Source organism: Enterococcus sp. AZ140 (genome assembly GCF_051714405.1).
GTDB lineage: Bacteria > Bacillota > Bacilli > Lactobacillales > Enterococcaceae > Enterococcus_B > Enterococcus_B pernyi.
The window spans coordinates 930,515-1,037,500 of record NZ_JBIORU010000001.1; the positions used below are offsets into that span (position 1 = coordinate 930,515).

The window sequence follows — 106,986 nt, forward strand, 5'->3', positions numbered from 1 at the left end:
CTGCAGCAAATAGCAATAACAACTACTTTGTGACCAATCCAAACAAAGTGCAACTTTTGGTAGATGACCATTATTATAAGGATCTGAACTTTACTCAAAAAGGAAATGCAATCAAAAAAGGAACAATTTTGACGATCCAAGGTATTGAATACACTGCTTCAGGTATGCCAAGATTGAAAACAGCCGATGGGTACATTACAGCAAATCAAGCATATGTAAAAAAAGTAAACTAATACAATAAAACCAGGGACATGAAAGATCAATGATTTTATGTCCCTGGTTCTTTCTAGTGCGTAAAAATTTAACTAGATAACCTGTGTCGATAGGACATTTTACCTAGCATAATATAGAAAACATTGAAACTTATTGGTAGTTGTGAGAAAATGTAAAAGGTTGAATGCAGTTTGACACTGGATTATTATTAGAACATTAAATATGACAAATACTTCATGTACTTGTAAAGGGAAGGAATTTAAATCGAATGATTACAGCTGTTATTATCGCCGGTGGAGTGGGCAAAAGAATGGGACAAGATATCCCAAAACAATTTATCAATATTGAAGGAAAACCAATTATTATTTATACCTTGGAATCATTCCAACACCATCCACAAATTGATCGAATATTAGTGGTTTGTAAATCAGGTTGGGAAGAAACGATGTGGGCGTACATCAAGGAGTTCAATATCAGTAAAGTTCAGTGGGTGATTACTGGTGGTTCAAAAGGTCAAGAATCGATTAATAATGGTGTACAATTCTTAAAGGATTATTCTGAGGACGATGACACGATCATCATTCATGACGGTATTCGTCCATTAGTTGATGAACTTGTTCTGTCTGATGTCATCGTAAAATGTAAGGAATTTGGAAATGGTGTCACTTCACTTCCTTATAATGAACAGATTTTTATCAAAAAAACAGAAGAAACGACGGAACAATATGTGGATCGTAATACATTACGACGAGTTTCGACACCACAAGCATATCAGTATGGAAAATTGCGAGCTGCATATGATCGAGCAGTAAAAGAGAATATTGGTATGACGGATTCTTCTTATACAAATACGATGATGGTGGATCTAGGTGAAACACTTTATTTTGCTGCTGGTTCAGACAAAAATATCAAGTTGACAACTAGAGAAGATTTAGATTTATTCAAAGCATATTTAAAGATGAAAGACTAGGTGGTGAAATAGATGGCTTTAAATACAAATCCGCTATATATAAATGATTTGCAAAAAGTGATCGACCACGTTGATGATATCAAAGACTTAAATGGAAAATCACTTCTGATGATTGGTGCATCTGGAATGGTCGGATCGTTTTTAGTTGATACGATCATGTTCGCAAATGATTATTTAGGAATCGATATTAAAGTATATGCGATGGGAAGAAATCGTAAGAAGCTAGAAGAGCGCTTTGAAAAGTATCAATCAAATGATTTTTTTGAAATTGTAGAAGGGAACGTTACTGAACCTTTAGATCCTTCTATCAAAGCTGATTACATTATTCATGGAGCTAGTAATACGCATCCTAGAGCATATGCAACAGATCCTATTGGAACGATCATGACTAATTTAGCTGGAACGGAACAAGTCTTAAAGCACGCAGTAGCTACGAATGCTACACGAACGCTATTTTTATCTACCGTAGAAATATATGGAGAAAATAGAGGAGATGTGGATAAATTTAAGGAAGACTACTGTGGGTATATCGATTGTAATACGCTAAGAGCTGGTTATCCCGAAGGTAAGAGAGTCAGTGAATCATTATGTCAAGCGTATATCGCAAAACACGATCTAGATATTGTCATTCCAAGATTATGCCGTACATTTGGACCTACGATGTTATTATCTGATTCAAAAGCTTCTTCACAATTTATTTTGAATGCAGCTCGAGAAGAAGATATCGTTTTGAAAAGTGAAGGCAAACAGTATTTTTCTTATATTTATGTTGGTGATGCAGTCTCTGCCATCCTCCATTTGATGATCCACGGTAAAAACGGAGAAGCATATAATGTGTCAGAAGAGGCTTTTGACCTACAATTAAGAGATCTTGCTGGAAAATTAGCAGAAATAAACAATAAAAAAGTTATTTTTGAATTGCCTGATGAAACTGAGAAAAAAGGTTTCTCAAAAGCTAGTACAGCAATATTAGACAATCAGAAACTCAAGGAAACTGGGTGGGATTCAGTATTTACACTTGAAGAATCTTTAGCTCACACAGTAAAATTAGTTAAGGATGAAGTTTAATGTGTACAATTAGTATAATCGTGCCTGTATATAAAGTAGAGAAGTATTTAAAAAAATGTGTTGATTCTATTATTGCACAAACTTTTACTGATATTGAAATTATTTTAGTCGATGATGGTTCTCCAGATGGTAGTGGGAAAATATGTGACGAATATGCGATTCAAGATAAACGTATAAAGGTCATTCACAAAGAAAATGGCGGATTGAGTAGTGCTCGTAATGCAGGTATTGAGATAGCTAAAGGAAAGTATTTAGGATTTATTGATAGTGACGATTATATTGCTGAAGATATGTTTGAAATATTATATGATCAGTTACTGGATTATGATGCGGATATAGCTACGGTAGGCATGATCGATGTGTATGAAAACAAAGAAACAAAGGTCAATAACTTAAAGCTAATTGAAGTTCTAGATCAAAAAGATGCAATACAAGCTGTTCTAGATAGCACAGATGTATACGCGTATGCAGTCAATAAACTTTATAAAAAAGAACTTTTCGACACTGTACGCTATCCTGTTGGTAAAATTGTAGAAGATGCTTTTATAATTATGGATCTATTACTTCAATGTGAGAGGATAGTTACTAATACTGAGCAAAAATATTATTATTATCGAAGAAATGACAGTATTACTGGATTGTCTTTTTCGACTAAAAATTTTGATGTGATTGATGCATGGGAAAAAAATGGTAAGTTAGTGAAGAACGCTTACCCAGAACTATCAGATTCAATCCATCGTAGAATATGTTGGGCATACTTTGATGTGTTAGATAAGATAGCGATCAGTGACAATAGTGAATCAAAAGAAATCAGAAAACCATTAGTAAAATTTTTAAAATCAAATTTCACATTTGTAATGAAAAATCCAATATTCACTAAAAGTCGAAAACTGTCGATGCTTGCATTAATGATAAGTAATTTATGTTATGATACATTAGCCAAGATAAAATATAATTATGTGACTAAGAAAAATAGTTGATGGCTGAAAAATGAATGTGACAGGAGAAGAATGAGTTTTATGGAAACAAAAAAAGATGATTATCTTCAAAAAGGTAAAAATATTTTTATAGTAGGGTTATTGATCATGCTCATCAGTAGGGCAGTTGGTGCGTATAGTTTACTTCCTTCTACAATTGATAGTGTACTGTTTTCGATATTAGCAATATTTGGTTCAATTGTTTTATTAGCCGATTTTTTTACTAGAGTGTTGAAAAAAAATCGTTGGACATATGATATCTTGCTCCTTCTATTTATCGTTATCATGTGTATTTCTAGCTTGTTGAACATGAAATACGGTTTATTTGGTAATCTCAAATTTATTGTTTGGCAAGCATTGTATTTCTTTATTGTCTATGATAATGGAATCAGTCGCAACAGGAATAAGTCCGATCAATTATTATCGATCATAAGTGGAACGTTGATAGTGATTTGGACTAGTTTAGTAGTCGTTTCATTAGGTATGTTTTTGACTCAGTACAATTATTCGATCCAGTTAAGCAGAGTTAATCCCCTTAGAATAGGTATGTTGGAAGGTAGATTGTTTGGGGTATTTTCTGATCCAAACTATGGTTCGGTGATGTGTGTAGTAACAATTTTTCTTAGCCTGTATTATATCTTTAGTAAGAAATATTCAAACAAATGGTTATTGACAGGTGTGTATGTTTCAATCTTTTTAAATATCAGTTACATTATTTTATCAGGTTCTAGAAATGGCTTGATTACGTTATTAGTGACAACTTTTGTTTTTGTTTTCTTTTCGATGTATCAGTATCAATTAAAGAAAAAGAAGAACCTTCTTTTAAACATCTTACTTTCAATATTAAGTGGAGTAGCTGTCATGGCACTTGTTTTTGGGGTAGCTCAGTTGATCAAAATCGGTTGGTCATATTTTCCACAGTTTTTTGAGAAAAAACAAACTGGAACGACAGCAGGTAGAGTCAATTTAACAAGGCCCGATGTGGCACAAAGTACAGATGTATCTAATTTACGTTTTACTATTTGGAAAAGTGCAGTAGAGATTTTTCAATCAAGTTGGTTATTTGGGACTTCCCCTAAAAATATGATTGCTTACGCACAAGATGTTTTACCAAATACTTATATTGCACAACGTAATTTTTCTGTACACAATGCGTATTTGAATACTCTAGCATCTACCGGGATATTAGGTGGTCTAACATTCGTAGCTTTTATTGTTACCAAAGCAGCTCGTGTCATCGCCTTTTTGTTCAAACCAATCACTAATTTATTGAATACACGAATGATTTATTGTATTTGTGGTATTTTTGCATTAGCATTTTCTGGATTTTTCCACAATGAAATGATTCTTGTTAACATTTCTGGCGCATTCTTATTCTGGTTTTTACTTGGTGAAGTAATCGGAAAGCTAAAAGCAAGCGATGGAATGAATCGATAAGAATGTGAGGAAAAGTTATATGATAGCGTCGCTAAAAAATAAAATCACTAGAATAATTTTTGTAGTTAAAAGCCTATTTTTACGAATAGGAAGATATGCTGTTTTTTATTGTTGTTATCCATTTTTAGTTATGCAACCTTTAAAAAGAAATAAAATTGTTGTTTCTAGCTATTTTGGGAAAGGTTATGGAGATAATCCTAAATATATTTGTGAATATTTATTATCTCAAAAAGATGATTTAGATATTGTTTGGCTATGTAAACCAGAAGTTATTCAAAATCAAGCAGATCTATTTCCAGATACGATAAGGTTAGTGAAAAATAAATCAGTTCGTGCATTGATTGAAATGTTTACTGCTAAGATCTGGATCGACAATTGTCGAAAAAGTTTTTATCCACCTAAAAGAAAAGGACAGTTTTATCTACAGACTTGGCATGCTGGATTTGGGTTAAAACGAATCGAGAATAATGCGGCTGACAAATTAAAACCTCGATATGTAAAATTAGCAAAAAAAGATTCTCAAATGTGCGATCTATTGGTTTTTGAAAGCTCCGATCTATTTAAAGATATCGGTAAAATGTTCTGGTACGAGGGAGAAATTTTTAGAGAAGGTGTTCCTAGAAATGATGTGATCGTCAACAACGATCCCACTATCATCCGCAAAGTTTATGATTATTATCAGATTCCAGCAGACCAAAAAATTGTTTTATACGCACCGACTTTTAGAGCAGGAGAACTGATAAAAGTCAGTCCTGATTTTTTAGAGCAAGTTAGGAAAGCTTTCTCAAATAAATTTGGCATCAACTATAATATGCTTATCCGTCTTCATCCAAATGATACGGAGAATAAAAAACAGATTTTAGGAGAATTAGATAATTCTACTCTTATTGATGCATCTGACTATAATGATATGCAAGAATTGTTGTGCGCAATAGATGTATTGATTACAGATTATTCTTCCACTATCGGTGAAGCATTAGTATCTAACAAAAAATGTTTTATCTATGCGTATGACTATGACCAATATCTAGAAAATAGAGGTCTAGTAATGGATTTAGCAGACTTGCCATTTCCGTTGATTAGAAATCAAGAAACATTTGTTGAAAGTATTGAGAATTTTGATTTAGACGATTATCTAGCTAAAATGAAAGAATTTAAAGAGGTTTTAAATATTTCCGAATCTGGTCATGCAAGTAAAACATTAGGTGATCGTTTGTTGATAGAGATGTCTAAATAGTTATAAACAAGACAAAATTTGGGGTTGTTATAACCGTTAATTTAGGAACCTATGAACCTCTTAAAACTGAATAGATAGAGGTTCATAGGTGCTTTTTTACATTTGGTCAAAAAGGCGTGCCAGAAGTGGAAATAAACAGAATCTTTGTGGCATTGTCTCAAACTCAAATTTATTCTGAAAGGTCGTATAAGTAGTATGAGTAAATACAAAAAATTAGTCGGGAATTCTTTCATATTCGCAGTAGGTAATTTAGGGAGTAAACTAATATCATTCGTATTAGTTCCGCTATATACATATTATCTAACTACACAAGAATATGGGAAAGTTGACTTAGTTACAACTACTGTCAGCCTATTGATCCCAATTGTTTCAGGAGGAATATCTGTTGCTGTTTTAAGATTTGCATTGGACAAAGATGTAGATAAAAAATCAGTTGTAACAAATGCTACGATCATTGCAATAATTGGGATTGTGATTACAGCGTTATGTTACCCATTATTGGCAATGACTGGTGCTTTTGATCAAATACTTCTAGCATTTATGTTTTTGCTGGCATTTCAAGTATTTACACAAATCATTGCACAATTTGCTAGAGGTAATGGACAAGTTCGTATTTTCGCATTTAATGGTATGATCAAAACTTTAGCGATCGGATTATTAAATATCTACTTTCTTGTAGTTTTAAAAATGGGATTGAATGGGTATCTGATATCATTGATACTTGCAGAAATCATTTCATTTATTTATCTAGCATGTACAACACCATATTTCAAAGATTTTTCTGTTAAACTTATTAATAAATCTTTTATGAAAGAAATGCTTATTTTCTCGATTCCGACTATTCCAAATGATGTCTTGTGGTGGTTTGTCAATAGTGCAAGTCGATATTTTATTTTGTATTTTCTAGGAGTAAGTGCCAATGGTATCTATGCTGTCGCTAATAAAATACCTTCAGTGATTTCCATGATGCAATCTGTTTTCTCACAAGCATGGCAGATTTCTCTTGTTGATGAACGAGATTCAGAATCTCGTGGAGAATTTCACGCCAACATTTTTAAATATTACTCATTTTTGTTATTTTTTACAGCTTCATCGATCATGGTGATTTTAAAGTGGCTTTTAGGTAATTTAGTTCAAAGTTCATTTTTCATCAGTTGGCAAGTAACACCATTTTTATTGATTTCTGCTATTTATTCAGGGTTTATTGGTTTCTATGGTCAGTTTTACATTGCAGAAAAGAAAACAAAAGGCTTGATGAATACTTCATTGATTTCAGGCTTATTGAGTGTCATGCTTAATTTTCTTTTCATTTCTTCTTTTGGCCTGATAGGGGTTGGATTTGCTTCGATGATTAGCTTGTTTGTTGGTTGGATGATTCGAATTTATGATACAAGTAAATTTATCACTGTAAAAATAAATGTATGGAATATCATATTAAATCATGTAGTTTTGGCTGCTCAAGTTGCATTGATCTTTTTATTCGATGGTGTATTGTTGATTGGATTAGAATTAATTTGCTTAATTGCTTTATTATTTGTTAATATGGACATCGTAAAAGGTCTTTTAAAGACTGGCAAACGCATTGTGCATTCAAGAAAATAAAAATATCCAAAAATAGAGGAGTGAGTTCAAATGAATTCTATTTTAATAACTGGTGGAGCCGGCTTCATCGGTTCTACATTAGCCAATCATTTGAGTGAAAATAATAAAGTGGTCGTTATTGACGATCTATCTATGGGAAATAAAGAAAATCTTGATTCTACCAAAAACATTGTCTTCGTTGAGGGGGATGTAGCTGATGAAAAAATAATGGAAGAGCTATTGAACAATCACCAGTTTAACTATATCTTCCATTTAGCTGCTATAGCTAGTGTTGCTGATTCCGTTGAACGGCCGTTGGAAACTCATCGAGTGAATTTTGATAGTGTCTTGATGTTACTTGAGTTGATTCGTAAGTATCAGCCAAATTTAAAGCGTATTGTATTTAGCTCTTCTGCAGCTGTTTATGGAGATGAACCAACACTACCTAAAAAAGAAGAGTCAGTTATTCGACCGTTGACGCCTTATGCTATTGATAAATTTGCCGCTGAACAATATGTACTTGATTATTGCCATTTGTATGATGTGCCCGGAACTGCGGTACGTTTCTTCAACGTATACGGTCCAAATCAAAATCCAAATTCGCCATATAGTGGGGTGATCTCGATTTTAGTGGATCGCTATAAAAAGCAACTTGCTGGTGAAAAAGCGTCATTTACTTTATTCGGCGATGGCAGTCAATCAAGAGATTTTGTCTATGTTGAGGATGTCGTACAAGCTTTATTGCTTGTTTCGAAAGAAGAAAAAGCATTAGGACAACAATTCAATGTTGGAACGGGAAATAGTACAACTTTACTTGAATTGATCCAGACGATCAATCAGATTCTTGAAGTTGAATTACTGTTGGATTACCAAGAGGAGAGAGCTGGAGATATCCATGACTCTTTAGCTGATATAACTAAGGTTTCAGCACTAGGTTATCAACCTAAACACAGCATACTTGATGGCATGAGAAAATATTTAGCAACAGAAATAAATACGACAAAATCATAAAGTTTCTATATCCAAGTAACAACTGAGAAAACCTTGTATCAAGCCAAATTGCTTATACAAGGTTTTCTCCATTCTTATTCAATTATCTCAGATGACAGGTCAACACATTCCTTATTCATCATTTCCCATCAATTTATAAATCTGATCTCTAAGATCGGTGGCAGTTGTTTTATATTTTTTATCGGCTTGGATATTACTTTCTAGTACAACTGCATTAGAGGTATCTTTTTTCATTGCTAATACCGCATGGAAACGATTGATGTTTCCTTGAGCAAATATGGTATCTCTTCCACTGTAGACCCCACCATTATATGGACGTCCACTCAAATTCTTTCCCCAAAGAGAAAAAAGTAAATCTTTTGGAATCAATTGCCCTTTTAATACTTTTGTAAAAAATTCATTCAAGTCATAGACGGACATACTGATATTTCCAGTTCCTAATTCATTACGTATATCTGTTTCAGATTCAGTCAAAGCTTGATGATAATCATCGTCTGGACTCATTTGATAAGAGACTGCATGTTCTGAAGTGTTTTTGACTTGGTCATAGAAGGTCGTCTGTTTTAATTGTAAAGGAGTGATGATTTGGTCATACACCAACTTTTCGTATGGCTGATGAGTCAACTTCATTAAAATACCTGTTAGTAACGTGAAATTCACTGGTTCATATTTGTAACTTTGATCATTGGTATATTCGAGATGGTCTAGGGCAAACTGGATCACCTCTTGGTCATTCATCGGTACGGTCGGAGAAGCTGTTTTTTTCAATCCTGATCGCATATATAATAAATCTTTGATCGTGATTTTATTGCTACCGTTGATTTGGGGATAAAATTTAGCCAGTTTTGTATCTAGAGAAAGTTTCCCTATATTAACTTGTTTTAGAATCAGTAGTGCAGTCATTGCTTTTTGGATCGAGCCAATTTGATAATACAAAGATGGAGTATTTGGTTGCTGTGCTTCTTCGTTAGCGTATCCGTAGCCCTTTTCAAGGATCACTCGATTGTTTTTACGAATATAGACAGATCCGACATAATCATTTTTTTGTAACAATTGGTCGATTTGATCGGCAAGGACCTGTTCATCTTTGGTTAAATCTAGGGAATCGTTTGCCACTTGAATCGAGGCGGATACTCTTGACTGGGCCATTTCATAGGTAGCCCAAGTGATAATCCCAATAGTGACGACTAAAATGAATAAGCAGATTTTTTGAGAAAAAGAAAAATGGGAAGCTTGTTTTCTTCTTAAATGTTTCCTTGTGTTCATGTACATCAATCCTTCCTGTCAAAGAGCTTAGTGATTTAAATAAGCAGATTATTGTTATTTAGTAAATAAGAATCATTTTATTTTCTATTTTAAGCCGAAGATAATCGATTTACTACTTACAATTTTGACATAAGAATTGTTAAAAATAATTCACCTCCGCCTGAATTTCATGTATAATGAATAAAGTTATGAAGTTGATAGTAAGGAGGAGTTGTTTTGTCAGAAAACAAACAACATCCAGTTGAGAAGAGACGACGACAAAAGAATGCAACTGATTCGACAGATGTAGTCAGTAAGCGAAAAGACCTACGTAAAAAAGAAGATAAAATCGTAGGGAAAATTATTTTAGTGATTGCGCTTACGTTGCTAATTATTGGATGTGTATTTGGTTTTACGGTCTATCGCTATATCGATAGTGGCTTAAAACCTTTAGACCCAGAGAATGAACAATTGGTTTCGATCGAAATCCCTAGTGGTTCTTCAAATAAACAAATCGGAGAGATTTTAGAACAAGACCATATCATCAAGAGCGGTATCGTATTTAATTATTATACAAAATTTAAAAATATGACTGGCTTTCAGGCTGGCTTCTACCAATTAGCCCCTAACATGACGTTAGATGAAATCGGTAAAGAGCTCCAAGAAGGTGGAACCTCAGAACCTACAGAAGTGGCAGATGGGAAGATCACGATACCAGAGGGATTTGATGCAGAGCAGATTGCAGAACGAGTAGCAAAAATCACTGGGAAAGATAAGCAGGAATTTTTAGATCTACTAAAAAACGAAGACTTTTTCACGGAGTTGACTCAAAAATATCCTGATTTATTAGAAAGTGCAGCTAAGGCAGAAAACACCAAGTATCGCTTAGAAGGTTACTTATTCCCAGCGACTTATGATTACTATAAAGATATGTCACTCAAAGATCTGATCATTCAGATGGTCGATAAAACGAATACCGTGTTACAACCATACTTCTCAACGATCAAGCAGCAAAATCATACGGTTCAAGAAATCATGACACTTGCTTCATTGATTGAAAAAGAAGGGGTATCTGAATCAGATCGTAAAAATATTGCCAGAGTTTTCTATAATCGGATTGACATAGGGATGCCATTACAATCAGATATTTCTATTTTATATGCGTTAGGCGAACACAAAGAATTTGTCTCTTATGAAGATACGGCAGTCGATTCACCATACAATCTTTATACAAATAAGGGATATGGTCCAGGACCGTTCAATAGTCCAAGTGAAGCAGCTATCCAAGCTGTTGTTGAACCAGCAGAGAATGATTATTATTATTTTGTCGCAGATATCTCTACAGGTGAGGTTTATTTTGCAAAAACATATGAAGAGCATATGGAATTAGTACAAAAATATGTAAATAATTAAAATTGAGCGTTATCTGTAACTTTATTTATTTTTAGAAAAACATTTACATTTTAGAAAAAGCATGGTAATCTTTTTTGGACTGTAGTCCGTAAAAGATTACCTTTTACGGTATTCCATAGAAAAAGGAGAAGAGTTATACATGGTAGAAAAAGTATATCCTATGACGCTTGAAGGAAAAGCGAAATTAGAGCAAGAATTAGAAGAATTAAAAACAGTTAAACGGGGAGAAATCATTGAACGAATCAAAATCGCCCGTGGCTTTGGTGATTTATCTGAGAACTCAGAATATGAAGCAGCTAAAGATGAACAAGCTTTCGTAGAAGGACGTATCACGACAATCGAGAATATGATTCGTTTTGCACAGATCATTGACAATGATGGCGTTGATTCGGATGAAGTATCTATTGGTAAAACAGTGACGTTCATTGAGTTACCAGATGGTGAAGAAGAAGAGTACACGATCGTAGGAAGTGCTGAGGCAGATCCTTTCTCAGGAAAGATCTCAAATGATTCACCGATTGCACAAGCTTTGATCGGCAAATATAAAAATGATGAAGTAACGATTTCAACACCTGGTGGCGATATGCAAGTAAAAATCGTCAAGGTCGCGCAAGCATAAGTTGAAATTTAGACACAGATAATCAATTATTGGTTTGTCTATACAAAAAGGTCTGGGACCATGACACAAAGTCCCAGGCCTTTTGCTGTAGAAAGCGATAGTTACATCTAAAGTCCTATAGCATCTCGAAACAAAAATAGGTATGATAAAAAAGAGAATGAAAAGGAAAGGAGAATAGCGATGAATAGCTCTTGGCGCTTTTTTATAGTAGTAGAAGCCTTACTATTGATCTTTGCAGTTTGGCAAATCGTAAATAATGTTGAATTATTACTATTAGTTTTATTTGGTATTTTTAATATCTATCTTGCATTGCGAAAATCACCGAGATCGGGATTTCAGAATTTTCAATTTGTACTAGGTGGACTAGTTATTTTCTTCAGTTTGATCAATAGTCCTGCGCTATGGGTAATGGCAGTCTTTGCTGTCTTGTTCATTGGTCTTAAAGGTGTAGAGATTTCTGGGATCGATCTAACAAAAAATGCTTTTTGGCGAAAAAAACAAATCATTATGGTTCAAACAGAGCAAGTGAAGTCCCACAACAATGAACGAAAAAAACAACAATTATTCGGTAACCAGCGAATTGGTAATGATGTGTATGAATGGGACGATATCAATATCGCACTTCTTTCAGGAGATACGATCATTGATTTAGGAAACACCTTGTTACCTAAAGATGATAATATCGTTATCGTCAGAAAAGGTATTGGTAGAACACGGATCTTAGTTCCTTTAGGGATTGCAATCAGTCTCGAGCACGCAACGTTAGTAGGAAATGTACAATTTGAAGAAGAACAATTCGCATTGAAAAACGAGTCGATTAAAATCTATAGTAACGATTACGATGAAAATCCGCGTCGTTTAAAAATCATTACGAACACATTACTTGGGGATATTGAGGTGATTCGAGCATGATAGAGAAACTTTCTCGACCGATGCTAGCTATCTATGCTTCGATCGCCTCATTTATCGTCATTTTATTTTCTTTTTTTACTTATTTTTACGCAAGCAACCAAACTCAATTTTGGCGTACTTTATTAAGTGCCAGAATTTTATATGTGCCATTGATCTTTCACTTACTCGCGATTTCGTCAGGTGTCGGCCTGATTGTTTTTTTGATTGTCTCTCTTTTACAAAAAGCACGTTATGGGAAAATCGAAGAACAATTACGAGCAATTTCTTCCGGCAATTATGAAGCAAAAGTTTTAAATGATTCCTTACCAAGCGCTTCTGACGATATATACGTGAAAGAAATTGAAAAAGAAATAACCAAAATCAAAGAAAAAATGGTTGAAGTCTCAAGTGAACTTCAAATATTGACGAGTCGACCTCAATATGTCGATGGACAAACAAAAGAAGAAATCTTAGAATTAGAAAGACATCGTTTAGCGCGTGAGCTACATGATTCAGTTTCCCAGCAATTATTTGCAGCGATGATGATGATGTCTGCTCTGACGGAACAAGCAGAAAAAAGTGATACGCCTGAAATGTTTCGTAAACAACTAAGGATGGTAGCAGATATCATCAATGCTTCACAATCTGAAATGCGTGCGTTGCTACTACATTTGCGACCAGTCAACCTTGAAGAAAAAAGTTTGAAGCAAGGGATTGAGCAATTATTAAAAGAATTAAAAAACAAGATACAAATTGCATTGAAATGGGATATTGAAGATATCACTTTGTCTGATTCGATTGAAGATCATCTCTTTCGGATCGTTCAAGAACTACTTTCAAATACGTTGCGCCATGCAAAAGCAAATGAATTAGAAGTGTATTTGCATAAAATCGATAATAATCTTTTATTACGAGTAATCGATGACGGTACTGGCTTCAATATAAATGAAACAAAAACCGGTAGCTATGGACTAAACAATATTAGAGAACGTGTAGCAGGTATTGGTGGGACAGTAAAAATCATTAGTTTCAAAGGACAAGGGACAAGTGTAGAAATTAAAGTTCCTTTAATAAAGGAGGCGGAAAAATGATAAAAGTATTACTAGTCGATGATCATGAAATGGTACGTTTAGGGGTTTCTTCCTATTTGTCGATCCAAGAAGATATCGAAGTAATCGGAGAAGCAGAAGATGGACGAAAAGGCTACGAAAAAGCCATGGAACTTCGTCCGGACGTGATTCTCATGGATTTAGTCATGGAAGAAATGGACGGGATCGAATCTACAAAAGCAATCCTCAAAGATTGGCCAGAAGCAAAAATCATTATTGTCACGAGTTTTATTGATGATGAGAAAGTATATCCGGCTATTGAAGCTGGCGCAACAGGCTACTTACTTAAAACATCGACAGCCCATGAAATCGCCGATGCGATCCGCGCGACTCAAAGAGGTGAACGTGTGCTTGAACCTGAAGTAACCACGAAAATGATGGAAAAGATGAGTCGGCGTAATGAGCCAATCTTGCACGATGATTTAACGAATCGTGAAAATGAGATTCTTATGTTGATCTCTGAAGGAAAGAGCAATCAAGAAATCGCAGACGAATTGTTTATTACTTTGAAAACAGTCAAAACACATGTTTCTAATATTTTAGCAAAATTAGAAGTGGAAGATCGTACGCAAGCTGCCATATACGCATTTAAACATGGGTTGGTAAAGTAAAAGAAAAAAATGAATGATTGTATAACTATATTGGGATACGGTTAACTATATTACAGATTATTTTTATCAAATATTAATCCTCTTATTGACAAAAAACAATTTTACCTGTAGGGTTTAATTATAAAAACTTGTTAGGTGAGGCTCCTAAAAGAACACAGGCTACTGCCCTCAAACGTCGAGAGACGCCACAGGGTATAACAGGCAACGTCGGCTTAAGGCGTGCTTAACGTAGCTATCTGGATTATATTTCCAGAATTACGTCTTTTAGTGCTAAAGCTCAGACGAGAAGTTCGTTCAGGTAAACACTGGTACCATTTTGATGGGATCTTATGAGACGGCTTCTTTTAGAGGCCGTCTTTTTTATGTACTTTCTGTTTTTCTAAACGAATCCATCCAACAAGTTTATATCGAAAAAACGATGTAACAAAGGAGAATACGAGATGAGAACATTAAATGATACAAATAACCTAGAAACACAATTGAAGATTCTTAATTATCTTGAGCAAAAAAAGCTTGAAGAATTGAAGAACTATTTAGCGACGATCGAGAAAGTGGAATTGATCCAACTATTTGTTACGTTACCTTTAGATAAGCAAGTACTGGTCTTTCGATTATTATCAAAAGACAAAGCCCTCGAAATCTTTGAAACATTTGAACCGTCTGTCCAACAAGATTTGCTTCGTTCGTTTACGGATGATGGAGTGATTGAATTTGTGAATGAGATGGCTCCAGATGATCGGGTAAGGTTGTTTTACGAACTACCAGCAAGTGTGACTAAAAAACTATTGGCAGAGCTTTCTGAAGAAGAGCGAGCAACAACGAATCGATTGATGGGCTATGAACATGAGACAGCTGGACGGATCATGACGACTGAATTTATTTCAATTAAAAAAGAAATGACTGTTGAAGAAGCACTGCATAAAATCAGAAGATTAGCGAAAGAAATGGAAACAATCTATATTTTGTATGTGACAGATATGGCGAAAAAAATTGAAGGAGTACTATCCTTAAAGGATCTAGTCATTGCAGAAAGTGATCAACGGATTGAAGAAATCATGATCAAGCACGTCGCTTATGTAACCACAGATACAGACCAGGAAGAAACTGCACGATTGTTACAAGAGTTAGATTTGATCGCTATTCCCGTCGTAGATAAAGAAACACGACTAGTCGGTATTGTGACAGTGGATGACGCCATCGATGTCTTAGAGCAAGAAACGACCGAGGATATGTTCAACGCTGCTGGTTTAGCAGACGTCGCCTCTGTAGAAGCTGATCGTAGTACAGTACTGATTAACGGGAATCTTTGGCAAATATGGAAAGTCCGGTTGCCTTTCTTAGCCATCACATTGGTTGCAGGGATGTTAGCTGGTCTAGTAATCGATGAGTTTGAACAAACGTTAGAATCTGTGGCTGCTGTTGCTATTTTTATTCCGTTGATCATGGATATGGGTGGAAATGTAGGGACGCAATCATCGACTGTTTTTGTTCGCGGATTATCTTTAGGACACATTGATCTCAACACATTTTTCAAGCATTTTTTGAAGGAAACAGGGATTGGTCTAAGTTTAGGGATTGTTGTAGGGATCGTATCTGGAATAGTCGCTTCTGTGTGGCAAGGCATACCATTGTTAGGTGTAGCTGTGGGGATCTCTCTGGTCTTTGCAATGACCTTAGCTGCCGCCCTTGGTTTTTTGATTCCTTTTATCTTATTGAAATTGAATATTGATCAAGCTGCTGGATCTGCACCGATCATTACATCGATCAAAGACATTGCTGGGTTGTTTATTTACTTTATTTCAGTTAACGTATTCTTAGGCTACCTATTGTAGGAATAATTAGTAATATAGCCATACCTTTTTAGTAGAAACATCAAGAAATATTCTATGATCTACCATAGTAGGCCTTCTTTTGATCCTCCATTAAAATGAGTCTTTTCCGTAAAGAAAAGCAGGGTTGCTTTTGTTTTTACAGTGGCTTTGCTATACTTGAAATGGAATGGAAAAAGGAGGAGAAAAGTGAAACAGAATTTTGCAATCGTAGGACTTGGACGTTTTGGTGGCAGTATCTGTCGTACGTTAGTCGAAGCTGGTCAAGAAGTTTTAGCTATTGATAGCAGTGAAGACCGAGTGAATGAATATATGAATATCGCAACACATGCAGTGGTTGCGAATGCACAAGATGAAATGACTTTACGATCTTTAGGAATCAGAAATTTTGATCATGTGATCGTAGCAATTGGAGAAGATATCCAAGCAAGTATTTTAGTGACCCTGATGGTCAAAGAAATGGGCGTACCGAATATCTTAGCCAAAGCACAAAATGAGTATCATGCTCGTGTTCTTGAAAAGATCGGTGCAGATCGCGTTGTTCATCCTGAGAGAGATATGGGGATACGAATCGCACATAATCTTGTTTCTAAAAATATTTTGGATTATTTAGAGCTGTCAGACAAATTCTCGCTCGCTGAGATTCGGGTATCTAATCCCAAGTTCTTTAATAAAACATTAGCAGAACTAAATTTCAGACAGCGATTTGATTTGACTGTGGTAGCCATCCGACGCTTCGATCGTTCTGTCGTAGTGTCACCAGCCGCAGACGAATATGTACGTGAAAATGATAATTTACTTGTTATCGGAGAAACAGAAGATGTAGATATACTTGATGATAAAATGAATCAATAAAAAGGGGCTCATCACATGCAATTAACAATAACGGACAAAGCAAAAGAATGGTTTCAAGCAGAGGTAGATTTACCTGAAAATTATGGTATCCGTTTTTTTGGGAAAGTATATGGCAAAACAGAAGTACATGAGGGATTTTCAATCGGTATGTCTGTGGAGTTACCGGAACGTCCGATGAAACAAGAAACGATCGATGGTCTATTATTCTTTATTGATGAAGCCGATGATTGGTTCTTCAAAGGCTATGATCTGGTTGTAGATTATGATCCTCAATTAGATGAACCAACATATCATTTCCAAGAAACAGCAGATGTATAAGGTGAGAGATAGTCTTTTATCTTTAGGAAAAAAGCCTGATGAACGAAAAGTAAGTTTTACTTACTTTCGGATTGTTAGGCTTTTTTTTAGACAGTCAAACGCTGATTCACTTTTACTGTGTTCATTATAGGAAAAAGTCATTAAAAGAATGAAGTGCAACATACTTCATTCTTTTGAGGGATTAAGCTAGACTGATAAGTAGAGAGGGTGGGTGTGATGACAAAAAAAATAATTTATTCAGTACGTTCATTTCGTGAAGAATTTATCGAAAAGATCAAAGAAATAGCACCAGAATATTCATTTCAAACGGAAGTAGCATCCGACGAACTTTCTGAAATAGCGATCAGTATCGGTTGGAATGGAGATTATCAAGAAGATATATTCGCTTCTGACAGCTTAAAATGGGTCCAATCGATTTCTGCTGGAGTAGATAATCTTCCATTAAACGAATTCGCTGACAAAGATATTTTACTTTCGAATGCGAGTGGTATCCATGTAGAATCGATCAGCGAGCATACCATGGGCATTATTTTAGGCTATTCTCGTGGATTGTTCCAAGCCCAACGAGCGCAGTTCCATAAAGAGTGGCTAGGATCAGATATCCATTATCAAGCATTGGCAGATCAAAAATTACTAATTATTGGAACTGGCCATATTGGAAAAAAATTGGCACAACATGCAGCTGTATTTGGTTTAGAATGTATCGGCATCAATACATCTGGACATCCAGTGGAAGGATTCAAAGAGACTTATCCATTAGAGAAATTAAAAGAAATCTTACCGAAAGCAACGATTGTGGTGAATATCTTACCTTTGACAGATCAGACAAAAGGGTTGTTTGACGCAAAAGTATTTGAAGCTTTTGATAAAGAAGCGCTATTCATCAATGTAGGACGTGGGCCTTCTGTAAAAACATCTGATTTAATAGCTGCGTTAGACGATGGTCAACTAGCTTTTGCGGCTTTAGATGTGTTTGAAGAAGAACCATTAGCAAAAGATAGTCCATTATGGGAAAGAGAAGATGTGTTGATCACCTCTCATATTGCAGGTCAGACACCACATTTCCAAACGAAGTTTATGGATATTTTTCTAACAAACTTAAAATCCTACGTAGACAAAACAGAATTAGAAGTAAATGAAATCGATTTGAATGAAGGCTATTAAATGAAGAAGAATCTCTAGAAGAGGTGTGTAATGACTACCTCTCCCAGAGATTCTTTTATTTTGGTAATTGGATTTTTGGCCAGCCTTTGACTGCTTGAGCAAAAATGAATATGCCCGCAAATGCAATAAACGCTGTTGTATCAAAAGTTGGTGCAAAAATCATCAGGATCGTTGCAATAACAGTGGGTAATGATATCGCATAGATCATTGTTTTTAGACAATCGAGAAAAGTTACTTTAGCTAAACGTAATCTTGCATATACATAAGCCGCAAAATTTGCCATAAGTAAAGTGATGATCAGATTTAAAAAGCTAGGATAAATGGAAATCAAAAATACTAATGCTTTGATCCAAAAAGGGATCGTTGCTTCACTTAATGTACTACGTAAGCTTTCGCCAGTTAGATTTTTTAAAGCATTATTCGTATACTCAAATTCAAACTGATTATTGTTCAGCAATGCCGAAGTCGTGCCGGTATTCGGTAAAGCTAGAACCAATTTATCCTTTAGCAGACCGACACTTAGGAAATTCCCTATCAAATCTGAAGAGATATCTTCAGGGGTACGTTTTCCTTCGGGGTCAAAGGTAAAGATGATCGAATCCGTTTGATAAATAAAACCTTCATTTGTTGGCGAATCGATTTGTCCATCACGAATCTTAAAATCTGGAATTTCAGCTGCAATTTTTTGACCATCGGACTTGATAGTGTCCAGCACTTGAAAAATTTGGTAAGAAATAGGTAATGCCATTAGTACACTCAAACATAAAAGATAGACTAATGATTTTCCAAATGATACGTTTTTAGCATTTTTAAGCTCGGTGAATCGAGCAAATGAGCTAATGATTAGTTGTTTTGTTGTCATAATTACTCCTTCTGTAGAATTGTCATCACTAGCAATTCTAGCGGAGTATGCTATGAATTACAAGAGTTCTAAAACATTCTCTCACGATAGATAAGGTTATATTCTTATCGATCATTGTTTTCTAGAGATGAAAATTATTAGCAGATAGAGTATGATAGGAAAGAATGATAAATAAGGTAGGTAGAAAAATGAAGATTTATGTTCAATTTAAAAGCTATTTAGAAAGTAAAGGATATTGGGAAGTTTTCATCTATCTATTTTTTGGTGGATTAGCAACAGTTGTCAACTTCGTCAGTTATGCAATCGCGCAACAAATCTTCCAGTTATCGATGCCAGTATCGAATACGATTTCTTGGATTTGTTCTGTTTTATTTGCATTTGTCACCAATAAGGTATGGGTGTTTCGATCCAAATCTCCTAGTTATACGCATTTATTTATCGAATTTGGGAAATTTGTTTTTTACCGAATCGTTTCTTATGGACTAGACATGGGCGCTATGTTCTTGATGATCAAAGGATTGGAAATGAATGATTATGTCGCTAAAATCATTACACAGATCTTAGTCGTATTGGCAAATTATGTCTTTAGCAAATTATTTATTTTCAACAAGACAGAAATTATCGAAGAACCAGTAGAAACCAGTAAAAAATTGGAAGACTAGGCATAACAATTGAAGAATTCCCCTCACTTTGTTACTCTTTTAGTGTAAAGAGACCCAAAAAATTTGAGGAGGAATTTTTTTATGACTTACACATTACCAGATCTACCTTATGCATTTGATGCATTAGAACCATATATCGACGAAGAAACGATGCATTTGCATCATGACAAACATCACAATACTTATGTGACAAACTTAAATGCAGCAATCGAAAAATATCCTGAACTAGGTGAAAAATCAATAGAAGAATTGCTTTCAGACATGGATGCTATTCCATCTGACATTCAAACTGCTGTACGTAATAATGGTGGTGGACATGCGAACCATTCATTCTTCTGGAAAATCATGGCACCAAATGCTGGTGGCGAGCCAACAGGAGCAATCAAAGACGCAATTAACGAAACATTCGGCGATTTTGCAACATTCAAAGAAGAATTCAAAAAAGCAGCGGCAGGACGTTTCGGTTCTGGCTGGGCTTGGTTAGTACTTGAAGATGGTAAACTTGCAATCACTTCTACAGCCAACCAAGACTCACCATTGATGGAAGGCAAGAAACCTGTTCTAGGTTTAGATGTTTGGGAACATGCTTACTACTTGAAATACAAAAATGTACGTCCTGACTACATTGAAGCTTTCTGGAATGTTGTGAATTGGGATGAAGTGAACAAGCATTTCGCAGGCTAAAATAGCGTTCTTCCATTTGCCATGGAATTTAGAAAATTAACGGGGCAATGCTTGCGAGCGTTTTCTAAATTCGGTATAATGTTTTTGCAAGGGTTACTTGCAAGAACTTTTTTGGAGGCTATATATTTATGGAACACGGAACAGTAAAATGGTTCAACAATGAAAAAGGATTTGGGTTTATTACAGTAGACGGTGGAGACGATGTATTCGTACATTTCTCAGCAATCCAAGGCGATGGCTTCAAAAGCTTAGAAGAAGGCCAAGAAGTAGAATTCTCTATCGTTGAAGGTGCGCGTGGCCCTCAAGCTGCTGAAGTATCTAAATTATAAGATCATGTTGACGAAAAAAGAAGATACGGCTTGCCGTATCTTCTTTTTGTTTCTTTATTTTCTCTTTCTGGAAAAAATGGTTTTACAAGAAAAATTAGTTAATTTTGGTTATTGCCAAACATAATCTCTTTGATTTTTTGGACTAAGTGCTTATTATCTGAAGTAGAAAAATCATTGCGGATAGTAATATAAGGAATTTCATTTTCATAGCTGATTATTTTGGTGGGGGCCCCAGTTGTACGAATAATCAAGTCAGGATTCAGCAATAATTCATTTGTGAAAAGGACATTCAAATACAAACCTAAATGGTTTTGTAAAACTTTTACATATAATAATTCGATACTTAAAGGATAATCACTTTCTAATTTCACTTTGATCTCTTTATCAAAAAATGTGGGTGGGGCAATGACTAAAAATGCTTCGATCTCTCGCATATGGAGAGCTGCTAGAACGTTTTAACAACATTTACTTGAACAATCACTTATAACAAATAAAAAAAGACGGAGAGAACGGAGAAGTTGTTTCATTTCCTGATTTCTCCGCTTTTTTTTTGCTGGAAATGCTTAATAGGAAGGCATAAACAAAGTTAAAAAAAACTAGTTTTTTGATTTATTGAACAAAAAATCATAAAAATCCAATAAAACGTATAAAAAGAATCGCTTTCTTTCTTTTCTGTTTATGCGCCCTATGGTATGATAATTAAGAATTTTACAAAAAAATACATATGAATCACGAAGACAAAAACTATTTTTTAAAGTTTTATTAGGATTAAGTAGTTGGATTGCTGAATGATTGGGTGTATGAGAGAATAATCAAGAATATGTATGATAGAGGTGTAGTATGAAGCGGTGGCAAAAAGTGATATTGACTTTGTTGGGAATAATCGTACTTCTCATCGGCGGAGTTTCAGCTTATGGAATCAAGTTTATGGGAGAGGCGAGCCAAACAGTCAATCGGATTTCAAAACAATCTGATCGTGTATCAGCAAAACGTGACGATCGAGTAAGTATTGATGATCAAGAACCCTTTTCAGTATTATTATTAGGATTAGATACAGGAGGCCTTGGGCGAACAGAACAAGGGAGATCCGATACGATGATGGTCGTGACCGTCAATCCACAACAAAAGAAATCAACGATCATTAGCTTGGATCGAGATATCTATACGAATATCGTCGGTTATGGGACGGTCGATAAGTTGAACCATGCCTATGCATTTGGTGGCGTAGAGATGGCAATGGATTCGATCGAACAATTACTTGATATCCCTATTGACCACTATGTCACAATCAATTTGGATGGTATGAAGGACTTGATCGATGCAGTAGGTGGGATCGAGATCGACAATAAAATCGACTTTACTCTAGATGGTGTCCATGTTCCAGAAGGAAAACAAACAGTTGATGGTGAAACAGGGTTGGCATATGCAAGAATGCGGCATGAAGATCCTGAAGGTGATATCGGCCGACAAGCACGTCAACGAGAAGTTGTGACGAAAATCGTCAATAAAGTAGTCAGTCTTGATGGCGTAAGCAATTATCGAAAACTTTTAGATGCGGCAGGTAACAATGTGACAACTGATTTGGATTGGGATGACATGCTAGATATCGCAACGAATTATACCTCCGCTTTCCAAACAATCAAGCAAGACCAGCTAAAAGGAAAAGACACGACGATCAATGATGTGTACTACCAAATACTAGGTCAAAATGACTTATTATCGATCCAAAATCAATTGAAAAAACAATTAGAGATCAAGCCAAGTGATACGTTGCCTAACTTAAAAAATGATAATGCCTATATGATGTTTTATGATGACTCAGAAAATGGTGAAGGAGATACCACTGCTAATACCACAACCGGTGAGACATCTGAATATTCACAAGACACGTACAATCAATATGGCACCGATGGGTACGGTCAGCAGTCGGTCTATTCAGAAGACACCTCTCAATACTACGACCCAAATCAGTATAACCAGCAACAATATTATGACCCATATGGCGGTCAACAAAATGATCAAAGCACAGAGACTTGGACAGGCAATGGCTATTAACAAAGCTTTGTTCATATGATTTAAATAATAAATAAAACGAGTAAATATCGAAATTTAAGGATACATCCTTAAATTTCGATATTTTTTTGTTTTATTTTTTAAGTTATGTTATTTTTCTTTTGTTTTAAGTGTTTTTCTTATAACGGAAAATAATTTAAAATGATAGATAGATTTTATTTGATTACAGAAATGTCTTGAAAATGTTTGTTTATTAGATTTTTTTATGTTGATTTATTCAAAACCGAGTAGTTTTATATATTTTTATTTTTATACTCAAAATTAAAAAACACTAATTCTTATTTAAAAATGTTATATTTTTGATTTTTATTTGTTATGATATCGTTGTGCAAGAGGGAAATACATAGCACAAGATAAAATTGTTGATGGGGGATATACATACTAATGAAAAGAAATGTTCGTCTAAAGAAATTATTGGCTGGCGCTGCATTATGCAGTCTGCTAGTAGCACCTTTGTTTTTGAATGAACAACAAAGTGCAGCAACAGAACAAACAATCAAAACAACGCCTGATTTTGGTGTAGGTCAAGGTATTGAATGGCCAGAACAAGTCGTTGCACCATTTGTTGATATGACAGCTTATACATCAGGTACAGAGTTGTCGAATAATGGCGCGTTGAATCTAGCGGCAATTGCAAAGGAAACTGGGCAAAAATTCTTTAATTTAGGATTCATGCAAGCGAAAGGAATCAAAGATGGTAAGATTGATTGGGCATGGGGCGGATTTGCCGGATTGAGTGAGAATGACAGTGATCAATGGCAATATGAAGGTATCAAAAAAACGATCCGTGAATTAAGAGCGGTTGGTGGAGATGCTGCTGTTTCATTTGGTGGACTGAACACAGGTGCTTTCTGGGAAGTCAGCCATGATGAAGATATGCTTTATGATGCTTATATGGAAGTGGTTCAAGGATATGGCTTTACTCGTGTAGATTTTGACGTGGAAGCAGGGGCGATGGGCTATACAGAAAACTTACTCAATGCGAAAGCAGTCAAACGACTACAAGATACTACAGGAGTACAAGTAACGTTGACATTACCTGTTATGCCGACTGGTTTGATTTCGACTGGACTATCCGTATTGCAAGCTTATTTAGAAGCAGGTGTCGATTTGACCAATGTCAATATTATGACGATGTGTTATGGTCCGAGCGTCATTGATTATGCACAAGGATCATTAGATGCGGTCGACAATACAATGGTCCAATTGAAGAATCATTATCGCCAATATGCTGGTATCACTTTGACTGATGAAGAAGCGTATGCAAAATTAGGTACAACTCCTTCGATTGGTTTTGAGAACGAACAACATCCGTACTTCACGACAGAAATGTTCAATCAAGTTGTCGAACATGCAAGAGAACGTAAAATTGGTATGGTTTCTTATTGGTCGATGAACCGTGATGCAAAAACAGATGGTGGACAAGGACAAATAAAGAACCAATTTGAATTCTTAAAAGTGAGTGAAGCATTTGCTGAAGGTAATGAGGGCGGCGGAAGCGAAACTCCGGAAGATAAAGAAAAACCGTCTGTTCCGACAAATCTTTCTGTTGGGGACATTACAAAAAATAGTGCGCATATCAACTGGACGGCGGCGACTGACAATGACCGTGTGGCAAAATATAACGTGAGATTAGTAGGGAATGGACAAACGATCAATGTTACGACTACTTCTCTTTCATACGCGTTTGCAAACTTAAAAGCCGATACAGAATATACGGTAGAAATCAATGCAGAAGATCGTTCTGGAAATATTTCGGATACGGCAAAAGTTACATTCACAACTTTAGCGGATGTAGTAGATCCAGAGGAGCCGGGAGAACCTGGCGAACCAGGAGAGGCGCCTGCATGGGAGGCGACAAAGGTTTATTTAGGTGGAGAAGTTGTATCTTATAAAGGTGCTTTATATCGCGCTAAGCATTGGACGCAAAACAATGTACCGAGCGAGTCAGGTCAATATGGTCCTTGGGAATTGATTTCAGGAACGCCAGAAGGTGGCGATGAGATCGCCGCGTGGGAAGCGAATAAAGTTTATGTACAAGGAAATCGAGTGATGTATAATGGGATCGTTTATGAAGCGCAATATTGGACACAAAACAACAAGCCAAGCGAAGCTGGATTGTACGGTCCTTGGAAACAGGTTGGATAAACTACCAATTAATAGTTAATAACAAAAAGCTACGTGAATTGTTCACGTAGCTTTTTTATGCTAATAATAAGTCTGATACACCAATTGCATATAGTTGAGGTCGGTATTATCGGATAAAGTGAATAAAGTAATTTCCCCCAACTTTAAAAAAAGTGTAAATAGGGAAAAGAAATTCGAATTTTAGACATTATATTTGAATCTTCAAGTCAAGTCGTCAGTTGTTTCTAAAGTAAAAGCTATAAAAATCGATTTATTTTTATGTTTTAGTTATCACTTGTTTTAATTATTTTTTAATCTAAAACAAATATTTATTGATAATTATTATTTATTTTCAAATGAAATTATAGTAAAACCTCATTTAATAGCTTTTTTAAAATTAAAAAAACTGTATATTGATTAAAAATAGATTATAAAAAAATTACAAAACATTCATATTATAAATTAAAATATTACGTTTTTGTTATTTCGTTGCTATGATGAATATGTGAGATAGCTATCACTCAAAAAAATCGCAAGGAGGAATTGCAGATGAAAAAAATTGTTTTATTAATTGGAATGTTCATTTTAGGAGGAGCTTTTTTTACGATAAATGTCAATGCGGAAGCGGATAATTCACATCCTGTAAGTACAAATGGGAATCGACTTCGCTATAATACGCCCTATCGTTTAAGAGACAAGAATTTACCTCATCGAAATCCTGTGACATTTGAAGCGTGGGCGAGCTATGACTACGCAATATTCGGTCATTATGCAAGACCTGGTTATCGAGGTGGAACGCCGATTATTATTGAAAGCACAACTGGGAAAACGGGATTCATTGATTCAAATGATCCAATAGCTATTCGATCAACGACTTCAAATTGGGGTGGTTGGGTCTATTGGGATGTGACGAATTCTTATTTAGCTAATTCAGTCTGGTTGACAAACAGACGTGTGCCAATCGGTCATTTAGTTGGGAATTCCCGAGATCGTTCAGTAGGAATCGGTGGTATGACGTTTAGTTCAGATTTAGGGTTTCCGTTGCCTACATATTTGGAGTTGCGTGGATCCGATGCAAATAAGTCTTGGATGACATTTAGAACAGTAACGCAAAATCAGTTTATAATGCCACCTATAAACGTTAGAAGGACACCGTTTTTATTAACTGATGCATAAGGAGTATAGGTCTCGCTGTGTTCTTGAAGTATCACTTGAATGGAAACGTGTATTGAATAGTAAAAAGCGATGAATTGTTAAGTAATTACATAATAAGCTCGAACTGTTGAACAATAGAAAATAAATATGACAGAAGTGGTTAGTTAAAAATGGGCTCTTCGTCATGTTGTGTTGATGGATCCATGGTGTACAGACGTAACTAAATTGCACGATGGAAATGGGAAAAAGTCTATTTAAGTGCATTCATCGATCTCTACGATCATTCGATTATCTCTTGGGAACCAAGTCATTCAGACAATAATTTCCTTCTCAGGAATACAATAAAAAACAATGGATAAGAACTCAGGTGGACGACCATTCCCTCATAGTGATCGCGTATTTCAATACATGTCTTATGACTATAAGAGACTTGAAACAAAATATAAGATCAACAAAAGTATGTCTCGAGTAGGGTGTGGCTGGATAATCAACCGATTGAACATTTAAAGAACGAAAGTTTCATCAAGAAATCTATCAGGGCTTTGAGGAGATAAAGAAATCTGTAAGTGAATATATGCGATCCCACAATAACTACCGCTATTCGGAAGCTTTGAAGGAGCTTTCGCCGAATGAGTTTAGAAAACAAACTGCATGAAAATAGGAATCGAGGGACTCGATTCCTATAATAATACTATTTTTGTTTTTTCACTGTCTACTTGACAGGAGCTGCTTCAACATTTTACTAGGTAAGTTTTTTAATTCAAAATAAAAATCGCGTAATTCAAGATAGATGCAAAAAATACCCATAAATAGTAAGGGATCGTCAACCACATTGCGGTGCGATTGTGCAGCCATAAATGATAGACCAAAGCTGTTAGAAAAATCATTAATAAAGTGATATCGATAGCAGAAATCAAAGTATTTTGCACATTGAAAAATAAAGCTGACCATAGAAGATTGAAGATGAATTGAATTGTAAAGAGCCACAATAGTCTAGTGCGGTGTTTTTGATTTTGTGTATTTAAAATGAAGTACAAAGAAATGCCTATTAAAATATAGAGGATCGTCCACATAGGACCGAAAATCCAACTAGGTGGTGCAAAAGCTGGGAGTTGTAACGAGTAATAATATTTTCCTGGATTGCCGCTAAGAATGCCAGATAAAAATCCCAAAGCAACGATTCCGATAATGCAAACCCACAAACGATAATCTTTTAATCGATTGATAGTGTATACCATAACAAAAACTCCTTTCTTTAGACAGTTTAACATAATTATTTATAACAGCACCTATTTATGACTTGTAATTTTTTAAGTTATTTTAAGAAATGTTAATTTAGCGTACATATTGATCTATATAAGATAGTATCGAGGTGTTTTAACCGTTGATAAAGCATTTATACGTTGATTTTTAAGCGTTGTTGCAATACCGAACATTTTTGTTTTTACTTTTTTATTTAACTATAAAACGGAGATAAAACGATTAAATAACCTTAATTTCTTTTTTGTTTTCGTTATATTATTTTGAGTTATCTGATATTATAAAATTTGTAATCGATTACGAACAAGGGAAATGAATTAGTTGAATGGGGAGAGTTTGAAAAAATGAAGAAAAAAAGTGTAAAAAGATTATTAGCTGGAGCAGCTTTGTGTAGCTTATTGGTTGCACCGTTGTTTTTAAATGAAGAGCAAGGAGCGGCAACAGAGCAAACAGTTCGCGCAACACCTGATTTTGGTGTAGGTCAAGGAATCGAGTGGCCAGAACAAGTCGTAGCACCATTCGTAGATATCACGGCGTATACTTCAGATGAAGTGCTGTCAAATAAAGGTGCCTTGAATATGGCAGCAATTGCTAGAGAAACAGGTCAACGTTTCTTTAATCTAGGGTTTATGCAAGCTAGAGGGATCAAAAATGGGAAACTTGATTGGGCTTGGGGAAGCTTCAATGGATTGAGTGAAAGTGATAGTGACCAATGGCAATATGAAGGAATCAAGCAATCGATCCGTGAGTTAAGAGAAGTAGGCGGAGATGCAGCTGTGTCATTTGGCGGATTAAATTCTGGTGCCTTCTGGGAAGTAACGCAAGATGAAGATATGCTTTATGATGCTTACATGGAAGTTATCCAAGGTTATGGTTTTACACGTATTGACTTTGACGTAGAAGCTGCTGCTATGGGGTACCACGAAAATTTAGCAAATGCGAAAGCAGTAAAACGATTACAAGATGCAACTGGGGTTGATGTGACGTTGACATTACCAGTTATGCCTACAGGATTGATCTCAACAGGATTATCTGTCTTGCAAGCTTATTTAGAAGCGGGTGTTGACTTAACTAACGTGAATATCATGACAATGTGTTATGGATCAAGTGTTACAGACTATGCACAAGGTTCGTTAGATGCGGTAGACAATACAATGGTCCAATTGAAAAATCACTACAAACAATACGCTGGTAAAACATTAACGGATGAGCAAGCTTATGCAAAATTAGGTACGACTCCTTCTGTAGGATTTGAAAATGAACAACATCCTTACTTTACAACAGATATGTTCAACTTAGTTGTACAACATGCCAAAGAACGCAAAATCGGTATGGTTTCATACTGGTCAATGAATCGTGATGCCAAAGTAGATGGCGGACAAGGGCAAGTGAAAAATCAATATGAATTCTTAACTGTGGGTCAAAGATTTACAGATGGTTCTGAGATGCCTGAAGATACACAAAATCCATCAACACCGACAAATGTAGGTTCAGATTTCATTACGACACAGCGTGCGCGTATCAATTGGACGGCATCAACGGATAATGACCGCATTGCTCGTTATAACCTTAAATTAACTGGTGCAGGCGAAACAGTATCAGCGACAACAATGGCTGTTTCTCATACCTTTGAAAACTTGAAGAGCAATACGACTTACACAGTTGAAGTGATTGCAGAAGACCGTTCTGGAAATGTTTCGGATGCAGCAACTTATACTTTTACTACGCTTGAAGAATCAGAATCTACTCTACCCGCTTGGGACCCTGCAACAGTTTACTTAGGTGGAGAGCGTGTTACATATGAAGGGCTGATCTATGAAGCGAGACATTGGACACAAAATGATATTCCGAGTGAATCTGGTCCTTATGGTCCATGGAGACTTGTGACTAAATAATCCGGCGATTTCTTATTACTCCATAGATAAAATGATAAATCGTAAAAATTATTAATAACTTGTATTGTAAAATGATATTTAAGTTATTATTTATATAGATGTGTAAAAGAAGAGAGTCTTAAATAAGCTCTCTTCTTTTTGTTGAAAAAACAATATGTATATTGAAATATTAAGAAAATATTAAGTGTACAATAGAAACATTTAGGTGGTTAACTATCCTTATTGCTAGTTAAATCCTATTAAATCAATCTTTTTATTAGATGTTTTAAATTAGCTTATCCGCAATAAAGTTATAAAAGCATAACGTTTGTTTTTATTTTGGAAAACGTTTACAATGAACCTATCAAATATAGGAGGTTCAGTTATGAAAAAGTTTAGTGTTATGATGTTCGTAGGAATTGTTATGTTAGGTTTGTTTGGTTTTGGTACATCTGGTTATGCACATGGTTATGTAACATCTCCAGGGAGTCGTGCCTATTTCGGTACAGCAGCTGCAGGTAATTTGAATCAAAACGTTGGGCGCGCACAATGGGAACCACAAAGTATTGAAGCGCCTAAAAATACATTTATTGATGGAAAAATCGCAAGTGCAGGTGTTAGTGGGTTTGAACCATTAGATGAACAGACAGCAAATCGTTGGCATAAAAGTGTAATTAATGCTGGTCCTTTGAATATCACTTGGAACTTAACTGCACAACATCGTACAAGCACTTGGGATTACTATATTACAAAACCAGGTTGGAACCAAAATCAACCTTTGAAATTCAGCGATTTTGAATTGATTACAAAAATCGATGATAAAGCAACAGTTCCACCAAAAACAGTAAATCAAACAATTACTGTTCCTCAAGATAGAAAAGGCTACAACGTGATTTTAGCTGTTTGGAATATTTCAGATACAACAAATGCGTTCTATCAAGTAATTGATGTCAATATTCAATAGAAAAACCTTGAAGAGAAACCTTTTTAACTGATCATATAAAGAACACCTATGAAGTGACTCTCATTTTCACTTCATGGGTGTTTATTTGTATGTTCGAACCATTTAAAATCAATAGGACAAGGTTCGATGATGATCCCATTTTTTGGCGAACTTCAGGTTGTATTGTATGATAGAAATAAGGATACCAAAAGGGAAGGGTTACGGAGGAAATCAAATGAAAAAATTTTTACGGAAAAAAAAGAAAAACAAAGAATCGATTGAAGATACTGTAATCGAAAACGAAGAAACAAAAGTAGAAGAAACATTGGAGCAAACACCTGAGGAACAAAAAGAATTTGCTTCCTTTTTCGCTGAAACAATGAAAAGACTTCCTCAAAAAACATCCGCAGCTATTTTACGAAATTTTGATTCGTCAAAAAGCAAAGCGGAACAAACATTAGCAAAGAGCAAAACACAATTCGATCGTTTATTTGAAGAATTTTTAAAAGGGGTAGATGAACCGTTACGTAGAAAATGCCATGCAACGATTCATGCGGCCTCTTTGACAGCGGCGATCATCGGTTGTTCACCGATCCCTTTTTCAGATGCTTTTTTACTTGTACCAGTTCAGCTAACGATGATGGGACGTCTCCACAAGTTATTTGGACAATCATGGTCTGAATCATTAGGTAAAAGTGTCTCAAAAGAGTTGATCGTTGTTAGTTTAGGTAGAAGTGCAGTAGGGAATATCATTAAGATCATTCCGGCAGTAGGTACAGTGGCTGGTGCAGCGATCAACGCAACAGTCGCTAGTACGATCACAGAATCATTAGGCTGGATCACAGTAAAAATGTTGAATGATGGCGAAGATATTTTTGATGATGTCATGTCTTTCAAAGGGCAAGTTCAAACACTTTTTACTTTATTGAAACGAAAAAAACAAATGAAATAAGGTTTAATCAGAAATCATCGGATAAAAAATAAGCATTGACCTCGGAAATAGTTTTGACTATTAAGTAGAGGAAAATGCTTATTTTTTATAAGGATTCTGGCTGGCGCTATTGAATTATTTTTTTGTTAATTTCACGACGACTTCACAACGTGCTGTCTGAGGGAACATGTCGACAGACTGTAGATACTCGACGTGAAATACTTTCGCTAATTGGACGAGGTCTCTTGCTAAAGTCGAAACATTGCAAGAAATATAAACTAATTTTTGCGGTGGATTTTTTAAAATTGCTTGGATCAATTGCTCATCCAAACCAGTACGTGGCGGATCAACAATGATCCCATTCGGACGAAAGCCTTCATTCAACCACTTTGGTAAGAGCTCTTCTGCCGTACCCACTTCATAACGAGTATTCTCATAGCCTAATCGTTGTGCGTTTTTCTGTGCATCTGAAATGGCTTGGGGGATGGTATCCATTCCGCGTACTTCTTTTGCTTTGTTTGCCACACTCAAACCAATTGTCCCAACACCACAATAAGCATCTACGATCGTTTCTTCTGGTTGGATGGCTAAAGCTTTGATTCCCTCACCGTATAAGACTTCTGTTTGTTGAGGATTCAACTGGAAAAAGGCACGAGGTGAAAGATCAAAAGTTACTTCATTGATCCGTTCCTCAATGGCTTCTTTTCCCCAAAGGTGTTTTGTTTCGTCACCCATCACGAGGGAGGTTTTTAAAGGTTGCACGTTTTGCATGATCGAAACGACTTCAGGGAGTTGCTGATTGATCTCACGAATCAGGGCATTTTTTTGTGGGAATTTTTGACTCCTGGTGATAAAGACAACTTGAAGCTCGCCTGTCTGTATACCCACTCGAACCATGATCGTGCGGAAAATTCCGCTATCCGCACGTTCATCATAAATCGGTAAATCATATTTATTCAATAAATCGACGACTGTATTCATCACTTTTTGTGTCGCAGGCTCTTGCACTAAACAATCAGTAATTGCCACTAAGTCATGAGAATTGGCTTGATAGAGTCCAGCTTCGATTTTGTCTGTCTTTTTATTTTTTCTCAATTGAAATTGCGCTTTGTTCCGGTAACGCCATGGATCCTCCATTCCAATCGTTGGTAAAAGTGGATACTCACGATAACCGGCGGGTTTGAATTTTTCTAAAGCTTGCAAGAGCAAATCTTTTTTGAAATCGAGTTGTGCATGGTACGCTAAATGTTGCAACTGGCAACCACCACATTCATAGTAGACTGGACATGGAGCAGTCACACGGTCACTACTTGTTTTTTTGACTTTAACGAGTTGTCCTTCGGCATAGCGAGGGGTCGCTTTGGTGATCTTCACTAGGACTTCTTCTTTCGGAAGGGCATACGGAACAAAGACGATCATGCGTTTAAAGTAGCCGATTCCTTCTCCGTTGATCCCTAAACGTTTGATTTTTAATGTGATCGTTTGGCCGTTTTTAACAATTGCTTCTGGCATAGGTATCTCCCTTTTTATCATTATGTGGCTATATTCTAACATATTATAGCGAAAGTTGGGGATTTTCTATGTTATGATAGGAATATATGTTCGAGGAGGGATAGTTTGCTTTCTATTGCAAGAATCAGTAAAGGCAAGGGGCCTTTTTATCAGATCGATCTATCAGATGGCGAAATACTACAAGTATCAGAAGATATTTTAGTACGCTATCGTTTATTAAAAGGACAAGAATTGACAGAAGATAAATTAGCTGAAATCAAAAAAAGTACAGGTTATGATTTTGGTTTACAACAAGCATTAAATTATTTGAGTTACCAATTACGAACGGAAAAAGAAATTCGGATCTATTTAAAAGATAAAGAGATCGGACAAGAAGACCGTCATAAAATCGTTGAAAAATTAAAAGAATTAGGTCTTGTTGACGATTTGACGTTTGGTGAAAGTTACGTCCGAACGAATATGCGTTTGAGTGACAAGGGACCAAAAAAATTAGCACAACAAATGCAACAAAAAGGGCTCTCACCAGAAGTGATCGAGCAGTCTTTAAGCCAGTACCCATTTGAAGAGCAAGTAGAAAATGCACGGCAAACAGCGGAAAAGACTTACGAAAAAAATCGTGCCAAAAGTCAAAAGGATCTATTACGGAATATCCAACAGAAATTGATGACAAAAGGATTTACCAATGATGTGATCCAAGAAGCGATGCAAACCTTACCTCAAGAAACTGATCCAGAAGTTGAATATGAGCTTTTAGTACAACAAGGAGAGAAGATCTGGCGTAAGAATAGTCGCTTTGAAACTCAAAAGAGAAAGATGAAAGTAAAGCAGAGTCTCTATCAAAAAGGCTTTGATTTTGAGATGATCCAGCGCTTTATTTTAGAAAAGGAAGAAGAAGCAAGTGAGTAGAGAATGGGAAAACTGGTCCTTAGAAAAAACAAAAGAATTTCAAGAACGTTTTATTGAATGGTATGAGCTTGAAAAGAGAAATCTCCCTTGGCGTTACAATCAAGACCCTTATCGTATTTGGATATCAGAAATCATGTTGCAACAAACCAGAGTCGATACAGTCATTGATTATTTTTATCGCTTTATGGAGTGGTTTCCAACCATCGAAGCGTTGGCGCAAGCACCCGAAGAAAAACTGTTGAAAGCTTGGGAAGGCTTAGGTTACTACTCACGGGCCAGAAATATTCAAGCTGCTGCAAAACAAATCATGGAAGATTTTGACGGAAAGATGCCACGAACACCGGAAGAAATCAGTACATTAAAAGGGATCGGTCCTTATACGACAGGGGCAATCGCAAGTATTGCTTTTGGGCTACCTGAACCAGCGATCGATGGAAATGTCATGCGTGTGGTTAGTCGGCTGTTCTGTATTGAAGAAGATATTGCGAAAGCATCGAGTCGCAAAGTATTTGATCAAGCCATGCGGAAAATCATTGACGAAGAGCATCCGGGTGAGTTCAATCAAGCATTGATGGATCTTGGCTCAGCAATCTGCACGCCGACCTCGCCTAAATGTGAGGAATGCCCGATCCAAGCATTTTGTTTAGCAAAAGAAAAAGGGATCCAAACCGCCTATCCTGTCAAAACAAAAAAAGCAAAGCCGCGAGATGTTTATTATGTTTGTGCAGCGATTGAAAACGCAGAAGGTGCTTTTTATTTTGAACAACGAGATCAACAAAAATTACTGTCTGATATGTGGACATTTCCGATGGTAGAAGTAACGAAAGAGGTATACGAAAAACTAGAAGCAGACTGGCAACCTAAGAACGAAATCAGTTTGTTCGACGAGGTTTTAGTCGCTGAAGAAGGTGCTTCAGTATTGCCTTTTGCTCATGCGGACAAAATCGTATGGCAAAAACGGCATCTAGGGGAAGTGACGCATATCTTCAGTCATTTGAAATGGCATGTTTTATTGTTTTATGGTCGGTTGCCTAAGACTGAAAAAGACCTATCTGAGACTGGCAAACAGACGCAGTGGCTGATACCAGAAGCATTTGAACAAGTGGTTTTCCCAAAAGTACAAATGAAGCTAGTCGAGCAGTTGGATAAAAATCGAAACAATAGTAATCCTTTCTAGGCAAAGATGATTTTTATTGCTATAATAATTACGATGTCGGTGTAATGAACACCCCAACACAAAGCACAAAATGTTGCTAAGGAAGGATTGCGATGGGAGTTCCAAAAGAAGGAGAGTTTGTAACGATCCAAAGTTATAAACACGACGGCAAATTGCATCGAACGTGGCGCGATACCATGGTATTGAAAACAAGCGAACATTCAATGATCGGTGTCAATGATCATACTCTTGTAACAGAGTCTGATGGACGACGTTGGGTGACGCGAGAACCAGCGATTGTATACTTTCACAAAAAATACTGGTTCAATGTAATAGCAATGATCAGAGAAAAGGGGGTTTCCTATTATTGTAATCTGGCTTCACCTTTTTTATTAGATGATGAAGCATTAAAATATATTGATTATGACTTAGATATCAAGGTTTTTCCTGATGGCGAGAAGCGCTTGTTAGATGTCGATGAATATGAAATGCACAGTCAAATGATGAATTATCCAAGTGATATTGACTTCATTTTAAAAGAAAACGTGAAGATTTTGGTTGACTGGATCAATAATGGAGATGGCCCATTCTCAGAAGGCTATATTGATATTTGGTATGACCGTTACAAGCAATTGTCGCAAAAGTAAACGAAAACAGTAAGTAAGTGAAGGAATCTTCATCTTGCTTACTGTTTTTACTTGGATGCTTCACAAGTTTTTTTTCATGTTGAGATGTTGGATGCCCGCATCTTCGAAGACTTCACCGTAGGCTTGATAATCAAGCTTCTCATAAAAAGGAATAGCGGTCAGTTGAGCGCCTAATTTTATCGTATCAAAGCCTTGGTTTTTAGCAAAAGCCTCTGCTTCTCTTAGCAAGACTTGCCCCAAACCTTGTTGACGGTATTCAGCAAGGATTGCCATACGTTGGACTTTTATCTGGCCATTTTCGAGTGGCAGTAAACGAACAGTACCTTGCGCCTCCTGTGCATCTGTATAAAGGACGAAATGGATACAATGCGCCTCATCCTGATCGATTTCTCTCTCAAAGGGAACACCTTGCTCGACAACGAAGACTTGGTTTCTGATACGTACAGCATCGAGATAGATCGGACTCATCGTATCTTTTGTATGAACTACTTTCATCAAACAGCCACCTTTCCTTTCAGTAGTATACTGTAAAGTGATCGGAATGGAAAGTGCATAAAATAAAATCAAAAATAACAGATTTTTTCAAAAGAATGTTATATACTATCATAAAAAAGGAAAGAAGTGAATTATTTGTTCGATAAGTTAAAACAATCAAAGTTGATGTTCTGGTCATTTGAATTGCTGATTTTAGCAACATTGATCTTAGTCTCCTCGAAAATCAGCTTTGTCTTCCAACCAATCGGGACATTCTTCTCCACATTATTTGCACCAGTTTTGATTGCTGGTTTTTTATATTATATTTTGAATCCAATCGTTGGATTATTGATGAAAACAAAAATGAAACGGATCTGGGCAGTAGCAATTGTACTGTTATTGTTAGTTGCCGCTCTGGTCTGGATCTTGTTAAGTGTCATCCCAAGTTTAGTCCAACAAATATCTTCCTTGGCCTCTAACACGCCGAACTTTATTCGCCAAGTAGAGACTTGGTTAGCAGAAGTTGCACAATGGTCCGTATTCAAAGATGTCGATATCAATAAATATTTTGAACAACTGGATATTTCATATGGCACGATCATCCAACAATTTCTGAGTGGCTTATCTAATAGCTTAGGTTCGATCGTTGGAACGATTGCTTCAGCAACCATCGTTATTATTACCGCACCATTCATCTTGTTTTACATGTTGAAAGATGGCGAAAAACTTGTGCCGAACATCAAACGTTTCTTTCCAGAAAAACGAAGAGAACAAATCGTTGAGTTGTTAGGACAGTTGAATAAAACGTTAGCTAATTATATTAGTGGCCAAGCAATCGAATGCTTATTCGTTGGTACATTCACCTTTCTAGGTTACTTTGCTCTAGGCGTAGACTATGCCTTCCTTTTCGGAGTAATTGCTGGATTGACCAACCTCATTCCTTATTTAGGCCCATATTTAGGTTTAGCCCCTGCCTTTTTAGTGACAGTATTCAATGATCCATTCAAAGCATTGCTATGTTGTGTAGTCGTTTTGATCGTTCAGCAACTAGATGGAAATATCATTTATCCGAATGTCATTGGTAAATCATTGAAGATCCATCCACTAACGATCATTATCGTTTTACTTGTTGCGGGAAACATTGCAGGTTTACTAGGGATTTTTCTCGGTGTACCTTTTTATGCGATCTGCAAAACAATCATTTCTTATGTCGTCAAGATCGTAAAAGAAGATAAACAAAACGAGAACAAGAAAAAAATCGCGACGACTCTTGAATCTTAATGATCGAATGGCTATTTTTATTGCAAAGAAAATCGCTTTATGATACCATTTTAACGTGGCTACCTTTAGCCACGTTTTTTTCTTTAAAAAAATAAAAATTTAAATGAATAAGGAGAGAATGCGATTATGAATGCTGACCCTGAGAGTCAGTCGCTGTTAGCGCAAATTTTATTATTGATCATTTTGACATTGATCAATGCTTTTTTAGCAGCTTCCGAAATTGCAGTTGTATCGATCAATAAAAATCGGATCGAACAAAAAGCGGAAGAAGGAGATGTTAAATCTAAAAAGCTTTTAAAAATATTGCAGAACCCAAATAACTTCCTATCAACTATCCAAGTAGGAATCACTTTGGTCAATATTTTATCTGGTGCATCTTTAGCTAATACTTTATCCGTAAGATTAGCCCCACTATTAGGTGGCGGTGCCGCAGCAAGAAGTATTGCAAATATTATCGTACTGGCTATTTTGACCTATGTTTCGATTGTTTTTGGAGAATTATACCCGAAAAGGATCGCTTTGAATAAATCAGAAGAGGTAGCGAATTTTACCTCAGGTATGATCCGAATGATCGGTGTCGTAGCGAAACCTTTCGTGTGGCTGTTATCTGCATCTACCAGCTTGCTGGCACGGATAACACCAATGACTTTTGACGATGAAGATTCAAAGATGACCCGCGACGAAATGCGGTATATGCTTGAAAACGAAGGGGTATTGAACAACGAAGAGTTGGAAATGCTTCAAGGTGTCTTTTCTTTAGACACAAAAGTTGCAAGGGAAGTAATGGTTCCTCGAACAGATGCTTTTATGATCGACATTAATGACTCCATTGAAGAAAATGTCAACGAAGTACTATCGGAGAATTACTCAAGGATTCCTGTTTATAATGAAGACAAAGATAAAGTTGTCGGAATCCTTCATACGAAAAATTTATTAAAAGCTGCCCATAAATTTGGGTTCGAAAACTTAGAGATCAAAAAAATCATGCAGGAACCACTTTTTGTTCCAGAAACGATTTTTATTGATGATCTATTGTATGAAATGAAAAAAACACAAAACCAAATGGCGATCCTATTAGATGAATATGGCGGAGTCGTAGGTTTAGTGACATTGGAAGATCTACTTGAAGAAATCGTTGGAGAAATCGATGATGAATCAGATGAAGTAGAAAATCTCTACGAACAAGTAGGTGACTATGAATACATCATTCAAGGTCGAATGCTGATCGATGAATTCAATGAGGCGTTTGAAAGTAATCTCCACATGAGTGATGTGGATACGATGGCCGGCTACTTGATCACAGCTTTAGGCATGATTCCCGATGAAGGAGAAAAACTTTCATTTGATGTTGAAAACATTACCTTGATTTCTGAAGAAATGGAAGGTTCTAGAGTACTCAAAATTCGTGTGATCTTCCATGATCCAGAAGAAATAGAAGCTGAGCCTGAAGAAGAACGTCGCTATTTCAAAAAAGATTTTGAAGACGACGAACCACGAAGATAAAGCACCTTCGATGGTCTTTTAACGAAACGAAGAGCGGATATATTACTTGCTTTCTGAAGTGATGTATCTGTTCTTTTTTTGGAGATATCAAATGAAAAGAAAAAGTAAAACTGTTTCGCTTACTTTTTCAAATTGAATATCCATGCTATACTATTTGAGTTGAAGAAAAGGATAGAGGAACTATCGAATAGTCGAAGGGGTTCTCTTTTATGAAGCAATAGACAAATGAAGAATGGAGTAAATTTATGAACAATCCAGAATTAAAACAGCAAGTGGACAATCGACGCACATTTGCGATCATTTCCCATCCGGATGCGGGAAAAACAACGATCACCGAACAACTGCTTTTATTCGGTGGTGCGATTCGCCAAGCAGGAACGGTCAAAGGAAAGAAAACGGGTAATTTTGCAAAATCCGACTGGATGGAAATCGAAAAACAACGTGGGATTTCTGTTACCAGTTCAGTGATGCAATTTGATTATCACGGAAAAAGAGTCAATATTCTAGACACCCCTGGGCATGAGGACTTTTCAGAAGATACGTATCGTACGTTGATGGCGGTCGATAGTGCGGTCATGGTCATCGATAGCGCAAAAGGGATTGAAGCGCAAACGAAAAAACTTTTCCAAGTAGTCAAAAGAAGAGGAATTCCTATTTTCACCTTCATCAATAAGTTGGACCGAGATGGTCGAGAACCGCTTGATCTATTAGAAGAATTAGAAGAGTTATTAGATATCGAATCTTGCCCAATGAATTGGCCAATCGGTATGGGTAAAGGATTGGAAGGATTATACGATATCCATCATAACCGAGTAGAATTTTATCGTCCTGAGAATTATCAAGATGAACGCTTGGCTCAATTAGATGAAGAGGGTCACTTACCGGAGGATCATCCACTAAGAAATAATTCATTGTACGAGCAAGTATTAGAAGAAGTAGAGTTGTTAAAAGAAGCCGGAGATTCCTTTAATGAAGAAAAAATTGCACGTGGGGAGCAGACGCCAGTATTTTTCGGTTCAGCTTTAACTAATTTTGGTGTTCAGACATTTTTAGAAACATTTGTTGATTTGGCGCCATCTCCTTATGGACATAAAACACGTGAAGAGCAAGTAGTCAGCCCGTACGAACAAGAGTTTTCTGGTTTTGTCTTTAAGATCCAAGCCAATATGAATCCAGCTCACCGAGATCGTATTGCATTTGTACGAATCTGTTCAGGTACATTTGAACGTGGAATGGACGTCTCATTAGAGCGGACGAACAAAAAATTGAAATTGAGTAATGTCACGCAGTTTATGGCAGATGCTAGAGAAAACGTTGAAAATGCTGTGGCAGGAGATATCATTGGTGTGTATGACACTGGAAACTATCAAATCGGTGACACATTATATGAAGGAAAACTAAAAGTAGCTTATGAAGAATTACCTTCATTTACGCCTGAGCTTTTCATGAAAGTAACGGCTAAAAATGTGATGAAACAAAAATCATTCCACAAAGGAATCAATCAATTGGTACAAGAAGGTGCCATTCAATTATATAAAACCTATGTGACCGAAGAGTACATCATCGGGGCAGTTGGACAATTACAATTTGAAGTTTTCCAATATCGGATGTTGAATGAATACAATGCAGAAGTGATCATGTCGCCAATGGGTAACAAGATCGCCCGTTGGATCGAGCCAGAAGATCTGGATGAGAAAATGAGTTCAAGTCGTAATATCTTAGCGAGAGATCGCTTTGATCAACCGCTATTCTTATTTGAGAATCAGTTTGCAGAGCGTTGGTTTGCTGACAAATATCCAAACGTAAAATTAAAAAGTTTGATGTAATCAGTGCTTCCCATTGCCTGTACAGTTGTTTCCTTTTAAAAATATTCATTTAGCATATAAACTAAAACGAACACACGACGATTCATGTTTTCAGTGAATTGTCGTGTGTTTTTGTTGGATTTTAACGTTTTTTTGTTTATTTTGAAAAAATCAATTAAAATCAAATAAAAAAATAGATTAGAATATTTTTGCGTACATATATATAAAATAAGCAAAGAAAGTAGGGGTCAAATGGAAACAGAAATCAAAAAAAAACAGCGTATTGAAAGAAAAAAAGCAAAAATGCGTCGAGTATGTCAAATGTTGGATATTGAGAATTGGGAAAAAAATGAACGGATCGTCACAGAAATACGCTCGATCATCCAAACGGATCGACCTGTAAAGGGGAGGGAAGTTGGAAATAGGAAAAAGAAAAAAAGGGAATGCCAAGTACCTTCGACAAAACCCCTTTGATTCATGATTTATTTTTTTAACCTACATAGCAATTGGTGCATTTAAATTTCTTTTTGGAATAGAGATTTCTACTAAGCCCGGTAACTCGATCACTTGGATGTCATCAGGATGGTACTCAGCGTCATGGATTTTTTTTAAGAAGTAACGTTGGATTTCTTCAATTTCCTTTGGTTGGATATTACGATTTTCATTCATCAGGACGATTTCGTTGTGCTCGGGAGCTTCTGTATAAATAACGGTTGTATTTCCTGCGGTATACACCTTAACCATATGTGCATCTGTATTTTCCAGCTGATTTAAAACTAATCGTGAATGACTGTTTGTTACATTAACTAGTTTCATGGCGCTCACCTCTCTTATGTATTTAAGAAATAACTTACATTAATTATAATTTTTTTTTAGTAAAATGAACAGCATTTTGTCTTCTTAAAAATGAACGGACGAGAAAAAATCGTTACTTTTTTTCCAAAAATAAAAACAAAAGCGGAGAGTGGCAAACTCTCCGCTCGATTTTTATTACCATACTAACGTGGAATTATTCTGTCGGTTCGTTGTTTGCTTCTTTGACTAAACGTTCAGGTTTAGACGTAATGACGATTTTGTCGTCTTTATCTAATTTTGCTTTAAGATCTGAGATCGTTGGATGATCAAGATAGAATTCGGCAATGCCGTCTTCGATTTGTTCTTGGATCGTCCGACGTAATGGTCGGGCACCCATTGCTGGATCGTAACCAAGATCAACCAGCTTTTCTTTGACATTCGTAGGAACGTCCACATGTAATTGTTGAGCCGCCAACAATTGGTTGACATCATCAAGCATGAGCGTCACGATCGTCATCAAGTTTTCTTTTGATAAAGCACTGAACTCGATGATTCCATCAAAACGATTCAAGAATTCTGGTGTGAAGTAGTTGTTCAATTGATTCAAGACAGAACGAGTCACGCCTTCACGAGCAGCACCAAAGCCAACATTGGCTTCTACTTTTCCAGTTCCTGCATTACTTGTCATAATGATGATTGTATCCTTGAAGCTGACCGTACGACCTTGCGCATCGGTCAAACGTCCATCATCTAAGATCTGTAGGAACATGTGTAAGACATCTGGATGTGCTTTTTCTACTTCATCAAGCAGAACCAAACTATACGGATTTCGACGTACTTTTTCAGTCAATTGACCAGCTTCTTCATAGCCGACATAGCCTGGAGGGGAACCAATCAATTTTGCGACACTGTGTTTTTCCATGTATTCTGACATATCGAAACGGATCATCGATTCTTCAGATCCAAATAATTCATAGGCTAGTTGCTTCGCTAATTCTGTTTTACCAACACCAGTAGGACCAACAAATAAGAAAGAACCAATTGGACGGTTTTTCTTGCTTAAACCAACTCGATTACGACGAATGGCTTTGGCTACCCGATCAACCGCATCGTTTTGCCCGATCACATGTTTTTTCAAGTCGTCCGCTAAGTTTTTCAATTGAGTTTGTTCTTTTTCTTTCAGTTCACCAACTGGGATGCCTGTACGTTGTTCAACGATTTTTTCCATGTCCTTTTCAGAGATTACTGGGATTTCTTCTTCTGAAAGTTGACGTTCTTGCATTTTTTTCAATTTATTGATTTGATCGCGATAATAAGCTGCTTTTTCGAAATCTTCTTCTTTAGAAGCCAACAACTTTTGTTCTTCCGCTTCTTCCAATTTCTTTTCGATCATTTTTGGATCAACGATTTGGATCGTTAAGTTTTTCTTAGATCCTGTTTCATCCAGTAAATCAATGGCTTTATCCGGTAAAAAACGATCTTGGATATAGCGATTGGACAATCTAGCCGCAGCTTCGATCGCAGCATCTGTGTATTTGACATGATGGTAGTCTTCATAGCGCTTTTGCAATCCTTTTAAAATACTGATCGTTTCATCTACAGAAGGTTCATCGACACGAACAGGTTGCATCCGGCGCTCTAACGCAGCATCTTTTTCAATGATCCGGTATTCATTCAATGTCGTTGCCCCAACCATTTGTAATTCGCCACGAGCTAATGCGGGTTTTAATATATTTCCGGCATCCATGTTACCATCACCAGCTGAACCAGCCCCAACGATTTCATGAACTTCATCTATAAATAAAATGACATTTTCTGCTTGTCTGATTTCTTCGATTAGTTTTTGCATCCGTTCTTCAAATTGTCCTCTGATTCCTGTGCCTTGGACAAGTGAAACAACATCTAAGCGAATCACTTCTTTATCTAGTAATTTTTGTGGAACATCGCCATCAACGATTTTTTGTGCGAGTCCTTCAACCACAGCTGTTTTACCGACACCTGGTTCTCCGATCAATACAGGATTGTTCTTTGTGCGGCGATTCAAGATTTCGATCACGCGCTTGATTTCATCATCTCGACCGATGACTGGATCGATTTCACCTTGGCGTGCTTCTTCTGTGATATTGATACCGTATTCGCCTAAAAGACCATCTGAAGCGGGGCCTTGTGGTGGTTGTCCACCATTGAAGTTGTTGTTCCCACCAAATTGAGTAGGGGGTGTTTGTTCATAATTTCCTTGTTGTTGCATTTGACGAGACATCGAACGAAACAGATCGTCCAGACTCCCAAAGCCAAATGGATCATTTTGGGCCATACTTGTTAGACCTCCATTTTGCTGATTTTTGATTTTTTGGTAACAGCTCTGACAATAGTCAAGTTGTGTACGTTGGCCATTGACAGTCGCATACAAGTGAATCGTTGCTTCATTTTTTCCACAGTTTTGACAAAGCATAAAACATTCACGTCCTTTCAAACATTGGTCATTAAGTCTATTTTACATCGCGCCTATCTTTGGGTAAAAGAATAACACTCGATCAACAAACCTGGTAAAAGTCATACCTTGTTGACCATTACTGACCATTTAATTTTATTATACTAATTTTTTGAATTGACGCAAGCAATTGATTCTTTTGTTCAGGCAATGTGACAAAACATTTGGGTAAGAACCTTAAGTTGTCGACGAATCTGTAGGGGATCTAGCTGAAATTTCGTGAATTGTTCAATTACTCGACAAACAATGATTGGTCAAACGATTCATGAGATATAAAAAAACATAGAATTTATTAAAACAGGAATAATCGTCACTATGCATGAAACACTTCTACAGAATACTTTATTGGATTTTCTCTCAATTTAAATGAAAACTGTTGTATCTAAGGAAAAAAAATGGTAATCTTTACAGATGAAAGGGTTCATCTGATTAGTTCTATCATGGATTGCTAAAAAAGAAAACCCTCACATAAAAACAACACTCACTTAAAGGAGACCGATTAATATGGAAAAGAAAGAATTTCACGTAGTAGCAGAAACTGGGATCCACGCACGTCCAGCTACACTATTAGTACAAACAGCAAGCAAATTTAACTCTGATGTAAACTTAGAGTATAAAGGTAAATCAGTAAACTTAAAATCTATCATGGGCGTTATGTCTTTAGGTGTAGGTCAAGGTTCTGACGTTACTATCACTGCTGAAGGTGCTGACGAAGCTGACGCTATGGCAGCTATCGTTGAAACAATGAAGAAAGAAGGCTTATCTGAATAATGGTTGAAATGCTAAAAGGGATCGCCGCTAGTGACGGAGTAGCCGTTGCAAAAGCTTACCTGCTAGTTCAACCGGATTTATCATTCAGTAAGACGACAGTTGAGGATACTTCAGCTGAAGAAGCTCGCTTAGATGATGCTTTAGCAAAATCAACTGAAGAATTACAACAAATTCGTGAAAAAGCAGCGCAAAGCTTAGGTGAAGCAGAAGCGCAAGTATTTGACGCACATTTAATGGTTCTTTCAGATCCTGAAATGATAGGTCAAATCAAACAAAACATCAAAGATAACAGTGTAAATGCTGAATCAGCTCTTAAAGAAGTAACGGATATGTATATCGGTATGTTCGAAGCAATGGAAGATAATGCTTACATGCAAGAACGTGCAGCAGATATTCGTGACGTTGCAAAACGTATTTTAGCACATCTATTAGGTGTGACTTTACCAAACCCTTCAATGATCAATGAAGAAGTGGTTGTCGTGGCGCATGATTTGACGCCAAGTGACACTGCTCAATTAGATCGTAACTTCGTAAAAGCTTTTGTAACAGATATCGGTGGACGTACATCGCATTCTGCAATCATGGCTCGTTCTCTTGAAATTCCAGCAATCGTTGGAACAAAAGAAATCACTGCGAAGGTCAAAGAAGGCGTAATGTTAGCTGTTAATGGGATCGAAGGCGATGTAGTCATTGAGCCAACAGCAGAACAAAAAGCCGAATTTGAAAAAATCGGCGCAGATTATGCTGCACAAAAAGCAGAATGGGAAAAACTGAAACATGCTGAGACAGTGACTGCCGATGGCAAACACTTTGAATTAGCAGCCAACATTGGTACACCTAAAGATTTAGTCGGTGTACACAACAATGGTGGTGAAGCAGTTGGACTTTATCGTACTGAATTCCTTTATATGGATTCACCAGATTTTCCTACTGAAGAAGACCAATACGTTGCTTACAAAGCAGTATTGGAAGGAATGGAAGGAAAACCTGTCGTTGTTCGTACAATGGATATCGGTGGAGATAAAGAATTACCATACTTGCAATTGCCGCATGAAATGAATCCTTTCTTAGGATACCGTGCATTACGTATTAGCTTGTCAGAACAAGGTGACGATATGTTCCGTACGCAAATGCGTGCGTTATTACGTGCCTCTGTACATGGAAACTTGCGTATCATGTTCCCAATGGTTGCTACACTAAAAGAATTCCGTGGTGCAAAAGCAATCTTTGAAGAAGAAAAACAAAAATTAGTAAATGAAGGCATTGAAGTCTCTGATTCGATCCAAGTAGGGATCATGATCGAGATTCCAGCTGCAGCCGTTATTGCGGATAAATTTGCTAAAGAAGTTGACTTCTTCTCAGTAGGAACAAACGACTTGATCCAATACACAATGGCAGCTGACCGTATGAACGAACGTGTTTCTTACTTGTACCAACCATACAACCCATCAATTCTACGTTTGATCAAAAACGTCATTGATGCAGCACATGCTGAAGGTAAATGGGCTGGTATGTGTGGAGAAATGGCCGGCGATCAAATGGCTGTTCCTTTACTAGTAGGTATGGGATTAGATGAGTTCTCAATGAGTGCAACATCGATCTTAAAAACACGTAGCTTGATGAAACGTTTAGATACAAGCAAAATGGCTGAACTAGCGGATCGTGCCCTAAATGAGTGCGATACAATGGAAGAAGTCGTAGAACTTGTTAATGAATATCTAGCTTGATTTTTAGAACAGGCACAGTATTTTGCTGTGCCTGTTTTTTTGTCTTCTTGCAATAATAAATAAAGTTCCGTTCCAACTTACAAGTTTGTTGGGAAAAAATCGGACTTAAGGTTGAGTGACAGCTTTCACGCTGTGTTATAATATAAGAGTGAGGGGGAACGTAGATGAAGGTATTATTATATTTTGAAAGTGAGAAGATACTTTCTAAGTCCGGCATTGGTCGTGCACTTGATCATCAAAAGCGTGCGCTTAAAGATGTAGGGATCTCCTATACTTTAGATAGTAAGGAAGACTATGATATTTTGCACATCAATACATATGGTATCAATAGTCACAACATGGTCAACAAAGCGCGTAAAAATGGTAAAAAAATAATTTATCATGCGCATTCAACGGAGGAGGATTTTCGTAATTCCTTTATCGGTTCGAATCAATTAGCACCATTTGTAAAAAAATATTTAGTCGGATTGTATGAAAAGGCAGATTACTTGATTACACCAACCCCATATTCAAAAAAATTATTGCAAAGTTATGGTATCGATTTACCGATTCAATCGATTTCCAATGGGATCGATTTGGAAAAGTACCAACCAGACCCTGTCAAAGAACAAAAATTCAGGGAGTATTTCAATCTTTCACCTGATCAAAAAGTGATTATTTGTGTAGGACTGTTCTTTGCAAGAAAAGGAATCATCGATTTTGTTGAAATAGCCAAACAATTACCGGAATATACATTCATCTGGTTTGGTCATGTACCGATGTATTCGATCCCAAGTAATATCCGAAAAATCGTGAAAGAAGATCATCCCGATAATGTCATTTTTCCAGGCTATATTCGAGGAGAGATCATCGAAGGAGCATACTCAGGAGCGGATCTGTTCTTTTTCCCTTCTTATGAAGAAACGGAAGGTATTGTCGTACTGGAAGCTTTAGCAAGTAAACAAAATGTGTTAGTACGTGATATTCCAGTCTATGATGGTTGGCTTGAAGATCAAAAAAATTGTTATATGGGGCGAAACAATGAAGAGTTTTCACAACTCATTCAAAAAATCATTCAACATGAAGTACCTAGTTTAGTTGAATCTGGCTATCAAACGGCTGAAGAACGAAGTATCAAAAGAATTGGTGAACAACTTCAATCCGTTTATCAACAAGTGCTAAAGGCATCCGATTCTTCAGATGAACAAATGCAAGAATCAAAATAAAGGTAGTTTGGAGGCGAAAAAAGATGAAAATCGGCTTTTTTACCGATACCTATTTTCCACAGGTAAGTGGTGTTGCTACATCGATCAAGACATTAAAAGAAGAACTCGAAAAAATGGGACATGACGTGTATATATTTACGACAACAGATCCCAATGCAGACAAGTTAGAAAAAGATGTAATTCGTATGCCAAGTGTTCCTTTTGTATCATTTAAAGAACGCCGAGTAGTGGTACGAGGAATGTGGTACGCCTATTTAGTGGCAAAAGAATTAGAGTTAGATCTTATCCATACGCACACTGAGTTTGGGGCGGGTGTTCTTGGCAAGATGGTCGCAAAAAAATTAAAGATCCCATCGATCCATACGTATCACACGATGTATGAAGATTACCTGCATTATATTGCAAAAGGGAAAGTGATTCGACAATCCCATGTCAAATACTTATCTCGTCTATTTGTGAACCATACGACAGGTGTGGTTTGCCCGAGTGAGCGTGTCATCGAAACATTGCGAAGTTATGGGGTGACAGCACCATTACGAGTGATACCGACTGGGATCGATATAGACAAATTCAAACGTCCAGAAATCACACAAGAACAAATCAAAGAGCTACGCACTTCATTAGGGATCAAGGAAAACGGCTTGATGATTTTATCTTTAAGTCGAATCTCTTACGAAAAAAATATCCAAGCGTTAATCCAAGGGTTTCCAGAAGTCATCAAACACTATCCAGATGCACGACTAGTCATAGTCGGAAACGGACCTTATGTTGAGCAACTAAAAGAACTGATCACGTCGCTGGATTTAGCTGATGCGGTTCAATTTACTGGGGAAGTCGATAACAATGACGTCGCGTTCTATTATCGTGCGGCTGATTATTTTGTGTGTGCGTCGACATCAGAAACACAAGGATTGACGTATACAGAAGCAATGGCGGCTGGTACACCATGTGTAGTTGAAGGAAATGATTATTTGAATCGTTTATTTGATCATGCTTCCCTTGGCCGAACATTTGAACGAGATGAAGACTTTGCACCTGCACTTATTGATTATATTGAAAGCAAAGTTGAAAAAGATCCAGAAGTGTTTGAAAAGAAACTTTACGAGATCTCAGCTACTCATTTTGGTCAATCAATGATCGAATTTTATGAAGATATGCTTGTGTATTACAAAGAAGAGATGCGTAAAAAAGAAGAAGAAGCATCCATCGAACGGATTAAAATTAAATTAAATTCTTTCAAAAGATAAAAAAACAGTGAATAATCCTAAAAAAATCCTTGTTTCTAGCGTATACTAGCATAGAAACAAGGATTTTATCGTTTAGGAGGGCAAAAGATGAAAATTGGTTTTATCGGTACAGGAGTTATGGGAAGCGCGATTGTTCGTCATTTACAAAAAGCTGGCCACGAACTGACTGTTTATAATCGTACGAAAGCAAAAGCTGCGCCACTTATGGAAGAAGGGGCAGTATGGGCAGATAGTCCACAAGAAGTAGCTGAGATGAGCCAAGTTATCTTTACAATGGTTGGCTATCCTCAAGATGTGGAAGAAATCTATTATGGTGAGAAAGGCATTTTCCAAGCAGCTATAAATGGAAAAACAGTCATAGATTTAACGACAAGTACGCCAACACTTGCTGAAAAAATTGCAGCAAGCGCACAAGAGCTTGGAGCGGATGCCTTAGATGCCCCTGTCTCAGGAGGCGATCTAGGTGCAAAAAATGGCACCTTAACGATCATGGTGGGTGGAAAAGAGAATGTCTACGAGCAAGTATTACCACTATTTCGTGAGTTTGGAACAACATTTACGTTACATGGTTCAGCTGGAAAAGGACAACATACAAAAATGGCAAACCAGATCATGATTGCCGGAACAATGACTGGTATGACAGAGATGCTTGTTTACGCACAGAAAGCTGACTTAGACTTAGAAAAAGTGATTGCCACACTTTCAGGCGGTAGTGCTGCAAACTGGTCATTAAGTAATTATGCACCTCGTATTTTACAAGAGAACTATACGCCAGGATTTTTTGTCAAACATTTTATCAAAGATTTGAAGATTGCTTTAGCCGAAGCAGAAAAAGTAGGGTTGGACTTACCAGCAACCAAAGAAGCCCGAAAGCTGTATGAGAAGTTAGCAGAAAAGGGTTTTGAGAACGATGGAACACAAGCATTGATCAAGCTTTGGTGGGAAGATGGCAGACAGCCGAAAAAAAAATCCTAAAAAACTAGTTTTTTTGGAGAAAATCAATGCAAGTCGACGATGCTTTTGATACAATATAACAGAACTAAGAAAAGGAGGACCTCCGATGGCACATTCACAATTAGTCGCAATCATTAAACGACTGGAGGCTATGGTCGAATCAGCAGACAATGAGCTGCAAGTTCGTCGTTTTGAAAAAGAGGGCGTAGAAAAATGCACCGTAACTTATGATAAAGCGACAGAAACATTTGAACTAACTGAAACAGACACACATCAACAATACGAATTCGACAATATCGATATCGTTGCGATGGAGATCTATGATTTGATTCAATAAGATTTCGAGCTAGCTAAAAGAGCCTGGGATTCAACCAATGCGTTGGATTCCAGACTCTTTTTTTGTTTCCTGTTCGTCTTTTGCCAGTTTACGTTGGTAGCTGATCAAGATTTGAACAGGATCGATTTCTTCTTGAGACAGTTGTCGCTTGAGTGACAACCTATTGTCTTTTTCATAATAGAAATGAGGCGCTTGTCCAGGTTCTGTGATCGTTGTATCAGCCACTTGACCGTAGGAAACCAAGAAATGCTTGATCTTGGTCTCATCGCTAGCTAACGGCATGCTCAATGTGATTCTCGGTGTTCGTAAAAATTTTTTTTGTTCTTGTATCCGACCAGTAAAGTAGGTGATCAATTCGATATCTCGTTGTAGAATAGCCGCCTTCTCAAAATTAAGCTGGTTAATAAAATGTAATTGTCGTTTTTTTAAATAGCCTAACAATTTCTTGTTTCTTCCTTGCAACAGACCTTGGATCTCTTTCTTTTTTTGGTCAAAGCTCAATGCCTTCATTTCAGGAAGTTGAACTTGTAACGCCAAATGACTGATTTCAGAAAGCCAAGGCATTTGATAGTTTTCTTCGATGATTCGAAGGATACTAGGCATTTTTTTATAAAGACGAAAAGGGCCATAAGTTCTTGCGGTAGGAATATTCGTGAGAAAAAGACCATCGGATTGAATATGTAAATAGTTATAGTTGTCAAAATAATTCATCCGACGATTGTAGATAGGACGATAGTGTTGGATCAATTGACACTCTAATAATAAGGCATCTAGTTCAGTATCAACGACAACGATCTCAAAATCTGCAATCGAACGAACTAAGCGCAAGACTTTTTTCGAGTGTTGTTTATTTTGATGAAAATACGTACTTACGCGATTTTTTAAATTTTTAGCTTTCCCCACATAAATAATTTTTCCATCGCTATTTTTCATCAAGTAAACACCAGGTAATAAAGGTAGGTTTTTTACTTTCTCTTTTAAGTGCATAAGCGCTCCCCTAATTGAATTTGAACTAAAAAGATTATAACAGATTTAAAAAAATGAACAATAAAAGGGATTATATTTTATAAATAAATTATAGAGATACTTTGATAATCAAAATATTTTTTTATTCATTTATTTTAATTTTTAGAGGTTTAAAGGTTGATATTAAAGCATTTTGTCATAAATTTAAAATTAAAAAAAATTAATAATGCAAAAAAATCTAGTTAAAAGGTTGCATTTTGAAAAAAGTTAAGATATAGTTTGAACATCAAAAGATTTGATAATCAAACTAATTTTAGTGGATGGTGGAACATGGAACCTGATTTTAATACAGTAAATGATTATCTCGTTAGTGTCTTCAATGATATTTTGACGATCGAAGAATCCGAATTAAAAAAGTCACAATTCAAAGATCTGTCGATTACAGAGATGCATACGATCGAGGCAATCGGTATGTACAAGAAAAAGACAACTTCAGAAGTAGCCAAAGAACTGTCGATTACTGTTGGGACCTTGACCACTGCTATCAACAAGTTAGTTAGGAAAGGCTACGTTGAGCGTATCCGTAGTGAAGACGACCGACGAGTGGTGAAGCTGGGGTTGACCAAAAAAGGTAAGTTACTTTACCGCGTGCATCAGCATTTCCATCGTGAAATGGTCAAAAACATTATGGATGGTATGGCTGCCGACGAACAACAAGCTTTGCTGTCTGCATTGAAAAACTTGCATGATTTCTTGCGAGATTACAAGTGAGGAAGTTTAATGGAACAATTTGGAACGATCACAGCAACGGCAAGTGTCTTACCGGAAAAAATCATCACAAACGATGATCTCTCAAAAATGATGGACACTTCGGATGAATGGATTTCATCCCGTACAGGAATTAAAGAGAGACATTGTGTGACCGAGCAGGAGACTTCCGATTTGTGTTACCTCGTTGCCGAAAAATTACTAAAGAAAAAAACACTCGATCCAAAGGAACTCGATTTTATTATCGTTGCTACGATGTCGCCTGATTATACATCGCCTTCTGTCGCAACTTTAGTTCAAGGAAGGATCGGCGCAACCAAAGCAATCGCCTTTGATATCAGTGCCGCATGTTCAGGATTTGTTTATGCCTTGAGTGTTGCAGAGAAACTGATTCGCTGTGGCTCAATGAAAGGTTTAGTAATTGGTGGCGAAACATTATCTAAACTGATCGATTGGACGGATCGTTCAACCGCTGTCTTGTTTGGTGATGGTGCTGGTGGGATTTTGTTAGAAGCTGGCTCAGATCAAAAATTATTGAGAGAATCGCTAGCGGCAGATGGTTCGCGTGCGCAATCTCTTACTTCTGGCTATCTACCAAATCAATCGCCTTTATACACGAAAGATTCAGAAGGTTCTTACTATTTAAAAATGGTTGGACGGGATATTTTTGACTTTGCTGTAAGAGACGTCGCGATGAACATCAAGGAACTCATTCAAGACACACCTGTTGATTATCTGCTTTTGCATCAAGCAAACTTACGAATCATCGAAAAGATTGCTCGCAAGGTAAAAATTCCCCAGGAGCAATTCCTAACGAACATGGATAAATATGGCAATACTTCCGCAGCAAGCATCCCGATTCTTTTAGATGAAGCGATAGAAAGCGGAAAAATTACCTTAGGTCAAAAACAAAAAGTGGTATTTACAGGTTATGGTGGAGGATTGACATGGGGAAGTATCCTCATGGAACTATAAACTGATAAAAATAAAAAATATAAAATAAAGAAACAATATCGGAGGAATTATCATATGGTATTCGAAAAAATTCAAGAAATCATTGCGGAAGAATTAGGGAAAGACACAGAAGAAATCAAATTAACGACAAACATCCAAGAAGACCTTGAAGCAGATAGCTTGGATTTATTCCAAATCATCAACGAGATCGAAGATGAATTTGATGTGAAAATCGAAACAGAAGACGGCATCAAAACAGTTCAAGATTTAGTCACTTATGTTGAAAAACAAACTGCATAATCATCAAGATTAGGTTGGGGGCTGGGACATTTTCCGAAAAAGGAATGTCTTAGCCTTTTTTTAAATGAAACAAAAAGCTATCTATCCTGAATATAAATTGGAGACTATGATGAAAACAGCATTTTTATTTAGCGGACAAGGTGCACAATACCAAGGAATGGGTCAAGACCTCTACCATGAACCCATCGTGAAACAGACTTTTGATGAAGCTAGTCAGATCTTGGGCTATGATATGGCGGAGCTTTGTTTTTCAACAAATGAACGTTTGGATCAAACGATCTATACGCAGCCGGCTATTTTGACTGTCAGCATTGCGTTCTATCGTTTGCTGAAAGAACATAGGATCACTCCTCAAGCCGTTTTAGGGCTTAGTTTAGGTGAGTATTCTGCTTTAGTAGCCAGTGGTGCGCTCTCCTTTAGTGAAGCAGTCGCATTGGTCGAAAAAAGAGGCACGTTTATGACAGACGCTGCACCTACCGGTAGTGGGAAAATGGTAGCTGTGATGAATGCACCGGTAGATGTTATCGAGAGCTGTTGTAAGCAGGCGGAAGAAATGGGGATCGTTTCCCCTGCAAATTACAATACACCCCAGCAAATCGTCATCGGAGGCGAAGAAAAAGCAGTGGATCAAGCGGTAGCACTATTACAAGAACAAGGGATCAAACGAATGATCCCACTCAATGTAAGTGGCCCTTTCCATACAGCAATCTTAGAACCTGCTGCTAGACAATTAGCGGAGGAACTAAGCAAGATCGTTTTTTCAGAACCTGAAATACCTGTGATCAGCAACACCACGACAGAGATCATGACGAAAGAAAGAATCCCAGGTTTACTTGAACAACAAGTGATGAAACCCGTTCGTTTTTACGAAAGTATCGAAAAACTTAAAGATTTAGGAATCGACCAAGTGGTCGAAGTCGGGCCCGGTAAAGTATTAAGTGGCTTTATGAAAAAAATCGACAAGTCGATCGCCGTTGCACGTGTGGAGAATCAACAAACATTTGAAGAAACAATCAATCGATTGTCATAGGAGGCAAGTTATGGACGTAACTGGAAAAAATGTATTTATTACAGGCAGTACACGAGGAATTGGTGAAGCAATCGCTTTAGCCTTTGCCAAAGCAGGCGCAAACATCTTCTTAAATGGTCGTGGAGAGATCCCAGCCGAAAAAATCAATGCGATCAAAGCGCATGGGGTTGAATGTGTAGGGATCTCAGGTGATATCTCCGATTATGATAAAGCAGGAGAGATGATCAAAGAAGCAGAACAGCAGCTGGGTTCTGTCGATATTTTGGTCAATAATGCGGGAGTTACGAATGATAAACTTGTCTTACGTATGGATGCAGATGATTTCAAAAAATGTTTGGATATCAATCTAACAGGAACTTTCAATATGACACAGCACGTGTTAAAGAAAATGATGAAAAAAAGAGAAGGCGCGATCATCAATCTTTCAAGTGTTTCAGGATTGATCGGTAACTTGGGTCAAGCCAATTATGCAGCAAGTAAAGCAGGAGTTGTCGGTTTTACTAAATCTGTGGCAAGAGAAGTTGCCACACGAGGAATCACATGTAATGTGATTGCTCCGGGGTTTGTCACTACAGATATGACAGATGTATTATCCGAAAAAGTAAGAGAACAAGCAGAAAAACAAATTCCAATGCAACATTTCGGCCAAGTGGAAGATATTGCGGAAGCCGCATTGTTCTTAGCGAAAAGCTCGTATATCACAGGGCAAGTCATCAATGTTGACGGCGGATTGGTCATGCACGGATAGGGAGGAAAATTTATGAATCGAGTAGTAATTACAGGTTATGGAGTCACTTCACCGATCGGTAATGATGCAGATAGTTTTTTAGCTAGTTTAAAAGCTGGGACGAATGGCATTGCACCGATCACAAAATTTGATGCAACAGATACAGGAATCACTTTAGCAGGTGAAGTAAAAGACTTTCCTTTTGATAAATACTTTGTAAAAAAAGATAGCAAACGGATGGATATGTTTTCAATCTATGGCATTTATGCTGCGATGGAAGCATTGACGATGAGTGGGATCGAAAAAGAAACGATCAACCAAGATCGTTTTGGCGTTATCGTTGGCTCTGGGATTGGTGGTTTACCAACGATCGAAAGCCAAGTCATCCGCATGCACGACAAAGGAGCCAATCGTGTATCACCAATGTTTGTTCCAATGTCGATCGCCAATATGGCAGCTGGTAATATTGCGTTGCGTGTAGGGGCGAAAGGAATTTGTACGTCGATCGTGACCGCTTGTGCCAGTGGAACGAATGCGATTGGTGAAGCATTCCGCAACATCAAACATGGTTATTCCGATATCATCCTTGCAGGTGGAACAGAAGCAACAATCTGTGAAATGGGGATCGCCGGATTTGCGGCATTGACTGCTTTGTCAACATCGACAGATCCTGAACGTGGTTCGATGCCATTTGATGAAGACCGTAATGGTTTTGTTATGGGTGAAGGGGCAGGAGTATTAGTCCTTGAATCACTGGAGCATGCACAAGCTCGTGGCGCAAAAATTTATGGTGAAGTCGTGGGTTACGGCTCAAATTGTGATGCTTACCATATGACAGCTCCAACACCAGATGGTTCTGGTGCGTCAAAAGCAATGAAATTGGCGATGGAAGAAGCCGGGATCGATGCAAAAGAAGTGGGCTATATCAACGCACACGGAACAAGTACACCTGCAAATGATCAAGCAGAAGCTAAAGCGATTCAAATCGCATTAGGACACTCTTTCAAAGAAACCTATGTCAGCAGTACGAAATCAATGACTGGTCACTTATTAGGTGCTGCAGGTGGGATTGAGGCGCTTGCCACTTTGATGGCGTTAGAGCATCAGTTTATTCCACCAAACATCAATGTTGAAAAACAAGATCCTGAAATCGATCTGAACGTTGTGATCAACGAAAGTAAACCAGCTGAACTGTCTTATGCCATGAGTAATTCATTAGGATTTGGTGGACATAATGCTGTACTATGTATGAAACGCTGGGAGGAATAATGTTGAAGATCAATGAAATCAAAGAATTAGTCAGTCAATTTGATCAGTCAACTTTAACAGAATTTGACTTGAAAGACGGACAATTTGAATTATATATGAATAAAAATGAAATGAGTCGGGGAATGGGGCAAACAGTACCAACAACGAGTGCTTCTGAACCACAACCTCAACAAGTTGTACCGGCTTTACCAAAAGAAGAAAGCCATTCTGTTCAACCAGAAGCAGTTGCGCCGACAATTGATGGGACTGAAGTGAAATCACCAATCGTTGGAATCGTCTATCTACAACCATCTCCTGACAAACCAGCATTCAAAAAAGTAGGAGATAAAGTCGCTAAGGGTGAAGTGATCTGTATCATTGAAGCAATGAAATTGATGAACGAAGTAACGAGTGATGTCGATGGTGAGATCGTTGCGATCTTGATCGACAATGAAGAAGTCGTAGAATACGGACAACCACTCTTTATCATCCAACCAAATTAAGCCAAGGAGAACCAGACCTATGAATATACAAGAAATCAAAGAAATCATCCCTCATCGCTATCCGCTGTTGCTGATTGATCGAGTGGAAGAAATCGTCGAAGGCGAACGGATCGTTGCTAAAAAAAATGTGACGATCAATGAACCTTTTTTCCAAGGACATTTTCCAGAAGAACCTGTGATGCCGGGGGTATTGATCGTAGAAGCGATGGCCCAAGCAGGAGCAGTAGCTCTATTATCATTGGAACAGTTCAAAGGAAAAACTGCTTACTTTGGCGGATTAGATAAAGCGAAGTTTCGTAAAAAAGTGACTCCTGGAGATACGTTGATATTAGAAGTGGAAATCACTAAAATCAAGTCTTCTGCAGGAATAGGCAAAGGAATTGCAAAAGTGGACGGCAAAAAAGTTGCTGAAGCTGAATTAACCTTTATGATTGGATAGGTGAGTTATGTTTTCAAAAGTCTTGATAGCAAATCGCGGCGAAATAGCCGTACGGATCATTCGTGCCTGCCGTGAGCTTGGAATCCAAACCGTTGCGGTCTATTCTGAAGCGGATGCGGAGGCATTACACACACAATTAGCAGACGAAGCCGTCTGCATCGGTCCTGCAAGAGCAACAGATTCCTATTTGAATGTACAAGCAGTTCTAAGTGCAGCCATCGTTACAAAAGCAGAAGCAATCCATCCTGGATTTGGATTCTTATCTGAGAACAGTCGATTTGCTTCGATGTGTGAAGAATGTAATATCGTCTTTATTGGACCTAAAAGCAAAACGATCGATGATATGGGGAATAAAATCAACGCACGTCAGTTGATGCAACAAGCAGATGTTCCTGTGATCCCAGGTAGTGATGGTGTGCTATCGACTGTTGAAGAAGCACTGGAAGTGGCAGAAAAAATTGGCTATCCAGTGATGCTCAAAGCCGCCGCTGGTGGTGGCGGTAAAGGAATCCGCAAAGTCTTGTCAAAAGAAGAATTACCACAACATTTTTCATCCGCCCAACAAGAGGCAGCAGCTGCTTTTGGTAACGATGATATGTATTTGGAAAAAATCATTTATCCCGCAAGACATATTGAAGTACAAATATTAGGTGATCAATTTGGTCATGTTCTGCATCTAGGTGAACGTGATTGTTCCTTACAACGGAATAATCAAAAAGTCTTAGAAGAATCACCATCTGTTGTGATCTCTGAGGAAAAACGAAATCACTTAGGTGCAGCAGCTGTCAGAGCAGCAAAGGCAGTGAATTATGAAAATGCAGGAACAATCGAATTTTTAATGGATGAATCCGGTGATTTTTATTTTATGGAAATGAACACCCGCATCCAAGTCGAGCATCCAGTAACTGAAATGGTCACAAATATCGATTTAGTTAAAAAACAAATCGAGGTTGCGGCTGGACGACCATTAGAGATCCAACAAGAAGAGATCATTTTCCAAGGTCATGCGATTGAATGCCGGATCAATGCAGAAAATCCAGCATTTCATTTCGCTCCTTCGCCAGGTAAAATCAAGAATTTGTTGCTGCCAGCTGGTGGTATGGGATTAAGGGTCGACAGTGCGGTTTATTCAGGTTACACGATTCCGCCTTATTATGATTCAATGATTGCTAAGGTCATCGTACATGGCGATACACGTTTCGATGCGTTGATGAAAATGCAACGGGCATTGAGCGAGATCGTGACAGATGGCGTGATCACGAATGCTGAATTCCAAATGGATCTGATCAGTCACCCTGCCGTGATTGCTGGTGATTACAGTACCGCATTCTTACAAGAAGAGTTTTTACCAAATTGGATTCCCGAGACGGAGATAGGAGACGAATAAGATGGCTTTATTCAAAAAGAAAAAATACATTCGAATCAATCCTAATCGAGAAATCAAGCCAACGAATGCACCATCGGTCCCTGACAATATGTGGGCGAAATGCCCAAATTGTAAACATATCATCTACACAAAAGATATCGGGGAAGAAAAAGTATGTCCACACTGTAGTTATAACTTTAGGATCGGCGCATGGCAGCGATTAGCGTTGATCATTGATGAGAAAAGTTTAGAGGAATGGGATACGGATCTAGTTACAAAAGATCCCCTTGATTTTCCTGATTATCAAGAAAAGATCGGCAAGATGCAAGAAAAGACTGGCTTACATGAAGCAGTTCTAACTGGTCAAGCGACTATTAAAGGCATTCCTTTTGCTATCGGTGTCATGGACCCTAATTTTATCATGGGAAGTATGGGCACGATCGTAGGGGAAAAGATCACACGCTTGTTTGAACGTGCGGCGAGTAAAAAATTACCCGTCGTATTGTTCACTGCTTCAGGAGGAGCTCGGATGCAAGAAGGGATTTTTTCTCTCATGCAAATGGCCAAGATATCAGCAGCCGTCAAACGTCATAGCAACAAACAGCTATTTTATTTGACTGTGCTGACAGATCCAACGACAGGTGGCGTTACCGCCAGCTTTGCGATGGAAGGGGATATCATCTTAGCTGAACCGCAAAGTTTGATCGGCTTTGCTGGCCGCCGAGTGATCGAACAAACGATCAAACAAGAACTACCAGAAGATTTCCAAAAAGCAGAATTTTTACTGGAACATGGCTTTGTGGATCAAATCGTTCCAAGAAAAGAACTCAAGGACACGATCCATCAATTATTAGAATTGCATACGCAGAAAGGATGGATCAACCATGAATAAAACTGCTCATGATATCGTCCAATTGGCGCGGGCAAAAGATCGTTGGACAAGTCTTGATTTTTTTGACACGATTTTTGAAGGGTTCCAAGAATTTCATGGTGATCGCTTCTTTGGTGATGATGAAGCGATTGTCGGAGGCGTAGCAAAATTAGCCGGAAAACCAGTGACCGTCATTGGCATCCAAAAAGGCCGTGACTTGCAAGAAAATATTCGTCGGAATTTTGGCTCTCCTCATCCGGAAGGTTATCGTAAAGCACTGCGTTTAATGAAACAAGCAGAAAAATTCAACCGTCCGGTCATTACGTTGATCAACACTGCGGGTGCCTATTGTGGAATCGGTGCAGAAGAACGTGGCGAAGGGGAAGCGATTGCCCGTAATCTATTAGAAATGTCGGATTTGAAGGTACCGATCATCAGTATTATTATTGGTGAAGGCGGTAGTGGTGGGGCACTAGCCTTAGCATTAGCCGATGAAGTCTGGATGTTAGAACAAACGATCTATGCTGTTTTATCACCAGAAGGCTTTGCTTCGATTCTTTGGAAAGACGGCAGCCGAGCAGCCGAAGCCGCTGAATTGATGAAAGTCGCTGCTGGTGAATTATTAGAGTTAGACGTCATTGATCGAGTGATCCCCGAAACATTCAATGGAGAGCCTTTAGGCAAAGAAAAAGTTGCGCGTATGATGCAAAAAGCATTGATCGAAAAACTGACCGAACTCTGTCAGAAACCAACCGAAGAATTGATCGAACAACGCTACCAACGTTTTCGTAAATATTAAGAAGATTTTTTGATTTAACTGTAGAGAGTTTACTCTACAGTTTTTTCTGATTTATCATATGAAGGTATAGTAATTGGTTTATGATTTGTATATTTAACGTGATTATATGCATGATTTACTAGTTAAAAAAAGAAATAAATTAGGAAAAACATATATTTTTTTGATAATAACTTGTTTTTATACTTATTTTACGAGTTAAATGATAAAACAAGTAGTTGTATGGGTGGTTAGATAATGTGTTCTAATTTAGATGGACTTTTTATTGTTGATGAAATAATTGCAAATAAAAAAATGAATGATTTTTAACATCTGATTTTACAACCGCAGAACAAGACTTAAAAACGACTGAACTTTTTCAAACGTTTGTTAAAGAAATCAAACATGTCACAGTCGAAGTCAATCAGGAGAAGAAAACGACAACATTAGTCGGGAAGGATTATCGAAAAGAATTATCTTGGATAGATGAAACGGGGAATCGCTTAGCTGACATACATAAGATTGAATATAGTTTTGTGTCAGGGGATGAGGAATAGTTGAGTAAAGGAGTAGACTAAAAAAATTCCTCTTCTTGCAAAATGATTTTTGAAGAAGAGGAATTTCAGAATAATTTGAACAGAAAGAAGGGGGCACCATCTTTTCCCTGTTCTTTTAATTGATTAAAAATATTTTTCTGTACCAAATCAGGATTCTTGATTTGAAATTTTAAAAGCTGTTGAAACCATAGGCATTTCTTTTTAGTGCTTGGATATTGGCACTTAACTATTCAAGCAGACCCTTTAAATAGTTACAGCGTAAGGCGTTCTTGGTGTGTGCATAAACATGTTAACGTATCTTATCGTCTTGGTATAGCTTTCAGGAAGTTATATTGTCCAGACATTCGTGAAACATTCATTACACACAGTAATCTCCCATTTCTTTTCCGCATAAAGAATGCCTTGTTACAATTACACTATTATGATAAGTTTAATGTAGTGTATTTGTAACGTAAGTGAGGGGATTAGATGCAAGCTAAGTTGAAAGAGTTGTTGCGTATTCGCGATGGAAATTTATCTATGAAGGAAGCTAGAAAATTAGGAATTTCAGCAACTACTGTACAAAGATTGGTGAATCAAGGAATGTTGATGAAAGTTGATCGTGGGTATTATGTAGAGACTGGTCATGGAATCGATGATTTATTTTGTCTTCAGCAACGATTTTCCAGAGGAATATTTTCTCATGAAACGACATTAGATATATATCAACTTTCTACAAACATGCCGAACTTCATTCATTTGACTTTTCCACATGGCTATAATGTGGATCGTTCAATTACAAAAGAGCAACAGTTACAATTTCATTTTGTGAAGAAGGAAGTATACGAGCTAGGGAAAGTAGAGGGAACTTCCTTTCAAGGAAATCCTATTACTATATACGATAAGGAACGTACCCTTTGTGATATTTGGAAACCGAGATATGAAATTGAATACGAAATGAAATTAGAAGCTTTAAAAGAGTACATGAGAGATCCTATGAGAGACCCAAGTAAATTAAGAGATTATATGACAAAACTACATGTAGAAAAAGAAATGAAATATCATATGCAGAGTTTGTATTGATGGAGAGAAAATATGACCCCTACACAATTTACAGCAAAAACAAGAAATCTTGCAAAAAGTATAGGATTAAATGCACAGTTAGTTCAAAGGCATTTTATGATGGATCGCTTAGTTGAACAAATCTCTGAATCGAAGTATAAAAATGACTTTATTTTAAAAGGTGGCTTTCTATTGGGTTCAAAATATGGAATCGATAGAAGAACAACAATTGATATTGATACGACATTTAGAAATAGCAAATTAACTAAAGAAAAATTGAAGAACATCTTTAATGAGCTAACTAGTAAACCTACGAAAGAGGGGATTGTTTTCTCTATTCAAGAGATTAAAGAAACAAGGGAAATTGATTTTTATCCTGGGTTTCAAATTAAATTGATAGCTCATTTAGAAAAAATACGTGTCCCATTTAAATTGGATGTAACAACAGGAGATTCTATTTATCCTGAAGTAGATATACATTATCATCAATTGATGTTTGAAGATAAAAAAGTGGAGATTCCAGCTTATCCAACAGAACAGATTATTGCAGAAAAGCTGAGTGCTACATTTAGCTTTGGGACAGATAATTCGAGATTGAAAGATTACTACGACCTATTTGCCATCCCAAAACTAGAAAATATTGATATGAAAGAGCTATATAAAAGTGTCCGAAATACTTTTACAAAACGTGGAGACAATAAACTGTTATCTTTTTATTATGAAAGGGAAATGGAAAAGATCAAAGAGAGCGATTATTTGGAAAAACTATGGGACAAATATCGCTCGGTAAATTCTTTTGCGAATTCTATTTCATTTGCAGATACAGTTAACGGAGTTGCTTATTTAATGCAAAATGTAATCAAAATTGAAAATCAAGAAAGAAAACAATAGTTTACAAGAATTGAACAAATCAAGATGGCAAACGATATTAATTGTGTGATTTAGCGTAAATCAGCGGAACCAATGAGCTTGGTACAGAGGTGTTTGGCCTTGAGAAACAAAGTAAAATAGACTGAAAATCAAATAAAAAAAGCTGAGACTTGGTTCTCGGCTTTTTTCATTTCTTTCCTTGAAACATTAAAATAAATATTCTTTTTTCGTTTATATTATTCATTTTAAGAGCATAAAAACGAATTAAATTAAATAAATATACAAAAAAGGTTTATTTTTGAAATTTTCATGCTATAATGACAGAACAAAATGAATAAGGGGCGAGACAATGAAAAAGATTTCAGGAATTATTTTATTTTTAGTTACAACATTCGCATTAGGTGCTTGCGGGAATGGGGATGCAGCGGAATCAAACGATCAATTAGCAGCAATCAAGGAAAGTGGTGTATTGAAAGTGGCGACGTCTGCTGATTATGCGCCGTTTGAATTTCATACGATCGTCGATGGGAAAGATCAAATCGTCGGATCGGATATTGATTTAGCAAACGCCATCGCAGATGAGCTTGGTGTGAAATTGGAGCTCTCAGATATGAGTTTCAACACGGTGTTAGCCTCTTTAAAAGAAGGAAAAGTCGATGTAGCGATCTCAGCGATTTCAGCGACCGCAGAACGAAAAGAACAATTTGATTTCACCGACAACTATTACAATCCGCCACAAGTTCTCGTGATCAATAAAAAAGATGAAAACACGTTCACAAGCATTGATAGCTTAGCAGGTAAGAGCTTAGGAGCGCAAAAAGGCTCGATCCAAGAAGCAGTGATCAACGAACAAATTAAAGAAGCTAAAGTAGTCACGATCGATAAAGTGCCAAATATGGTGATCGAGATCAATCAAGGTTCACTGGATGGCATGGTCGTTGAACAAACGATTGCCGAAGCATATATTGCTCAGAACCCCAACTTGATGATTGCCGATATCCCTTTGGAACAATCAGATGATGAAGCTTTTGCTGTTGCCTTACCAAAAGGGAGTACAGAATTACAAGAAGAGTTGAATAAAATCATCAAAAAATTAAGTGATGAGGGAAAAATCGATGAATTCATCAAAAAAAATCATGAACTAGCTGAACAAACAGCGACAGAATAGAGGGACGCAGTGTGAATTTTTCGTTTTTAGATAAGTACTTACCGTATTTTTTATCCGGCGCGGTCGTTACGATCGTCATTTCGATCTTGACAGTCATCTTTGGTACAATGATTGGCCTAGCCATGGCATTGATGAAGCGCTCAAAGATCAAGCCTTTGAATTGGTTAGCTAATAGTTATATCGAATTACTAAGAGGCACACCGATGTTATTGCAGATCATGATCGGATTCATCTTATTGCAACGTTTCTTTCCAGCGGTGGATTGGTCCGTGGGGATTTTAACCATCGACTTAGGGCGTTTGATACCAGGAATCATCGTATTATCACTGAACTCTGGGGCGTATGTTGCTGAGATCATTCGTGGAGGGATTGCGGCTGTTGATATGGGACAAACAGAAGCTTCGTATTCACTAGGCTTACGTCCTATACAGGCGATGCGTTATGTCATTTTCCCACAAGCGTTGAGAAATATCCTGCCACCATTAGGAAATGAGTTTGTCACGTTGATCAAAGATTCTTCTTTACTGACAGTGATCGGTATCAATGAATTGATGGGATCTGCTCAGATCGTTATCTCAAACTCCTATATCCCATTGGAACCTTATTTTATTGCCGCAGGGTTATACTTTGTTATGACCTTTGTAACATCGCGGTTGTTGAGTAGTTGGGAGAAAAAACTCGGAAAAGGGTATCAACGTTAGGAGAGAATGTCGTATGGAAAAATCAATAATAACGATCAAACAGCTAAGTAAATCATTTGGAGAAACAGAAGTATTGAAAGGAATTACTACGACTATTTCCGCCGGGGAGGTTGTGGTGATCATTGGTCCTTCAGGTTCAGGGAAAAGTACGTTTCTCCGTTGTTTGAATCTACTCGAATCTCCTACAGCCGGTACGGTGGAGTTTGAGGGAACGGATATCACACATAAGCAACACGATATTTTTAAAACAAGAGAAAAAATGGGGATGGTTTTTCAACAGTTCAATCTATTTCCCAATATGACAGTATTAGAAAATATCACCTTATCACCAATCAAAGTGAAAAAAATGCCTAAGAAAGCAGCCGAGGCGATCGCTTTGGAATTATTGGCAAAAGTTGGCTTGTCAGATAAAGCCACCGCTTATCCTTACTCTTTATCAGGTGGACAGCAGCAACGGATAGCGATTGCCCGAGCGTTGGCAATGCAACCAGACGTCATGTTGTTCGATGAGCCTACTTCGGCACTTGATCCAGAAATGGTGGGTGAAGTACTTTCGGTTATGTTGCAATTGGCACAAGAAGGGATGACGATGGTCATTGTCACTCATGAAATCGGCTTTGCGAAAGAAGTGGGTGATCGAATCATCTTTATGGATCAAGGACAGATCGTGGAAGAGGGGACACCTAGTGAGGTGCTGGAGCGGACGAGCCAGCCTCGGACTATCGATTTTTTGGCCAAAGTATTGTAGTAAAAATAAGATATAAGAAATGGCGCTCTTTTCCAACATTACCTATGGATAGTGATTTCAGTTCTTTAGGTTTTTCTAAAATTGTAGGAATGATGTTCCAAAAGCAACTCTTTCAGTAATAAGCAACCAGCTCAAGAAATAGAAGAATCTATTTTATGAGCTGGTTGCTTATTTTTTGGAGCTGGTTCCTTCTGTTATTACCTCCATTAAAAGGTTTAATGTATAGAGGTAGTTTTTTTTTAGATTTTACAGTATAATATGGGGTTGAGGAGTACATATCGTGCTCCTTCATTTTTTGCAGATGAGGAGACAACATGTTTTCAAATTATAAACCTACATGGATGGTAGAAGCCGTCTATAAAATTACCCCTGCACAACTGAAAAAACTAGGGATCAAAGCCGTCTTGACGGACCTTGATAATACACTGATTGCTTGGAATAATCCAGATGGAACGGAAGAATTGTTCACTTGGATTTTAGAAATGAGAAATGCGGGCATACCAGTAGTCGTTGTTTCTAACAACAACTCAGAACGCGTAGCTCGTGCAGTTAAAAAATTTGAGCTACTTTATGTTGCAAGAGCGTTGAAGCCTTTGCCAGTGGGAATCAATAAAGCAAAAAAAATGTTGGATCTGGCAGATGAAGAGATCATCATGATTGGTGATCAGATCATGACCGATATTCGTGGCGCGAATAGTGCCGGTATCCGTAGTGTCTTAGTTAAACCAATCATTGAAACTGATAGTTGGAAGACGAAATTCAATCGGTTCTGGGAACGTAAGATCATGAGTTATTTAGTAAAGAAACATCCAGATATGGATTGGCGAGGTGGCATTGAATGAACGAAGAATTACAATGTATCGGTTGTGGCGTGATGATCCAAACAGAACATCCTGATGAATTAGGCTATACACCAAAAGCAGCACTCGAAAAAGGGTTAGCAACAGGGGATGTTTATTGTCAACGTTGTTTCCGTTTGAGACATTATAATGAGATCCAAGATGTATCACTGACAGATGATGATTTCTTGCGATTACTAAATGAATTAGGTCAAAAAGACGCATTGATCGTCAATGTGGTGGATATTTTTGATTTCAACGGTTCACTGATTCCTGGATTACATCGTTTTGTCGGAAACAATCCAGTTCTTTTGGTTGGGAACAAAGTCGATATTTTACCTAAATCATTAAAAAAATCAAAAATGATCCAATGGATGAATGAGCGTGCCCATGAAGCAGGGCTAAGACCTGTCGAGGTGTTGTTGACAAGCGCAAAAAAAGCACCTGAAATGACAACACTTCTAGAGAAAATCGAAAAATATCGTGAGGGTCGAGATGTGTATATCGTTGGTGTGACGAATGTCGGGAAATCGACATTGATCAATCAGATCATCAAAAATACGGCAGGCGTCCAAGAAGTGATCACGACTTCGCAGTTCCCAGGAACAACGTTAGACAAAATCGAGATCCCATTGGATGATGGCCAATTTTTGATCGATACACCAGGAATTATCCATCGCCATCAAATGGCGCACTATTTAGGCAAAAAAGACTTACGTATCATCGCACCGACGAAGGAAATCAAGCCTAAGGTGTATCAGCTGAATGAAGGTCAAACGCTTTTCCTTGGAGGATTAGCTCGATTCGACTTTATCAGTGGCAAACGAGGTTCATTTATTGCTTATGTATCAAATGATGTCAATTTACATCGGACAAAATTAGAAAAAGCCGATGCTTTTTATGAAAAACATGTAGGCGGCTTATTGCAACCACCACGTCCGAATGAAGTCAGTGAATTCCCTGAACTTGTTCGCTTTGAGTTTTCTGTAAAAGAAAAGACAGATATCGTCTTTGCAGGACTAGGCTGGATCACGGTAACGGAACCAGCAGTCATCGCAGGCTGGGCGCCAAAAGGGGTACATGTGTTAAGAAGAAAAGCACTGATTTAAGAAAGAAGGAAAAACATGAGTTTAAGAGGAAAGCAAAAACGATTTTTACGTAGTCAGGCACACCATCTTCAACCGATCTTCCAAATCGGTAAAGGTGGGATCAATGAAGCAATGATCGTCCAAATCGAAGAAGCACTTGAAAAAAGAGAATTGATCAAAGTATCATTGTTGCAAAATACAGATGAGATCGCAGAAGATGTGGCACAAGTATTAGAACAAGCTATCGCATGTGAAGTGGTTCAGATCATCGGACGCGTGCTTGTTTTATACAAAGCATCATCTAAAGAGAAATACCAACGGATATCTAAAGAAGTACATGCAATCTAAGGAGTGACGAAGATGAAATCGCAAGCGAAATCCTTTGTTCGACCTCAAGTATTTCCAAAAGAAATGCCCCATCTTTATGAGAAAAGAAAACAGGTGGGGATCTTGGGCGGAACTTTCAATCCTGTGCATCTAGCCCATCTAGTGATGGCAGAACAAGCAGGACAGAATTTAGGACTAGACCATGTCTGTTTAATGCCTTCCTATCAACCACCTCATGTGGATGAAAAGCCAACTATACCGGCAGAACATCGCTTAAACATGCTGGAACTTGCGATCGAAGACAATCCTTTTCTAACGATTGAAACGATTGAAATCGAACGAGGCGGCAAAAGCTATACGTATGACACGATGAAGGCTTTGACTCAAAATAATCCTGATACGGACTACTATTTTATCATCGGCGGTGATATGGTCGAATATTTACCAAAGTGGTACAAAATCGACGAGTTATTGACAATGGTCCACTTTGTCGGTATCCATCGACGTGGGTATCAAGTGGAAACCCCGTATCCTGTGATCTGGGTCGATGTCCCTGAGATTGATCTAAGTTCGACAAAGATTCGTCAAAAAATTCAACAAGGTTGTTCCGTCCGTTATTTGGTCCCAGATAAAGTCTTGGATTATATTCAGAAAGAAGGATTGTATCAACATGAATTATAGTACAGATTATACGGCCTATACTCGAGAAATCTTGATGCAAAAAGTCCAAATGAGAATGAGTGAACAACGCTTCAAACATGTCTTGGGTGTAGAACAAACAGCTGTTGCACTTGCTGAAAGGTATGGTTGCTCGCCAGAAAAAGCGAGTATCGCCGCATTGACACATGATTATGCGAAAGAACGACCAGACGATGAGTTTATCTTATTCATCGAACGTGAGCAACTTGATCCAGAGTTATTAGCTTATGGAAATGCAATTTGGCACGGATTAGTCGGTGCATCATTTGTTGAACGAGAATTAGGCATCACTGATGAGGAGATCTTACAAGCAATCCGTCTCCATACGACAGGAGCTGCTGAAATGTCCTTACTCGATAAAGTCATCTATGTGGCTGACTATATCGAACCAGGACGTTCTTTTCCAGGTGTCAAAGAAGCCCGTGAGATTGCCATGATCGATTTAGATGAAGCAGTTGCATTCGAAACCAAACATACCTTAGCACATTTGATTGCGCAAGAAAGCAAAATTTATCCAAAAACAATTGAAACATATAATCATTGGGTGGCAAAATAGCTGACCCATTAGGAGGAAATCATCATCGATAGTAAAGAACAATTAAAAATCGCTGTCCAAGCAGCAGATTCAAAACGTGCAGAAGATATTTTAGCTTTAGACGTCCGTAAAGTGTCGCTATTAGCTGACTACTTTATGATCTGTTCAGCAAACAGTGAACGTCAGATCAATGCCATCGTGGAAGAAATCATTGAAAAAGAAGAAGAAAGCAAATACGAAGTAAAACGCGTAGAAGGAAAAGAAGGCGGCAAATGGATTCTGATCGATCTAGGTGATTTGATCATCCATGTATTCCATGCCCCAGAACGTGGGTTTTATAATTTAGAGAAGTTATGGTCAGATGCGCCACTTGTCGATTTGACTGAATGGTTGGATTAACATGGCCTACGAAACATTTGCCTTTATTTACGATGAAGTCATGGATGACGGGCTTTATGAACAATGGCTCGCATTTTCTAAACGCCATTTGCCTGAAACAACTAAAAACATCCTTGAACTAGCTTGTGGTACAGGCGCATTAGCTGTGGCTTTTGCCAAAGACGGCTACAATGTAACTGGCTTGGATCTATCAGAAGAAATGCTGATGATCGCCAGTCAACGTGCCTATGAAGAAGAAGCAACGGTACAATTTGTTGAAGGGAATATGTTAGATCTATCAGAGAGTGGGCAATATCAAGCCATCACTTGTTTCTCAGATTCTTTGTGCTATATGCAAAACGATCAAGAAGTACAACAAGTATTCGATGAAGTCTATCAGGCATTGGAAGAAAACGGCCGTTTCTTGTTTGATGTCCATTCCGTTTATCAAATCGATCAAGTATTTCCGGAGTATAGTTATCATTACCAAGGAGACGATTTTGCCTTTCTTTGGGATAGTTATACGGGGAAAGAAAAACATAGCATTGAACATTATTTGACATTCTTTGTCGAATCACAAGAAAAAGACGGTACGTTCACACGTGAAGATGAATTACATCAAGAACGTACGTATCCACTAGAAAACTACTTGCGGATGTTAGAGAATAGCGGATTTGCTAAAGTAGAAGTATTCGCTGATTTTACAGACGAAACACCTAACGAAGAATCCAGACGTTGGTTTTTTGTCGCCCAGAAAGAAGAAGGCGAAATCGACGAACTGTAGCAAACAATAAAAAGGAGAGACGGCTGGATCAAAAAGCTTAGTCTCTTCTTTTTTACTAGGCGAAAGGAGAAAAGCGAATGAAAGTATGTGGCATCATTGTTGAATATAATCCCTTTCACAATGGTCATCTTTATCATGTCCAGCAAGCACGGGAACGAACCGGTGCCGACGTAGTGATTGCGGTGATGAGTGGCAATTTTTTGCAGCGAGGTGAACCGGCGATTTTAGATAAGTGGCAACGTGCAGAAGTAGCCTTGCAAAACGGAGTGGATCTCGTAGTTGAATTACCAATTGAGTGGGCAGTACAATCTGCTGATTATTTTGCTAAAGGAGCAGTTCAACTGTTGCAAAAATTAAACTGTGACTATTTATGTTTTGGAACAGAAGATGAAGCGACCTTCGATTATCAAGCATTTGGTCAATTTGTTTTGCACCATCAGGATCAAATCACCAAAGCATTTCAAGAGTTGCCCGATCAGACAATGAGTTATCCGCAAAAGATGACACAGGTATTCAAGCACGTCTACCCAGAAATCTCACTTGATTTTTCCTCGCCTAATCATATTCTAGGGCTGAGCTATGCAAAAGAAAATGCTACCTATGAACATCCAATGGAACTAGTTCCGATCAACCGTAAAGGGGCTGGTTATCATGATGAAGAGTTACCAAAAGAAACAATAGCCAGTGCCACAGCGATTCGTAAAGCATTAACGGAAAATCGATCGATTTCTGCAACAGTTCCCTCAGAGACAGAGAGATTTTTAAAGACAGAAAGTTTGCAAACTTGGACATCCTATTGGCCCTTGCTAAAATACCGTTTGCTTTCTTCCACCGTTGATTCGTTGCAAAAAATCTACCAGATGACGGAAGGTTTAGAGATCAGGATGTTAGAAGCGGCCAAGACAGCTAATACATTTTACGAGTTTGTCGAACAAGTCAAAACAAAACGCTATACGTGGACGAGGATCCAACGCCTGTCGTGCTACGTGTTATTGAATATCCAAAAAGAAGAGATGAGAGAGCAACAGATGCAAGAATACATCCATGTGTTGGGCTTTACAGCAGCAGGTAGAGCATGTCTCAAAAATAAAAAAGCCTTAGCCCTTTTTGCGAAAATCGGCAAAAAAGAAGCGCAAGTGGCAAAACTACTCGTTCGCAGTGATCAAATCTATCGCTTAGGTGGCGAGGTAGCGGAACAAGTATTTGGGCGAAAACCAGTCTTTATCGAAACAATGGAAGAGAAAAAAAGCTTCACATAAACCTGATTCACAAGTATAATGAAACAGGACGTTTTGTGTGTTCCCGCACGAATCAAAAAGAATCTATCCTATATCAAATCAGAAAGCGAAGTGAAACTATGGGACGTAAATGGGCCAATATCGTAGCTAAAAAAACAGCTAAAGATGCAAACAACAGCCGAGTTTATGCGAAGTTCGGAATTGAAATCTATGCAGCAGCAAAATCAGGTGATCCTGACCCACACGCTAACCAAAAACTACGTTTCGTCATTGAGCGCGCTAAAACTTACAATGTACCAAAACATATCATCGACCGAGCAATTGAAAAAGCAAAAGGTTCTGGGGATGAAACATACTCTGAATTGCGCTATGAAGGATTTGGACCAAATGGCTCAATGGTGATCGTAGACACATTGACCAACAACGTAAACCGCACAGCCGCTGATGTGCGTGCAGCATTCGGTAAAAACGGCGGAAATATGGGTGTCTCTGGGGCAGTATCTTATATGTTCGACAATACCGCGATTTTTGGTTTTGCCGGTGAAGATGCAGATGAGATCTTAGAATACTTGATGGAAAAGGACATCGATGTACGTGATGTCATGGAAGAAGATGGCCAAATCATCGTTTACGGAGAAGTGCCAGATTTCCACAGTATTCAAGAAGCACTAAAAGAAAAAGGCATCACTGACTTTTCAATTGCGGAGATCCAAATGATCCCTCAAAATGAAGTGACATTGACTGGCGAAGACTTGGAACAATTCGAAAAAATGATCGATGTATTAGAAGATCTAGAAGATGTCCAACATGTCTTCCATAATGTTGCCTTAGAAGATTAATCGAATAAAGCGGATAAAAGAGGTCGGAACAGAAGTGTTTAACCTCGAGAAATAAGGCGCCAGCCACGAAAATTGTTTTTCAAATTTTTGGGCTCTTTGTCAATAAGGACTGATGAGTTGCGAAAAATTAAATCTGGGTCAGAATGAACCACATTCTGGCTCAGATTTTTTGTTATCTAACTTTGATTAATTGATTGGTCAAAAAGATTCTAATTTTCATGTTCTCAAATGATCTAAATCCGTAGGATACTCGTTTCATCGTTTTTATGTGGGTATTCTTTGCTTCTATTTTTCCATTGGAGTAAGGATAAATCATCGCATTGGCGATGCCTTCTTCGTAGGTCAGTAGGTTTTGAAGTTTCTCACGAAAGCCGTCATCTAACGTTTCGGGAAGTTCTGCCAATAAGGAGAAAAACAAGTCAGGGTCTTTGTCTCGAAAAGCTTCAACTAATTCATGGAAAAAGGGATACGCCTCCTTTAGGGGCTTAGAAAAGCTAAGCAATCGATCAATCATCATTGCTTCAGTAAGAAATGGGTATTTAGGTGCTCGGAAACTTTTCCATGTTTTATACTCATAGTGATTAATGTTTGCACGATTTTTTAGCAGAAAGCGCCAGTTCTTTTTCAGTTTTTCTGCATGGCTTTTCTGTCCTGCTTTACGCAGTTCATTCATTTCACGGATACGCAACTCATTGAAAGCTTGATTCATGTGTTTGACAATATGGAACCGATCAATCACTACTTTCGCATTTGGCAGAACGCGTTTGGTGAGCTGGAAGTAGGCGGCGTTCATGTCTGTGACTAAGAATTTTACTTCTTCTGGATTGGTGCAGCCCAAGAAATAGTTTGTTAATCGAGGTAATTTACGAGTAGGTAAGATATCAATTAAATTACCTGTTTCTCCATCTGCGCAAATAAAGCTCATTTTATCTTCTATGGAAGTGTGCGAACGAAATTCATCAACCATCAATACTTTGGGGAGAATCCTCTTAGTGGGCTTTGGTAAATAGCTTTTAAACTCTTTCAATGTACGAATAACGGTAGTCAAAGATACCTGACAGCTTTTCGCAATAAAAGATAAAGAGACTTTTTCAGTCAGTAAAGAAGCAATTTTATATCTGACATGATCCGCAATTGAATGTCTTGGGCGTACAAAATAGCTTTGAGCAGTCCAATGGGTTCGACAGTTTTTACAGGTATAGCGTTGCTTTTTTAAGCGCATAACCATTGGCATATGATTGTATTGTTCAAAGCGGACAATGATTTCTTTCTTCCCATTTTTCACCACAATTGCTTTCCCATTTCCATCTACCACAGTAGAACCACAACTTCTACAGGCACAAGGATCAGGTGAGAGAATGGCATTAATGACCAATGTCTTTTCCTTATGAAAGATCTCGTAAGAGATCTCAGTAATCATCAAATCTTTATCTATTAATCTTAGCATTTTTTTGATAGAATCATTCATATAGCATATCGTCCTCTCAGTTGTTTATTTTGTGGTGATTTAATCATACTAGAGAACGATATGTTTTTTAATACCTAAAATGAAAATGGGACTGAAGAATCAATTTTGATTCATCAGTCCCATAAATTATAGAGCCAATTTTTGTGGCTGGCGCCTTATTTGTGAAGAGATACTTCTGTTCCCGCCGTTTGTTCAGTTTTAAGTGTTACGAGAGGATGAATGTCCAGACACTTTTTTATTTTCCTAAAAAAACAAATAGCTGTTATCCTGCTTAAAAACCTAATGTCATGTTTTGCTTTCGTACTTTTATTTATACGATTTTTTCGGAGAAGAGAAAATATCGGTGAGGCTAAAAAAGAAGTATAGTCATACGATATGAAAGAAAGAGAACAAATACAGAGTAGTTAAATTAAAAATCCTGTGTTATTTGTTACAGTTTTTTTGTGATTTATTATCATTTCTATTTCAACCTGTGTTATTATTAAAGTATCGTGAGTAAACGAATAGTAATTTGATGTAGGCGGGGAAAGAATAATGGAAGCAAAAATTAATCTAGAGCCTTTCGAACGTATTCTAAGCGGTTACCAAAAAGTAGAAGAGTTGGCAGTCAATATCACCGATTGCTCAAAGCTTGCACAAAAATATGCACCTTATGGGGTAGAAGGCTATCGTTTAGGAAACTATATAGGCACAGGCTATTTGAATCGTTATCTAGAATGTATGGTTGATCGCGCGCCCATGCTGATCTATAAAAAAAAATATTTGATTCCATTGCTTTTTCGACGTTCTGACTCAGCATTTCAGTTGTTTGAAGAAGATTATCGGATGGAAGCTTTCTTTTTATTATTGGACTGGAGTCTGAAGCATCAACCAGAAAAGATATTGATTGAAACAAGTCAAAAAGTTGATACGAAAAAAGAAAAAGTCATTGATACAGCTTATTTGGCTTTTCGTGTATCAGAAATATTGGATAGTGGGGGTTACCCGATCAGTAATTTCCAAACAGTCGAACAATTTATGGATTGGAATCGTATTTATCGTCTGATCGATAACGGAGGGATTGGTCGCCATAGTAAAGTATTTGACCCAGAATATCCCGAAAATATCGAAGAATTGCGAATGATCGTCTCACTTGTTCGTTTGAAATACCCAAACACAGAATTGATGTTATGATCGATAGATGAATAAAAAGAGGCAGAGACAGAAGTGTTTAGCCTCGAGAAATAAGGCGTCATCCACGAAAATTGTTTTTTCAATTTTTGTGGATGACGCCTTATTTTTTGAAGAGGTTACTTCTGTTCTCGCCGTATATTCAGTTTAAAGTGGTGCGAGAGGACTGATTCCCCTGATGCTTTTTATTTTTAATAACGAATCAATCTAAAGCGAGAGACTCATGACTTTCAGTAGCCAATGCTTGTAGAAAAGAAGCGTCTTTCGCTGATGTAAATAGGATCAATTCATGCATGGCACGCGTACACATTGTATATAAGATTTGTTTGTCATGACCAGAATTAAAATGTGCATCATCGACATTCCATAAAAAGACTCGGTCAAATTCTAATCCTTTTGCTAGATAAGCAGGAAGAAGAATAATCGAACGTTTCATAAAATCAGATTCATCAGCAATCAATTGGACTTGATCTTTCAGGGATACAGGCAATTGTTCATAGAGTGCTTCACATTCAGCGATCGTTTTACCAATGATCGCGGTACGCCAATATTTTGCTTGCTCTTTCGTGTCAATGATCGTTTGTTCCAACCAGTTGATTTTGCTTGCAGATGAATCACTTTGGACGATCAACGGTAGGCGACCTTCACGAGCCGTTGTTTCTACAAGATTGTCGTGAGCTAAGAAATGATTGGCAAAATCAGTGATCTGTTTCGTGGAGCGATAGCTCGTCGTCAATTGGAATTGGGTCACTTCTTTCTCTGGGAAAAGCGACTCTAACGAACCAGTGATCGTCTCGTTCCCAAAAACATTTTGGTTCAGATCCCCACAAAATGTTAGATTGGCAGTTGGATAGATTGATTGCAGCAATGCGACCTGCGAAGGAGCAAAATCTTGCATTTCATCAATGAAAATATACCTTGCCTTTTGTGTGACTGATACAGGATGGATTCGACGCATCAAGAGGAAGTACAAGACAGCGTCTTCCTGTGGCAATTCTCTTTTCCGTAAGTTCATTTTGACTTCTTGAAGATGTTCGTTCCAAGAAGTTTCGCTGATTCCATGTGCGGTTAACATCGTTTTAGGAATCGTTTGTAAAAAGTGAAGAAACTGTTTCGGTAAGTTGACGAATTGATAATGTAAAATTCCTCGGTGAACTTTACGGAATCTTTTTTTCACGATTTGATTCGTGAGTTTTTTACGCAATGATTTTTCTTTTTGTTCGGTGTATTCTAAATTTGGATCGGTTGCATATAGTTCTTGAAGTTGTTCTTCAGCAAGCTCTTTGACCCACTTCTGACGGGTTTCATCCTTTTGCAGACCGCCTAATTTTTTCAATAACTTTGTCTGTAATAAAGATAGACGTTGATGCAATGGAAGTAGTTCATTGGTTTCTTGGTACCATTTTCGGATCGCTTCTTTGGATAGGATCGTTCGACCATTGATTTTCATCTCACGGAACAATGGCCCAAAATCAGTGATCGTCTGGATGTAAGTCTCCAGGTGATCAACGAAAGTCAATCCGGATTTCAACGTTTTTATCGGGTCATCAGCACCAGAAAGGAAACCGACTTCTTGTTGTTCTTCTTCAGTCAACTCAAATTCAGGAACCAATTGCTGTAAATAATTTTTGAAGGTTTGTGTCGGAACACCACTTTCACCAAGAGATGGTAAAACAGTGGAGATGTAATCAGAAAACAGATGGTTTGGTGAGAACAATAAGACGTTCTCAGCATCCAGCCATTTCCGATTGTGATAAAGGATGAATGCGATACGTTGAAGTAATGCTGAAGTCTTACCGCTTCCAGCAATTCCTTCGATCAGCATCACTTTACTGTTGGTGTCACGGATAATGGCATTTTGTGCTTTTTGGATCGTCGACACGATGTTTTTCATGTGAGCACTTGATGCATCATCCAAGATTTCTAATAGAAAATCATCATTGATGACTTCAGATGTATCGACCATCGAGACGATTTTTCCTTCAACGATTTTGAACTGTCGTTTTAATAGAAGTTCGACGTCGATTTTTTCGACATCTGTTTCATAAAAAGCGGGGCCGATTTCTCCTTCGTAATACAAATTAGCGATCGGTGCACGCCAGTCGATCACGATGGTTTCTTCTTCTGTATCTCTCAATGAGGCGATTCCTAGATAGAGGGTTTCTTTTTCCGCTTCTTCTTTGAAATCGATGCGAGCAAAGTAAGGACTTTCTTTCATTACTTCTAATGTTTGTAGACGTTTTTGCTGAGATTCTAATGTATGGTATTTTAAAAGCAATTCTTGTTCATGTTGGCGGTATTCGACCACTGACTCATAAAAAGACTCGTTGGAGCCGCTACGTATTTTGTGATTGGCTGTTTCTTTTGTGGAGTCATTCATTTTTTCAGTCAAGTCGCTTAATTTGCGATTCAATAGGCGTTGTTCAAGTTGGATCATTTGTGTGGTTTCTTCCACATGCTGTTGTTCTAATTGTCTTTCATTCATTGCATCGTTTACTCCTTCCGCCGTAAATAACGAATTAAAAGTATAGCACAGTTTGACTAAAAAAGGTACACAAGTGAGTTAACTAAAAATAAACGTAAAACTACATGAGAGTGATAGTTGTTTTCATTTAGGGGTTTTTAGTTTAAATGGCTTTAGAGAACAGGTATTCTAAATGTGGAGAAAGGAGCTGAACGAAATGACACATTTTAAAAAATTTGCCATGACACTACTGATTGGAGTGGTGGCCCTCATCAGTGAGTTTATGTTCGACCGTCCTCGCCTTGCGTTTATGATCATTGCTATCACCGGTGGTACACTTGCCTTCTTGATGTTTATCGAAATGATCAAAACGCTGCGTTCAGGAAAATATGGGGTCGATATCTTAGCGATTACGGCTATTGTTGCGACGTTGCTCGTCAATGAATATTGGGCGAGTTTGATGATTTTGATCATGCTGACAGGTGGCGAAAGTTTGGAAGACTATGCGCAAAAAAAAGCAGGTCAGGAATTGCAATCCCTATTAGATAATACGCCAAGAACTGCCCATAAATTGCAAGGAGATCAACAACTTGATGTTGCGGTAGACACACTTGAGATCGGCGATCATCTGGTGATCAAACCAGGAGAAATCGTTCCAGCTGACGGACGAGTGATCATGGGGGAATCTACTTTTGACGAAGCATCACTGACTGGAGAAGCAAAACCGTTGAGCAAGAAAGTCGGTGATGAATTGATGTCCGGTTCGGTCAATGGGGACTCATCTGTCAAAATGGTGGTTGAGAAACGGGCAGAAGATAGCCAGTATCAATTAATTATCAAACTAGTAGAAGAATCGAAAGAAAAACCCGCACGTTTTGTCCGTCTAGCAGATCGTTATGCTGTTCCCTTTACTTTGATCGCTTACTTGATCGGCGGAATCGCTTGGTGGGCTAGTGGTGATCCTGTACGCTTTGCGCAAGTCTTAGTTGTAGCATCGCCATGTCCATTGATTTTGGCTGCACCTGTTGCTCTAGTAGCGGGAATGAGTCGTTCAAGTAAAAGTGGGATCGTTGTCAAGACTGGTACCGCTGTGGAAAAATTAGCAGAGACTAAAACGATTGCCTTTGATAAGACAGGAACAATCACCAAAGGGATGCTTGAAGTAACTGGTGTCGCTCCCGTTCAAGGGTTTTCAGAAGCGGAATTATTACGTGTGGCGGCGAGTGCGGAACAAGGCTCAGCCCATATCTTGGCCCGTTCCTTAGTTCAAGCAGTTCCCCAATTGTTGCCAGTCACTGATTTGAAAGAAATCTCAGGGCAAGGGATTACCGCTACGGTTGATGGCAGGCAGGTTAAAGTAGGGAATGCACGCTTTATTGATGTTCCAGAAGCTAAAACAGATACGACTGCGATCTATGTGGCGATTGATGAAAAATACGCCGGCACGATCTACTTCTCAGACACGATCCGTCCAGAAGCAAGTAAAACAATCGCTCGCTTGAAAGCTCAAGGCATCACCGACTTACTGATAGTGACTGGGGACGGACGTACTGTGGCAGAAGCAATTGCCGAGGAAGTTGGCTTGACCGAAGTTCATGCTCGTTGTTTACCACAAGATAAATTAACGATTTTAACTAGTATCCCCAAAGAAAAGCGGCCTGTCACGATGGTAGGAGATGGTGTCAATGATGCTCCTGCCTTGACTGTCGCAGATGTAGGCATCGCCATGGGCGCACATGGCTCAACTGCTGCAAGTGAAAGTGCAGATGTCGTCATTTTGAAAGATGATTTAGAACGAGTGGCAGAAGCAGTGATGATTTCTAGAGAAACGATGAAAGTAGCGAAACAATCTGTTTTGATTGGGATTTTTGTCTGTGTCTTTTTGATGATCGTTGCCAGTACAGGAGTCATTCCAGCATTGTTTGGCGCGATGCTTCAAGAAGTGGTTGATACAGTTTCCATTTTAAGTGCGTTACGTGCAAAAAAATCAGCGAAACAACAACCACATGCCATGATCACACAAAATTAAAGGCAAAATGATAAAAGAGACTTTTCAGCAAAATCTTTTTGCGGTATGATGCAAAGAGAGAAGCAATAGTTGATCAATAAAAAAGTGAACGATGAAAGGAAGTTGAAAACATGCCATTCGTACATGTTGAACTAGTCGAAGGACGTAGCCCAGAACAATTAGAAAACATGATGAAAGATATCACCGAGGCGGTCCATAAAAATACGCAAGCACCAAAAGAACACATTCATGTAATTATCAACGAAATGAAAAAAGGCACGTATGGTGTCAATGGTGAATGGAAAAAATAAGTGAATTCGAGACTTGATTTTTTGAAATAATAGTGGTTAAATAAACACATAGATGATTGATGAGAAAGACAACTGAATTTGAGAGTCTTCGATAAGAGAGGAAAAGCTAGGCTGAAACTTTTCCAGGAGAAAACCAAAGGATGACCACTTTCGAAACCTTTGTTGAAACAGAGGCGGTCGTACCGTTATCACGCTTGAGGAATACGCATGTCGTATTCAAAATTAGGTGGAACCACGAATTTTTCGTCCTAGTATCTGTACAGATACTAGGACTTTTTTTTATTGGTGGCGAAGCTAAAAACGGAAATTTAAAGGAGGAACCCCTATGATAAAAATGACATTTCCTGATGGTGCAGTCAAAGAGTTTGCGCCAGGGATCACCACTGCAGAAATTGCAGAAAGTATTTCTAAAAGTTTAGCCAAAAAAGCCTTAGCTGGAAAAGTGAATGGCGAACTGATCGACTTGAACCGCGGGATCGAAGAGGATGGCTCAATCGAGATTGTGACACCTGATCATGAGGACGCACTTGCTTTGATTCGTCATTCAAGTGCTCATTTGATGGCACAAGCCATGCGCCGTTTATATCCCAATATCCACTTTGGTGTAGGACCAGCAATCGATTCAGGATTTTACTATGATACTGATAACGGTGAGAGCCAAGTCAGTGTCGAAGACCTACCAGCGATCGAAGCGGAAATGATGGCGATCGTCAAAGAAAATTTGCCGATCGAACGTCGTGTGTTATCAAAACAAGAAGCATTAGAAATCTTTGCAAGTGACCCTTACAAAGTGGAACTGATCAGCGAATTACCAGAAGACGAAGTCATCACTGCCTACCAACAAGGAGAATTCATCGATTTATGCCGTGGGCCACATGTCCCATCAACTGGTCGTATCCAAGTCTTCAAATTATTATCTGTGGCAGGAGCTTACTGGCGTGGAAATTCAAATAACCAAATGATGCAACGTGTTTATGGAACAGCATTTTTTGATAAAAAAGCATTAAAAGCATTTATCCAAATGCGCGAAGAAGCAAAAGAAAGAGACCATCGCAAACTAGGTAAAGAGCTAGAATTATTCATGGTAGCTCCTGAAGTTGGCTCTGGTTTACCTTTCTGGTTACCAAAAGGTGCAACAATCCGTCGTACGATCGAACGATACATCGTAGATAAAGAAATCAGCTTAGGCTATCAACATGTGTATACACCGATCATGGGGGACGTAGAGTTATACAAAACTTCAGGCCACTGGGATCATTACCAAGAAGATATGTTCCCACCAATGGATATGGGAGATGGCGAGATGCTCGTGCTACGCCCAATGAACTGCCCACATCATATGATGGTCTACAAAAATACGATCCATTCTTACCGTGAGTTACCGATCCGTATCGCAGAACTTGGTATGATGCACCGTTATGAAAAATCAGGTGCGTTGTCTGGATTACAACGTGTACGTGAAATGACATTGAATGACGGACACACATTCGTTCGTCCTGATCAGATCAAAGATGAATTCAAACGTACGTTGGAGTTGATGGTCGCAGTTTACGCTGATTTCAATATTACAGACTATCGCTTCCGTTTAAGTTACCGTGATCCAAACAACACGGACAAATATTTTGACGATGATGCCATGTGGGAAAAAGCACAGATCATGTTAAAAGCTGCGATGGATGAAATGGAACTTGACTATTTCGAAGCGGAAGGAGAAGCAGCCTTCTATGGACCAAAATTAGATGTCCAAGTTAAAACAGCATTGGGAACAGAAGAAACATTATCAACGATCCAATTAGACTTCTTGTTACCAGAACGCTTTGATTTAACTTATGTAGGAGAAGATGGCGAAAATAATCATCGCCCAGTCGTTATCCACCGAGGCATCGTTTCAACAATGGAACGCTTTGTGGCATACTTGACAGAAGTATACAAAGGCGCATTCCCAACTTGGTTGGCACCGATCCAAGCAACGATCATCCCAGTTTCAGTTGATGCTCATTCAGATTACGCTTATGAAATCAAAGAACGTCTACAAATGAAAGGCTTGCGTGTAGAAGTCGACGATCGCAATGAAAAAATGGGCTATAAGATCCGTGCCTCACAAACGCAAAAAATCCCATACCAAATCGTAGTTGGGGATAAAGAAGTGGCAGATGCAACAGTCAATATCCGCCGATATGGTAGTAAAGAAACTGCTGTAGAGGACTTGAATATCTTTGTCGATGCAATGGCAGAAGAGGTTCATAATTACAGCCGTTAAGACGAGTTCGCAAGAGAACCAACGCCTAATTTAATAAAAACAGGAAGGACAACAAAGAATTGTTCCTTCCTGTTTTTTTATGGGGCACTTATTACACACGTCAAAACGCTAGATCGTGCTAAAAAAATGTATTAGATAAATAAGGGGGAACGTAGAGAATGTATCAACCGATCCAACCTCATCATCTGTTTCATCAAGCATATGAAGAAAAAATGCATTATAAAGAAACGGTTCTCCCAGACTTAGCAGATGTCTTGGTGTGTATGTGGGAGTCTATTTCATTTGACTTTAGCGGTACGGTCAACGACGTGATCATCGCCGACGGCTGCATTGATTTGATTGTCAATGTTTTGGAGCAATCTGTTTTCTATACTGGTTCAAGTAAAACGGACTTCAACTTTCTCTCAAGGTTTCCCGAACACTATATTGGTTTTCGCTTAAAGCCAGGCACTTTTTCTGCCTTAACTGGTCGAGAGGCAACAGCAGCGATGGATCAAGTGTTGTTCATTGAAGAAGTAGATATTGGGTTTGATACAACCCTTCTTTTTACGCTCACGATTGAAGAAATGAAAGAATCGCTGATCAGCTATTTATCCGGATTAGCCAAATGTATCTCTTCGACGGAATACATTCAGTTATTTGAAAAACTATATATAAAAAAATTAGCTTCCCCACAAGCATTATACGAATATATGAGGCTTAGTCCAAGGCATGTCCAACGGCTATTCAAAAAGCATTACGGTCTCACCCCACAATTGGCTCTATCGACCATAAAATTTCATCATAGTTTGACCATTTTATTAAAACAACCTGCCGATCGAAGGGAGCTTGTTGGAAATTATTATGACCAGTCCCATTTTATCAATGAGTTCAAAAAAAATATTGGCCTCACACCCATTGAGTTTGTTAAGTTGAGTGAGCAGCGAAAAATGTCGCTTCTATCCAATACGTTACTAACCTAAGTTGCTACAATAAAACTAACTTAAAAAAGGAGTGGTCGATAGATGAACTTTAATCAGGCAAAAATCGGGTTGTTGATTCAAAAAGATTATGGGGAATGTTATGATTTTTACACAAAAAAATTAGGATTGGTTCCTACATGGGGAGATCGAAAAGGTCCGTATATGTCATTTGCTATGGCAAAAGGAGAACCTAACTGTTTTGATATGACGTTAGCAAAAGAAATGTCTTTGGTCAAAGGGTATATACAGTCTGCTAAAAATGGAATATCTGATACAGTGGTGATCACATTACCTACGAAGGATATCCAAAAGGACTATGCGAAGTTAACCGCCAACGGTGTCACTTTTTTAGGTGAACCTCAGAAAATAGAGGCTTGGGGAGGATTTACCAGTGCCTACTTTAGAGACCCGGAAGGCAATTTGTTTGAACTGAATGATGGATATTAGTTTCTTTTTATATGTTGCTTCTTTCTTTTTTATTTTGTTTTTTATAGCTGGTTCTGTGAAATTCCATAAATGATAAGTCAAAAGAAACCAAGATAAGGGTGTGACATGTTGCCACTTATACCTTGGCTTCTTTTTTTAGCGATTGATTTTTAGGAATAACAGTAATCGGTTGAGCAGGCAGAGAACAAAGGATATTCTCTATTTTCTTGTTTAGTATGAGAATTGTTTGCCTTTGAGTATGATATAATGACATAGACATTTAGAAAAAGGGATGTGTATGAGATGAGTGTATTGAGTCGCATTGAAAGTATGATGAATGACTATTCTTCTGCCGAAAGAAAACTAGCAGATTATATCGTAACACATGTAGAAAAAATACCAACGATGACAGCCAATGAGTTAGCAGAAGCGGCGGGCCTGAGCGCTCCCACAGTTGTTCGTTTCTCCAAAAAACTTGGCTTTCAAAGTTTAACGGATTTTAAAATCACTATTTCCACCGAATTACAAGCAGGTATCGTGGAAGGATTCAGCGATATTGAACCAAATGAATCATTTTATTCAATCAAACATAAATTAGGGAATAATGCGCAAGTAGCGATCAAAGAAACTGTGGATATTTTAGAAGAGGAGATGATCCAACGTGTCGTTGAGCGTCTGGAAGAAGCACAAACAGTTTATCTATATGGTGTGGGCGCATCTTCTTTAGTCGTTGAGGATATCCTCCAAAAATGGTCTCGTGTAGGAAAACCAATCATTTTTGAAAAAGACATCCACGTCTTATTGCCACAATTAGTGAGTAATGAAACAAAAAAAGTGCTATGGCTTGTCTCTAACTCAGGAAACAGCAAAGAAGTGGTGATGATCGGACAGTTAGCCAAAGAAATGGGAATCGATATTATCGCATTGACTCAATTTGGAAATAACCGATTAAGTAAATTGGCGGATGTCGTTGTCCAGACATCAAGACCAAAAGAAATCACGAACCGAAGTGCAGCAACTAACTCATTATTGGCTCAATTTGCAACGATTGATATCATTTTTTATCTTTATATGGCAAAGAATGAAAAATTAACCGAGAAAGTCACTCAAACCAAAGAAGTGATCAAAAATTATGTCAAACAAAAATGAAATAACAGATGATAGTTTTCCACAATGTCATATTTGTTTCCATTGTTTCACAGTAAAAGAAAACTTTATTTTCAAAAATAACCATATTTTTTAAAGTTTTTTAGAATCTATTTGTGTGACACATTGCTTGTTTGTGAAACAAACTAGTCTTTTTTGGGTCGAGAATTAAAGAATTTCTTGCGGATCAGGATTTTACTTTTTAATTTTGTTTTTTTTAGGTACAATGGAGCCTATAAGTAGGCGAAAAAGAAGGAATGATGAAAAGTTTTATGAAAAAAAATACAAATAATTCTTGGTTAGATCGAATAAAAAAAGGAACACAAGAACCAAAAAATAAAACGTTTCGACGGTCACATGTTCCCTTTCGTTTAAATTTCCTTTTTTTCATTATATTTACGTTGTTCGTGTCATTGATTGCTCGATTAGGTTATTTGCAGATCGTAAACAGTGAGGAACTAGAAGCAAAAGTCAAATCATCTTCGTCTCTAACGGTACAAGTAAGTTCACCCCGAGGCATGATCTACGATGCCACCGGGAAAGCTTTGGTGACAAACCAAGCCAACCAAGCAATCACATTCACGAGAGGCAGAAATATGACAGCGGAGGATTTGCTGAAAACAGCAAATACCTTGACACAGTTGATCGATATGCCAGTGGATGAAAACTTGACTACACGTGATAAGAAGGATTTTTGGTTAGCAGATCCCGATCATTTGAAAGCTGCGACTGAACGCCTATCGGCAAAAGAAAAAAGCTTGAGTACGAGTGAGCAATACCAAGCAACTGTAGATAAAGTGACAGATGAGGAAATCAATTTCAATGAGGAACAATTGAAAGCAGCAACGATTTTTAAACGAATGAATAATGCGTATGAACTGAATACTGTTTTCATCAAAAATTCTGGTGTTACAGATCAAGAATTGGCGATCGTGGCAGAACATGCATCAGACCTGCCAGGTGTTTCAACAGGAACTGACTGGGTACGCCAGTATAATGCGGCGGATTCCATAAAGAGTATTCTAGGAAGCGTAACATCAGAAAAACAAGGCTTACCTGCCGATCAAGTGGAAGAATTCTTGGCAAAAGGCTACTCACGTAATGACCGAGTAGGCCAAAGCTATTTAGAAAAACAATATGAAGATGTCTTGCAAGGCACAAAGACACAATATGAAATCACTTTAGATAACAATGGAAATGTCATCCAACAAAAAGAATTGTATGCAGGAGAAAAAGGATCAAATTTGATGTTATCGATCAATGCAGAGTTCCAAGCGAAGGTCGAAGAGATTCTTAGAAACAATTATCAAAAATTAGTCGATAATGGAAAAGCCCAATACTCACCAGGTGCGTATGTAGTCGCGATGAATCCTCAAACAGGTGAAGTATTAGCGATGACGGGTTTCAGCCATGAGCAAGGCTCAAAAGAGTTGACTGAAAATGCCCTTGGTACGATCACGAATGCCTTTGTTCCAGGATCTGTTGTAAAGGCAGGTACGTTAGCCGCCGGTTGGCAAAGTGGCGTGATCAGCGGTAATCAAGTATTAGTAGATGAACCGATTCGATTACAAGGCTCTTCAGAAAAAAGCTCCGTCTTCAATCGTACTGGATCTGTACCTTTGGATGTGGTCCAAGCGTTAGAGCTTTCATCAAATACCTATATGATCAAAGTAGCGTTGAAGATGCTAGGGTTAGAGTACGTACCAAATATGGGCTTACCTAGTCTAAGTGAAGAGGCACAAGCGTATGAACAATTGCGTGACGGCTTTAAACAATTTGGACTTGGAACAGTCACAGGGATCGATTTACCAAATGAGTCTGCGGGGATCTCACACTCTGTTGAATACATGAAGAAATTCAATGCAGACAACGGACAAGACTGGTTCACACCAGGAAACTTTACTGACTTGGCATTTGGCCAGTTCGATACGTATACCCCGATCCAGTTAGCGCAATATGCAGCAACGGTCGCAAACGGTGGAAAAAGAATCCAACCACGCATTGTCAAAGGCATTTACGGGAACGACGAGAATGGTAACTTAGGTGAAGTGAAAAAAGAGATGGAACCAGTTGTCGAAAATACAGTAGACGTGTCTCCTGAAGAGATGGCCCTTTTACGTGAAGGATTCCATCAAGTAGTCCATGGAACAAATGCCTACACGACTGCTCGATCATTAGCAGATGCAAAAATGGATCTTTCTGCTAAAACAGGGACAGCCGAAACAGTCGCTGAAGGTCATCCCGATATCGTAACAGTCAATAGTAATATTGTGGCTTACGGACCAACAGAAAATCCTGAGATTGCGGTAAGTGTTGTCTTACCAAACCTGCTAGATGAAAAAGACCATATGAATTCGGTCATAGCCAAAGAAATCATGAATGCTTATTACGATATGTTCATGGCAAATAGATAAAAAAATAGTTCAGAAGATATGTAACGTATCTTCTGAACTATTTTTTTATAATGAAAGTAATTTTTCAAGGTAATTCGCCAAACCGTCTTCTTCATTCGTTTGTTCAGTGACATCGTTGGCTACGCCTTTTAGTTGCTCAGTCCCATTAGCCATTGCCACACCCCAGCCCGCATATTCAAGAAGTTCTAAGTCATTGTGTTCATCACCAAAAGCAATCACATCTTTTTGTTCGATCGATAGATAATTCGCTACTTGATGGATTCCTTTCGCTTTTTCGATCCCTTTTGAAACAATCTCCAGTATCGCCATTGGGCCACCCCAAGTCCTTACATCGACATGCTTCCCAAATTGACGTGTTAGTTCGGCAGAAACTTGTTCAGCATATTGTTTTTCTGTACGTACCAATAAGGACGTAGGGTTAGTTGTTAGATTTCGTGGAGACAGTAGGTTTTCTGGTTTAGGATTTGGTGAAGCAAAGAATTTTGCGTCAAAAAAATCAAAAGTATCGATAAAGAAAGTGTCGCGATTCTCCGCAGCAATAAAATCTAGATTCAATTGATTTTTTTGCGCTAAGATCTCAAAAACAATCTCTTTATTGATCAATGTTTCTTGCTCCCCAGCCCATTGTTGGTTTGGGATATGCACAAGCGCACCGTTAAAGTTGACCATCGGTGTTGTCAATTCTAACTGTTGATAATATTGATAACTCATTCGATAAGGACGTCCTGTTGCAATACTGACATGATGGCCAGCATCAATGGCTTTTCTCAATGTTTCTTGGGTTTTAGAAGTAATGATCGACTCAGGATTCAACGTTGTTCCATCCAAGTCGATCGCAATCAATTTTTTGTTCAATGCTGTCATTCCTTTCAAACAACGATTTGTTTTAGTCTAGCATATTTCAATGAATAAACAAGGTGCAGATCTTTCTGAAAAATAATTGATTTGAAGCAAAAATAGAAAATAAGAAACGAAATCAACCTAAACACGAACGTTAAAAGATAAAAATGACATTTCATAAAGTTTTGTGTTGAAAAACGAATGAAATGTCTATATAATCTATAAATGTTCGACGGAAAATTATATTTGGATTTATTTTTACATATTATATAGTCCGTTAGAAAAAATCAGGGAGTGGAAATTTTTATGGAAAAGTTTTTCCAACTAAAGAAAAATAATACAAATGTACCAACAGAAATAATGGCTGGTGTAACAACGTTTTTTGCCATGAGTTATATATTATTTGTTAATCCGACGATCTTGTCAGCTGCTGGCATGCCATTTCAGGCAGTCTTTTTAGCGACGATCATTGCTTCGATCATCGGTACTTTAGTTATGGGATTGTTTGCTAATGTGCCTTATGCACAAGCCCCAGGAATGGGTTTGAATGCTTTCTTCACATTTACAGTTGTTTTTGGGTTAGGTTATTCTTGGCAAGAAGCATTAGCCATGGTCTTTATTTGTGGGTTGATTAATGTATTTATTACAGTAACAAATATTCGGAAAATGATCATCCATGCCATTCCTGAGAGTTTACAACATGCAATCGGCGGTGGTATTGGGATTTTTGTTGCATACGTTGGGATCAAAAATGCTGGATTTTTGTCTTTCTCTGCAGATCAATCAGCGATAACTAGTTCTGTGGTTGATAATGGTCAAGTGACGAATGTGACGATCAACGGTGGCATCGTTCCAGAACTTGCAAACTTCAATAATGCGCCGATCCTACTAGCTGTCATTGGATTAGTTTTGACATCGATCTTAGTTGTTAAAAATGTTCGTGGTGCAATCTTGATCGGTATCGTAGTAACAACGATCATCGGGATCTTGATGGGTGTTGTGGATCTAGGAACGATCGATTGGGAACAAAATTCTTTAGGCAATTCAATCAATGAACTAGGCACGACGTTTGGTGCAGCATTTGGTGCGGAAGGGATGCAATCTTTATTCAGCGATAGCTCTAAGATCCCACAAGTCCTGATGACGATCATTGCCTTTAGTTTATCCGATACATTTGATACGATCGGTACGTTCATCGGTACTGGACGGCGTACAGGTATTTTCTCTAAAGAAGATGAGGAAGCTTTGGAAGATGGACGAGGATTCAAAACTAAAATGGATAAAGCGTTGTTCGCTGACGCAATCGCAACATCGATCGGTGCGATTTTCGGAACATCGAATACAACGACTTATGTCGAATCAGCAGCTGGTATTGGCGCTGGTGGTCGTACAGGTTTGACTTCAGTTGTCGTAGCCGCATTATTTGCTTTAAGTAGCTTATTTTCTCCACTGATCGCTATTGTACCGGCACAAGCAACTGCACCAGCATTGATCTTAGTTGGTGTGATGATGATGGCTTCGTTTGCTGATATCAATTGGTTAGATATGGAAGAAGCATTACCTGCCTTTTTTGCTTCGATCTTCATGGGATTAGCTTACAGCATCTCTTACGGAATCGCTGCTGGTTTTATCTTCTACACGATCATGAAAGTGATCAAAGGCAAAACAAACGAGATTTCAATTGCTTTATGGGTTGTTGATATTTTATTCATTCTCAACTTCGTCATTTTAGCAATCATTTAAAAGACATTTTTAATAGGAGTGAAGAGTAGGCTAACTCTTTGCTCCTATTTTATTTGGTCTATGTCCTCTTTGACAAAAATGAATGATACTGGCACATACGTTGCACACACGTACAAAAATAGGTATGATAATAGAGACGAAAGAAGGGTGATAGATGAAGGTTCAATGGAGAAAAAATTTATTCGTAGCTTGGATAGGCTGCTTTTTTACTGGTTCAAGTATCAGTTTAGTCATGCCGTTCATTCCAGTTTACGTCGAACAACTAGGTACACCTAAGGATCAAATTGAATTATTTTCAGGATTAGCGATTTCAGTAACAGCCTTTGCTGCGGCGATCGTTGCGCCTATTTGGGGAAATCTAGCCGATCGAAAAGGACGGAAAATGATGATGATCCGGGCAGCAGCAGGTATGACGATCACTATGGGATCACTAGCTTTTGTCCCAAATGCTTATTGGCTTTTAGTCATGCGTTTCTTTAATGGGATTTTATCTGGATACATACCTAATGCGACAGCGATGATTGCTTCACAAGCGCCTAAAGAGAAAAGTGGTTGGGCGTTAGGCACGCTTTCTACTGGTGCAGTGGCAGGGACACTGATTGGTCCGTCAATGGGAGGCGCTTTGGCGCAATGGTTCGGAATGGAAAATGTTTTTTTGATTACTGGAGGGTTATTACTGATCACCACGATCTTAACGATTTTCATGGTAAAAGAAGATTTCCAACCGGTAGAGAAAAAAGATATGATCAGTACCAAAGAAGTTTTTGCTAAAATGGATCACTTTTCTGTGTTGGTCGGTTTATTTGTTACTACTCTGATCTTACAGTTAGGGATCACCACGATCAGTCCAATCTTGACATTGTACATTCGGGAATTGAGTGGTGACACATCAAATATCTTATTTGTTAGTGGATTGATTGTTTCAGTATCAGGTGTTTCAGCAGTATTTTCTTCTCCAAGACTGGGGAAATTAGGGGATAAGATCGGAAATCAGAAGGTGCTGTTAGCAGGTTTGGTACTTTCGTTTTGTTGTTACTTACCAATGGCATTTGTGACTACGCCCTTACAATTAGGGATCTTACGTTTTATATTAGGTTTTTCGACAGGTGCGTTGATGCCATCGATCAATACATTGATCAGCAAGATCACACCAGAAGAAGGTGTCAGTCGCGTATACAGCTATAACCAAATGTTTACGAACTTTGGTCAAGTACTAGGACCGATGTTAGGTTCGACAGTCGCCCATGCGTACAATTATAGTACAGTGTTTATTGTGACTAGTCTCTTTGTTCTGACGAATATTCTTTTATCACTATTTAATTTTAGAAAAGTACTTCATCAAAAACTATGATCAAGAAAAAAACAGATTGGAGTATTTCTCCAATCTGTTCGGCTTTTATGAATGTGAAGCGGACGAAGTTTCTTTTTTAGGTGTTGCAACAGCGCTGATCAAAATGACGATCAATCCTGCAACCAATGAAATAATAGTCGTCATGGTAAAATCATATGGGCTACTAGACAATGCACCACCGATATAGCCAACCACTTGACCTAAAATGACTGCCCAAAATAATGTGACGATATATCGCATATCAAACACCTCTTTTCTAAGTTCAGTTTACCAGATTTTTTTTGAATGTAAAGGGAGAAACAGGCATTCAACGTCAGTGGATAATATAAAAAGTATAGATCGTTCGTCGGATGGGAAAAGCATGATGAAAGACGAATACACGTAACCAGTCATACAAGGTAACGAGTTGATGTTACGAATATTCCCCTAAAAAGAAAGTGAATGGAAAAGGTGGTATGTAAAAATGTTTCTTCCACAACTTTATACGATCACCTCGTATTCTTTGTTGCAAAGTACGATTCGCATAAACGAATACGTTCGAGAAGCAAAGAAACTAGGCTATCAGACATTAGCGATCACAGATAAGGATGTGCTATCTGGGGCAGCGGAATTTTACCGCATCTGTATGAGTGAAAAAATACAACCAATTATTGGACTGAACTTGACCTACCAGTTTCAAGAACGTCATTATGAGTTACTACTCTACGCAAAAGATAGGATCGGCTACCAACAATTGATCAAGCTCTCAAGCAAGAAAATGATCCGAGAAAAAATCGAGCTTCACGAGATCGATGAACTCGATCATTTGCTTGTCGTTTTACCAGCCAAAAAATCGCTTGCTGATGACTACGGTGTGTCAGCATCATTTGATAGCCATTGGCAAAGTTTGCAAGAAAAAATAGCATCTTCTCATTTTTATGTAGGTGTCACAGAAGAAACGCCCCTAGAAGCTCCAGAATGGCTAGCTTATTTACGAGCAAATCAATTTCAACTTTGTGCAGTACATCCGATTGCTAGTTTGCACCAAGAGGAACTTTTTTCTTTGGAAACAATGAAACATCTGCGTGAAGGAACGCAACTCTCTTTTGATGAAGTGCGACAAACGACTCGTGATTCAGCCACAGGTTTTTTACTTCCCGAAGCAGAATTACGACAAAGATTCATAAACGCAGGATTGGAAGAAGCGTTGAACAATGCGCAGCAATTAGCTAAAACAGTAACTTTTGAATTTCAGTTCCATCAGAAATTACTACCACATTATCCGGTACCAGAAAATCGAAGTGCAGGAGAGTATTTACAGGAACTTTGTCAGAAGCAATTAGGCAAGCGTGTGGAAAAGATCACTGCAGCTTACCAAGAGCGCTTAGATTATGAACTGTCAGTGATCCACCAGATGGGATTTGATGATTATTTCTTGATCGTTTGGGATGTCATGGCTTTTGCTCATAAAAAAAACATCGTTACTGGTGCTGGTCGTGGTTCAGCTGCGGGGTCATTAGTCGCCTATGTGTTGGAGATCACAGATGTAGATCCATTGGAGTACGACTTGCTATTTGAACGTTTTTTGAATCCAGAACGATACACGATGCCAGATATCGATCTAGACATTCCTGATAATCGCAGAGAAGAAGTGCTGATTTATGTTCGTGAGAAATATGGTCAATACCATATGGCACAAATCGCCACGTTTGGAACCATGGCAGCTAAAATGGTGCTAAGAGACGTGGCACGTGTCTTTGGCCTCTCACAAAGCGAAGCAAATCGTTGGTCTAAAGCGATTCCTAATCAATTGAAAATGACGTTGAATGAGGCTTATCGAACTTCTAACAAGCTGGTTGAATTAGTACAAGCGAGTGAAAAAAATCAATTGTTGTTCCATACTGCAAAAATACTTGAAGGTTTGCCAAGACACGTTTCTACCCATGCAGCTGGTGTCGTTTTAAGTGATAAGAATCTACTAGAGTTAGTTCCTTTACAAAAAGGATCAGATGAAGCATATTTGACTCAGTATACAATGAATGATGTCGAAGCTATTGGGTTGTTAAAAATGGATTTTCTTGGATTAAGAAATCTGTCTATTATCGATTACACAGTGAAAGCAATCAAACGTGTCGAAAACAAAGATATCGAACTCAAAGAAATACCATTAGATGATCCTAAAACTTTACAGCTTTTCCAACGTGGCGAAACAACAGGGGTCTTTCAATTCGAATCTGCCGGGATTCGGAATGTCCTCCGGAGATTAGGACCAGAAAACATTGAAGATATTGCCGCTGTCAACGCCTTGTATCGTCCTGGACCAATGCAAAATATCGATACATTTATCGCTCGTAAGAAAGGGAAGGAAAGAATCCATTATCCCGACGATTCACTACAACCGATGTTGAAAAATACGTATGGCGTCATTGTGTATCAGGAACAAATTATGCAGATTGCTTCAACCATGGCTGGATTTTCTCTTGGACAAGCGGATATTTTGAGGCGAGCAATCAGTAAAAAGAAAAAAGACGTGATTGATCAAGAAAGAGATCATTTTGTTCAAGGTGCCAACCAACAAGGGTACAGTAAGGAAAAGGCCAATGAAGTGTACGAATATATCGAACGCTTTGCTAACTATGGGTTCAATCGTTCCCACGCGTTTGCTTACTCCTTTGTTGGCTTTCAAATGGCCTATCTCAAAGTTCATCACCCTGGTGCATTTTTTATGAGTTTGATGAATTCCGTCCGTCACAACACGGCAAAGTTAAAAGAGTATATTGCTGAGGCAAAAAAGTATAAAATAAAGCTGACCCCTCCATCCATCAATCAAAGTTTTTATGGTTTTGAGCTGACGGATAAAGAAACCATTCGTTTCGGATTGACAGCAATCAAAGGTGTTCGTCGAGATTTTGTTGAGGAGATCATTCGTGAACGAAAAGAAGATGGGCCATTCCGTTCGGTTGATCAGTTTCTGATTCGTATCAATAAACGTTGGCTCAAATTGGAGTTGCTACAAACATTAGTTGCATCAGGTGTTTTTGATGAATTAGTAGGAAACCGCAGACAGTTGATGTTGGATCTGGAAGGTAAGATCCAAAACATCTTATATAGTGGTGGTAGTTTAGACCTTTTAGATATCATGGCTTTAAAAGAGGAAGAAGTCGCAGATTATAGTCTCGAAGAGAAGCTTCAATTAGAAGAAGAGCATTTAGGTGTCTATTTATCTGGTCATCCGACAGAAGGGTATGAGCGACTTAAATTAGCCAAAAAAGTCCACTTAGTCACAGAAATCGTCCCTAAACAAGCCACAAATGTTTTAGTGATGGTCAAAGAGGTAAGAGAGATCCGTACGAAAAAAGGAGCGTTGATGGCTTTTGTCAGCGGGACAGATAGTAGTGGAGAAATAGCTATTACCGTTTTTCCAGAGCTGTACCGCCAAGCGCGTCCATTATTCAAAGAAAATCAAGTGATTTTCGTGCAAGGACGTTCAGAAATCAGTAAATACAATCAAGAATTGCAGCTGATTGCAGAAGTAGTCGCTGATCCTGAAGAATTGCAACAGCAGTATCCAGAACAAACGTGTTATTTGAGAATCAGGGAAGAGGCAGATCAACCAGATACGATGAAACAACTGCAAGAATTGTTCAAAAAATTCCCAGGATATATTCCTGTTGTGATGTATCATGAAAAAGACCAACGAAAAGTTGTGTTATCTGAAGCCTTTTGGCTCGATGGTTCAGACAGTCTCAAGCAGCAATTAGCTTACCTTTTAAAAGAAGAAAATGTTGTTTTCAAATAACTTACGGTAAAAGATACTATTTGCTTTCATTTTTTTTCATTTTTTTATCAGGAAATCAAGACAAGTGAGCAAAATAATGTTAGAATGTTAGTCGTGGTTAATACAAAGAAGGTTATAAACCTAAGTCTTGCTTAGGATAAAGTAATTTAATGAGGTGAAGATGAATATGAAACGCATCGGAATTTTGACTAGTGGTGGAGATGCTCCTGGGATGAATGCAGCAGTTCGTGCAGTCGTTCGTAAAGGTATATATGAAGGATTGGAAGTTTACGGGATCAATTATGGTTTTGCTGGATTAGTTGCCGGAGATATCCGTCGATTAGATGTTGCAGATGTCGGTGATAAGATCCAACGCGGAGGTACATTCTTATACTCTGCACGTTATCCTGAATTTGCAACAGAAGAAGGACAATTAAAAGGAATCGAACAATTGAAAAAATTCGGTATCGAAGGTCTTGTTGTGATCGGTGGCGATGGTTCTTACCATGGCGCGATGGCTTTGACTAAACGTGGTTTCCCAGCAGTGGGTGTACCAGGTACGATCGATAACGATATTCCAGGAACTGATTTTACGATCGGTTTTGATACTGCAATCAACACAGTATTAGAATCAATCGACCGTATCCGTGATACAGCAACTTCGCACGTTCGTACATTCGTGATCGAAGTAATGGGACGTAATGCTGGAGATATCGCTTTATGGTCAGGTGTTGCTGGTGGAGCGGATGAGATCATCATTCCTGAGCATGATTTTGATATGGCAGTTGTTGCCAAAAAAATCCAAGATGGCCGCGATCGTGGCAAAAAACATTGCTTGATCATTTTGGCAGAAGGCGTAATGGGCGGAAACGAATTTGCAGAAAAATTGTCAGCATATGGCGATTATCATACACGTGTATCGATCTTAGGACACGTTGTACGTGGTGGTTCACCAACTGCACGCGACCGTGTATTAGCAAGTAAATTTGGCGCACATGCTGTTGAATTATTGCAACAAGGTAAAGGTGGTTTGTGTATCGGTATTCGCGACAACGATATCGTTGAGGCTGATATCATCGACACACTAGAAAATAACAAACACCAACCAGATTTATCATTATATGACTTGAACAACTCACTTTCTTTCTAATAAAGAAAAGTAGTCAGATAAATCAATAGATATATATGGGAGTGGGAAGCAGGTCTTCCCAATATCTAACAGATATTTAAGCTTTGAATGGCTTTAAATAAACAATTTGAATGGGAGAGTTTTGTAAAATGAAAAAAACGAAAATCGTTAGTACATTAGGACCAGCCAGTAATTCAGTAGAAACTATTTCTAAATTGATTGAATCTGGAGCAAATGTCTTCCGCTTCAACTTTTCACATGGTGACCATGAAGAACAATTATCACGTATGGTAATGGTTCGCGAAGCAGTGAAGAAAACTGGTAAAGATGTCGGCATCCTTTTAGATACAAAAGGTGCAGAAATCCGTACAACAGTTCAAGGCACAACTGAAGAAGATTTTGGCCGTGCAGGCTACATCAAATTTGAAGTTGGCGACAAAACACGCATCTCAATGGACCCTGAACATGTAGGTTCAAAAGAAAAAATCGCAGTAACTTATCCAGGTCTTTTTGAAGACGTTCATGTAGGTGGACATATCTTATTCGATGATGGTTTGATCGACATGGAAATCATTGAAAAAGATGAAGCAACGCGTGAATTAGTAGTAGAAGTGAAAAATGCAGGTATGCTAGGATCACGTAAAGGTGTTAACGCACCAGGCGTTTCAATCAGCTTACCAGGTATTACACCAAAAGATGCAGACGATATCCGCTTCGGACTAGATAACGACATCGACTTCATCGCTGCAAGTTTTGTTCGTAAAGCACAAGACGTATTAGATATTCGTGAAATTTTAGAAGAAAAAGACATGACACATGTTCAAATCTTCCCTAAAATCGAATCTCAAGAAGGTATCGACAACATTGATGAAATCATCAAAGTTTCTGATGGTATTATGATTGCTCGTGGAGACATGGGTGTTGAGATCCCTGCTGAATTAGTACCAATGGTTCAAAAACGTATCATCAAAAAATGTAACGCTGCGGGTATCCCAGTAATCACTGCAACACAAATGTTAGAATCAATGCAAGAAAACCCACGTCCAACACGTGCGGAAGCATCTGACGTTGCCAATGCAGTATTTGACGGAACAGACGCAACAATGTTATCAGGTGAATCAGCAAATGGTGACTATCCTGTTGAAGCTGTTGCAACAATGGCTCGTATCGACCAACAAGCTGAATTAGCATTAGCAGAATTAGGTTCATTCCAATTAAATGAATTTGACAAAACTGATGTAACAGAAACAATCGGTCTATCAGTAGCACGTGCTGCGAAAAACTTAGGCGTAAAAACAATCGTTGCTGCAACTGAATCTGGTTATACAGCAAAAATGATCTCTAAATACCGTCCAGATGCTGATATCTTAGCTGTCACATTTGACGAACGCACAAAACGTGGTTTGATGCTTAACTGGGGTGTATATCCAACAGTTGCAGAAAAACCAACAACAACAGACGAAATGTTTGAATTAGCTGCGAAAAAAGCAGTCGAATTAGGTTTCGCTTCAGAAGGTGACTTGATCTTGATCACTGCTGGTGTACCAGTTGGTGAACGTGGAACAACAAACGTAATGAAGATTCAAATGATTGGTTCAAAATTGCTTGAAGCACAAGGAATCGGTCAACAATCTGTTGTAGCGAACGCTGTAGTTGCTTCATCAGCAGCAGAAGCAATCAAAAAAGCAAAAGATGGTATGGTATTAGTTGTTCCTTCAACTGACAAAGAATTCATGCCTGCAATCGAAAAAGCAGCAGCAGTAGTTGTTGAAGAAGGCGGTTTGACTTCACATGCAGCAGTTGTGGGAATTGCACAAGATATTCCTGTAATCGTTGGTGCGAAAGATGCAACTTCAACGATCAAAGATGGTGAATTGATCACTGTTGACGCTCGTCGTGGTATCGTTTATCGCGGAGAAACAACAGCTATCTAATTGAAATCAAAATCAAAAAGAGTGTTGAGAGAAATCTCAGCACTCTTTTTTTGTTTTTTATTGTGTGTGAGTTGAGCAAGTCATTTTTGGGTTTTCATAAATTCATGGATGACTTCGATCACGTTTTCATGTAAAACCGTTGGTAACTGCTGTGCACGAGTGGCTAATGAAATCAAAAAACGTGGTTGAGCAGTATCTGCTAAAGGAATAGCTACGAGATTATCTTCAGGATGAATCGCGATCTCGGTGAGAAAGCCAATCCCGATATTTTCTCGGATCATGCTTTTCAAAATAGTTAAGTCATTACTCTGATAAACAATCTTAGGTACAATATGCGTTTGCTTAGAAAGCTTTGTAAATGCAGCAGGATGGACGTAGTGTTCATTTAATAAAACAAATTGATCGTTGACTAGCTCCTTAAAAGAAACGCTTGTACGATCTGCTAGAGGGTGTGAAGGGGACACAACGATCATGAAGCATTTATCCAACAATGGCTCGACTTCTAGCTTTTGATCAACGATCGGCTGCGTTGATCCAAGAATCGCAAGATCAATCCGCCCTTGATGAATCATGCCATATAGATCACGAGAACCTCCGTCGATGATATCGATTTGACCCATTAATTGATGCTTGATAAAATAGCTCGATAATTTTGGGAAATATTCATTGCCAATGATAGGTGGCATACCAAAGCGCAATTTTTTCTTTTGTAGCTGAGCAATCTCTGCTTTAGCAAGTGTAATTTCTTGTAAGACGGATTGTGCATGGATCAATAATTGCTTACCAGCAGGAGTGATGATCAATTCATGATGGGAACGATCTCTTGTAATCAGTGTGGCACCAATTTCTTTTTCCAGGCGTTGTAAGGCATAAGTGATCGTCGGTTGACTGACCTCAAAAAACTTAGCCACCTTAGTAAAGTTTTTTTGTTTGACGATTTGAACATAGTATTCAAGATCTCTTGTATTCATGAATCGATTCGCTCCCTTGACATATAAATAATGTTTATTGTAATCGATAATTTTGACTATAACAAACCTAAAAGACTACACTTAAAAAAGAAATAAGTAATCTGCTAGGCTAGTGGCACGCGAATCGTCTTTTAGATTAAAACAAAAAATAGAAGAAGCAACATGTTTGAGCAGTGCTGGCTCATATCTACAAAGAGATTGCTTCACTAAATGGGTACTGAGGAGATGGAAGAAATGGTATTTTTTCAATCAATTGAAAGTGTGATCAGTATAATCTTGATGATTGGATTAGGCTATGTACTAAAAAGCTTGGGGTGGTTTGATGAACAGTTTGGGGGAAGTATCTCTTCCTTGATCACTAAAGTAGCTTTACCCGCCTCGATTTTTGTTTCAGTTATGAAGAATTTAACTAAAAGCAGTTTGATAGAATTATCTGGAAGTTTGATATATCCGATCGCTGCAGTGATCATTTCCTACCTGATTGCTTATGTGCTAACAAAATTACTCAAGATACAACCAGGTAGACGGGGAATTTTTATGAATGCAGTGGTGAATGCCAATACGATATTTATTGGCTTGCCACTCAATATTGCCCTTTTTGGCGAAGCCTCTTTACCTTACTTTTTAATTTATTATGTGACAAATACCGTATCGACCTGGGCATTTGGTGTGTTTTTGATCGCTAATGATGACCCAACAAAAGATCGAACAGAAAAGAAAACGAAGCTGAATTGGAAAAAGCTTTTGCCAGCGCCTTTATTAGGTTTTATCCTTGCGCTTTTCTTCTTGGTGTTAGAGATCCCTGTACCTGATTTTGTCAATTCAACACTAAATTATGTAGGCGGGATCGTGACGCCATTATCATTGATCTATATCGGAATTGTTTTATACGATGCAGGGTTGAAAAGTATTCGATTTGATCGGGATACGATCGTGGCTTTGATCGGTCGATTTATCTTAGCACCAGCTATATTGATTGGACTGATGGTAATAGGTAAATATGCCTTTGGTGCAGAACTAGCCCCTCTACTGAAACAAACGTTGATCGTACAGTCAGCTACACCTATGCTAGCTGTCTTACCAATCCTTGCAAATGAAGCACACGGTGATGTGAAGTATGCAACGAATCTTGTCACGACGAGTACCTTACTATTTGTGTTCGTTGTACCTATTTTAATGCAATTGATCCAATACATTTGATATCTGATCAAACGGTGATAGCTAGCGACAAAGTAAACGCAGAGCGAATAAATCTCACGTAGATGAGAAAAACGCTCTGTGTTTTTTTATGAAGTGTAAGGTGTCAAGAAAATTTCATTGACAACCGACTTTTTGCCCTGTATAATAGCTTTTGTTGCTTAGGAGTGATGAAACTATGAAATGGTCTTTATTGGAATTGAGAAAATACCAAGAGACACCGTTAACTTTTCATGAGACCCTTGACGTAAAAAAGGCTCTTATGAAGCGAGACGATTCAATTTTAGATGTTGCGCCTGTGGAAGTCGAAGGTCTAGTCTCAGTAGATAACAAAGGCTATCTCGTTCATTACACTGCGCAGACGACACTGACTGTTCCGTCCACTCGTTCATTGACACCAGTTGAATTACCAATCAAACTGTCTGTAGATGAATTGTTTATGACGATGGAGCAATACCAACGTAGAGATGTACAGTTACCTTCAGAAGAGATCCTCTTAATCGAAGGAACGCATCTAGATGTGACAGAGTCGATCGAAGACAACATTTTATTGGCGATTCCGATGCGTGTACTCACAGAAGAAGAAGAGCATTCCACTGAATTACCGAAAGGGAACGATTGGGAAGTGCTATCCGAAGAAGAGTACGAAAAACGCAAAACGGAAGAAGCTGAGACAAAAGTAGATCCTCGTCTTGCAAAACTATCAGAATTTTTTGATTCAGCATCAGAAGAAGATGATAACGCGTAAGATTGGAATATATTGTATCAAATATTGATACGAGACTTTACAAGGAGGTGTAGCAAAATGGCAGTACCAGCTAGAAGAACATCGAAAGCTAAAAAAGCAAAACGTCGTACTCATTACAAATTGACAATCAAAGGATTGAACGAATGTCCAAACTGTGGTGAAATGAAAAAAAGCCATCACGTATGTGCAAGTTGTGGTTACTACGATGGTAAGGACGTAATGTCTAAAGAAGCTTAATACATTTTATTTAGAAAATGTAAAACCTCAAGGCTAACCATGGAGCCTTGAGGTTTATTTTTTTGATTCTGAAATAACAATTGTATTCGGAATGATAAGAAGTAAGAAACATCATCGATTCGTACTTATTTGGTTTGCAAGTAAGCTATGTTAAGCTATAATGAGAGAGATTAGGGAGAACATCCCATATGTAGGAGGAGTTTATATGTCAAAACAACAAATCGGCGTTGTCGGAATGGCCGTCATGGGTAAAAATCTAGCCCTTAACATTGAAAGCCGCGGCTACTCTGTTGCACTATTTAACCGTACAGGAGCAAAAACAACAGATGTGGTAGAAGAACATCCAGACAAAAACTTCAAAGCAACATACACAATCGAAGAATTTGTTGATTCAATCGAAAAACCACGTCGTATTCTTTTGATGGTCAAAGCAGGACCAGCAACAGATGCAACGATCCAAGAATTATTACCACATTTAGACAAAGGTGATATTTTGATCGATGGCGGGAATACCTTCTTCCAAGATACGATTCGTCGAAATGAAGAATTAGCCAACTCTGGTATCAATTTTATCGGGACTGGTGTTTCAGGTGGAGAAGAAGGTGCGTTGAAAGGACCTTCGATCATGCCTGGTGGACAAAAAGAAGCGTATGAATTAGTTGCACCGATCCTTGAACAAATTTCTGCAAAAGCAGAAGACGGCACCCCTTGTGTAACTTACATTGGTCCAAATGGTGCAGGCCATTATGTCAAAATGGTCCACAATGGGATCGAGTATGGTGATATGCAACTGATTGCCGAATCTTATGACTTGATGAAAAATATTTTAGGTTTATCTGTCGATGAGATGGCTGATATCTTCAAAGAATGGAACGAAGGTGAATTAGATAGCTACTTGATCGAAATCACTGCGGACATTTTGACACGTAAAGACGATGAAGGTACAGGTCAACCGATCGTAGACGTGATCCTTGATGCTGCAGGGAATAAAGGAACAGGGAAATGGACAAGTCAAAGTGCTTTAGACCTTGGCGTGCCACTTCCATTGATCACAGAGTCTGTCTTTGCCCGTTATATCTCTGCATACAAAGATGAACGTGTACAAGCAAGCAAAATCTTGACACATACGAATGATTTTGAATTCAACGGCGATAAAAAAGAATTTATCGAAAAAATTCGTGAAGCGTTATACTTCAGCAAAATCATGAGCTATGCACAAGGGTTTGCACAGCTACGTGTCGCATCGAAAGACTATGGCTGGGATTTACCATTCGGTGAAATTGCAAAAATCTGGCGTGCCGGCTGCATCATCCGTGCTCGTTTCTTACAAAAAATCACTGATGCCTACGAAAACAATCCTGACATTAAAAATCTATTATTGGATGACTACTTTGTTGAGATCACTAAGAAATACCAACAAGCCGTGCGAGAAGTTGTTGCGTTAGCTGTTCAAGCAGGCGTACCGGTACCAACATTCTCTTCAGCGATTGCTTACTTTGATTCATACAGAGCCGAACGTTTGCCTGCAAATATCATCCAAGCACAACGTGATTATTTTGGCGCACACACGTATGAACGTGTTGACAAAGAAGGAATCTTCCATTACTCATGGTATAACGAAGATTAATCAGCTTCTTTATTCTTCAACATGCTAAACAAATAAGTAATAAATGAAAGAGCTGAGGTCATTTTATAGAGGGCGACTTCAGCTCTTTTTTAAAATAGTATTCCATGATAAAATGATTATAGATTTTAAATTAACTATTGGTATAATAATGGAGTTTAGAAGCCTAGGAGAGAAAGGACAAAATTGAATGAGTAATATTCTAATCATTGAAGATGAGAAAAACTTAGCCCGATTTGTCGAGTTAGAATTAAAACATGAAGGGTATAATGCTGAAGTACATTACAACGGACGAACAGGTCTGGATGCTGCTTTGAATAATGAGTGGGATGCAATTTTATTAGACTTGATGTTACCTGAATTGAACGGACTTGAAGTTTGTCGTCGCGTACGCCAAGCGAAAAATACACCAATTATCATGATGACTGCGAGAGATTCTGTCATTGATAGAGTTTCTGGTTTAGATCATGGTGCAGATGATTACATCGTCAAACCATTTGCAATCGAAGAATTGTTAGCGCGTCTACGTGCTTTATTACGCCGCATCGACATCGAAGGAGACAAAAATGTGGCAAAACAAACAACGATCACTTATCGCGACTTAACGATCGAAAAAGAAAATAGAGTCGTACGTCGTGGCAATGAAGTCATTGAATTAACGAAGCGTGAATATGAACTATTACTTACTTTGATGGAAAATGTCAACGTGGTACTTGCACGGGATGTTTTATTAAACAAAGTTTGGGGCTACGAAACCGAAGTGGAAACAAACGTAGTGGATGTGTATATTCGTTATCTCCGTAATAAAATCGACGTTCCTGGTGAGGAAAGCTATATTCAAACAGTACGTGGGACTGGTTACGTGATGCGCTCGTGAGCAATTACAATCAAACCGAAAAAAGAGAACTTAAAGGTCCATCCTTGACGATCAAGTGGGCCTTTGCAAGTTCTTTCTTCATATTTGTCGTCTTTACGATTTTTGCAGTGATCACCTATAAATCATCGATCAATCTGATCGTAGCTAAGGAAAGAGCAAATGTCGAACATACCATTTCTGAAGCGGCTTCTCGTTTATCAAATTCAGATGAGGAGTTGACATTGATCAATGCCTATCGAAACTTAACGAACGCTGACCAAACCGGTGGTACTGGAGATGATACTGCTGTCATTGAAGGGAACTTGATGAAAATCGACTCCTTTATTTCCGAACTTGGTCAAGCATCGATGGATCTGTATGTTTACGATCTGGATGAAAAATTGATTTTTAAAACACACGAAAAAAGTCGTTCATTGATCCAAACGACCAGGAAGATCCCAACGATCGTTACTTTAGACGGGAAAACTGGCTTTTTATCGATCCAACCTATTTATTCTAAACAAACAAGAGAAAAAATCGGCTATACTCAAACGTTTTATGAACTTTCATCTTTCTATGATATAAGAAATAATCTTTTGTTGACTTTGATCGTGCTAGAGATCGTCTCCTTGATACTAAGTAGTATCTTAGGTTTCTTCCTATCTTCTTACTTCTTAAAACCGTTAAAAGTATTACGAGATACGATGGATACGATCCGTAAAGATCCACAATCAGATATCCATATGCCAGAGATTGATACAGATGATGAGTTAGCAGACCTTGCTGAGATCTTCAATGAAATGCTAGATCGTATGCGTTTGTATATTGAACAACAAGAACAATTTGTGGAAGATGTATCACATGAATTAAGAACACCTGTAGCAATTATTGAAGGGCATCTCAGCTTATTGAATCGCTGGGGGAAAGATGATCCCGAAATTTTAGAAGAATCCCTAACTGCAAGTATGCAAGAAATCAGTCGGATGAAAAGTTTAGTACAAGAAATGCTAGATCTATCACGTGCAGAGCAAGTGGATGTTTATTATGCCAACGAAACGACGAATGCAAAAGAAGTGACTTACCAAGTATTCAATAATTTTAAATTACTTTATCCTGATTATGTTATTACACTGGATGATGACTTACCTAAAGAAGTAACACTACAAATTTTTAGAAATCATTTTGAACAATTGATTATCATCATTTTAGATAATGCGGTAAAGTATTCAACGACAAGAAAAGAAGTCCATATCTCCATTTCATCCACGCTTAGCGAATTTGAGATCGCGATCCAAGATTTTGGGGAGGGAATACCTGAAGAGGACTTGAAGAAAATATTTAATCGTTTTTATCGTGTAGATAAAGCAAGAGCACGAACAAAAGGTGGAAATGGCTTAGGATTGTCGATTGCCAAACAACTTGTAGAAAGCTATAAAGGAAGAATATTAGCAGAGAGTGTAGTAGGGCAAGGGACGATTTTTAGAATTTTTGTACCAATTGTACGAACAGAAGACAAGTAAAGTGATGACTTTACTTGTTTTTTTTATGGATTTATCGACAAACTTCCCTAGGCTATTGATTTCTAAGAAGTTCTTACGTAGCCTTCCCACTAAAAAGAGACGAACTTTAATTGTAAAATACTAGAATAATACAATTAAATAACATCAAAAAACTGTTGATTTTTAAACATCTTCTACGAATATTCGGCTTTGAAAATAATCGTTGAAAAAAGCATTTTTTCTATTGCAATTTTTTTAAGTCCTTGATATATTATTATTTGTTCTGACAAAGCAGTAAGAAAAGTCATGATAAATTGTTGAATTTAAATGTTGACGAGGTTTTGATGCTGTGTTATAATAACGAAGTCGTTAAAAAATAAGGCGATAAAAACCTTAATATACCAACGAAAAAAGTTGTTGACAAATAACAACTGAGATGATATATTAATGAAGTCGCTAAGAAACAACGACAAACAACTTTCTAAGTTAAGAAAGAAAAACTTGTTGACAACTTCTTAAAGAAATGTTAAGATATAAAAGTTGTTAAATAAGAAAGAATAGACCTTTGAAAACTGAACAAAGTAAGACAAACCAAATGTGTAGGGCGTCTTGATTCAATTCAAGACAACAAACATTTTTAACAAGCAAGCAATATGCTAGCAAACAAATTGAGCTTAACAATCGCAAGATTGTTCTAACTTTTATTTATGAGAGTTTGATCCTGGCTCAGGACGAACGCTGGCGGCGTGCCTAATACATGCAAGTCGAACGCTTCTTTTCCCACCGGAGCTTGCTCCACCGGGAAAAGAGGAGTGGCGAACGGGTGAGTAACACGTGGGTAACCTGCCCATCAGAAGGGGATAACACTTGGAAACAGGTGCTAATACCGTATAACAATCGAAACCGCATGGTTTCGTTTTGAAAGGCGCTTTACGGTGCCGCTGATGGATGGACCCGCGGTGCATTAGCTAGTTGGTGAGGTAACGGCTCACCAAGGCCACGATGCATAGCCGACCTGAGAGGGTGATCGGCCACATTGGGACTGAGACACGGCCCAAACTCCTACGGGAGGCAGCAGTAGGGAATCTTCGGCAATGGACGAAAGTCTGACCGAGCAACGCCGCGTGAGTGAAGAAGGTTTTCGGATCGTAAAACTCTGTTGTTAGAGAAGAACAAGGGTGAGAGTAACTGTTCACCCCTTGACGGTATCTAACCAGAAAGCCACGGCTAACTACGTGCCAGCAGCCGCGGTAATACGTAGGTGGCAAGCGTTGTCCGGATTTATTGGGCGTAAAGCGAGCGCAGGCGGTTTCTTAAGTCTGATGTGAAAGCCCCCGGCTCAACCGGGGAGGGTCATTGGAAACTGGGAGACTTGAGTGCAGAAGAGGAGAGTGGAATTCCATGTGTAGCGGTGAAATGCGTAGATATATGGAGGAACACCAGTGGCGAAGGCGGCTCTCTGGTCTGTAACTGACGCTGAGGCTCGAAAGCGTGGGGAGCAAACAGGATTAGATACCCTGGTAGTCCACGCCGTAAACGATGAGTGCTAAGTGTTGGAGGGTTTCCGCCCTTCAGTGCTGCAGCTAACGCATTAAGCACTCCGCCTGGGGAGTACGACCGCAAGGTTGAAACTCAAAGGAATTGACGGGGGCCCGCACAAGCGGTGGAGCATGTGGTTTAATTCGAAGCAACGCGAAGAACCTTACCAGGTCTTGACATCCTTTGACCACTCTAGAGATAGAGCTTCCCCTTCGGGGGCAAAGTGACAGGTGGTGCATGGTTGTCGTCAGCTCGTGTCGTGAGATGTTGGGTTAAGTCCCGCAACGAGCGCAACCCTTATTGTTAGTTGCCATCATTTAGTTGGGCACTCTAGCAAGACTGCCGGTGACAAACCGGAGGAAGGTGGGGATGACGTCAAATCATCATGCCCCTTATGACCTGGGCTACACACGTGCTACAATGGGAAGTACAACGAGTCGCAAAGTCGCGAGGCTAAGCTAATCTCTTAAAGCTTCTCTCAGTTCGGATTGTAGGCTGCAACTCGCCTACATGAAGCCGGAATCGCTAGTAATCGCGGATCAGCACGCCGCGGTGAATACGTTCCCGGGCCTTGTACACACCGCCCGTCACACCACGAGAGTTTGTAACACCCGAAGTCGGTGAGGTAACCTTTTTGGAGCCAGCCGCCTAAGGTGGGATAGATGATTGGGGTGAAGTCGTAACAAGGTAGCCGTATCGGAAGGTGCGGCTGGATCACCTCCTTTCTAAGGAATATTACGGAGACTACACACGTTTGTCGATACTTTGTTCAGTTTTGAGAGGTCTACTCTCAAAATTTTGTTCATTGAAAACTGGATATTGAAGTAAAAATGTAAGTAATACAAACCGAGAACACCGCGTTGAATTTGAAAGCTAAACAAATCGTTTAGCCTTAAGCAAAATAGGCGGCCAGA

The 106,986-nt window shown here is 38.1% G+C and carries 97 protein-coding genes, 1 rRNA gene, 1 pseudogene and 1 riboswitch (1 of these 100 running past the window's edge); of the genes and pseudogenes, 85 read left to right on the top strand and 14 right to left on the bottom strand.

Annotated elements, in window-relative coordinates:
• The 8 genes from IGJ39_RS04405 to IGJ39_RS04440 all read left to right on the top strand — a co-directional run.
• Positions 1 to 233, top strand: the end of a protein-coding gene (locus tag IGJ39_RS04405) for a DUF5776 domain-containing protein (RefSeq protein WP_229048817.1). It extends 2,503 nt beyond the left edge of the window; the window shows 233 of its 2,736 coding nt (coding positions 2,504–2,736); its start codon lies beyond the left edge, outside the window; its stop codon occupies positions 231 to 233.
• 248 nt (positions 234 to 481) lie between these two features.
• Positions 482 to 1,183 carry an IspD/TarI family cytidylyltransferase gene (locus IGJ39_RS04410; protein WP_195339111.1) on the top strand — a complete coding sequence of 234 codons (702 nt, stop codon included), beginning with the start codon at positions 482 to 484 and terminating at the stop codon, positions 1,181 to 1,183.
• Positions 1,184 to 1,195: 12 nt separating this feature from the next.
• Entirely contained in the window at positions 1,196 to 2,251 is a 1,056-nt protein-coding gene (locus IGJ39_RS04415; protein ID WP_195339110.1) for an NAD-dependent epimerase/dehydratase family protein, read from the top strand.
• Positions 2,251 to 3,231 carry a glycosyltransferase family 2 protein gene (locus IGJ39_RS04420; RefSeq protein ID WP_195339109.1) on the top strand — a complete coding sequence of 327 codons (981 nt, stop codon included), beginning with the start codon at positions 2,251 to 2,253 and terminating at the stop codon, positions 3,229 to 3,231. Before IGJ39_RS04415 ends, IGJ39_RS04420 begins: the two co-directional genes overlap by 1 nt.
• A 39-nt stretch (positions 3,232 to 3,270) precedes the next feature.
• Positions 3,271 to 4,665 (top strand): O-antigen ligase family protein, encoded by a 1,395-nt coding sequence (locus tag IGJ39_RS04425; RefSeq protein ID WP_229048815.1) that lies wholly within the window; start codon positions 3,271 to 3,273, stop codon positions 4,663 to 4,665.
• Between the two features lie 19 nt (positions 4,666 to 4,684).
• On the top strand, positions 4,685 to 5,902 hold the full coding sequence (locus IGJ39_RS04430) for a CDP-glycerol glycerophosphotransferase family protein (RefSeq protein WP_195339107.1): 1,218 nt from the start codon (positions 4,685 to 4,687) through the stop codon (positions 5,900 to 5,902).
• Positions 5,903 to 6,097: 195 nt separating this feature from the next.
• Positions 6,098 to 7,504: a lipopolysaccharide biosynthesis protein gene (locus IGJ39_RS04435; protein WP_195339106.1), complete on the top strand. Its 1,407-nt coding sequence runs from the start codon at positions 6,098 to 6,100 to the stop codon at positions 7,502 to 7,504.
• A 30-nt stretch (positions 7,505 to 7,534) separates the two neighbouring features.
• Positions 7,535 to 8,494, top strand: a complete 960-nt coding sequence (locus IGJ39_RS04440) for an NAD-dependent epimerase/dehydratase family protein (RefSeq protein WP_195339105.1) — start codon at positions 7,535 to 7,537, stop codon at positions 8,492 to 8,494.
• A 111-nt stretch (positions 8,495 to 8,605) separates the two neighbouring features.
• Here IGJ39_RS04440 and IGJ39_RS04445 read toward each other — a convergent pair whose 3' ends face one another.
• Positions 8,606 to 9,760, bottom strand: a complete 1,155-nt coding sequence (locus IGJ39_RS04445) for a serine hydrolase domain-containing protein (protein WP_195339104.1) — start codon at positions 9,758 to 9,760, stop codon at positions 8,606 to 8,608.
• A gap of 216 nt (positions 9,761 to 9,976) precedes the next feature.
• Here IGJ39_RS04445 and mltG point away from each other — a divergent pair, with 216 nt between their 5' ends.
• The 9 genes from mltG to IGJ39_RS04490 all read left to right on the top strand — a co-directional run bounded on the left by mltG (position 9,977) and on the right by IGJ39_RS04490 (position 18,548).
• A complete protein-coding gene (mltG, locus tag IGJ39_RS04450) occupies positions 9,977 to 11,152 on the top strand; it encodes an endolytic transglycosylase MltG (RefSeq protein ID WP_195339103.1) in 1,176 nt (391 codons plus the stop codon).
• A gap of 139 nt (positions 11,153 to 11,291) precedes the next feature.
• Complete coding sequence (greA, locus tag IGJ39_RS04455; RefSeq protein WP_010735922.1) at positions 11,292 to 11,771, top strand: transcription elongation factor GreA; 480 nt, start codon at positions 11,292 to 11,294, stop codon at positions 11,769 to 11,771.
• A gap of 180 nt (positions 11,772 to 11,951) precedes the next feature.
• The gene (liaF, locus tag IGJ39_RS04460) at positions 11,952 to 12,683 is read left to right on the top strand and encodes a cell wall-active antibiotics response protein LiaF (RefSeq protein ID WP_019723159.1); all 732 of its coding nucleotides are present in this window, start codon (positions 11,952 to 11,954) and stop codon (positions 12,681 to 12,683) included.
• Positions 12,680 to 13,753, top strand: a complete 1,074-nt coding sequence (gene liaS, locus IGJ39_RS04465; protein ID WP_195339102.1) for a two-component system sensor histidine kinase LiaS — start codon at positions 12,680 to 12,682, stop codon at positions 13,751 to 13,753. Before liaF ends, liaS begins: the two co-directional genes overlap by 4 nt.
• A complete protein-coding gene (locus IGJ39_RS04470; protein WP_019723157.1) occupies positions 13,750 to 14,382 on the top strand; it encodes a response regulator transcription factor in 633 nt (210 codons plus the stop codon). Before liaS ends, IGJ39_RS04470 begins: the two co-directional genes overlap by 4 nt.
• A 120-nt stretch (positions 14,383 to 14,502) precedes the next feature.
• A riboswitch (M-box (ykoK) riboswitch) is annotated at positions 14,503 to 14,678 on the top strand.
• A gap of 144 nt (positions 14,679 to 14,822) precedes the next feature.
• Entirely contained in the window at positions 14,823 to 16,214 is a 1,392-nt protein-coding gene (mgtE, locus tag IGJ39_RS04475) for a magnesium transporter (RefSeq protein ID WP_104775524.1), read from the top strand.
• 186 nt (positions 16,215 to 16,400) lie between these two features.
• Positions 16,401 to 17,066: a potassium channel family protein gene (locus tag IGJ39_RS04480; RefSeq protein ID WP_010735916.1), complete on the top strand. Its 666-nt coding sequence runs from the start codon at positions 16,401 to 16,403 to the stop codon at positions 17,064 to 17,066.
• A gap of 15 nt (positions 17,067 to 17,081) precedes the next feature.
• A complete protein-coding gene (locus tag IGJ39_RS04485; protein ID WP_108146297.1) occupies positions 17,082 to 17,384 on the top strand; it encodes a HesB/YadR/YfhF family protein in 303 nt (100 codons plus the stop codon).
• Positions 17,385 to 17,600: 216 nt separating this feature from the next.
• Positions 17,601 to 18,548: a phosphoglycerate dehydrogenase gene (locus tag IGJ39_RS04490; RefSeq protein WP_010735914.1), complete on the top strand. Its 948-nt coding sequence runs from the start codon at positions 17,601 to 17,603 to the stop codon at positions 18,546 to 18,548.
• A gap of 55 nt (positions 18,549 to 18,603) precedes the next feature.
• On the opposite strand, the gene IGJ39_RS04495 is transcribed toward IGJ39_RS04490, so the two are convergent.
• The gene (locus IGJ39_RS04495) at positions 18,604 to 19,410 is read right to left on the bottom strand and encodes a DUF1189 domain-containing protein (RefSeq protein ID WP_010735913.1); all 807 of its coding nucleotides are present in this window, start codon (positions 19,408 to 19,410) and stop codon (positions 18,604 to 18,606) included.
• A 188-nt stretch (positions 19,411 to 19,598) separates the two neighbouring features.
• On the opposite strand from IGJ39_RS04495, the gene IGJ39_RS04500 reads away from it, so the two are divergent.
• From IGJ39_RS04500 to IGJ39_RS04510, 3 genes are all read left to right on the top strand, one after another.
• Complete coding sequence (locus IGJ39_RS04500) at positions 19,599 to 20,072, top strand: GtrA family protein (RefSeq protein WP_019723152.1); 474 nt, start codon at positions 19,599 to 19,601, stop codon at positions 20,070 to 20,072.
• A gap of 81 nt (positions 20,073 to 20,153) precedes the next feature.
• Positions 20,154 to 20,756 (top strand): superoxide dismutase, encoded by a 603-nt coding sequence (locus IGJ39_RS04505; protein ID WP_019723151.1) that lies wholly within the window; start codon positions 20,154 to 20,156, stop codon positions 20,754 to 20,756.
• Positions 20,757 to 20,884: 128 nt separating this feature from the next.
• Positions 20,885 to 21,085 (top strand): cold-shock protein, encoded by a 201-nt coding sequence (locus IGJ39_RS04510; RefSeq protein ID WP_010735910.1) that lies wholly within the window; start codon positions 20,885 to 20,887, stop codon positions 21,083 to 21,085.
• A gap of 98 nt (positions 21,086 to 21,183) precedes the next feature.
• Here the strand turns inward: IGJ39_RS04510 and IGJ39_RS04515 are convergent, their stop codons facing one another.
• Positions 21,184 to 21,519, bottom strand: a complete 336-nt coding sequence (locus IGJ39_RS04515; protein ID WP_438764229.1) for a hypothetical protein — start codon at positions 21,517 to 21,519, stop codon at positions 21,184 to 21,186.
• Positions 21,520 to 21,925: 406 nt separating this feature from the next.
• On the opposite strand from IGJ39_RS04515, the gene IGJ39_RS04520 reads away from it, so the two are divergent.
• The 4 genes and pseudogenes from IGJ39_RS04520 to IGJ39_RS04535 form a co-directional block, all read left to right on the top strand.
• On the top strand, positions 21,926 to 23,140 hold the full coding sequence (locus IGJ39_RS04520) for an LCP family glycopolymer transferase (protein WP_195339101.1): 1,215 nt from the start codon (positions 21,926 to 21,928) through the stop codon (positions 23,138 to 23,140).
• A gap of 402 nt (positions 23,141 to 23,542) precedes the next feature.
• Positions 23,543 to 25,306 carry a carbohydrate-binding protein gene (locus tag IGJ39_RS04525; protein ID WP_195339100.1) on the top strand — a complete coding sequence of 588 codons (1,764 nt, stop codon included), beginning with the start codon at positions 23,543 to 23,545 and terminating at the stop codon, positions 25,304 to 25,306.
• 528 nt (positions 25,307 to 25,834) lie between these two features.
• Complete coding sequence (locus IGJ39_RS04530; RefSeq protein ID WP_065096208.1) at positions 25,835 to 26,461, top strand: hypothetical protein; 627 nt, start codon at positions 25,835 to 25,837, stop codon at positions 26,459 to 26,461.
• 493 nt (positions 26,462 to 26,954) lie between these two features.
• Positions 26,955 to 27,095, top strand: a pseudogene (locus IGJ39_RS04535) (IS3 family transposase); the annotation flags it as partial.
• A gap of 100 nt (positions 27,096 to 27,195) precedes the next feature.
• Here IGJ39_RS04535 and IGJ39_RS04540 read toward each other — a convergent pair.
• Entirely contained in the window at positions 27,196 to 27,678 is a 483-nt protein-coding gene (locus IGJ39_RS04540; RefSeq protein ID WP_108145792.1) for a TspO/MBR family protein, read from the bottom strand.
• A gap of 366 nt (positions 27,679 to 28,044) precedes the next feature.
• Between IGJ39_RS04540 and IGJ39_RS04545 the strand changes: the two genes are divergently transcribed.
• The 3 genes from IGJ39_RS04545 (at position 28,045) to IGJ39_RS04555 (ending at position 31,469) form a co-directional block, all read left to right on the top strand.
• Positions 28,045 to 29,595, top strand: a complete 1,551-nt coding sequence (locus IGJ39_RS04545; protein ID WP_104775529.1) for a fibronectin type III domain-containing protein — start codon at positions 28,045 to 28,047, stop codon at positions 29,593 to 29,595.
• Between the two features lie 334 nt (positions 29,596 to 29,929).
• On the top strand, positions 29,930 to 30,538 hold the full coding sequence (locus IGJ39_RS04550) for a lytic polysaccharide monooxygenase (RefSeq protein ID WP_438764233.1): 609 nt from the start codon (positions 29,930 to 29,932) through the stop codon (positions 30,536 to 30,538).
• A 214-nt stretch (positions 30,539 to 30,752) separates the two neighbouring features.
• Entirely contained in the window at positions 30,753 to 31,469 is a 717-nt protein-coding gene (locus tag IGJ39_RS04555) for a YcjF family protein (RefSeq protein ID WP_019722749.1), read from the top strand.
• Between the two features lie 114 nt (positions 31,470 to 31,583).
• Here the strand turns inward: IGJ39_RS04555 and rlmD are convergent, their stop codons facing one another.
• Complete coding sequence (gene rlmD / locus IGJ39_RS04560; RefSeq protein WP_195339098.1) at positions 31,584 to 32,960, bottom strand: 23S rRNA (uracil(1939)-C(5))-methyltransferase RlmD; 1,377 nt, start codon at positions 32,958 to 32,960, stop codon at positions 31,584 to 31,586.
• Between the two features lie 105 nt (positions 32,961 to 33,065).
• Between rlmD and recX the strand changes: the two genes are divergently transcribed.
• From recX to ntdP, 3 genes are all read left to right on the top strand, one after another.
• A complete protein-coding gene (recX, locus tag IGJ39_RS04565; RefSeq protein ID WP_195339097.1) occupies positions 33,066 to 33,866 on the top strand; it encodes a recombination regulator RecX in 801 nt (266 codons plus the stop codon).
• A complete protein-coding gene (gene mutY, locus IGJ39_RS04570; protein ID WP_195339096.1) occupies positions 33,859 to 35,043 on the top strand; it encodes an A/G-specific adenine glycosylase in 1,185 nt (394 codons plus the stop codon). The genes recX and mutY overlap by 8 nt, the downstream gene beginning before the upstream one ends.
• A 92-nt stretch (positions 35,044 to 35,135) precedes the next feature.
• Positions 35,136 to 35,669 (top strand): nucleoside tri-diphosphate phosphatase, encoded by a 534-nt coding sequence (gene ntdP / locus IGJ39_RS04575; RefSeq protein ID WP_010735893.1) that lies wholly within the window; start codon positions 35,136 to 35,138, stop codon positions 35,667 to 35,669.
• Positions 35,670 to 35,729: 60 nt separating this feature from the next.
• On the opposite strand, the gene IGJ39_RS04580 is transcribed toward ntdP, so the two are convergent.
• Positions 35,730 to 36,164, bottom strand: coding sequence for a GNAT family N-acetyltransferase (locus IGJ39_RS04580; protein ID WP_019722746.1), 435 nt, complete (start codon positions 36,162 to 36,164; stop codon positions 35,730 to 35,732).
• 135 nt (positions 36,165 to 36,299) lie between these two features.
• Here IGJ39_RS04580 and IGJ39_RS04585 point away from each other — a divergent pair, with 135 nt between their 5' ends.
• From IGJ39_RS04585 to IGJ39_RS04600, 4 genes are all read left to right on the top strand, one after another.
• Positions 36,300 to 37,424 (top strand): AI-2E family transporter, encoded by a 1,125-nt coding sequence (locus IGJ39_RS04585; protein ID WP_023519400.1) that lies wholly within the window; start codon positions 36,300 to 36,302, stop codon positions 37,422 to 37,424.
• 126 nt (positions 37,425 to 37,550) lie between these two features.
• A complete protein-coding gene (locus IGJ39_RS04590) occupies positions 37,551 to 38,927 on the top strand; it encodes a hemolysin family protein (RefSeq protein WP_010735890.1) in 1,377 nt (458 codons plus the stop codon).
• Positions 38,928 to 39,172: 245 nt separating this feature from the next.
• Entirely contained in the window at positions 39,173 to 40,753 is a 1,581-nt protein-coding gene (locus IGJ39_RS04595) for a peptide chain release factor 3 (RefSeq protein WP_010735889.1), read from the top strand.
• A gap of 231 nt (positions 40,754 to 40,984) precedes the next feature.
• Complete coding sequence (locus tag IGJ39_RS04600; protein WP_438764237.1) at positions 40,985 to 41,206, top strand: flagellar motor switch protein; 222 nt, start codon at positions 40,985 to 40,987, stop codon at positions 41,204 to 41,206.
• 21 nt (positions 41,207 to 41,227) lie between these two features.
• Here the strand turns inward: IGJ39_RS04600 and IGJ39_RS04605 are convergent, their stop codons facing one another.
• Positions 41,228 to 41,548 (bottom strand): DUF1827 family protein, encoded by a 321-nt coding sequence (locus IGJ39_RS04605; RefSeq protein WP_019723965.1) that lies wholly within the window; start codon positions 41,546 to 41,548, stop codon positions 41,228 to 41,230.
• 193 nt (positions 41,549 to 41,741) lie between these two features.
• The gene (locus tag IGJ39_RS04610; protein WP_195339095.1) at positions 41,742 to 43,979 is read right to left on the bottom strand and encodes an ATP-dependent Clp protease ATP-binding subunit; all 2,238 of its coding nucleotides are present in this window, start codon (positions 43,977 to 43,979) and stop codon (positions 41,742 to 41,744) included.
• A 543-nt stretch (positions 43,980 to 44,522) separates the two neighbouring features.
• On the opposite strand from IGJ39_RS04610, the gene IGJ39_RS04615 reads away from it, so the two are divergent.
• From IGJ39_RS04615 to IGJ39_RS04640, 6 genes are all read left to right on the top strand, one after another.
• The gene (locus IGJ39_RS04615) at positions 44,523 to 44,789 is read left to right on the top strand and encodes a phosphocarrier protein HPr (protein WP_002287602.1); all 267 of its coding nucleotides are present in this window, start codon (positions 44,523 to 44,525) and stop codon (positions 44,787 to 44,789) included.
• Positions 44,789 to 46,516 (top strand): phosphoenolpyruvate--protein phosphotransferase, encoded by a 1,728-nt coding sequence (ptsP, locus tag IGJ39_RS04620; RefSeq protein WP_019723966.1) that lies wholly within the window; start codon positions 44,789 to 44,791, stop codon positions 46,514 to 46,516. Before IGJ39_RS04615 ends, ptsP begins: the two co-directional genes overlap by 1 nt.
• 164 nt (positions 46,517 to 46,680) lie before the next feature.
• Positions 46,681 to 47,721 carry a glycosyltransferase family 4 protein gene (locus tag IGJ39_RS04625; RefSeq protein ID WP_065096196.1) on the top strand — a complete coding sequence of 347 codons (1,041 nt, stop codon included), beginning with the start codon at positions 46,681 to 46,683 and terminating at the stop codon, positions 47,719 to 47,721.
• 23 nt (positions 47,722 to 47,744) lie between these two features.
• Positions 47,745 to 48,968, top strand: coding sequence for a glycosyltransferase family 4 protein (locus tag IGJ39_RS04630; RefSeq protein WP_019724512.1), 1,224 nt, complete (start codon positions 47,745 to 47,747; stop codon positions 48,966 to 48,968).
• Between the two features lie 87 nt (positions 48,969 to 49,055).
• On the top strand, positions 49,056 to 49,943 hold the full coding sequence (locus tag IGJ39_RS04635; RefSeq protein WP_010735882.1) for an NAD(P)-dependent oxidoreductase: 888 nt from the start codon (positions 49,056 to 49,058) through the stop codon (positions 49,941 to 49,943).
• A gap of 85 nt (positions 49,944 to 50,028) precedes the next feature.
• On the top strand, positions 50,029 to 50,259 hold the full coding sequence (locus IGJ39_RS04640; protein WP_010735881.1) for a YkuJ family protein: 231 nt from the start codon (positions 50,029 to 50,031) through the stop codon (positions 50,257 to 50,259).
• 30 nt (positions 50,260 to 50,289) lie between these two features.
• Here IGJ39_RS04640 and IGJ39_RS04645 read toward each other — a convergent pair whose 3' ends face one another.
• Positions 50,290 to 51,246, bottom strand: coding sequence for a GIY-YIG nuclease family protein (locus IGJ39_RS04645; protein ID WP_065096195.1), 957 nt, complete (start codon positions 51,244 to 51,246; stop codon positions 50,290 to 50,292).
• Positions 51,247 to 51,555: 309 nt separating this feature from the next.
• Here IGJ39_RS04645 and fabT point away from each other — a divergent pair, with 309 nt between their 5' ends.
• From fabT to IGJ39_RS04770, 25 genes are all read left to right on the top strand, one after another.
• Positions 51,556 to 51,996 (top strand): fatty acid biosynthesis transcriptional regulator FabT, encoded by a 441-nt coding sequence (gene fabT / locus IGJ39_RS04650; protein ID WP_104775537.1) that lies wholly within the window; start codon positions 51,556 to 51,558, stop codon positions 51,994 to 51,996.
• 9 nt (positions 51,997 to 52,005) lie between these two features.
• Positions 52,006 to 52,968 (top strand): beta-ketoacyl-ACP synthase III, encoded by a 963-nt coding sequence (locus tag IGJ39_RS04655; protein ID WP_010735878.1) that lies wholly within the window; start codon positions 52,006 to 52,008, stop codon positions 52,966 to 52,968.
• A 54-nt stretch (positions 52,969 to 53,022) separates the two neighbouring features.
• Entirely contained in the window at positions 53,023 to 53,247 is a 225-nt protein-coding gene (locus tag IGJ39_RS04660; RefSeq protein ID WP_010735877.1) for an acyl carrier protein, read from the top strand.
• Between the two features lie 109 nt (positions 53,248 to 53,356).
• Positions 53,357 to 54,277 (top strand): ACP S-malonyltransferase, encoded by a 921-nt coding sequence (gene fabD, locus IGJ39_RS04665; protein WP_066025709.1) that lies wholly within the window; start codon positions 53,357 to 53,359, stop codon positions 54,275 to 54,277.
• 10 nt (positions 54,278 to 54,287) lie between these two features.
• The gene (gene fabG / locus IGJ39_RS04670) at positions 54,288 to 55,025 is read left to right on the top strand and encodes a 3-oxoacyl-[acyl-carrier-protein] reductase (protein WP_195339094.1); all 738 of its coding nucleotides are present in this window, start codon (positions 54,288 to 54,290) and stop codon (positions 55,023 to 55,025) included.
• A gap of 12 nt (positions 55,026 to 55,037) precedes the next feature.
• Positions 55,038 to 56,273, top strand: a complete 1,236-nt coding sequence (gene fabF, locus IGJ39_RS04675) for a beta-ketoacyl-ACP synthase II (RefSeq protein ID WP_195339093.1) — start codon at positions 55,038 to 55,040, stop codon at positions 56,271 to 56,273.
• Positions 56,274 to 56,275: 2 nt separating this feature from the next.
• Positions 56,276 to 56,755, top strand: a complete 480-nt coding sequence (gene accB, locus IGJ39_RS04680; protein WP_317742961.1) for an acetyl-CoA carboxylase biotin carboxyl carrier protein — start codon at positions 56,276 to 56,278, stop codon at positions 56,753 to 56,755.
• Between the two features lie 19 nt (positions 56,756 to 56,774).
• A complete protein-coding gene (fabZ, locus tag IGJ39_RS04685; RefSeq protein WP_010735872.1) occupies positions 56,775 to 57,194 on the top strand; it encodes a 3-hydroxyacyl-ACP dehydratase FabZ in 420 nt (139 codons plus the stop codon).
• A 7-nt stretch (positions 57,195 to 57,201) separates the two neighbouring features.
• Positions 57,202 to 58,581 carry an acetyl-CoA carboxylase biotin carboxylase subunit gene (locus IGJ39_RS04690; RefSeq protein WP_066025694.1) on the top strand — a complete coding sequence of 460 codons (1,380 nt, stop codon included), beginning with the start codon at positions 57,202 to 57,204 and terminating at the stop codon, positions 58,579 to 58,581.
• Between the two features lies 1 nt (position 58,582).
• Entirely contained in the window at positions 58,583 to 59,452 is an 870-nt protein-coding gene (gene accD / locus IGJ39_RS04695) for an acetyl-CoA carboxylase, carboxyltransferase subunit beta (RefSeq protein ID WP_062805459.1), read from the top strand.
• Positions 59,445 to 60,230, top strand: coding sequence for an acetyl-CoA carboxylase carboxyl transferase subunit alpha (locus IGJ39_RS04700; protein ID WP_195339091.1), 786 nt, complete (start codon positions 59,445 to 59,447; stop codon positions 60,228 to 60,230). The genes accD and IGJ39_RS04700 overlap by 8 nt, the downstream gene beginning before the upstream one ends.
• A 1,001-nt stretch (positions 60,231 to 61,231) precedes the next feature.
• Positions 61,232 to 61,825, top strand: a complete 594-nt coding sequence (locus IGJ39_RS04705; RefSeq protein WP_195339090.1) for a type IV toxin-antitoxin system AbiEi family antitoxin domain-containing protein — start codon at positions 61,232 to 61,234, stop codon at positions 61,823 to 61,825.
• A gap of 12 nt (positions 61,826 to 61,837) precedes the next feature.
• Positions 61,838 to 62,695: a nucleotidyl transferase AbiEii/AbiGii toxin family protein gene (locus tag IGJ39_RS04710; protein WP_066025697.1), complete on the top strand. Its 858-nt coding sequence runs from the start codon at positions 61,838 to 61,840 to the stop codon at positions 62,693 to 62,695.
• A gap of 328 nt (positions 62,696 to 63,023) precedes the next feature.
• Positions 63,024 to 63,842 carry a transporter substrate-binding domain-containing protein gene (locus IGJ39_RS04715; protein ID WP_195339089.1) on the top strand — a complete coding sequence of 273 codons (819 nt, stop codon included), beginning with the start codon at positions 63,024 to 63,026 and terminating at the stop codon, positions 63,840 to 63,842.
• An 11-nt stretch (positions 63,843 to 63,853) separates the two neighbouring features.
• Positions 63,854 to 64,543 (top strand): amino acid ABC transporter permease, encoded by a 690-nt coding sequence (locus tag IGJ39_RS04720; protein ID WP_019724123.1) that lies wholly within the window; start codon positions 63,854 to 63,856, stop codon positions 64,541 to 64,543.
• A gap of 13 nt (positions 64,544 to 64,556) precedes the next feature.
• A complete protein-coding gene (locus tag IGJ39_RS04725) occupies positions 64,557 to 65,291 on the top strand; it encodes an amino acid ABC transporter ATP-binding protein (protein ID WP_019724122.1) in 735 nt (244 codons plus the stop codon).
• A gap of 314 nt (positions 65,292 to 65,605) precedes the next feature.
• Positions 65,606 to 66,133 (top strand): YqeG family HAD IIIA-type phosphatase, encoded by a 528-nt coding sequence (locus IGJ39_RS04730; protein WP_010735865.1) that lies wholly within the window; start codon positions 65,606 to 65,608, stop codon positions 66,131 to 66,133.
• On the top strand, positions 66,130 to 67,239 hold the full coding sequence (gene yqeH / locus IGJ39_RS04735) for a ribosome biogenesis GTPase YqeH (protein WP_019724121.1): 1,110 nt from the start codon (positions 66,130 to 66,132) through the stop codon (positions 67,237 to 67,239). Before IGJ39_RS04730 ends, yqeH begins: the two co-directional genes overlap by 4 nt.
• A 15-nt stretch (positions 67,240 to 67,254) precedes the next feature.
• Positions 67,255 to 67,566: a ribosome assembly RNA-binding protein YhbY gene (gene yhbY / locus IGJ39_RS04740; protein WP_019724120.1), complete on the top strand. Its 312-nt coding sequence runs from the start codon at positions 67,255 to 67,257 to the stop codon at positions 67,564 to 67,566.
• A gap of 12 nt (positions 67,567 to 67,578) precedes the next feature.
• Complete coding sequence (locus IGJ39_RS04745; protein WP_019724119.1) at positions 67,579 to 68,226, top strand: nicotinate-nucleotide adenylyltransferase; 648 nt, start codon at positions 67,579 to 67,581, stop codon at positions 68,224 to 68,226.
• A complete protein-coding gene (yqeK, locus tag IGJ39_RS04750; protein ID WP_023519420.1) occupies positions 68,216 to 68,800 on the top strand; it encodes a bis(5'-nucleosyl)-tetraphosphatase (symmetrical) YqeK in 585 nt (194 codons plus the stop codon). The genes IGJ39_RS04745 and yqeK overlap by 11 nt, the downstream gene beginning before the upstream one ends.
• A 24-nt stretch (positions 68,801 to 68,824) precedes the next feature.
• Positions 68,825 to 69,178, top strand: coding sequence for a ribosome silencing factor (rsfS, locus tag IGJ39_RS04755; RefSeq protein ID WP_034688417.1), 354 nt, complete (start codon positions 68,825 to 68,827; stop codon positions 69,176 to 69,178).
• A gap of 1 nt (position 69,179) precedes the next feature.
• On the top strand, positions 69,180 to 69,941 hold the full coding sequence (locus tag IGJ39_RS04760; protein WP_066025699.1) for a class I SAM-dependent DNA methyltransferase: 762 nt from the start codon (positions 69,180 to 69,182) through the stop codon (positions 69,939 to 69,941).
• 77 nt (positions 69,942 to 70,018) lie between these two features.
• Entirely contained in the window at positions 70,019 to 71,200 is a 1,182-nt protein-coding gene (locus IGJ39_RS04765) for a nucleotidyltransferase (protein ID WP_066025700.1), read from the top strand.
• Between the two features lie 98 nt (positions 71,201 to 71,298).
• Positions 71,299 to 72,018, top strand: coding sequence for a YebC/PmpR family DNA-binding transcriptional regulator (locus IGJ39_RS04770; protein ID WP_029594248.1), 720 nt, complete (start codon positions 71,299 to 71,301; stop codon positions 72,016 to 72,018).
• 172 nt (positions 72,019 to 72,190) lie between these two features.
• On the opposite strand, the gene IGJ39_RS04775 is transcribed toward IGJ39_RS04770, so the two are convergent.
• Positions 72,191 to 73,486: an ISL3 family transposase gene (locus tag IGJ39_RS04775; RefSeq protein ID WP_195339621.1), complete on the bottom strand. Its 1,296-nt coding sequence runs from the start codon at positions 73,484 to 73,486 to the stop codon at positions 72,191 to 72,193.
• Positions 73,487 to 74,020: 534 nt separating this feature from the next.
• On the opposite strand from IGJ39_RS04775, the gene IGJ39_RS04780 reads away from it, so the two are divergent.
• Entirely contained in the window at positions 74,021 to 74,659 is a 639-nt protein-coding gene (locus tag IGJ39_RS04780) for a hypothetical protein (protein ID WP_019724515.1), read from the top strand.
• Between the two features lie 199 nt (positions 74,660 to 74,858).
• Here the strand turns inward: IGJ39_RS04780 and helD are convergent, their stop codons facing one another.
• The gene (gene helD, locus IGJ39_RS04785) at positions 74,859 to 77,141 is read right to left on the bottom strand and encodes an RNA polymerase recycling motor HelD (protein WP_195339606.1); all 2,283 of its coding nucleotides are present in this window, start codon (positions 77,139 to 77,141) and stop codon (positions 74,859 to 74,861) included.
• A 196-nt stretch (positions 77,142 to 77,337) separates the two neighbouring features.
• Here helD and IGJ39_RS04790 point away from each other — a divergent pair, with 196 nt between their 5' ends.
• From IGJ39_RS04790 to IGJ39_RS04820, 7 genes are all read left to right on the top strand, one after another.
• Entirely contained in the window at positions 77,338 to 79,149 is a 1,812-nt protein-coding gene (locus IGJ39_RS04790; RefSeq protein ID WP_195339605.1) for a heavy metal translocating P-type ATPase, read from the top strand.
• Between the two features lie 110 nt (positions 79,150 to 79,259).
• A complete protein-coding gene (locus tag IGJ39_RS04795) occupies positions 79,260 to 79,439 on the top strand; it encodes a 2-hydroxymuconate tautomerase (RefSeq protein ID WP_002287649.1) in 180 nt (59 codons plus the stop codon).
• A 325-nt stretch (positions 79,440 to 79,764) separates the two neighbouring features.
• The gene (gene thrS, locus IGJ39_RS04800; RefSeq protein WP_195476288.1) at positions 79,765 to 81,699 is read left to right on the top strand and encodes a threonine--tRNA ligase; all 1,935 of its coding nucleotides are present in this window, start codon (positions 79,765 to 79,767) and stop codon (positions 81,697 to 81,699) included.
• A gap of 158 nt (positions 81,700 to 81,857) precedes the next feature.
• Positions 81,858 to 82,661: an AraC family transcriptional regulator gene (locus tag IGJ39_RS04805; RefSeq protein WP_195339603.1), complete on the top strand. Its 804-nt coding sequence runs from the start codon at positions 81,858 to 81,860 to the stop codon at positions 82,659 to 82,661.
• Positions 82,662 to 82,703: 42 nt separating this feature from the next.
• Complete coding sequence (locus IGJ39_RS04810; RefSeq protein ID WP_195339602.1) at positions 82,704 to 83,108, top strand: VOC family protein; 405 nt, start codon at positions 82,704 to 82,706, stop codon at positions 83,106 to 83,108.
• A 282-nt stretch (positions 83,109 to 83,390) separates the two neighbouring features.
• Positions 83,391 to 84,236: a MurR/RpiR family transcriptional regulator gene (locus tag IGJ39_RS04815; protein WP_195339601.1), complete on the top strand. Its 846-nt coding sequence runs from the start codon at positions 83,391 to 83,393 to the stop codon at positions 84,234 to 84,236.
• Positions 84,237 to 84,490: 254 nt separating this feature from the next.
• The gene (locus IGJ39_RS04820) at positions 84,491 to 86,647 is read left to right on the top strand and encodes a peptidoglycan D,D-transpeptidase FtsI family protein (RefSeq protein WP_066025705.1); all 2,157 of its coding nucleotides are present in this window, start codon (positions 84,491 to 84,493) and stop codon (positions 86,645 to 86,647) included.
• Positions 86,648 to 86,692: 45 nt separating this feature from the next.
• Here the strand turns inward: IGJ39_RS04820 and IGJ39_RS04825 are convergent, their stop codons facing one another.
• Positions 86,693 to 87,502, bottom strand: coding sequence for a Cof-type HAD-IIB family hydrolase (locus IGJ39_RS04825; RefSeq protein ID WP_010735846.1), 810 nt, complete (start codon positions 87,500 to 87,502; stop codon positions 86,693 to 86,695).
• 291 nt (positions 87,503 to 87,793) lie between these two features.
• Here IGJ39_RS04825 and IGJ39_RS04830 point away from each other — a divergent pair, with 291 nt between their 5' ends.
• On the top strand, positions 87,794 to 89,230 hold the full coding sequence (locus IGJ39_RS04830) for an NCS2 family permease (RefSeq protein ID WP_019723063.1): 1,437 nt from the start codon (positions 87,794 to 87,796) through the stop codon (positions 89,228 to 89,230).
• Between the two features lie 154 nt (positions 89,231 to 89,384).
• A complete protein-coding gene (locus IGJ39_RS04835; protein ID WP_010735844.1) occupies positions 89,385 to 90,581 on the top strand; it encodes a multidrug efflux MFS transporter in 1,197 nt (398 codons plus the stop codon).
• Positions 90,582 to 90,626: 45 nt separating this feature from the next.
• Here the strand turns inward: IGJ39_RS04835 and IGJ39_RS04840 are convergent, their stop codons facing one another.
• The gene (locus IGJ39_RS04840) at positions 90,627 to 90,821 is read right to left on the bottom strand and encodes a YjzD family protein (RefSeq protein ID WP_010735843.1); all 195 of its coding nucleotides are present in this window, start codon (positions 90,819 to 90,821) and stop codon (positions 90,627 to 90,629) included.
• Positions 90,822 to 91,044: 223 nt separating this feature from the next.
• On the opposite strand from IGJ39_RS04840, the gene dnaE reads away from it, so the two are divergent.
• The 3 genes from dnaE to pyk all read left to right on the top strand — a co-directional run bounded on the left by dnaE (position 91,045) and on the right by pyk (position 97,401).
• A complete protein-coding gene (gene dnaE, locus IGJ39_RS04845; protein ID WP_195476292.1) occupies positions 91,045 to 94,359 on the top strand; it encodes a DNA polymerase III subunit alpha in 3,315 nt (1,104 codons plus the stop codon).
• 166 nt (positions 94,360 to 94,525) lie between these two features.
• On the top strand, positions 94,526 to 95,488 hold the full coding sequence (gene pfkA, locus IGJ39_RS04850) for a 6-phosphofructokinase (protein WP_195339599.1): 963 nt from the start codon (positions 94,526 to 94,528) through the stop codon (positions 95,486 to 95,488).
• Between the two features lie 128 nt (positions 95,489 to 95,616).
• Complete coding sequence (gene pyk, locus IGJ39_RS04855; RefSeq protein WP_010735840.1) at positions 95,617 to 97,401, top strand: pyruvate kinase; 1,785 nt, start codon at positions 95,617 to 95,619, stop codon at positions 97,399 to 97,401.
• Positions 97,402 to 97,481: 80 nt separating this feature from the next.
• Here pyk and IGJ39_RS04860 read toward each other — a convergent pair whose 3' ends face one another.
• Entirely contained in the window at positions 97,482 to 98,372 is an 891-nt protein-coding gene (locus IGJ39_RS04860) for a LysR substrate-binding domain-containing protein (RefSeq protein ID WP_019723060.1), read from the bottom strand.
• A gap of 234 nt (positions 98,373 to 98,606) precedes the next feature.
• On the opposite strand from IGJ39_RS04860, the gene IGJ39_RS04865 reads away from it, so the two are divergent.
• From IGJ39_RS04865 to IGJ39_RS04895, 7 genes are all read left to right on the top strand, one after another.
• The gene (locus IGJ39_RS04865) at positions 98,607 to 99,572 is read left to right on the top strand and encodes an AEC family transporter (protein ID WP_019723059.1); all 966 of its coding nucleotides are present in this window, start codon (positions 98,607 to 98,609) and stop codon (positions 99,570 to 99,572) included.
• 175 nt (positions 99,573 to 99,747) lie between these two features.
• Entirely contained in the window at positions 99,748 to 100,317 is a 570-nt protein-coding gene (locus tag IGJ39_RS04870; protein WP_010735837.1) for a YceD family protein, read from the top strand.
• A 57-nt stretch (positions 100,318 to 100,374) separates the two neighbouring features.
• Positions 100,375 to 100,554, top strand: coding sequence for a 50S ribosomal protein L32 (gene rpmF, locus IGJ39_RS04875; protein ID WP_010735836.1), 180 nt, complete (start codon positions 100,375 to 100,377; stop codon positions 100,552 to 100,554).
• Between the two features lie 205 nt (positions 100,555 to 100,759).
• The gene (gene gndA, locus IGJ39_RS04880) at positions 100,760 to 102,181 is read left to right on the top strand and encodes an NADP-dependent phosphogluconate dehydrogenase (protein ID WP_438764248.1); all 1,422 of its coding nucleotides are present in this window, start codon (positions 100,760 to 100,762) and stop codon (positions 102,179 to 102,181) included.
• A 187-nt stretch (positions 102,182 to 102,368) separates the two neighbouring features.
• Positions 102,369 to 103,055: a response regulator transcription factor gene (locus tag IGJ39_RS04885; RefSeq protein ID WP_010735834.1), complete on the top strand. Its 687-nt coding sequence runs from the start codon at positions 102,369 to 102,371 to the stop codon at positions 103,053 to 103,055.
• On the top strand, positions 103,052 to 104,554 hold the full coding sequence (locus IGJ39_RS04890; protein ID WP_065096743.1) for a HAMP domain-containing sensor histidine kinase: 1,503 nt from the start codon (positions 103,052 to 103,054) through the stop codon (positions 104,552 to 104,554). The genes IGJ39_RS04885 and IGJ39_RS04890 overlap by 4 nt, the downstream gene beginning before the upstream one ends.
• Before the next feature lie 682 nt (positions 104,555 to 105,236).
• A 16S ribosomal RNA gene (locus IGJ39_RS04895) occupies positions 105,237 to 106,797 on the top strand.
• Positions 106,798 to 106,986 lie beyond the last annotated feature (189 nt).

What these genes read in the sequence shown, in the direction of transcription:
- IGJ39_RS04410 (WP_195339111.1), top strand. Translation starts at nt 482, where the DNA reads ATGATTACAGCTGTTATTATCGCCGGTGGAGTGGGCAAAAGAATGGGA.
- IGJ39_RS04795 (WP_002287649.1), top strand. Translation starts at nt 79,260, where the DNA reads ATGCCATTCGTACATGTTGAACTAGTCGAAGGACGTAGCCCAGAACAA.
- pyk (WP_010735840.1), top strand. Translation starts at nt 95,617, where the DNA reads ATGAAAAAAACGAAAATCGTTAGTACATTAGGACCAGCCAGTAATTCA.
- IGJ39_RS04765 (WP_066025700.1), top strand. Translation starts at nt 70,019, where the DNA reads ATGAAAGTATGTGGCATCATTGTTGAATATAATCCCTTTCACAATGGT.
- IGJ39_RS04435 (WP_195339106.1), top strand. Translation starts at nt 6,098, where the DNA reads ATGAGTAAATACAAAAAATTAGTCGGGAATTCTTTCATATTCGCAGTA.
- IGJ39_RS04745 (WP_019724119.1), top strand. Translation starts at nt 67,579, where the DNA reads ATGAAATCGCAAGCGAAATCCTTTGTTCGACCTCAAGTATTTCCAAAA.
- ptsP (WP_019723966.1), top strand. Translation starts at nt 44,789, where the DNA reads ATGGTTGAAATGCTAAAAGGGATCGCCGCTAGTGACGGAGTAGCCGTT.
- IGJ39_RS04420 (WP_195339109.1), top strand. Translation starts at nt 2,251, where the DNA reads ATGTGTACAATTAGTATAATCGTGCCTGTATATAAAGTAGAGAAGTAT.
- thrS (WP_195476288.1), top strand. Translation starts at nt 79,765, where the DNA reads ATGATAAAAATGACATTTCCTGATGGTGCAGTCAAAGAGTTTGCGCCA.
- IGJ39_RS04655 (WP_010735878.1), top strand. Translation starts at nt 52,006, where the DNA reads ATGGAACAATTTGGAACGATCACAGCAACGGCAAGTGTCTTACCGGAA.
- IGJ39_RS04630 (WP_019724512.1), top strand. Translation starts at nt 47,745, where the DNA reads ATGAAAATCGGCTTTTTTACCGATACCTATTTTCCACAGGTAAGTGGT.
- IGJ39_RS04770 (WP_029594248.1), top strand. Translation starts at nt 71,299, where the DNA reads ATGGGACGTAAATGGGCCAATATCGTAGCTAAAAAAACAGCTAAAGAT.
- IGJ39_RS04580 (WP_019722746.1), bottom strand. Translation starts at nt 36,164, where the DNA reads ATGAAAGTAGTTCATACAAAAGATACGATGAGTCCGATCTATCTCGAT.
- IGJ39_RS04425 (WP_229048815.1), top strand. Translation starts at nt 3,271, where the DNA reads ATGGAAACAAAAAAAGATGATTATCTTCAAAAAGGTAAAAATATTTTT.
- IGJ39_RS04790 (WP_195339605.1), top strand. Translation starts at nt 77,338, where the DNA reads ATGACACATTTTAAAAAATTTGCCATGACACTACTGATTGGAGTGGTG.
- IGJ39_RS04545 (WP_104775529.1), top strand. Translation starts at nt 28,045, where the DNA reads ATGAAGAAAAAAAGTGTAAAAAGATTATTAGCTGGAGCAGCTTTGTGT.
- IGJ39_RS04815 (WP_195339601.1), top strand. Translation starts at nt 83,391, where the DNA reads ATGAGTGTATTGAGTCGCATTGAAAGTATGATGAATGACTATTCTTCT.
- IGJ39_RS04835 (WP_010735844.1), top strand. Translation starts at nt 89,385, where the DNA reads ATGAAGGTTCAATGGAGAAAAAATTTATTCGTAGCTTGGATAGGCTGC.
- IGJ39_RS04725 (WP_019724122.1), top strand. Translation starts at nt 64,557, where the DNA reads ATGGAAAAATCAATAATAACGATCAAACAGCTAAGTAAATCATTTGGA.
- IGJ39_RS04415 (WP_195339110.1), top strand. Translation starts at nt 1,196, where the DNA reads ATGGCTTTAAATACAAATCCGCTATATATAAATGATTTGCAAAAAGTG.
- IGJ39_RS04730 (WP_010735865.1), top strand. Translation starts at nt 65,606, where the DNA reads ATGTTTTCAAATTATAAACCTACATGGATGGTAGAAGCCGTCTATAAA.
- IGJ39_RS04485 (WP_108146297.1), top strand. Translation starts at nt 17,082, where the DNA reads ATGCAATTAACAATAACGGACAAAGCAAAAGAATGGTTTCAAGCAGAG.
- IGJ39_RS04700 (WP_195339091.1), top strand. Translation starts at nt 59,445, where the DNA reads ATGAATAAAACTGCTCATGATATCGTCCAATTGGCGCGGGCAAAAGAT.
- IGJ39_RS04715 (WP_195339089.1), top strand. Translation starts at nt 63,024, where the DNA reads ATGAAAAAGATTTCAGGAATTATTTTATTTTTAGTTACAACATTCGCA.
- ntdP (WP_010735893.1), top strand. Translation starts at nt 35,136, where the DNA reads ATGGGAGTTCCAAAAGAAGGAGAGTTTGTAACGATCCAAAGTTATAAA.
- gndA (WP_438764248.1), top strand. Translation starts at nt 100,760, where the DNA reads ATGTCAAAACAACAAATCGGCGTTGTCGGAATGGCCGTCATGGGTAAA.
- IGJ39_RS04775 (WP_195339621.1), bottom strand. Translation starts at nt 73,486, where the DNA reads ATGAATGATTCTATCAAAAAAATGCTAAGATTAATAGATAAAGATTTG.
- IGJ39_RS04490 (WP_010735914.1), top strand. Translation starts at nt 17,601, where the DNA reads ATGACAAAAAAAATAATTTATTCAGTACGTTCATTTCGTGAAGAATTT.
- IGJ39_RS04690 (WP_066025694.1), top strand. Translation starts at nt 57,202, where the DNA reads ATGTTTTCAAAAGTCTTGATAGCAAATCGCGGCGAAATAGCCGTACGG.
- yqeH (WP_019724121.1), top strand. Translation starts at nt 66,130, where the DNA reads ATGAACGAAGAATTACAATGTATCGGTTGTGGCGTGATGATCCAAACA.
- IGJ39_RS04505 (WP_019723151.1), top strand. Translation starts at nt 20,154, where the DNA reads ATGACTTACACATTACCAGATCTACCTTATGCATTTGATGCATTAGAA.
- IGJ39_RS04540 (WP_108145792.1), bottom strand. Translation starts at nt 27,678, where the DNA reads ATGGTATACACTATCAATCGATTAAAAGATTATCGTTTGTGGGTTTGC.
- IGJ39_RS04500 (WP_019723152.1), top strand. Translation starts at nt 19,599, where the DNA reads ATGAAGATTTATGTTCAATTTAAAAGCTATTTAGAAAGTAAAGGATAT.
- IGJ39_RS04610 (WP_195339095.1), bottom strand. Translation starts at nt 43,979, where the DNA reads ATGCTTTGTCAAAACTGTGGAAAAAATGAAGCAACGATTCACTTGTAT.
- IGJ39_RS04760 (WP_066025699.1), top strand. Translation starts at nt 69,180, where the DNA reads ATGGCCTACGAAACATTTGCCTTTATTTACGATGAAGTCATGGATGAC.
- IGJ39_RS04430 (WP_195339107.1), top strand. Translation starts at nt 4,685, where the DNA reads ATGATAGCGTCGCTAAAAAATAAAATCACTAGAATAATTTTTGTAGTT.
- IGJ39_RS04645 (WP_065096195.1), bottom strand. Translation starts at nt 51,246, where the DNA reads ATGCACTTAAAAGAGAAAGTAAAAAACCTACCTTTATTACCTGGTGTT.
- IGJ39_RS04550 (WP_438764233.1), top strand. Translation starts at nt 29,930, where the DNA reads ATGAACCTATCAAATATAGGAGGTTCAGTTATGAAAAAGTTTAGTGTT.
- IGJ39_RS04525 (WP_195339100.1), top strand. Translation starts at nt 23,543, where the DNA reads ATGAAAAGAAATGTTCGTCTAAAGAAATTATTGGCTGGCGCTGCATTA.
- fabG (WP_195339094.1), top strand. Translation starts at nt 54,288, where the DNA reads ATGGACGTAACTGGAAAAAATGTATTTATTACAGGCAGTACACGAGGA.
- IGJ39_RS04510 (WP_010735910.1), top strand. Translation starts at nt 20,885, where the DNA reads ATGGAACACGGAACAGTAAAATGGTTCAACAATGAAAAAGGATTTGGG.
- IGJ39_RS04830 (WP_019723063.1), top strand. Translation starts at nt 87,794, where the DNA reads ATGGAAAAGTTTTTCCAACTAAAGAAAAATAATACAAATGTACCAACA.
- IGJ39_RS04615 (WP_002287602.1), top strand. Translation starts at nt 44,523, where the DNA reads ATGGAAAAGAAAGAATTTCACGTAGTAGCAGAAACTGGGATCCACGCA.
- fabD (WP_066025709.1), top strand. Translation starts at nt 53,357, where the DNA reads ATGAAAACAGCATTTTTATTTAGCGGACAAGGTGCACAATACCAAGGA.
- IGJ39_RS04810 (WP_195339602.1), top strand. Translation starts at nt 82,704, where the DNA reads ATGAACTTTAATCAGGCAAAAATCGGGTTGTTGATTCAAAAAGATTAT.
- IGJ39_RS04635 (WP_010735882.1), top strand. Translation starts at nt 49,056, where the DNA reads ATGAAAATTGGTTTTATCGGTACAGGAGTTATGGGAAGCGCGATTGTT.
- IGJ39_RS04555 (WP_019722749.1), top strand. Translation starts at nt 30,753, where the DNA reads ATGAAAAAATTTTTACGGAAAAAAAAGAAAAACAAAGAATCGATTGAA.
- greA (WP_010735922.1), top strand. Translation starts at nt 11,292, where the DNA reads ATGGTAGAAAAAGTATATCCTATGACGCTTGAAGGAAAAGCGAAATTA.
- IGJ39_RS04530 (WP_065096208.1), top strand. Translation starts at nt 25,835, where the DNA reads ATGAAAAAAATTGTTTTATTAATTGGAATGTTCATTTTAGGAGGAGCT.
- rlmD (WP_195339098.1), bottom strand. Translation starts at nt 32,960, where the DNA reads ATGCCAGAAGCAATTGTTAAAAACGGCCAAACGATCACATTAAAAATC.
- fabF (WP_195339093.1), top strand. Translation starts at nt 55,038, where the DNA reads ATGAATCGAGTAGTAATTACAGGTTATGGAGTCACTTCACCGATCGGT.
- IGJ39_RS04660 (WP_010735877.1), top strand. Translation starts at nt 53,023, where the DNA reads ATGGTATTCGAAAAAATTCAAGAAATCATTGCGGAAGAATTAGGGAAA.
- IGJ39_RS04470 (WP_019723157.1), top strand. Translation starts at nt 13,750, where the DNA reads ATGATAAAAGTATTACTAGTCGATGATCATGAAATGGTACGTTTAGGG.
- helD (WP_195339606.1), bottom strand. Translation starts at nt 77,141, where the DNA reads ATGAATGAAAGACAATTAGAACAACAGCATGTGGAAGAAACCACACAA.
- IGJ39_RS04710 (WP_066025697.1), top strand. Translation starts at nt 61,838, where the DNA reads ATGACCCCTACACAATTTACAGCAAAAACAAGAAATCTTGCAAAAAGT.
- IGJ39_RS04805 (WP_195339603.1), top strand. Translation starts at nt 81,858, where the DNA reads ATGTATCAACCGATCCAACCTCATCATCTGTTTCATCAAGCATATGAA.
- IGJ39_RS04515 (WP_438764229.1), bottom strand. Translation starts at nt 21,519, where the DNA reads ATGCGAGAGATCGAAGCATTTTTAGTCATTGCCCCACCCACATTTTTT.
- IGJ39_RS04820 (WP_066025705.1), top strand. Translation starts at nt 84,491, where the DNA reads ATGATGAAAAGTTTTATGAAAAAAAATACAAATAATTCTTGGTTAGAT.
- IGJ39_RS04865 (WP_019723059.1), top strand. Translation starts at nt 98,607, where the DNA reads ATGGTATTTTTTCAATCAATTGAAAGTGTGATCAGTATAATCTTGATG.
- dnaE (WP_195476292.1), top strand. Translation starts at nt 91,045, where the DNA reads ATGTTTCTTCCACAACTTTATACGATCACCTCGTATTCTTTGTTGCAA.
- IGJ39_RS04495 (WP_010735913.1), bottom strand. Translation starts at nt 19,410, where the DNA reads ATGACAACAAAACAACTAATCATTAGCTCATTTGCTCGATTCACCGAG.
- yhbY (WP_019724120.1), top strand. Translation starts at nt 67,255, where the DNA reads ATGAGTTTAAGAGGAAAGCAAAAACGATTTTTACGTAGTCAGGCACAC.
- IGJ39_RS04590 (WP_010735890.1), top strand. Translation starts at nt 37,551, where the DNA reads ATGAATGCTGACCCTGAGAGTCAGTCGCTGTTAGCGCAAATTTTATTA.
- IGJ39_RS04600 (WP_438764237.1), top strand. Translation starts at nt 40,985, where the DNA reads ATGGAAACAGAAATCAAAAAAAAACAGCGTATTGAAAGAAAAAAAGCA.
- IGJ39_RS04605 (WP_019723965.1), bottom strand. Translation starts at nt 41,548, where the DNA reads ATGAAACTAGTTAATGTAACAAACAGTCATTCACGATTAGTTTTAAAT.
- IGJ39_RS04885 (WP_010735834.1), top strand. Translation starts at nt 102,369, where the DNA reads ATGAGTAATATTCTAATCATTGAAGATGAGAAAAACTTAGCCCGATTT.
- IGJ39_RS04445 (WP_195339104.1), bottom strand. Translation starts at nt 9,760, where the DNA reads ATGAACACAAGGAAACATTTAAGAAGAAAACAAGCTTCCCATTTTTCT.
- fabT (WP_104775537.1), top strand. Translation starts at nt 51,556, where the DNA reads ATGGAACCTGATTTTAATACAGTAAATGATTATCTCGTTAGTGTCTTC.
- liaF (WP_019723159.1), top strand. Translation starts at nt 11,952, where the DNA reads ATGAATAGCTCTTGGCGCTTTTTTATAGTAGTAGAAGCCTTACTATTG.
- yqeK (WP_023519420.1), top strand. Translation starts at nt 68,216, where the DNA reads ATGAATTATAGTACAGATTATACGGCCTATACTCGAGAAATCTTGATG.
- IGJ39_RS04870 (WP_010735837.1), top strand. Translation starts at nt 99,748, where the DNA reads ATGAAATGGTCTTTATTGGAATTGAGAAAATACCAAGAGACACCGTTA.
- IGJ39_RS04840 (WP_010735843.1), bottom strand. Translation starts at nt 90,821, where the DNA reads ATGCGATATATCGTCACATTATTTTGGGCAGTCATTTTAGGTCAAGTG.
- IGJ39_RS04625 (WP_065096196.1), top strand. Translation starts at nt 46,681, where the DNA reads ATGAAGGTATTATTATATTTTGAAAGTGAGAAGATACTTTCTAAGTCC.
- IGJ39_RS04860 (WP_019723060.1), bottom strand. Translation starts at nt 98,372, where the DNA reads ATGAATACAAGAGATCTTGAATACTATGTTCAAATCGTCAAACAAAAA.
- accD (WP_062805459.1), top strand. Translation starts at nt 58,583, where the DNA reads ATGGCTTTATTCAAAAAGAAAAAATACATTCGAATCAATCCTAATCGA.
- IGJ39_RS04640 (WP_010735881.1), top strand. Translation starts at nt 50,029, where the DNA reads ATGGCACATTCACAATTAGTCGCAATCATTAAACGACTGGAGGCTATG.
- IGJ39_RS04705 (WP_195339090.1), top strand. Translation starts at nt 61,232, where the DNA reads ATGCAAGCTAAGTTGAAAGAGTTGTTGCGTATTCGCGATGGAAATTTA.
- IGJ39_RS04440 (WP_195339105.1), top strand. Translation starts at nt 7,535, where the DNA reads ATGAATTCTATTTTAATAACTGGTGGAGCCGGCTTCATCGGTTCTACA.
- liaS (WP_195339102.1), top strand. Translation starts at nt 12,680, where the DNA reads ATGATAGAGAAACTTTCTCGACCGATGCTAGCTATCTATGCTTCGATC.
- IGJ39_RS04520 (WP_195339101.1), top strand. Translation starts at nt 21,926, where the DNA reads ATGAAGCGGTGGCAAAAAGTGATATTGACTTTGTTGGGAATAATCGTA.
- fabZ (WP_010735872.1), top strand. Translation starts at nt 56,775, where the DNA reads ATGAATATACAAGAAATCAAAGAAATCATCCCTCATCGCTATCCGCTG.
- IGJ39_RS04595 (WP_010735889.1), top strand. Translation starts at nt 39,173, where the DNA reads ATGAACAATCCAGAATTAAAACAGCAAGTGGACAATCGACGCACATTT.
- IGJ39_RS04780 (WP_019724515.1), top strand. Translation starts at nt 74,021, where the DNA reads ATGGAAGCAAAAATTAATCTAGAGCCTTTCGAACGTATTCTAAGCGGT.
- pfkA (WP_195339599.1), top strand. Translation starts at nt 94,526, where the DNA reads ATGAAACGCATCGGAATTTTGACTAGTGGTGGAGATGCTCCTGGGATG.
- rpmF (WP_010735836.1), top strand. Translation starts at nt 100,375, where the DNA reads ATGGCAGTACCAGCTAGAAGAACATCGAAAGCTAAAAAAGCAAAACGT.
- mgtE (WP_104775524.1), top strand. Translation starts at nt 14,823, where the DNA reads ATGAGAACATTAAATGATACAAATAACCTAGAAACACAATTGAAGATT.